The following is a 114277-nucleotide window of genomic DNA, read 5'->3' on the forward strand; positions in this document are numbered from 1 at the left end:
GCGATGATCGGGATGTGCAGCTTGCGCGCCTCCGCGACGGCGAGGTGCTCCTTGTTGGTGTCGACGACCCAGATCGCCGAGGGCACCTTCTGCATGTCCCGGATACCGCCAAGGCTGCGCTCGAGCTTGTTCTTCTCGCGGGTCAGCATCAAGATTTCCTTCTTGGTGCGACCTTCGAAGCCACCGGTCTGCTCCATGGCCTCCAGCTCCTTCATCCGCTGAAGGCGCTTGTGGACCGTCTGGAAGTTGGTGAGCATGCCGCCGAGCCAGCGCTGGTTGACGTACGGCATCCCCACACGGGTGGCCTCGTCGGCGATGGACTCCTGCGCCTGCTTCTTGGTGCCGACCATCATGATGCTGCCGCCGTGGGCGACGGTCTCCTTGACGAATTCGTACGCCGTGTCGATGTACGTCAGCGTCTGCTGCAGGTCGATGATGTAGATGCCGTTGCGGTCGGTGAAGATGAACCGCTTCATCTTGGGATTCCAGCGACGGGTCTGATGCCCGAAGTGAGCGCCGCTGTCCAGCAGCTGCTTCATTGTTACAACAGGCATGATTGCCTTGTCCTCTATGTCGTCGGTTTACGTCCGGCGTCGGGTGATGCCGGACCCTGGCGTCCGTTGCGTGCCGAACCCGTGTCGCCACGGGACCAACCGGCATGCGAGTGCGACCTTGAGATAACGGGGCCGCGCACAGGCGCGCGAAGTCAATCCGCTGATGCAGATTGCGGGACCGAGTTTACACCGTTGACATGCATGCTTCGTCCACGAACCGATCCACAGTGGCGGTTTCATCCACAGATGTGCCTCGACGCTCTTCCGTCAGTCCGATCGGCACGCTGAACTGGGTGGATGAGGTTCCTCGCGGTGTTCATGGCGGTCAGCCTGCTCACCGCGGCGCCGGCTGGGGCCGTCGATGGCCGGCTGGACTGGCCGCTGCGGCCCCGGCCCGGGGTGCTGCGGGTGTTCGACGCCCCCACCCCCAACTGGAACCGCGGCCACCGTGGCGTCGACCTGACCGGCGCGAACGGTCAGGCCGTGTACGCCGCGGCGGCGGGCACGGTGGTCTTCGCCGGCGAGTTGGCGGGCAGGCCCCTGGTGTCGATCGCCCATTCGGGCGGATTGCGTACCACCTACGAACCGGTGCGGGCCGTCGTGCGGGTGGGCCAGCTCGTCGACCCCGGCAGCGTGGTCGGTTCGTTGGTCGCGGGTCACCCCGGCTGCGGCGCGTCGGCATGCCTGCACTGGGGTGCGATGTGGGGTCCGTCGTCACGGGCCGACTACGTCGACCCCCTGGGGCTCGTGGAGACGACGCCGATTCGGCTCAAGCCCGTGGATGCGCCTGATCGTGAACGGCCCGCAATCGCGCCACGGTGACATGGGTGTACAGCTGCGTGGTCGCCAGACTCGAGTGACCCAACAGCTCCTGGACGACGCGCAGGTCCGCGCCACCTTCGAGCAGGTGCGTCGCCGCGCTGTGCCGGAGACCATGCGGCCCGATGTCTGGAGCTCCGTCGACGGCGGCCATCGTCTGGTGCACGACGGTTCGGGCCTGGCGCGGGTCGAGGCGCTTGCCTCGCGCACCGAGCAGCAGTGCGGGACCAGACGTCGGCGTCGCCAATGCGGGCCTGCCGTCGGTGAGCCAGGAGGTGAAGGCCCGCAGAGCTGGTTCGCCGAAGGGCACCGTCCGCTGCTTGTCCCCCTTGCCGAGGACCCGCAGCACGCGCCGCCCGGTGTCCACGTCGTCGACGTCGAGACCACACAGTTCACTGACGCGAATACCCGTGGCGTACAACATCTCCACGATCAACCGGTCGCGCAACGCGAGTGGATCACCCTGCTCTGCGCCGGACGTCGCGGCGTGCATCGCGTCGAGCGCCTGGTCCTGGCGCAATACGGCGGGGAGGGTGCGGCGCGCTCTCGGCACCTGCAGGCGCGCCGCGGGATCTCCCTCCAAGAGACCTCGGCGCGAAGCCCATGCGGTGAAGGTCTTCACCGCCGACGTCCGCCGCGCTAGAGTCGTGCGCGCGGTGCCTGCCGCGGCCTGGGTCGAGAGCCAGGTCCGCAGCACCGCCAGGCTGAGCCGCTCCAAGGACGGGTCCGGCGTCCGGTCGGCGAGGAAGCCGAACAGCGACCGCAGATCACCGAGATACGCGCGACGGGTGTGCTCGGAGCGGCCGCGTTGCAACGCGAGGTACTCGTCGAATTCCTCGAGAACCGCATCGACCGCCACCGCCACGCTCCTACGGTGGCAGAGGGTGCGCGGAGTCGCGTTCGGGCGCAGACGCATGTCGGGAATTCGAGATCACACAGTGACCTGTATGTGTCAGGGCGCCGAACTTGGCCGCCGCCTGTCTCCGGTGACCACTCATGTGGAGTCCTAGGTTCCGTTTCTGCGTCAGGGTCGCGGTTCGGCGCGTCAGAGGGCAGATCGCCGCCATGGTGCAGACAACGCGCTTAGCGCTGAAAGAGTGGTCATCCCCCGGAGGTCGCGCCAGACGCTTGCTCACCTCGAAGACGACGACGCGGCGTGACGATCAGGGAGCGACGGCCGCGCTGGTCGGATCGATCATGATCTTCGCGTGCGTCTCGGGGTCGCCGAGGGCGTCGAAGGCGGTCTCCACCCCGTCGAGGCCGACGGTGCCGGTGAGCAGTGGCGAACCGTCCACCTTGCCGTCGGCCAGCATGTGCAGGGTGTCGCGGAATTCCAGCGGCGTGTAACCGAACACGAACCGCAGATCGACCTCCTTGGCTATTGCCAGCGCGGGCCGCAGCTTGTCCTCTCCCATGCAGACGCCGACGACCACCACACGCGAGTTCAAGGGTGCCGCAGCGATCACGCCGTCGATCATGCCCGGGACGCCCACGCATTCGAAGATGACGGGCCGCTTCGGGCCTGCCGCACCGAAGGCGTCCGCCGCGCGGTAGACATGCGACCAGCCGGGTAGCTTGCGCAGCTTCTCCATCGACCCAATGCCGAGCTCGTACAGATCGGGGGCCTTGGTGATCGTTCCCTTGCTGCCCGCCCGTTCGTACGGTGAGTCCACCGACGGGTCGACGACGACGTCGGCACCGCATCGGGTGGCCAAAGCTCTTCGGCCAGAGGAGAAGTCGCTCGCGACGACGGTCTTCACCCCCTTCGCCTTGAGGTGGCTGATCACGGCGAGCCCGACGGGGCCGCAGCCGATCACGATCGCCACGTCACCCTTGCCGATGTCGCTGCGGCGCACCGCGTGCAGCGCGACGGCCATCGGCTCGGTCAACGCCGCAACGTCGGCCGACAGACCGTTGGGGACGACGAAGGTCATCGCCGCCTCGGCGAGCACCTGCTCTGCGTAACCACCGGGCGCCAACGGCGACAGCCCCGTCAGGTGCACGCCGCCGTGCGCGCGCACCAACGGGAACGAGACGACGAGCGTGCCGACCTTGAACTCCTTGCCGACCCCGTGGCCTCGTTCGGCGACCTCGCCGGAGAACTCGTGGCCCATGACGACGGGGGTGTCCGCGCGCATGAAGTCCTCGTACCCGACGGTGGCCATCACGTCCTCGAGCTCGCCGGCGTGATGGCGGGCGTGGAGATCGGAACCGCAGATACCGCACCGCCGCACGTCGAGTACCAGCTGGCCCTTCTGCGGCCGAGGCGCCGGAAGATCCACGACCTCGAGGTTGCCCTGCAGGCAGCGCACGGCCCTCATCGCGACACCCCGGCCGACTCGACGCGGTGCAGCGCATCTGGCACCAGATCCTTCAGCGAGCTATAGCCGTCGATCCCCATGATGAGGTCGGCTTCGGCGAGCAGCGAACGCAGAACGTGCACCACGCCGTCGACGCCGCCGAGCGCCAGGCCGTAGGCATAGGGCCGGCCGACGCCGACCGCGGTGGCGCCAAGGGCCAACGCCTTCACGATGTCGGCGCCGCTGCGGATGCCGGAGTCGAACAGCACCGGCACGCCCCTAGCCGCCTCGACGATGCCCGGTAGGCAGTCGATCGCGGGCAGGCCGCCGTTGGCCTGCCGCCCGCCATGATTGCTGCAGTAGATGCCGTCGACCCCGCCGTCGATGGCGCGGCGGGCGTCGTCGGGATGCTGGATGCCCTTGACCAGAAGCGGCAACTTCGTCAGTGATCGCAGCCAGGGCAGGTCATCCCAGGACAGCGAATTGCCGAAGATCGAGACCCATTTCAAGATGGCGCCCTGCGGGTTCTCCTCGGGCGTCTGCGGTAGTGAGGCGCGGAAGACGGGGTCACTGGTGTAGTTCGACAGGCAGTGCCCGCGCAGCTGCGGAAAGTTCGACGTCGACAGATCGCGCGGCCGCCAGCCGGGCACCCAGGTGTCCAGGGTGACGACGATCCCCTTGTATCCGGCGGCCTCGGCCCGCGACACCAGGCTGGCGGCGAGGTCGCGGTCCGTCGGGGTGTAGAGCTGGAAGAACCCCGGGGTGTCGCCGAACTCGGCGGCGACCTCCTCCATCGGATCGGCGGTCAGCGTCGACACCATCATCGGGACACCGGTTCGGGCGGCCGCCTTCGCCGCGGCGAGGTCACCGTGGCCGTCCTGCGCGCACAGTCCGATGACGCCGATCGGCGCCATGAAGACCGGCGAAGGGAGGGTGAGCCCGAACAGGTCGACGGACACGTCCCGTTCCTTGGCGCCCACGAACATCCGCGGCATCAGGCCCCAGCGTTCGAACGCCGTCACGTTGACGCGCTGGGTGCGTTCGTCGCCCGCGCCGCCGGCCACGTACGACCACACCGACGGGGACATGGCGGCCTGCGCCTTGGCCTCCAGTTCGGCGAACGCCATCGGCAGAGACGGCACGACGCCGGAGAGGCCCTGTAGGTAGATCTCGAGTTGGTAGTCACCGAATGCCATGGGCCAAGAGTGCCAGCCTTGCTCAGCCCGCGGACGCAGACTCCGCTTTCGCCAGCTCGGCCTTCCATTGGCGGAAGGTCTCCTCGGTGCGACCGCGTCGCCAGTAGCCCGATATCGACGCCCACTTCGCGTCGACGCCGTGCTCCTTGCGGACGTAGGACCGCAGGTTGTGCATGACCGCCTGCGCCTCACCGTGAATGAAGACCTGCACCTGCCCCGGCAGCCACAGGGTCTCCTTCACGGCCGCGACCAGGGGCGCGTGGTCGCCGGCCCGCTCCTCGGGAACCATGTCGGCGCGACCCCCGCGGTAGATCCAGTGGACGTCGACGCCCTCGGGTGCGGTGAGCTCGAGCTGGTCCTCGGGGCCGCTGACTTCGATGAATGCCTTCCCGACGGCATTGGGCGGCAACGCCTCCAATGCGGCGCTGATGGCGGGCAGCCCGGCCTCGTCACCCGCGAGCAGATGCCAGTCGGCGGCCGGGTCTGGGGCGTAGGCGCCGCTGGGACCCATCAGGTAGGCGGGGTCGCCCGGCTGGACCGAGCTGGCCCACGGGCCCGCCACTCCGTGCTCACCGTGGACGACGAAGTCGATGCTGATCTCACCGCGGGCCGGGTCGACGCGGCGCACGGTGTAGGTGCGCACGACCGGCTGATGCGCGTCGGGCAACTCCTTGAAGCTGTCGAGCGTCAACGGCGTCGGCAGCGCCGACACGTCGGTGCCGGACCGGGGTAGCACGATCTTGACGTAGGAATCGGTGTAGTCGCTGGGGGTGAAGGTGGTGAAGCCACCGCCCAGCACCACCCGAATCATGTGGGGCGCCAGCCATTCCGTGCGGACTACCTCGAACTGGTGGATCGGACGCCCTGCCACAGTCACCTCTTCATCGTCGGTCGGCCTCCCCGACTATACGAGCGGGCACGCCCGGGTGGGCAGCTACCGTGCGAGCACACCCGCGGTGAACTTGGGCTGCCAGTCCGAGGTCAGCAGCGCTCCGAAGTTGTCCTCACGGTTGCCGGGGTTGGCGGTGTCGACGTCGCGGATGCTGTAGATGAACGCGGGCCCGCTCCACCCCGCGGCGGCCACGCCCGCAAGCACGTCGAGGATCTGCTGGGCCTGTTCCTGTTGGCTGACACCCTCGGCGGCCGGATCGGACGTCGGGGCGCCGAACTCCGTCATCCACACCTTCTTGTCACCGTCGCCGTTGAGCGTCATCACGTCGTGTGCCCGGGCGAGATCGGACCAGGAGTTGTCCGGATCCTCTGCGAGGCCACCGGGAAAGACGTAGGGATGCATGGCAACTGCGTCGAAGTAACCCTTCGCACCGTTGAGGTACATGTCGTTGAGGAAGTTGGCGGGCCCGTCGACGCCGACGGCGGGGCTCAGTCCGGCCGACATCACCGTGCTGTTGGGTTGCACCGCCTTGATCGCCGGATAGGCCGCCTTGAGCAGCCCGACGTAGACCGCGGCGCGGCTGTCGGCGAACCCGAGGAAGCGCGGCAGGTTGGGCTCGTTCCATACCTCCCAGTCCGTCACGCGATCGCGATAGCGCTTCGCGACGGTGGCCGCGAACGCGGCGTAGTCGCCGGGGTCGATCGGTGGTGCGTACAGCGCCGTGCCCGGCACCTTCGCCCAGTCCGGGGTGTTGGTCAGCAACCCCAGCACCCGCATGCCCCGCGCCCGGGCGCCATCGATCCAGCGGTCGACGTAATCCCAATTGAACTGTCCCCGAACCTTTTCGATGGCATGCCAGTCGATGTGCACACGCATCCAGCGGGCACTGGTCATCGCCGCGGCGTCGAGTTCCCGGTTGGCGTCCTCGGCACTCATCCAGATCTGCGAGGCGCCGACGCTGAATCCGTAGCCATCGGCCGGCACCACCGGTTCGGTTCCCGTGGTACGGCATCCGGCAACGGTCGTGGTCACGACGAGCAGGAGTGCGGCCACCCGACGGCCCCATGTCCCGATGCCGTGCATGGCGCCAACCTACCGGAGCGCGATCCGCCACCTCCCGTCCCGACGCCGCACCAAACCGGCGAGTTCCAAGGTCGCCAACGGTCCAAGCACCTCGGTGGGCGGCATACCGGCGGCCACCGCGATCTGGTCGACGGTGCGCGCACCCCGCGCCGGAAGCGCATCGTAGGTGCGCAGCTCGACGTCGGTGAGACCGTCCAACGGCGAAACGGGTCGGGCCGGCTCGGGGGCGATCTCCCCCGCCGCACCCACGAGCTCCACGACCTCCTCCACACGGGTGACCAGCAGCGCGCCGTTTCGGATCAGGACGTGGCACCCCGCCGACGCCGACGACGTGACCGGGCCCGGATAGGCGCACACCGGACGCCCCAGGGCCTCGGCCCAGGCCGCCGTACTCGCTGCACCGCTTCGCAGGCCCGCCTCGACGACCACCGTCGCTCCCGACAGCGCGGCCACCAACCGGTTGCGGGTGAGGAAGCGATGCCGGGCCGGCCGAACTCCCGGGGGATATTCGCTCACCAGCAGGCCCTGTTCACCGATGCGGCGCAGCATCGCCGAATGCGCGGAGGGGTACGGCACGTCCACTCCACCCGCGAGCACCGCGACGGTCAGACCCTCCGCACCCAACGCCGCACGGTGCGCGACACCGTCGATGCCGAAGGCGCCGCCGGAGACCACCGCCACGTCCCGTTCCGCCAGGCCGGCGGCCAGATCTGCGGCCTGATACTCACCGTAGGACGTCGCCGCCCTGGTGCCGACGATCGCGCATCCGCGTTCCGCGACGTCGGCGAGGGAATCCTGCCCGATGACCCACAGCACCATCGGCGCTCGTCCCGCTGGCCGGTCGCGGACGGGCTGTCCGCTGAACGACGTGAAGGCCAGCAGCGGCCAGTCCGCATCGCCGGGGGTGAGCAGGCGGCCACCAAGGCGCCCGATCACGTCGAGATCCTTTGTTGCACAATCAAGTTCGCGTCGTGCCGCCGTGAGCCGGGCCAGCTCGCGGGGCGCGGCGTCCCGTTTGATGCGGTCCGCGGCCTCGACGGGTCCGACGCGCGTCACGTACTCCGCGAGGTCGTGGCATGGCGGCTCGACGACCCGCGACAGGTACGCCCACGCCCGGCTCTCGTCGTTCACCGCTCGCCTCCGACCTGGCGAAAGCTCAGCGCGGTGTTGACGTCGCACAGCTCGGGCCGCGGACGACCCGCCAGGTCGGCGAGGGTCCAGGCGACACGCAATGTCCTGTCGACGCCGCGGATGCTGAGCTCGCCGCGGTCCAGCGCACTACGCAGCGGTGTCATCACCGTCGTGTCCAGGCGGAAACGCCGGCGCAGCAGCGGTCCGCCGACCTCGGCGTTGGTGCGCACGCCATGCGGCGCCCACCGAGCGGCCGCGGCGGCCCGGGCAGCGGCCACCCGTTCTCGGACCGTCGCGGTGGATTCGCCCTCGGCGGCCGCGATGGCACCCGATCGGACAGGATGCAGTTCCACCCGAAGGTCGACGCGATCCATCAGCGGACCGGACAGCCTGCCGAGATACCTGCGCTTGACCGCGGCCGCACAGATGCAGTCACTTGGCTTGGCCGGGGCACACGGACACGGGTTCGCTGCCATGACGAGCTGGAAGCGGGCCGGATAAAGCGCAACGCCGTCCCGGCGCGCGAGACGAATCTCGCCATCCTCCAATGGTGTTCGCAGCGCTTCGAGCACGCTGGAGCTGACCTCGGCGCACTCGTCGAGGAAGAGCACCCCGCGATGCGCGCGGCTCACCGCCCCCGGCCGGGCGGTACCCGAACCGCCGCCGACGAGTGCGGCGACGGTCGACGTGTGGTGCGGAGCGACGAACACCGGCCGCGTGATGAGCGGCGTGCCGCCCGACAGCAGGCCCGCCACCGAGTGGATCGCCGTCACCTCCAACGATTCTTCGTGGGACAGCGGCGGCAGCAGACCCGGAAGCCGTTGCGCCAGCATGGTCTTGCCCACCCCGGGCGGCCCGGTCAACAGCAGGTGATGGGCGCCCGCGGCGGCGACCTCGACCGCGAACCTGGCGTGTGACTGCCCGACGACGTCGGCGAGATCGGCCATTGGTTCGGCCTCCGACGCGCAGGCCTCCACCCGGTCGTCGAGCGGACCCTTGCCCGAGAGCCAGGCCTGCAGATGTCGCAGCGTCCGCGCCCCCCACACCTGGATGCCGTCGACCAGGCTGGCCTCGGCCAGATTGTCGACGGGCACCACGACGGCAGGCCAGCCCTCCCGCTTGGCCGCGAGCACCGCGGGCAGCACGCCCTTCACCGGTCGCACCCGCCCGTCGAGTGCCAACTCGCCGAGCAGCACCGTCGTATCCAATTTCGCCCAGGACCTCTTCAGATGCGCCGACAGCACTGCCAACGACAGGGCCACGTCGTACGCCGAACCAGTCTTCGGAAGGGTGGCCGGTGACAACGCCAGCGTCAGCCGGGACATCGGCCAACTGTGGCCGCAGTTGGTGATCGCGGCCCTGACCCGGTCGCGGGCCTCCTGCAGCGCGGCGTCGGGCAGCCCGACCAGATGGACCCCCGGCAGACCCGAGGTGATGTCGGCTTCGATCTCGACGATCGCACCGTCCACCCCGCACACCGCCACCGAGTACGCCCGCCCCAGCGGCATCACCCCACCCCCTCGAGATGGGTGAGCTCGGGGGTCGGGCCGCGTCCGATCCGGACACCGATGACGTCGATGCGCACCTGCGCCCAGCGCTGGTCCTGGGTGGCCAGCCATGCGCCCGCGAGGCGACGCAGGCGCCGCACCTTCTGCGGTGTCACCGCCTGCTCCACCCCGCCGAACCGGTCACTGGTGCGGGTCTTCACCTCCACGAACACCACCGCACCCGCCTCGTCGTCCGCGGCGATGACGTCCAGTTCGCCATGGCGACAACGCCAATTGCGGGCCAGCACCCGCAGCCCCGACGCCCGTAGATGCTCGACCGCCATGTCTTCGCCGAGCGCACCGATCTGGGCCCGGCTCCAGGTTTCCGTCATGCCCACACCATGCGGGCAGGCTCTGACGAGATCGGCCCTACATCGGCCGTTCATCCACAGACGCGAGTTCGTCCACAGGCAAGGCTCCGAAACCGGCGTGCGAGGATGGCCGCCATGGCTGGCCGAACCCCCCACCGGGCCCTCGCGTCCGCGCTCCTGCTGCTCGTCGCTGCCGTGGCGGTGGCCGGCTGCTCGGGCACCATCGTCAACACCGACGAGGCCCGACCGACCACTCAGACCAGCACGACGGCCCCGCCGCCGCTGCCGAACCGACCCACCAACGACGCCCTGGCCAACGCCTTCGACTACGCGTCACCACAGCCAAACGGTGACTCGGCGTACTACTTCACCAGCCCCAGCAAGCGGTGGGTGTGTGCGATCATCCCGCGGGCTGAGGCCGGCTGTCAGGCGTCGACCGGTTCGGGGATTCCCGTCAAGGATGCCCCCGACGCCGTCGCGAACGCCGACGGGACGGAGGAAGCGCCCAACGCCATTCGGGTGGGCCGGGCCGCGGAACCCGAGTTCGCCGTGCTCGACTCGCCCGGATACTCGCTGGTTCCCGGCCCCGCCGCGATCCTCCCGTTCGGGAAGGTGCTGATCGTCGCCGGCTTTCGCTGCAACGTGCAGGAGGCGACGGGCATCTCCTGTGCCAGTGAGTTCACCGGCAACGGCTTCACCTTCAGCGCCGACGGCTACACCATGCAGTACACGGATCTGCCCGCCTGAACGCTAGGGCAGCGCTGATGGCTAGAACCCGAGGAGGGCGCCTCGCCCCTCCGCGTTCCAGGTATGTTCGTTAGGTAAACCTCACCTGATGTGCGCTGGCGGACCCACCACCAGCGCGGAAGGGACGAACTGGATGCGGTCACCTTGGAGGCGGATCGGCGCACTGCTGTCCGCCGTCGCCCTCATTGCGAGCGCGACGGCGTGCTCGTCGACATCCGACGAGTCCGACGGGCTGTTGATCTACAACGCCCAGCACGAGTCGCTGACCAAGGAGTGGATCGACGGTTTCACCAAGGCGACCGGCATCAAGGTGACCTATCGCCAGGGCGGTGACACCGAACTGGGCAACCAGTTGATCGCCGAGGGCGCCTCGTCCCCGGCCGACCTCATCCTCACCGAGAACTCACCCGCCATGGCCGCGGTCGAGAAGGCCGGGCTCTTCGCGGACGTGGACCAGGCGACCATCGCCCAGGTGCCCCCGCAGTACCGCCCCGCGACCAACAAGTGGACCGGCGTCGCCGCACGCACCACGGTGTTCGCGTACAACACGTCCAAGCTCACCGAGGCCCAGCTGCCGAAGTCGATCATGGACCTCGAACTGCCGGCGTGGAAGGGCCGTTGGGGCGCCCCGCCGGTCAAGCCGGACTTCCAGGCGATCGTCGCGGCGATGCTCGACCTCACCGGGGAACCCGCGACGGCGGCCTGGCTCGCCGGGATGAAGGTCAATGCGGAGATCTTTCAGGACAACATCGCCACCCTGCGGGCCATCAATGCGGGTGAGGTCGACGGGGGCGTGATCTACCACTACTACTGGTTCCGGGATCAGGCCAGCACCAAGGAGATCAGCGGCAACACCGCACTGCACTACTTCCGCAACGAAGACCCCGGCGCGTTCGTCTCCATTTCCGGTGGCGGCGTGCTGAATTCGAGCAAGAAGAAGGAGCAGGCCCAGCAGTTCCTGACCTTCGTCACCAGCAAGGCGGGTCAGGAGGTGCTCCAGAACGGCACGTCCTTCGAGTATCCCGTCGCCAGCGGCGTACCCGCCAATCCGGCGCTGGTGCCGCTGGCCGAGTTGCAGGCTCCTGCGGTCAATCCATCGGATCTGGACTCGCAGAAGGTGACCGACCTGATGACGAAGGCCGGCCTGCTCTAGATGGTGCAGTAGTAGGTGATCACCACCGAGACGGTCCCCGCGACGCCGCGCCCACAGCGCGCCGACCGTTCGGGTGCGCGCCCTGGGCCGCTGCTGATCGGGGTCGTGGCGTTCTTGGTCGCAGCCACGCTCGTGCCGATCGGCTACGTCGTCTGGTCGGTCGTCACGGTGGGGCCGGCCCGCGTCTACACCCTCGTCGCTAGGCCGCGCGTGGCCGAGCTGCTGCTCAACACGATCGGTCTGGTCGTCGTCACCGTGCCGCTGTGCATCGTCCTCGGCGTCGCCACCGCATGGTTGGTGGAGCGCACCGACGTGCCGGGCCGCGCGATCTGGCGTCCGCTGTTCGTCGCGCCGCTGGCCGTCCCGGCGTTCATCAACAGCTACGCGTGGGTCAGTGTCGTGCCGTCGCTGCACGGCTTCTGGGCGGGCATCCTGGTGGCGACGATGTCGTACTTCCCCTTCGTCTACGTGCCCGCCGCCGCGACACTCCGCAGGCTCGATCCCGCGATCGAGGAATCCGCCAGGGCGCTGGGTTCCAGTGCGACGGAAGCCTTTCGGCGCGTGGTACTCCCCCAGCTGCGCCTGGCCATCCTGGGCGGCGGGCTGCTGATCGGGGTGCACCTCCTCGCGGAGTACGGCGCCTTCGCGATGCTGCGCTTCGCCACCCTGACGACCGCGATCTTCGAACAGTTCCAGGCCACGTTCAACGGCGCGGCGGGCAGCACCCTCGCGGGCGTCCTGGTGCTGCTCTGTCTGGTCCTGCTGGTCGCCGAGGCCGCAGGCCGCGGGAACGCCAGGTATGCCAGGATCGGCTCGGGCGCCCAGCGGCAGCTCTCGCCACATCGCCTGCGCGGCAGAACGATTCCGGCCATGGCCGCACTCACCGCGCTCGGCGTGCTCGCCCTTGGCGTTCCGGCGTGGACGGTGACCCGCTGGCTGTGGATCGGCGGCACGAGCGTGTGGGCCACCGACGACATCCTGCCCGCCACCGTCCAGACCGCGGGCCTGGCGGCGGTGGCCGCCGCGGCGACGACCGTGCTCGCCTTCCCCTTCGCGTGGGTCGCGGTGCGGTACCGCGGCTTCTTCGCCCGCGTCGTCGAAGGGTCCAACTTCGTCACCAGTTCGATGCCCGGCATCGTTACGGCGTTGGCCTTGATCACGGTCGCCATCGGCGTCGCTTCGCCGCTCTACCAGACGATTTCGCTGGTGCTGGCGGCGTACGTGCTGATGTTCATGCCGCGCGCCATGGTCAACCTGCGCTCGGGTCTGGCGCAGGTGCCACCCGGGATCGAGGAGGCGTCGCGATCGTTGGGCGTCTCACCCACCAGGACCCTGCTGCGCGTGACCCTGCGACTCACCGCCCCGGCCGCCGCAGCAGGTGCCTCGCTGGTGTTCGTCGCCGTCGCCACCGAGTTGACGGCGACGCTGTTGCTCGCGCCCACCGGCACCAGCACGCTGGCGATGCGCTTCTGGTCGTTGAGTGGCGAACTGGACTATGCCGCCGCAGCACCGTACGCATTCCTGCTCGTGCTGCTGTCGGTACCGGTCACCCTGGTGTTGTTCCGCCAGTCGACCAGGGTGGCCGCGCTGTGACCACCAATGCGCTCGAAGTCGCCGGCCTGGCCAAGTCGTTCGGCGGTCACACCGTGCTCCACGGCGTCGACCTCACCATTCCCGAGGGCACCGTCACCGCCGTCGTCGGCGCCTCCGGGTGCGGTAAGACCACCCTGCTGCGCCTGGTCGCCGGCTTCGAGACCCCGGACGCCGGAACGATTTCCGTGGCCGGGCGCATCGTCGCCGGTCCGAAGGGGTGTGTCCCGGCGCACCGCCGCGACATCGGCTACGTCGCGCAGGACGGTGCACTGTTCCCTCATCTGACCGTCGGCCAGAACATCGCGTACGGGTTGACCGGCAGTGCCCGCAGGTCGCGCACCCGGGTCGCCGAGTTGCTCGAGACCGTTTCCCTGGACCCGTCCCTGGCGCGCCGCCGACCCCACGAGCTGTCCGGCGGCCAGCAGCAGCGGGTCGCACTGGCGAGGGCGCTCGCCCGCGAACCCGCACTGATGCTGCTCGACGAACCCTTCAGCGCGTTGGACACCGGTCTGCGGGCGTCGACCCGCCAGGCCGTGGCCCAGCTGCTCGCGGAAGCCCACGTGACGACGCTTCTGGTCACCCACGACCAGGAGGAAGCGCTCTCGATCGCCGATCAGGTGGCCGTCATGTGCGAAGGGCGGTTCGCCGGAGTCGGTACCCCCCAACAGGTCTACCTCGCACCGAGGGACGAATTCACCGCCCGGTTCCTCGGCGACTGCGTGTTGTTGCCGGGGACGGTCAGCGGAGATGTCGCCGATTGCGTGCTGGGCCAGCTGCCGGTGCGCGACCGGGTCGACGACGGGCCGGCGACCCTGATGCTGCGGCCCGAACAGCTGACCGCCACGCCCGTGTCCGACGGCGACGAGCACGGCAAGGGACTAGGGACCGTGCTGTCCTCGGAGTTCCGCGGACACGACGTTGTGCTCCTCGTCGATCCTGGTGCAGGAGAACCGATCATCGTGCGCCAGCACAGCCTCGATCCCCCGGCCGTGCACGCCAAGGTGCGCGTCGACGTCATCGGGCCGGTGGTCGTCCTCGCCCCGCGGCAGGCGTGATGTTCGACCGCTTACTCGATCACCTCGTCTCCTTCGGTGATCATCCCGCACTGCTGACGGCCCACCAGCGACTGTCGTACCGCGAACTCGCCGATCGCGTCACGGCCGCTGCGTCCGAACTCGGCAGCCAGCGCAGACTCGTACTCCTCGAGACCCGCAACGACGTCGACACCGTGGTGAACTACCTCGGGGCGCTGGCGGGCGGCCACGTCGTGATACCCCTGCCCGCCGACGCCGACCACACGGCGGTGATCGAGGCCTACGACCCCGAGGTGATCGTCCGCGGCGACCGCGTGGAGCACCGTCACCGCGCCGCCCACGACCTGCACCCAGACCTCGCACTGCTGTTGTCGACGTCGGGCAGCACGGGATCACCGAAGCTGGTCCGCCTGTCGACGGCGAATCTGACGACCAACGCCGAGGCCATCGCCACCTATCTGAACATCCGCGAGAATGACAGGGCCGCAACGACTTTGCCGATGTCCTACTGCTATGGGCTATCGGTGCTCCACAGCCACCTGCTGCGCGGCGCCGGCATGGTCCTGACCGATCACTCGGTCGTCGACGACGAGCTCTGGGACCTGATGACCCAGCACCACGTGACGAGCTTCGCAGGTGTGCCGCACACCTTCGATCTGCTGGACCGCGTCGGCTTCGACGACATGGTGCTGCCGCACCTGCGGTACGTCACCGCGGCCGGTGGCCGGCTGGCGCCCGACCGGGTGCGGCGCTTCGCCGAACTCGGCCGCCGCCGCGGGTGGCAGCTGTTCGTCATGTACGGCGCGACGGAGGCCACCGCGCGCATGGCCTATCTACCACCGGAACTCGCGACGGAGAACCCGCACTCGATCGGGGTGCCGATACCCGGTGGCGCGTTCGAAGTCCTGCCGTTGGACGGCGAGCCGGTCGACGGAATGCCCGACGGCGTCGGCGAACTCGTCTACCGCGGCCCAGGGGTGATGATGGGTTACGCGCACGGGCCCGGCGATCTCGCGGCGGGCCATGTCGTCGAAGCCCTGCACACCGGTGACCTCGCCCGGCGCAACGCCCACGGTCTCTACGAGGTCGTGGGCCGCATCGACCGGTTCGCGAAGTTGTTCGGCCTGCGCCTCGATCTCGAACGGGTGGAGGCAAGTCTGCGCACGGCAGGCGTCACCGCGATCTGCGCGGAGGGAGACGGCCTCCTCGTCGTCGCCGCGGCCGACCGGCCGCCAGGATGCGACGTGGTCAGGCACGCGGCGGAGGCCTCGGGGCTGCCCCGTGCGGCGGTCCGCGTGCTCGACGTGGACGAGATCCCCCGATTGCCCTCTGGCAAGCCGGATTTCCAGAGCGTTCGCGAACTTGCCGACCGCCCCCCGGCAGTCGACCCGGGCCGATTCGATCTCCGTGCGCTGTTCGCCGACGTGTTGCACCTCGACGTCGACTCGATCGATCGAAGTGCCAGCTTCGTCGACCTCGGCGGAAACTCGCTGTCGTACGTATCGATGTCGGTCCGCCTCGAGCGGGCGATCGGCCACCTTCCCGCCGACTGGCAGCAGCTCCCGGTCGGGGAGCTCGAGGCTGCGGCGAAACCCCGGCGGTGGTGGGGCACGACGCTCGAGACCAGCGTCGCACTACGCGCGATCGCGATCGTCATGGTCGTCGGGTCACACGCGGGGCTGTACACGCTGTGGGGCGGCGCCCACGTCCTTCTGGGCGTCGCCGGGTACAACTTCGGCCGCTTCTGCCTGACCCCGCTGCCGCGCTCTCAGCGAGTTCGGCACCTGCGCAACACCATTGCGTGGATCGCCGTGCCCTCGGCGGTATGGGTGGCCATCGCGCTGGTGATCACCGATGACTACACGCCGTGGAATCTGCTGCTGGCCGACAAGTTCCTCGGTCCGGGCGACAGCCTGACGTCGGGCAGGTTGTGGTTCGTCGAGATCGTGGTGTGGATTCTCGTGGTCCTGGCGCTGGTCTGTTGGATGCCCCTCGCCGACCGACTCGAGCGCCGCAAGCCGTACGCGTTCGCGATGGCCTTCCTGGCGGCGGGTCTGGTGGTGCGCTTCGACGGGTTCGGCATGGGTCACGCGGCGTGGTTCACCGTGCTTGCGTTCTGGTTCTTCGCGATCGGCTGGGCGGCGTCGAAGGCGTCGACGGTTCGCCAACGCGCCGTCGTCACTGGGTTTCTCGCGATCGGCGTCATCGGCTACTTCGGCGAAGTGCACAGGGAACTGTTGGTGTTCGCCGGTCTGGGGCTGCTGATCTGGCTGCCCGGCCTGCGGTGCCCGTCAGCGCTGACGGCGGTGGCCGGTGTGCTGGCCGAAGCGTCGCTCGTCATCTATCTCGTGCACTATCAGGTGTATCCGCTGTTCGGCGACCACCGGCTGGCGGGCGTGACCGCATCGGTGCTGGCGGGTGTCGCCCTCACGCAGCTGTTGATCATGGCGCGCAGGCGGATTCGGATCGGTGGGGCCCGGCCCGTCAGTTCTCGGCCTGCGGCTCCCGCTCCGCGATGAGGCCCTCCTGCGCCACGGTGGCGGCGATCTCGCCGTCCGCACCGACCAGGCTCCCGGTGATCACGCCCCGGCCCCGGGCCGCCGCGGGCGACCTGGTCTCCAGCAGGTTCCAGCGGTCCGCCCGCACCGGTCGGTGAAACCAGATCGACGAATCGGTCGTCCCGCTGCGGTGAGTGCGCGCCGACATCGAATGGCCGTGCACCTGCAACGCGGGATCGATCATGTACACGTCGCAGACGTAGGCCGCGATCACGTCGTGCAGCAGTGGCACCTCGGGAACCGGCACCTCGACGCGCCACCAGAGGCGTCTGACGAACTCCCCCGTCGACCGGTCGTCGACGACCCGGACGTCGATCTCGTCCAGGGGCATCGAGGGGGCCGGGCCCGGCGGGCCGGTGCGTGGCAGGGTTTCGGGATCCGTGGGCATCGAGGTGAACCGGCCGTGTTCGGGACCCGCCAGCGGCACGGCGAACGAGACGCTCGCCGCCGTCAGGAGGCGACCGGCCTGTCGGGACTCGACCCGGCGGGCCGAGGTGGTCCGCCCGTCGAACACCCGCTCCACCGTGTACTCCACGTCGTCACCCGCCTCACCGCCCCGCAGGAATTGCAGATGCATGGTGGTGGGCAGCTTCGACGGTTCGACGGTGCGGGCAGCGGCGGCGAGGGTCTGGGCCATGAACTGCCCCCCGAACGCACGCTTGCCCTCCGGTCCGCTGGCCGGCCCGATCCAGCAGTCCTCCGACGGGCCCGCCACGACGTCGAGCAGGCGCAGCAGTGCACTCACGCGACCGTACCCGCGTCGGTCAGCCGCTGAATCTCGTCGTTGGACAAGCCGAGTCGATCGCGGAGCACGTCGGCGGTCTGGTCGCCGAGGGCGGGAGCCGGCACCGCGGGTCGGTAGACACCGTCGACCGCCAGCGGCAGGCCCGGCGCCAGGTACTCGCCGATGCGTGGCTGATCGAGCGTGCTGAACAAGGGATTGTCGGTCACCTTCGGATCGGCCGCGGCCTCGTCGAAGGTGCGGTAGCGCTCCCACAGAATGGACGTCGCCGACAGGGCCGCGGTGACCTGCTCTGCGGTGTGCTCGGTGAACCACACCGTGAACAGCCCCGTGAGCGCGTCGCGATGCCGATAGCGCTGCCCCTCGTCGGTGAAGTCGGCACCGAGCGATTCACCAAGCGCAGCAACGGCTTTGACGGTCCCGGTCAGCTCGGCCAGATCACGGAAGTGCCGGCCGGTGAGCGCGACGATCATGAACGCAACACCGTCGGCGCTGGTGAACGCCTGGCCGTACTGACCGTAGATCGAGTTGCCGATGCGCTCGCGCCCGACGCCGTTGATCATCACCTCGGTCAGAAAACTCAGGTTGCCCGCGGTGGCCAGGGCGACGTTCTCCAGGGGGACGGCGACGCGCTGACCCCGACCGGTGGCCTCGCGGTGCCTCAGCGCGGTCGTCACGGCAAGGGCCACGTACAGCCCGCAGGTGACGTCCCACGCGGGCAGGACGTGGTTGACCGGGGCGGCGAGACCGGCCGGTCCGGTGACCAACGGAAAGCCGATACCTGCATTGACGGTGTAGTCGACGCCGGTGCCACCGTCGGCACGGCCCGACACCTCGACGTGGATGAGATCGGGACGCGACTCGACCAACGCATCATAGGAATGCCATTGCCGCCCAACCACATTGGTGATCAAGATGCCACTGTCGACAATCAAGCGCGTGACCAACTCGCGCCCCTCGTCGCTGCGCGCGTCGATGGCGGCGGAGTGCTTGCCCTTGTTCAGCCCGGCCCAGTAGATGCTCTCGCCGTTGGCGGTCAACGGCCAGCGGTGATAGTCCGCGGCCCCGCCGACGGGATCGACGCGAATCACCTCGGCGCCGAGCTGGGCCAGTGTCATCCCGGCCAAGGGAACGGCGACGAAGCTGGAGATCTCGATGATCCGGACGCCGGCCAGCGGCTGGGTGGCATCGGCCATCAGATGAGGTCGACCGCATCGGCGATGGAGTCGAGCACCCGGCTGGGCCGGAAGGGATACTTCTCGATGTCACCCAACGTCGTCGATCCCGTGAGTACCAGGATCGTCTCCAACCCGGCCTCGATCCCTGCGACGACGTCGGTGTCCATCCGGTCGCCGACCATGAACGTGCTCTCCGAGTGCGCTTCGATGCGGTTCAGCGCGCTGCGGAACATCATTGGGTTCGGCTTGCCCACGAAGTAGGGTTCGCGTCCGGTGGCCTTGGTGATCAGCGCCGCGACCGATCCGGTGGCGGGGGTCGGTCCCTCGGCCGACGGCCCGGTGACGTCGGGGTTGGTCGCGATGAAGCGGGCACCCCCGCCGATCAACCGGATCGCCTTGGTGATCGCCTCGAACGAGTACGTCCGCGTCTCGCCGAGGACCACGAAGTCGGGTCCGGTGTCGGTCAGCGTGTACCCGACCTCGTGCAGTGCCGTCGTCAGCCCCGCCTCGCCGATGACGTAGGCGGATCCGCCGGGCAGCTGGTCGAACAGGAACGCCGCGGTGGCCAGGGCCGACGTCCAGATCGCGGCCTCAGGCACTTCGAGGCCGGATCGCAGCAGCCGCGCCGCCAGATCGCGTGGCGTGAAGATCGAGTTGTTGGTCAGCACCAGGAAGGGGCGCTCCTTCTCCACCAACCGTTGCAGGAATTCGACGGCGCCGGGAAGCGCACGCTCCTCGTGTACGAGAACGCCATCCATGTCGGTGAGCCAGCACTGCGGTGTCTTGCGCATGCCCCCAGTGTGGCAAGTCCGCCGCGGCGACGTCAGCGCACCACCACGGTCGACGGAACGCGTGGCGCGCCCAGAGCGTCCCGGTGCGACGGCGGCCGGCGGCCGTCGACGTCGGTGATGCCGTATCGGTCGGCGAGCTCGGCACCGATCAGCGTCTGACCGCTCAGCTCGCCCAGCGCCGGATCGCGGTGCAGTGCGTCGATCAGACGCCCGGTGAACTCGGGCGTCTCGGCGTGCCGCGCGGTCTTCGCCAATGCCTCGGGCCGGCGAGAGAAGGCGCTGCGGAACTTCTCCGTGAGGAGGATGCCCATCCAGATCGACACGGTCGTCACGCCGGTACCGGCGAAGTCGACGGCCATGTCGGCCGCGAGCTTGTCGACACCCGCCTTCTGCGCGCCATACGCGGGGCCGTGCATGTAGCACACCGACCCCGGTGAGGAGGTGAACGCGATGAGTCCACGGCCGTTCGCCAGCATCAGCGGCGCAGCGTGCCACGAGGCCACGTAGGCCGATCGCAAGCCGACGTCGAGGACGTCGACGAGTTCTAGCGGCTTCTCCCAGAACGGCTTCGAGCCCGTGAGTTGGTCGTGGACCGCCGCCGCGTTGTTGACGAGGAGATCCAACCTGCCGTCGCAGTCGTCGGCGACGCGGGAGAAGAGGGCGGCCACCTGAGCGTCGTCCCGGTGGTCGACGGTCACGGCGATGCCGCCGGCCCCGGTCTCGGTGACCGTCCGACCGGTCGAATAGACCCGCCAGCCCGCTGCCAGCAGCGCGGTGGCGATGCCGCGTCCCGCACCTCGGCTGGCCCCGGTGACGACGGCGACGGGCGCCCGGTCTTCGGTCACGTCCGGACTCAGTCGGGCAGCCGCAGTTCGGGCTTCTCGACCTCTTCGATGTTCACGTCCTTGAACGTGATGACCCGCACCTGCTTGACGAAGCGGGCGGGACGGTACATGTCCCAGACCCACGCGTCGGCCAAGCGGAGCTCGAAGTAGACCTCGCCGTCGGCGTTGCGCGGCACCAGTTCCACGCTGTTGGCGAGATAGAACCGGCGCTCGGTCTCCACGACGTAACTGAACTGCCCCACGATGTCCTTGTATTCGCGGTACAGCGAGAGCTCCATCTCGGTCTCGTACTTCTCGAGATCTTCGGCACTCATCGGTTCAGTGGTCCTCCGGTCGGTATTCGGTACATCTTTCCTCAGGCCCAATCGGCGTGCCGCCCGGCCTCCCGCTGGAGCCCACCCGACGTACGTTGATGAACGAGAAGCGGTGCTCGCTACAGGGGCCTCGCTCGGCCAATGCCGCGGTGTGGAAGGCGGTGCTGTAACCCTTGTGCTCGGCGAAACCGTAGCCGGGATGCCGGGTGTCCATCTGCACCATGAGACGGTCGCGGCTCACCTTGGCCAGCACGCTGGCCGCAGCGATGCAGGCCGCCGCGGCGTCACCACCCACGACCGGCAGCGACGGCATCGGCAGCCCCGGCACCCGAAAGCCATCGCTCAGCACGTAACCCGGCCGTAGGGGCAGGCCCGCGACCGCGCGCCGCATCCCCTCGATGTTCGCCACGTGCACCCCGCGTCGATCCACTTCCGTCGACGGGATGAACACCACGTAATAGGCCAACGCATAGCGTCGAATCAGCGGAAACAGCCGCTCGCGCTCGCGTTCGTTGAGCTTCTTCGAGTCGTCGAGAGACGACAGGCTCTCCAGCCGATTGGGGCCCAGCACGCACGCCGCGACGACGAGCGGTCCCGCACAGGCGCCGCGCCCCACTTCGTCGACCCCGGCCACCGGGCCAAGACCACCGCGATACAGCGCAGATTCGATCGTGCGCAGGCCCGCGGACTTGCGGATCACGGCGCGAGGCGGCCAGGTCGCCGGCACTCAGCACTCCTACTGAGACGTCTGCGGATCGACGGCGGACACGCTGCCCCACCGTCCCGGGGGCCATGCGATGAACCGCGCCTTGCCGATCACGTTGTCGACCGGAACCGTGCCTGCCATCGGGTCACCCGTGCACAGCAGACCCTTCTGGGCGTCCGTGGGTTGGTTGGTGCAATGTGCGCGCGAGTCGGCCGAGTGCGTGCGGTTGTCACCCATCACCCACAGCCGGTCCGCCGGGACCGTGATGGGGCCGAATTCATTGCCCAGGCACGGGTAGATCTGCGGGTCGGCCATCATCGTGTTGGCGTCGAGGTACGGCTCGTTCAGCTTCTTGCCGTCGACCGTGAGCCCCGTACTGGCCCGGCATTCGACCGTCTGACCACCGGTCGCGATCACGCGCTTCACGAGATCGTTCTCGTCGGGCGGCACGAAGCCGATGAACGAGAGCGCGTTCTGGAGATAGCGGATCGGGGTGCTGTCCGAACGGATCGACTTGTAGCCGATGTTCCACGCGGGCGGTCCCTTGAAGACGACGACGTCACCCGGCTCCGGCGAGCTGAACCGGTACGTGACCTTGTCCACCATGATCCGGTCCCCGACGCAGCCGGCGCAGCCGTGCAGCGTGGGTTCCATGGACTCCGACGGGATCAGGTACGGCCGCGCCACGAAGGTCAGCATCACGTAGTAGAGGACGAGCGCAATGCTCAGCAGGATCGCGGCTTCGCGGACCGCGCCACGCTTCTTCTTCGGCGGATCCTCGTCGACGTCATCCCGCTCGACGTCAACCCCCTCGGTGGCGTCGGGGGCGTCAGAGGGTCCGGTCACGCCTTCAGAGTAGTCAGCGCGGTGCGTGGCACCGCGCTGCTCGGGATCCAACCGTCACACCCGTCCGGGGGCAGTCTCGGCGCTGATCAGCGCTTCTCCTTGATCTTGGCCTTCTTGCCACGGAGTTCGCGGAGGTAGTACAGCTTGGCGCGTCGCACGTCGCCGCGGGTGACGACGTCGATGTGGTCGATGTTCGGGGAATGCACCGGGAAGGTCCGCTCGACGCCGACGCCGTAGCTCTCCTTGCGCACGGTGAAGGTCTCGCGAACGCCGCCACCCTGCCGACGCAGCACGACGCCCTTGAAGACCTGCACGCGCTCCTTGGAACCCTCGATGACCTTCACGTGGACGTTCACGGTGTCGCCTGGGTTGAAGGGCGGGATGTCGTCGCGGAGCGACGGCTTGTCGATGAAGTCCAGGGTGTTCACGGTGACACTTCCTCGTGGTTCGGATTTACTGATCGTGGTCTCGTTGCGGCCGTGGACATCACGTCGCTGTGCGTCGTGGAGCCGGGCCGAGGTCTTGCGTGGTATCGCGCATCAGGGGGGATGGTGTTCCCCGTCGTGCACAGACAACTGGTCAATTGTGCCAGACGGGCACCTCACCGACGAAATCGTGTGCAAACGGCGGATGAACGACGCTGGCCAAACGGGGTTCGCCTACGGGCGCGGCTTTGAACCCCAGCCGTTAGGGTATTCATTGGGCACACGTTCGATTCGTTCGACTCATTCGACCAATGGAGGGCCATGTTCCCGCGGCCGTCGAAGCTGCTGATGGTGACCGCGGTCGCGTCAGTCGCCATGACGGTCCTTGGCGGATGCGAGGCCAAGGTCTACGGGACGCCACCGGCCCCAGCGTCGCCCCCACTCATCGTGGTCGCCCCGCTGGGCAGCATGGCGCCGCTGCCGGAGGCACCGCCCGACGAGCCGGCCGCCGCATTCACCGGATTGGATGTCCGGGAGCGTCAGGCCACCGCGGCGGCATCGGACTCCGGCGCGGACATCACCGTCGCGGTCCTCGACCGCAACACCGGCCAACTCGTCACCAACGGCGCCATCGGCACCGTCGCGATTGCCTCGGTGGTCAAGCTGTTCATCGCCGACGACCTGCTGCTGCAGGTGTCCAAGGGACAGACGCGGCTCTCCCCCGACGACCGCACGGCCTTCGACCGAATGCTGCGATCCTCCGACGACAGCGCCGCGGAGACCTTCTGGAACCGCAGCGGCGGCAGCGCGATCATCAGCCGGGTGGTGGCGCGCTACGGGCTGTCCGCGACGCGGGCTCCGAGCAACGGCCGGTGGTTCAACACGATGAGCACCGTGACCGATCTGGTGCGCTACTACGACATGATGTTGGCGGGCACGGGCGGATTGCCGCCCGAGCAGGCCAGCGTGATCATGTCCAATCTTGCGGCGTCCACCCCCACCGCGCCCGACGGAATGGTGCCCGGCGGCGTCTACCCGCAGCGGTTCGGGATCCCCGAGGGCCTCTACGCCGAACCCGTTGCGGTGAAGCAGGGGTGGATGTGTTGCATCGGCTCGGACTGGTTGCACGTGTCCACCGGCGTGATCGGACCGGATCGTCGCTACGTCATGGCGATCAGCTCCATGCAGGCCACCAACGCCGAGACCGCCCGGGCGACCATCACTCAAGCCGTCAAGACCATGTTCCCCGGCGGCCGCATCTAGCTCAGAGCAGGTCGGGTCTGCGCTCGCGGGTGCGCTGCACCGCCTGTTCGCGACGCCACGACGCCACCTTGGCGTGATCGCCGGACAACAGCACCGGCGGAACGTCGAGCCCGCGCCAGCTCGGCGGGCGCGTGTAGCTGGGTCCTTCGAGCAGGCCGTCGGAATGCGAATCGTCTTGATGCGAAACGGGATTGCCGAGGACGTCCGGCAGTAGGCGGACCACAGCCTCGATCATCACCAGAGCCGCCGACTCCCCACCCGGCAGGACGTAGTCCCCGATGGAGACCTCCTCGACGCGCATCCTCGCGGCCGAATCGTCCACCACCCGTTGGTCGATGCCCTCGTAGCGTCCGCACGCGAACACCAGGTGTGATTCGAGGGTCCACCGCTGCGCGTCGGCCTGCCGTAACAGTCGGCCCGCGGGTGTCGGCACGATGAGAAGGGTGTCACCGGTGCACAATTCGTCGAGGGCCTCACCCCACACCGGCGCCTTCATGACCATGCCGGGGCCACCCCCGTACGGGGAGTCGTCCACCGAGTGATGCACGTCGCGAGTCCAGCGCCGCAGGTCGTGCACCGCGATGTCGACGGTTCCGTTCGCAATCGCCTTGCCGGGCAACGATTGCCGAAGCGGATCGAGGTAGTCGGGGAAGATCGTGACGACGTCAATGCGCATGACGCACCTAGATCGAGTCCAGGTCGAGCAGGCCCTCCGGAGGGTCGATCTCGACGAGGCCGTCGTCCAGGGATACCGCGATCACGATGGCACTGACGAACGGCACCAGGATCTCCGGGCCGTCCCCTTCGCCGGGTCGTACCGCCAGGATCTCTCCCGCCGGGGTGTGCAACACCTCGCCAACGGTGCCGACGTCGAGGCCCGCCGTGGTGCGCACCCGCAGCCCCTCGAGTTGATGATCGTAGAACTCGTCGGGATCCTCGATCGGCGGCAGGTCGGCCGTGTCGACGACGAAGAGGCTGCCGCGCAACGCATCTGCCGCATCACGGCTCGCGACCCCGTCGAGCCGGACCAAGAGACGGCCACCGTGTTCGCGCATCGAGTCGACGACGAAGTTCCGTTCGCTCTTGTCGCGTGCCTTGGCCCGCAGGGCGGTACCCGGCGCGAACCGGTCGTGCGGGTCGTCGGTGCGAACGTCGACGACGACCTCGCCACCGATTCCGTGCGCCTTCACGACACGTCCGACGACGAGGTCCATGGTCGAGTCGTCTACTGGGCTTCTATTGATCCGTGTCCACCACGTCGACGCGGATACCGCGGCCACCGATACCGGCGACCAAGGTGCGCAGCGCCGTCGCGGTGCGGCCACCGCGACCGATGACCTTGCCGAGGTCGTCGGGGTGCACGTGCACCTCGACGGTGCGGCCGCGGCGGTTGGTCACCATGTCTACGCGGACGTCATCCGGGTTGTCGACGATGCCGCGCACCAGGTGCTCGACGGCGTCGACGACGACAGTGCTCATTCGGCGGCGGCGGGTGCGGCCTCGGCAGGTGCCTCGGCGGCCTCAGGCGCCTCAGCGGCCTCGGCCTCGTCGGCCTTCTTGGCCGGGGCCTTCTTCTTCTTGGTCGTCGTGGCGTCACCGGTCGGCGCGTCGTCGGCCGCGGCGAGCGCTGCGTTGAACAGGTCCAGCTTGCTGACCTTGGGCTCCTTGACCTTCAGCGTGCCCTCGGCACCCGGCAGGCCCTTGAACTTCTGCCAATCACCGGTGACCTTGAGCAGCGCGAGCACGGGTTCGGTGGGCTGGGCTCCAACGCTCAGCCAGTACTGCGCCCGCTCGGAGTCGATCTCGATCAGGCTGGGATCTTCCTTCGGGTGGTACTTGCCGATGACCTCGATGGCGCGGCCGTCGCGACGGTTGCGCGCATCGGCGACGGAGATGCGGTACTGGGGGTTGCGGATCTTGCCGAAACGGGCGAGCTTGATCTTGACAGCCATGGTGAAACGAATTCTCCTGTGCTTGCCGCGCTTGCAATTCAGCGACGCGAGCGGGTTGCCCGGTCCGGTCTTGCCTTGCGCGTGTGACCGCCGCACAGCCGGAGTCGTGCGGTAGACAGCCGCCAATTGTGCCAGAGCCAGGTACGAGGAAGGAAATCGCCGAACTGCAGGTGACGAATCAGACGATCTTGTCGAAGCACTTCGCCTCGACGCGGCGGGTGATCCGCCAGCCTTCGGCGGTGCGGATGAACTCGTCGTCGTACCAGAGTCCGCAGAACATGATCTGACCGTCGGCGGCGTCGTTGAGCTTCATCGGGTTGAAGCACAGGATGCGCGACCTAGCGGTGTCCACGGCGGCATCGCGGATGATTTTGACGTCGAAGTTGCCGATCAGGTGTGAGTACGCCGGGAAGTTCGGCAGCACCTCCGCCAGCCACTTCTTGACGTCGGGGAACGTGCCGTCGATACCGCCGAGCTCTCGATAGTCGATGTAGGCGTCGGGGGTGAAGACCAGGTCGAGGTCGTCGAAGCGGCGGGTGTCGATCGCGGTCGAGTAGTCGACGAGGAGCTGTTGAATTTCCAGGCGGTCGGAGATCTCTTCCAGACTCAGCATCGCTGCATTCAAACACCTCGGCTGAGCGGAGACATCCCTTTAGGCCTGCGGCCCCTCCGACGGGGGCCAGTGCTCTCCCGGCGACACGTCACCCGGCTCGGTGAAGTCGCCGCGGGACAGGGGCACCCACTGGTCGGTGGGCGCGGGCTGCTTCGACGACGGGAAGTCGCGGAGCTTGCCCGACGGTTTGGCGTCCCACTGGGCGAACGTCAGGGGGGTACTCAGCCAACTCTCGAGGAGCAGATAGCACGCCTCCAGCGAATCGAGGTGGCTGCGCTCCCAGCCGTGGCTGCCGTCGAGCCCGAAGGCGACCAGCGCAGCGCGCGTGTTGGCGCCGGCCTCGATGGCGGCCGCCGCGTCGGAGCGATAGAAGCGGAAGATGTCGCGGGCGTGGGCGATGCCCCGTTCCTTGGCCAAGCGCAACAGGTTGCGGGTCAGGTGATAGTCGAAGGGGCCGTGCAGATCGGCCATCGGAATGGTCACGCCGTGCTCGAGCGAATGCTGCCCAGGGGCGCACACGGCGTTGTCGACCGACACCAACTCGGCGACGTCCGCGGGCAGCCCGCTACTGGCGCCGTGGCCGACCTCCTCGGTGATGGTCACCATGATCGTCGTGCGATGCGGCAGCACCACCTGCTGCTGCATCACGTTGCGGGCCAACGCCAGAGCGACCGCGACACCCGCCTTGCCGTCCAGATGGCGCGAGACGATGAAGCCGTCTTCGGTGAGTTCGGGGCTGGTGATGAACGCGACGAAGTCACCGACGTTGAAGCCCAGTGCGACCAGGTCATCGCGGCTGGATACGTTTCGGTCCACGCGAACCTCGACATGCTCCCAATCCGTTGGCTGCGTGTCGATCTCGTCGCCGAAGGCGTGTCCCGACGCCTTGAGCGGCATGACCGTTCCGGTGAAGAACTCCTCCATGTCGTCGGTGAAGATGCGCACCCGCGCGCCCGCGGCGAACCGCGCCGAGAACGTACCCACCGGGATCAGCTCGAGCCGGCCGTTGTCCTTCAGCTCGCGCACCATGCAGCCGATCGTGTCGGCGTGGACCACGATCGCGCGGTCGGTGGTGGTTGACTTGCCGGGGAGCTCGGCGGTCAGCGCGCCACGGCGGGTCAACGTGAACGGCACGCCGAGTTCGTCGAAGATGCCGCCGATCAACTGCATCACCGCATCGGTCCGGCCGGAGGGACTCGGTGTCTGCAGCAGGGCGAGCAAGGTGTCCACCATCCAGCTGCGGTCGTCGGTGGGCATCCGGGCGGCGGAGGGCGCGAGGTCGGTCAAGATTGCCTTTCCGGTTCTAAGAATCGTCGACGGGGAGCCTAGTGCGGCTCCGTCTCACTCGACGGGGGTGGGCTGCCACGCCCATGGCGTCGCTGCCGTGCGCGGGAAGAGCAGATCGACGAATGCCTGTGCGGTAGGACGAGGTTCGTGGTTCGCCAGCCCGGGACGTTCGTTGGCTTCGATGAAGGCGTAGTCCTCACCCTCCACCGACGGCACGATCAGGTCGATACCGGTGACCGGGATCCCGATCGCATCCGCCGCCTCGACGGCGACCTTCGCCAGGACCGGATTCAGGTCGTCGGTGACGTCGCGAATGGTTCCGCCGGTGTGCAGGTTCGCGGTACGCCGGACGATCAGACGGTCGTTGAGGGGCAGCACGTCGTCGATGTCCCAGCCCGCCTCGCGCACCGTGTCCACGGTGAGATCGTCGACCGGAATGGTGGACTCGCCGTGCGTGGCTGCGGCGCGCCGGCGGCTCTGCGCCTCGATGAGGTGGCGGATGGTGTGATCGCCGCTTCCGACGACCTCCGGGGGACGGCGCAGGGCGGCGGCGATGACCTTGCCGTTGATGACCACGACGCGCAGATCCTCGCCCTCGCAGAGCTCTTCGATCAGGACGTCGGGGTTGTGCGCGGCCGCCAGTTCGAGCGCGCGATCGAGATCCTCGGGACGGGTGACGCCCACGGTGATGCCGGCACCCTGTTCGCCACGGGCCGGCTTCACCACCACCGAGCCCACGCTCTGGAGGAATTCGTGGTCTTCGTCGGTGAAGGTGGCGGTGCGCCCCTGCGGCACCCGGATGCCCGCTTCGGCGACCACCCTGCGGGCCACCCGCTTGTCATCGCAACGGCTCATGGCGACGGCGTTGGTCAGCTCGGAAAGCGACTCGCGGGTGACGACGCTGGTCCCGCCGTGAGTCAGCTTCAGATAGCCGCCCTTGGCGTCGAGCACCTGCACCGCGATGCCGCGCATGATGGCCTCGTCGGCGATGATGCGGGCATACGGATTGAGTTGGGAGAGTTCGTCTTCGGACTTGGCCGGAGCGAAGAGCTTCTCGTTGATCGCGTTCTTGCGCTTGATCCCCAGGACGGGCACCCTGGCGAAGCCCATGCGTTCGTACAGCGCGATGGCGCCTTCGTTGTCGTGAAGCACCGACAGGTCCATCTGAGCGCGGCCGCGCCGGATGAACTCGTCGATCAGGGAGCGGACGAGCAGTCCCCCGACGCCGGGCCGCGACAGCGTGGGATCCACGGCCAGACACCACAGACTGGACCCGTTCTCCTCGTCGCCGAACAGTTGGGCGTGGTCGATCCCGGTCACCGTGCCGACGACGGCGCCGGTCGCGTCGTCGGTGACCACCAGGTACACCATGTGCGGCTGAGACTGGCTGTTGTTCCACATCAGGTCGACGTCCGCCGGGACCATGCGGCACTGCAGGTAGATGTGGTTGATCGCCGCACAGTCGGTGAGGTCGACCACCGAGCGCACCGAGAGGCCGGGCACCGGTGACGGGTCGTAGCCCAGCGGCTCGGTCAGGTCGATCCGATAGGTGAAGCTCGGATCGATGAAGAACTCCTGCGGATGCAGGGCGACGAAGACGTGCTCCGCGTCGAGGTACATGCCGATGTCGCGACGTCCGCTCGCCTCGGCACGCAACGCGTTGCCGAAGTCCTCCCAATCGTCGTAGGTCTGACCGAAGACCAGGCGCCCCCAGCCGAGATCCTGGGCCACGCCGACCTGCACGTCATCGACTGCGTCCACGGCGATCACTTGACCCCGTCGACGTGGCGGCCGAGCCACAGTTCCAGTAGGCCGATCTGCCACAACGGATTTCCCCGCAGTGGCGTGAGGTTGCCGTTGGGCTCGGCCAGGAGCCCGTCGACGGCGGCCGGTGCGAACAGGCCCCGGTCACGGGCGGCGGAGCTGAGCAAGGCGTCCCTGACGAGATCGAGGTAGGGCCCCTGCAGATGCTTGAGCGCGGGGACGGGGAAGTACCCCTTCGGCCGGTCGATGACCTCGTGCGGGATGACCTTGCGCGCCGCCTCCTTCAGGACACCCTTGCCGTCGTACGCCGTCTTCAACTCGGGAGGGCAGGTGGCGGCCAACTCGACGAGTTCGTGATCGAGGAAGGGCACCCGACCCTCCAGTCCCCAGGCCATGGTCATGTTATCGACGCGCTTCACCGGGTCGTCCACCAGCATCACCGTGGTGTCCAGCCGCAGGGCCCGGTCGGTCGCGGTCGCGGCGCCGGGCGCCGAGAAGTGGCCGAGCACGAACTCCTCGGCGACGTCGCTGCCGAGCTGCCACTGGGGCTGCAGAAGCCGGTTGACCCCGTCGTGGTCGCGGTCGAAGAACGCGGCGCGGTACCGTGCGAGCGCATCGCGCGGGTCACCGTCGGCGGCGTGGGCCATCGGCGGGTACCAGTGGTAACCCGCGAAGATCTCGTCGGCGCCCTGCCCGGACTGCACCACCTTCACGTGCTTGCTGACCTCCTGGGACAGCAGGTAGAACGCGACGCAGTCATGGCTCACCATGGGCTCGCTCATGGCGCCGATGGTGTCCGTCAGCGCCGGAAGCATCCTGGCGGTGTCGATGCGGATCTGGTGATGGTCGGTGCCGTAGTGCCGGGCGATGACGTCGGAGTACTTGAACTCGTCACCCTCTTCGCCGCCCACCGCCTCGAAGCCGATCGAAAAGGTCTGCAGCCCATGCTGTCCCGCCTCGGCGAGCAGTCCGACGATCAGGCTGGAGTCCAGACCGCCCGATAGCAGGCACCCGACGGGCACGTCGGCGACGAGACGACGCTCCACGGCGGTGCGCAGCGACGTCAGGATCGCGTCCTGCCAGTCCGCTTCGGACCAGTCGGCCCGCTCGGCGGAACGCTCGAACTCCGGCGCCCAGTACGTCTCCGTGGTCCTGGTGCCGTCGGCCTCGATGCGCATGATGGTGCCGGGCTCCAGCTTTCGGACGCCCTTGAGGATCGTCCGCGGCGCAGGCACCACCGAGTGGAAGCTCAGGTAGTGATGCAGCGCAACGGGATCCAGGTCGGTGTCCACCCCGCCTGCGGCGACCAATGCCGGAAGTGACGAGGCGAAGCGCAGCGCACCCGTGCCACCACCGTCGTTCACGTCGCACCAGTAGAGCGGTTTGACGCCCAACCGGTCGCGGGCCAGGACGACACGTCCGGTGGTGGTCTCGGCCACCGCGAACGCGAACATCCCCTTGAGGTGGTCGACCACCCGTTCGCCCCACTCGCGGTACCCCTTGAGGATGACCTCGGTGTCACTGTGCGAGAAGAAGCGGTAGCCCAGGCCCAGCAACTGCTGGCGGAGCTCCGGGTAGTTGTAGATGCAGCCGTTGAAGGCGACCGTCAGCCCCATTTCCGGGTCGTGCATCGGCTGGTGACCGCTGCTCGACAGGTCGATGATCGCGAGCCTGCGGTGGCCGAACGCCACTGCGCCGTTCGCCCATGCGCCGCCGCCGTCGGGACCGCGCGGGACCATGCAGTTCGTCATCGCGCCGACGGCCCCGAGATCAGCGGGGCGTCCTCGAGCGATTTCGCCGGCAATGCCGCACATGGTGATCGACTCCCTCGGTGGTGTCAGCGTTGGCGTGGCCGTGGCCAGGGCACGACGTTGTGAGCCTGGCGCCGGGTAGCCCCTTTCCGGGCGAGCCAAACCCCGGGGGTGGCCCGGGCCACCCGCCGGATGGGTAGGCTCACCCTCCATGGTCAGGCTCGTCGGCGCCATCGCCGTGTCCCTCGTGGCGCTCCTGGTGGGTTCACCGGCCGGGTGGGCGGACTCCGGCGTCCGCCAGGTCGGCACCGCAGCGATTCCGAATGGGCCCGCGCCCGCGTGGATCGTCGCCGACCTGGATACCGGCCAGATTCTTGCTGGCCGCGATGAGTACGTCACCCATCCGCCCGCCAGCACGATCAAGGTCCTCCTCGCGCTGGTGGTCCTCGACGAGTTGCCGCTGGACGCCACCGTCGTGGCCGACGAGGCGGACGCCAAGACGGAGTGCAACTGCGCTGGGGTCGAGGCGGGCCGTACCTATACGACGCAGGAACTCCTCGATGGGCTGCTGCTGGTGTCGGGCAACGACGCGGCCAACACCCTGGCTCACATGCTCGGCGGCACTGACATCGCGGTCGCCAAGATGAACGTCAAGGCCGCCGCGCTGGGGGCTACCGGTACGCGGGCCGGGTCGCCGTCGGGGCTGAACGGGCCCGGTATCGACGGTTACACCACACCGCACGACCTCGCCGTCATCTTCCGCGCCGCGCTGGCCAACCCCGTGTTCTCGGCCATCACGTCATCCCCCACCGCGCCGTTCCCCGGCGAGGCAGGGCCGGTGACGTTGATCAATCAGGACGAGATGCTGATGCGCTATCCGGGCATGCTCGGCGGCAAGACCGGCTTCACCGACCCGGCCCGCAAGACCTTCGTCGGAGCCGCGCAGCGTGACGGTCGACGGCTGGTGGTCGCCATGATGTACGGCCTGGTCGTCGAGGGTGGACCTACCTATTGGGACCAGGCCACCGGCCTTCTGGACTGGGGTTTCGCGCAGGACCGCGCAATGGGGATCGCCGCGCTGTAGCGCACCCGGACTTCCGACACCAGATGGAGACCTGATCGCGCGCTGGCCGAGTCACGAGCTCCCTACGCTCGCGTCGTGCGAAGACCCATCGCGGCGCTGACGTTCCCTGCGCTCGCCCTCGTCACGACCCTGATCCTCGCCATCGCGCCGGCGGCTGTGGCCCAGCCGGGAGGCGAACCCGTGGGTACGGTCGCCGCCCCACCGGATGGCCCGGCCGCAGCGTGGCTGGTCGCCGACCTCGACAGCGGCCGGGTGGTCGGCAGCCGCGACCCCACGACGGCGCGCGCGCCGGCTAGCACCATCAAGCCACTGTTGGCGATGGTCGTGCTCGACCACCTCAACCCGAATTCGTTCGCGAGGGCCAACCAGAGCCACACCAGGGTCGAGTGTTCGTGCGTTGGGCTGGTGCCCGGTCAGGTCTACACCACCACCCAGCTGCTCTCGGGGCTGCTGATGGTGTCGGGGAACGACGCCGCGAACATGCTCGCCGACATGCTTGGTGGCCAGCGGGCGGCGGTGGCCGCGATGAACGCAAAGGCGCAGTCGCTCGGCGCGCGCAGCACCCGCGCGAACTCCCCCTCCGGGCTCGACGGGCCCGGCTGGGAAACCGTCACCACCCCGTACGATCTCGCGCTGATCTATCGCGAGGCACTGAAGTATCCGCTGATCGCGCAGATCTTCCAGTCTCCGACGGCGCAATTCCCGGGCAAGACCCTCCAGGCGCAGAACGAGCTGCTCGAGCGCTACCCCGGCGACTTCGCGGGCAAGACCGGATACACCGACCTCGCACGTAAGACGATGGTCACTGCCGCACAGCGCAATGGGCGGCGGCTGCTGGTGGTGTTGATGTACGGCAGCGGCGATCTCTACGGGCAGGCGATCAACTTGTTCGACTGGGGTTTCGGCCAGCCGGCCTAGGTTCCGCCCCGCCCGCTCCCCTCTCGCATGGGAGGGCACTAGCGGCCACGCAACATGACCACCCTCGGATTGCCGATCACCCCGGCGGTCGCGCACGAGCTCACTACTGGTCCGACCTCCGACGGGGTGCGTCTTTGCTGCAATGTGGCGATCCACTACTGCATTCAGACGTGAACTGGAGACGCACGTACTGCAAATTCACGGCACATGGCTGAAATTCGCGCTGTTAACACGAAGGTCCACATAAAACGCAGCCTCTTCAGATAGATTCGCCACGACACCTGTCATTTCAGCAAAGACGACGCCCTGATGCGTTGGTCATGCTGCGCCTCGGCAACCAACTCGAATCAAGGGGAATCCCATGGCTGGGAAGCATCGCAGCGGCACACCGAGGACGCACCGGCGCGACGGTGGTGACCATCGCGTCTTGCCGGTGTCGAACTGGCTGGGTGCTGGAGCGGTCACACTGGGATTGGGTGCGGCCCTCATCGCCAGCGCAGGACTGGCGCAGGCCGAACCGACGGGCTCGGACGGCGGGTCATCCTCGGCGTCGAAGACGAACGCAGGAAGCACCGGTACGTCCGACGGTTCGGAAGCATCGTCCTCCAACGATCACGGCGCCACGACCACATCCGGTTCGGCGAACGGTGCGAGCGACACGGCCGACGGCGAGGGCGGCACTTCGTCTACGCCGTCCACCCCGCCATCGGGCACTTCGGGTTCCACTACGTCCACCCCCACCTCTCCCGGACAGCGTCCCCGATCGAGTCACACGGCTGGTGAGGACGGTGCCGCGCAACATGACGCGGTCGCCTCGAGCACCCGGCCAATCACCAGCGTCAGCAGCGTCTCGAACCAAGGATCATCGGCTTCTGCCTCGGCGCCGTCGCCCGACCCACAGCCTTCGACCAGTGGCGTCTCGGATTCACCCAGCCAAACGATCATCAAGCCGAACGTGCAGTCGTTCGCTCGTACGACCGCTGCACCGGTGACCAAGATCGCCCCGATGGCCGTTGCACCCGCGCCTCCAGCGGCTCTGCCGGATCTCGGCGCCCTGCTCGGGAGCGCCTTCGCGTTGTTCATCAGCAACGGCACCGCGGCCAATCCCAACGCGGGACTGCTCTTCGGCGCCGGCTTCAGTTATACCGATGCCACCTGCGCGAGCGGCGTGGCATGCGCTGGCGGCAACGGCGGTCTTCTGTTTGGTATCGGCGGCAGCGGCTTCCGAGGCGGCAACGGCGGCTCCGTCTTGGTGGCCGGTAACGGCGGCGCAGGCGGCGCCGGGGTGGCCGGCATCAACCAGGGTGCAGGCGGACGCGGCGGCAACGCCGGCCTGCTGCTCGGAACCGGTGCGGCCGGCGGGGCCGGCGCGGCGGGAACCCCGGGCACCGACGGCATCAACGGTGTCGCCCCCGGTGAATCGGGCACCAGCGGTACTGCCGCCGTCACGGGCGGGGCCGGCGGTGACGGTGGCAACGGTGGCCTGCTGTTCGGTAACGGCGGCGCCGGCGGCGCCGGTGGTGTCGGCGCCCTCGGCGGGCTGGGCGGCAACGGTGTCGACGGAGCAGCAGCCACCACCCCGGGCGGCGCCGGGCAGGTCGGCGGCAACGGCGGCGACGGCGGAGCCGCGAGTCAAGGCGGGGCCGGCGGCGCCGGTGGCAGTGGGTCACTGCTGATCGGCAACGCCGGCGCCGATGGCCGCGGCGGCGACGCCGGAACCGGAGGCAACGCGGGGTCGGCCGGGTCCGGCGGAGCCGGGGCAGCTGGCGACGGCACCACACCTGACGGCGGAGCAGGCGGCGCGGGCGGGAACACCGGTACCGCCGGTGCCGCCGCGGTCGGTGGAGTCGGCGGTGGACGCAGCACCACCACGCTGGCAGGCAACGTCGGTTTGGCGGGAACGCCAGTCACCGGCGGGGGCAACGGAGGGAACGGCGGCAACGGTTATAGCCCGGTTACGCCTGCGATCGTCGTCGGGAACGGGGGCCGCGGCGGCAACGGTGGCAACAGGGGCAACGGTGGAGACGGCGGCGCTGGCGGTACCGGGCTCACCGGTTCCAACGGCGACAACAGCACTTCCGCGACCCTCCCCGGCGGCGCCGGCATCGCCGGTGGAGTAGGCGGCACTGGCGGCGCCGGCGGCCTCGGGGGATCCATCTCCGGCGAGGGCGGCGACGGCGGCGTTGGCGGTCAGGGTGGTCGTGGCGGCAACGCCGGTCGCGGCTTCGACGGCGCCGACGGAATCTTCGGCACTTCACCCGATGGGGTGGACGGCACGGACGGCGGTGACGGCGGCACCGGCGGGACCGGCGGCATCGGCGGCGCAGGGGGCGGCATCGCCGCCGGTGGTTCAGGCCAGTCAGGCCGCAACGGGAACGGCGGCACGGGCGGGGCGGGCGGTAACGCCGGCGCACCCGGTGACGGCGGCGACGGAGCCTTCGGCTTCTTCACCTTCGCGAGTGGTGCCGGCGGCGACGGCGGCAATCCCGGAGAGGTCGGCGCGGGCGGCCTGGGCGGCCTAGCAGGCGACGGCGGCCTCCTCGGCAGCGGCAACGCGGGCGGCATGGGCGCGGCCGGTGCCGCGGTGACCAGCGGGGGCAACGGAGGCAACGGCGGCAGGGGCCCTGACGCAATCTTGCCTACTGACGACGGTGGCGTTGGCGGGGCCGGCGGCAACGGCGGGTCGGTCGGCAACGGCGGCATCGGTGGGGCAGGCGGCAACGGCGTCGCGGGCACCGCGGGTGGTCGTGGCGGCGACGCCAACGGCCCCGGCGGCGCAGGCGGTTTCGGCACGTTTGGTACAGACGGCGGCAACGGTGGAGCCGGCGGGTCCGGCGGATCGACGTCGGGCAACGGCGGCAGCGGTGGCGCAGGCGGCAACGGGGCCAGCGGAGGCAACGGTGGCGGTGGCGGCAACGGCGAGTCGGGCGGTTTCCTCGAGTCCGGCGAGCGCGGAGGCAGGGGTGGCGAGGGCGGCTTCGCAGGCAGCGGCGGCAGCGGCGGCGCCGGCGGCGCGGCCCTGGGCTCGGGCAACGGCGGAGCCGGCGGCGTCGGCGGGTTCGGCGGAGTCGGAGCGAGCGGCGGGAACGGCGGCTTCGGCGGCCAGAACGGAAGTCAGCCCTTCGTCGATGGCAATCCCACCGGCGACAACCGTGCCGGCGGCGGCGGCGCCGGTGGGTACGGCGGCGGCGGAGGATTCGGCGGGAACGGTGGTGCCGGCGGCGCGGCCCTGGGCAACGGCAACGGCGGCGTCGGCGGCAACGCCGGGGCGGCGGGCGCCGGTGGAAAGGGTGGCAACGGTGAGCTCGGCGGTAGCGACTCGGGTGTCTACGGCACCAGCGCCGGCTCGGGAGGCGCAGCCGCCCGCGGCGGCAGCGCCGGCTTGGCCGGTCGCGGCGGCTCGGGCGGCGCGGCTCTTGGAAACGGCACCGGCGGAGCGGGTGGCGCCGGCGGAGCCGGTGCCAACGGTGGTGCCGGCGGGTTCGGCGGTAGCGGCGGCGTCAGCAACGAGTTCGCCGGCTTCGGCAACGACGGTGGAGACGGTGGTTACGCCTCGGGCGGTGGCGACGGCGGTGCCGGAGGCGTTGCGTCGGGATCCGGTAGCGGCGGCGCCGGCGGAGCAGGAGGCGTCGGCGGTATCGGCGGTAACGGCGGCGGCGGCGGGTTCGGCGGCCAGCTCAAGGATCCCGGACCCCTCCGAGCCGGTGGCGGCGGAGATGGCGGCAGCGGCGGCCGCGGGGGCAGCGGCGGATTCGGTGGCGCCGGCGGCAACTCCGTTTCCGGTCCGGCCGGCGCGGGTGGCACCGGCGGGAACGCCAACGTCGGCGGCGCGGCCGGCACGGGCGGCAACGGTGGCACCGGTGGTTACGGCGGTGCGTTCGGAACGTCGGCGGGCTTCGGTGGCAGCGGCGGAGCCGGAGGTAACGGCGGGTCCGGCGGGTCCGGCGGGTGGGGTGGGTACGGCGGAAACTCGTTGTCCGGCCCCGGTGGTGACGGCGGCAACGGCGGCAACGGGGCGAAGGGCGGCAACCTGGGTGCCGGAGGGCCCGGTGGCTACGGCAACAAATTCCTGGGCCAGCCTTCTGGAAACGGACCGGCGGGCGCGGTGGGCACCGTGGGCGCCGTCGGTGGTGCGGGCCTCGGCCGGCTCGGTGGCGGCGGCACGCCTCCCGGTGATCCCGGCACCAACGGCGTGGCGGGATCCAACGGCCCCTAGCGGTTCCGAGCCGTGCCGCCATCGATCACGTCGGTGGCGGCACGGCTACCGGTTGGGACTCACACGATTCGGAGACCCTCGGGCATCCTCTGCCGGTCGCGCCAGAAGGCGTCGTTGGCGAAGCGCTCGAACAGGTCCGGCGGCAGCAACGTCGCACGCGTGGACGCCGTGACGCGCTTGCCGACAGTGTGCAGTCCCGGCGTGCCCGCGCGCCTGTCGAAATCGGTGACGTCGTACTCCACGTGGTCGAAGTCGTGCTCGAACGGCGCCTCGTCGAGGAAGTCGTAGATCGCGCTCATCGTCGCGGCTGGATCGGTGGTCAGGGTCTCGTACTGCACGAGGAGCAGCCGATCCCGCTGCGCGCCGTAGCAGGCCTGCTTGAGAGCGTCGTAGGGCCCGCCTACCATTCCATCTTGTCCCGCAACGACATTGGCACGGGTGTAGACGGTGCCCCCCGCGCTGTAGTTGAAGATGGAGGACGGGCTGAAGACGTTGCGTTGGATCAGTCGTTCGATGCTGTCGATCACCCACGGCAGATCGCGCACGCAGGCGATCACCTTGGCATCCGGGAAGAGGTGCGCGATCGCAGGCATCCACGCACACCACCCGCGATTGGTGTCGAAGATGACCTCGGCGTCCGTCTCGGCGTAGAAACTGTCGAACAACCCCCGGAGGATGCGCTCGCGCTTGGCGTCGTCGATGAACACCGAGTACTCGTGACCCGCGCTCATCTGGCCGAGCAACGCGCCGAAGAGGCCGGCCAACGGACCCGACATCCCAGCCTCGAAGCGTGGGTTCTGCCGGAGCAGCGCAGCCAACAGCGTTGAACCCGAGCGAGGTAGGCCCGAGATGAAGTGCTGAGTTGCCATGGGCGCTCCTCGTTTGGGGTTGCCCGGGGGGCACCGGGGTCATACGTTAGCCGAGCTGGTTGGCGTCTCCCCCTCTCTTGCGACCAGACGCAAAGTGCACGACACGCCGGGTGTGAGCGCACCTTTGCGTCTGCTCGGCGGGGGGAAGTGGGGCTAGAAGACGCGGCCGCGCAACATGACCAGACTCGGATGGCCGACCACCCCGGCGCCGCCACGCGGATCCTCGGCGTAGCAGACCAGATCGGCCGAGGCCCCGTGCTCCAGCGCCGGTCTGCCCAGCCATGCCCTGGCGTCCCAGCACGCCGCGCCGAGCGCCGCCGTCGGACTCATGCCAACGGTCTTGAGCGCCTCGACCTCGTCGGCGATCCGGCCGTGGGCGATCATGCCGCCCGCGTCGGTCCCGGCATAGATGGGCACACCCGCGTCGTGGGCGGCGCCGACCCGCTGCGCGCAGGAGGCGTAGAGGTCCCGCATGTGCGTGGCATAGGTCGGATACTTGGCCGCCGCGTCGGCAATGCCGGGAAAGTTCTCGATGTTGATCAGCGTCGGCACCAGCGCGGTGCCGTGCTCGAGCATCATCTCGATGACGTCGTCGGTGATCCCGGTGCCGTGCTCGATGCAATCGATGCCCGCCTTGATCAGACCGGGCAAGGCGTCCTCGCCGAACACGTGGGCGGTCACCCGGGCGCCTTCGACGTGCGCCGCCGCGATGGCGTCGACCAGGACGGCGTCGGACCACAGCGGAGTGAGATCGCCGACGCCCCTGTCGATCCAGTCCCCCACCAGCTTCACCCAGCCGTCACCCCGACGGGCCTGCTCAGCGACCGCGAGGGGCAGTTGCGACTCGTCCTCGATGTCGATCGGTACGCGCGGGAGGTAGCGCCTCGGCCGCGCCAAGTGGCGGCCGGCGCGGATGATGCGGGGCAAATCCTCCCGGTCGTCGAGGCTGCGTGTGTCGACGGGCGAACCGGCATCGCGCAACAGCAGGGCGCCGGCCTCCCGTTCGGTCTCGGCCTGCGTGACGGCCACGTCGAACTCAGTCGGTCCGTCCCGCCCGAGGCCGACGTGGCAATGCGCGTCGACCAGCCCTGGGATGATCCAACCGCCGTCGAAGACGTTGTCCGCGTTGGCGATCGGCTCGGCGCTGAGCACACCGTGGGCGATCCACCACTCGACCGGCTCGCCATCGGGCAGGCCGCGTCCCCGAACGTGCAGACGCACGTTTACTTCTGGCCGGGAAACTTCAGCTTGGACAGGTCGAAGTTGGCCAGGCCCGGCGGTAGCTCGTCGAGCCCCTTCGGCATGTTGGACAGGTCGGGGAAGCCGGCGGGCATACCGCCGCCGACACCGAGCGGATTGGGCGCCTTCGGCTGCGTCGGACCCCGGCCGCCCTTCTTCTTGCCTGCCTGCTTGTTCTTGCCCTTGGCCGCCTTGCGCGAGGAACCCTTGCGGGCGAACGGCATTCCCATTTGTCCGGCCATCTGCGACATCATCTTGCGGGCATCGAAGAACCGGTCGACGAGGGAATTCACCTCCGCCACTGCGACACCCGAACCGTTCGCGATGCGCAGCCGTCGCGAGGCGTTGATGATCTTCGGGTCTGCGCGCTCGGCGGGCGTCATGCCCCGGATGATGGCCTGGACGCGGTCGAGCTGGGTGTCGTCGACGGCGGCCAGCGCATCCTTCATCTGGCCGGCGCCGGGCAGCATGCCAAGCAGGTTGCCGATCGGACCCATCTTGCGGATCATCAGCATCTGCTCGAGGAAGTCCTCCAGCGTGAGTTCGCCGCTGCCGATCTTGGCCGCGGCTTCCTCGGCCTTCTCGGCGTCGAAGACCTGTTCGGCCTGCTCGATGAGGGTCAGCACGTCACCCATGCCGAGGATGCGGCTGGCCATCCGGTCGGGATGGAAGACGTCGAAGTCGTCGAGCTTCTCGCCGTCGGAGGCGAAGAGGATCGGCACGCCCGTGATCTCGCGCACCGACAGCGCAGCACCACCGCGGGCATCGCCGTCGAGCTTGGTCAGCACGACGCCGGTGAAACCGACGCCCTCGCGGAATGCCTCCGCGGTCATCACGGCGTCCTGGCCGATCATCGAGTCCAGGACGAACAGCACCTCGTCGGGGTCCACCGCGTCCCGGATCGCCGCCGCCTGGTTCATCAACTCCTCGTCGATGCCGAGGCGGCCGGCGGTGTCGACGATCACGACGTCGTAGTGCTTGGTCTTGGCCTCTGCGAGACCGGCGGTGGCGACCGCGACGGGGTCGCCCGGGGCGGAGTCGTCGGAGCCCTCCACCGTGCCGCCGTGCGGTGCGAACACCTGCACGCCCGCACGTTCACCGACGATCTGCAGCTGGTTGACCGCGCCCGGACGCTGGAGGTCGCAGGCGACCAGCAGCGGGGTGTGCCCCTGGTCTCTGAACCACTTGGCGAGCTTGCCGGCCAGGGTGGTCTTACCGGAACCCTGCAGGCCTGCCAGCATGACGACTGTCGGCGGCGTCTTGGCGTAGCGGATCGTCCTGGTCTCACCGCCGAGGATGCCAACCAGCTCATCGTTGACGATCTTGACGACCTGCTGGGCCGGGTTCAGGGCACCGGAGACCTCGGCGCCCTTGGCGCGGTCCTTGATTCGGGTGATGAAGGCGCGCACGACGACCAGCGAGACGTCGGCCTCGAGGAGGGCCAGCCGGATTTCGCGCGCGGTGGCGTCGATGTCGGCGTCGGTGAGCCGACCCTTGCCACGCAGGCCGGTTAAGGCCCCGGTCAATCGGTCGGAAAGCGATTCGAACACGTGGTTAGCCTAGCGGTCGGCGTCGGTCGACGGCGGTGCGGTCACACGTCGTGGACGTTCGCCGTCAGCTGGCCTCCGGTACGGCCTTCGGCGGAGGCGGAGTGGGGAGCACCGCGAACAGGTCGCGCTCGAGTTCCCGGCGCGCCTCCGCGTGATCCGCCGTCACCGCGTCGTCGATCAACGAGGGCACCACGAGGCCGAAGGCGTCCACGACCGACGAGCCCAGCGTGGTCACCTTCGCCCAGGCGATGTCGACCCCGTCCCGCTCGATCGCCGCCGTCAGTCGGGCCAGCAGCCCCGCGCGGTCGGTGCTGCGGATCTGCACGACGAACTCGCCAGGGGACGTGCCGTCGAACCACAGGACGCGGGGTGGCGGCGGGGCGTTGATCGGCACGGCGTCCGGTATGTCCCCGGCCCGTGTCGTGTTCGTCGCGGCGGCATCGCGGTCCCGTCGTTCCAGCGCTCCGATGACGTCGAGGTCGCCCGACAGCGCCAGCCCGAACTGTTCCCGCAACAGTTCGGCGGCCGGCGGGGAGCCGAAGTGTGGTGACACCGCGAACGTGTTGATCGCGACGCCGTCGTGAATGTTGACCGACGCCGAGTGCACCCGCAGCGAATTCAGCGCCAAGACGCCGGCCGCCTTGGACAGGAGCCCACGGCGATCGAGGGCGATCATCGTGACGTTGAAGATGTGCGGGCTGTCACCGGCCACCAACTCGACGTGCACTCCGCGGTCCGCGGCCAGCGAAAGATGTCGTGGCTCAACCGGATCCGGCTGCGGCAGGGGCTCTCCCGCCATCACCATCCTGCAGCGACGGACCAGATCACCGATGAGCGAGGCCTTCCAGTCACCCCACACCCCCGGTCCGGTCGCCAACGAATCGGCCTCCGCCAGTGCGTGAAGCAACTCGAGCAGCACCAGGTCACCGTCGAGCGCGTCTACGACGGCGGAGATGATCTTGGGGTCCTGCAGATCCCGGCGCGTCGCCGTGTCCGGCAGAAGCAGGTGGTACCGCACGATCTTGGACAGCAGGGCGACGTCGGTCGGCCACAGGCCCAGCCTGGTGCCGATCTGAGTCGCCAGATCGGCGCCGATGACGCTGTGGTCGCCGCCCCGCCCCTTGCCGATGTCGTGCGTCAGGGCCCCGAGGACGAGGAGATCCGGGCGCGAGACCCGGGTGGTGAAGGCGCTTGCGCGCGAGACGGTTTCGACGAGATGCCGGTCGACGGTCCAGGTGTGGATGACGTCTCGCGGCGGGAGGTCCCGAACGGCACCCCATTCGGGGAATAGCCTGCCCCACAGGCCGGTCCGATCCAAGGCCTCCACGGTGGCGACCGTGGCGGGACCGGCCGCCAGCATCACCAACAGGTCCTTGAGCGCTTGACGCGGCCACGGCGTGCGGAGTTCGGGCGCCGTCTCGGCCAGTCGACTGAGGGTGGACGCCGACATCGGCAATCCGTTCGTGGCCGAGGCAGCAGCGACCCGCAGGATCAGGCCAGAGTCCCGTTCGGGGCGGGCGTCGCGGGCCAGCATGACCTCACCGCCGTACTCGATGACACCCTCGTCGACGGGCCGTCGCACGGGACGCCGCAGCGCGGACAATCCCCTACGCGGCAACGCATTCGACGCGGTGCGGATACCCGCGTCGACGTAGTAGCTGATGGTGCGCGCGGCATCGCTGAGCATGCGTGCGAGATCGAACCGGTCACCGATGTGCAGGGACGCGCCGATCTCGTCGGCGTACTGCGCCAACAGCATCTCCCTGCCGCGGCGTGAGACCCGGTGCAGTTCGGTGCGCACGTTGAGCAGCGCGAGGTGGGCGTCGCCCAGCGATCCGGTGGGCGAGGCCAGAGACCGGCTCGGGTAGGCGTCGGCCAGCTGCGCGATGGCCAGCGCGTTGAGCAGCTGTACGTCGCGCAACCCGCCTCGGCCGTTCTTCAGGTCGGGTTCGGCGCGGTGCGCGATCTGACCGCTGCGCTCCCAGCGCGCGCGGGTGTGGTCGACGAGCTCGGGGAAGCGAGGCGCGATACCGGTACGCCACTGGCGACGGGCGCCGCCCACCAGCAGAGCCGAGAGGTCGGCGTCACCGGCGATGTGTCGGGCGTCGAGCATGGCCAGGCCCGCGGAGATGTCCTCACCGGCGACCTTGAGCGCCTCGGGTACCGTGCGAACGCTGTGATCGATGTGAATGTTGGCGTCCCACAACGGATACCACAGCAGCTCGGCCACCTGTGACACGACGTCGCGGGGCATCTCGTCGTGGACGAGGGTGAGATCCAGGTCGGAATAGGGCAGCAGTTCGCCGCGGCCCAGACCGCCGGTCGCGACGATGGCGAACCCGCTGGTGGCGGTGATGCCGATCTCGGTGGCCTTGGTGGTGAGCCAGAATTCGTGCAGATCGAGCAACGCGTTGCGCAACGCGGCGGAGTCGAGCTTCGCCCCGCCGGTGAGGAGTTGTTCGGCCGCGGTGGCCAGATCCTTCGCCGGACGCGACGAACCCGCCGGCGGGGCCTCCCATCGAGAGGCCCCGTCGGCGGTCGTCATCTCCTCGCGCGAGCGCTCGTCGGCGGGATCTGGTGTCTGCTTCGTCATCTCGGTGTCCTCCCCGGACGTGCGATCGAAATGGTCCTCGGTGCGCGTCCGGGAGACGACGCTTAGATCACTTCTGCATCAGATGGCGTCGCTTCCCCGTTCGCCGGTCCGCACGCGGACCACGGTGTCGACGGGGCTGACCCACACCTTGCCGTCACCGATCTTGCCGGTGCGGGCGGCCTGGACGATGACGTCGACCACCTTGTCGACGGCGGACTCGTCCACCAGCACCTCGACCCGCACCTTGGGGACGAAGTCGACGGAGTACTCCGCACCACGGTAGACCTCGGTGTGGCCCTTCTGCCTGCCATAGCCCTGCACCTCGCTGACGGTCATCCCGAGGATGCCCGCCTGTTCGAGACCCGTCTTGACGTCCTCCAAGGTGAACGGCTTGACGATCGCAGTGATCAGCTTCATGTGGTCAGTTCCTTCCGGGTCATTCCCAACGCCCCTATCAATACTTCCCGATCACGCGAGTTCATAAGCCGTTTCCGCATGCTCGGCTTCGTCGATGCCGTTGGCCTCTTCCTCTTCGTCCAGCCGCAGACCGACGGTGAACTTGACGATGTAGGCCACCACGGCCGTGCCGATTGCCGAGTACAGCAGCACCGCACCGGCTCCGACCGCCTGCCTCCACAGCTGGTCGACTCCGCCGCCATAGAACAGTCCCGCCACACCGGCACCCGCCTCGGGCGCGGCGACCAGGCCTACCAGCAGCGTGCCGATGATGCCGCCGACCAGGTGGACGCCGACGACGTCGAGCGAGTCGTCGAAGCCGAGCTTGAACTTCAGCCCGACCGCCAGCGCGCAGAGCACGCCGGCCACGACGCCGATCACCAGTGCGCCAACCACATTCACCGACGAGCACGACGGCGTGATGGCGACCAGGCCGGCCACGATGCCCGACGCAGCACCGAGCGAGGTGGCGTGGCCGTCACGGATCTTCTCCGTGAGTAGCCAGGCCAGCATCGCGGCGGCGGTGGCGACCGTCGTCGTGACGAAGGTGGCACCGGCCAAACCGCCTGAGCCAACGGCAGATCCGGCGTTGAACCCGTACCAGCCAAACCACAGCAGACCCGCACCGAGCATCACGAACGGCAGGTTGTGCGGACGCATCGGCGCGCCGGGCCAGCCTCGGCGCTTGCCGAGGATGATGGCCAACACCAAGCCGGCGGTACCGGCGTTGATGTGCACGGCAGTACCACCCGCGAAGTCGACCGCGGCGAGTTGGTTGGCGATCCAGCCGCCCTTCTCACCGGTGAAGCCGTCGAAGGCGAACACCCAGTGCGCCACCGGGAAGTAGACGACCGTGACCCACAGACCCGAGAACAGCAGCCAGCCACCGAACTTCAGACGATCGGCGACCGCACCCGAGATCAGGGCCACGGTGATGATCGCGAACATGAGCTGGAAGGCGACGAAGACCGACATCGGGATCGTCCCGGCAAGCGGAATGGTGATCGCGTCGGCAGCCTCGACGCCCGCACTGGGATCGGCGACGATCGCCTCCGCGGCATTTCCGCCGATGATCCCCTTGAGCCCGAAGTACTGCGTCGGATCACCGAAGAAGTTGAACTTGTCGTTGCCGAACGCCATCGAGTAGCCGTAGAGCACCCACAACACGGTGACGACACCCATGGAACTGATGCTCATCATCAGCATGTTGAGGACGCCCTTGGCGCGAACCATGCCGCCGTAGAAGAAGGCCAGTCCAGGGGTCATCAGCAGCACGAGTGCGGCGCTAGCCAACATCCATGCCGTGTCGCCGGTGTCCGGCGCACCCATTATCGGAAATCCGTCCACTCCCAGTTTCCTCCTTCGCCCATGCCACGGTTAGTCACCGATGACCTAGGCCAAGACAATGCGCACTGGTTGTTTCGCGAATGAGCCGCCCGTGTTTCGCCGATGTGAACGGATCGACGGATTTCGTTTCGTCGGTGTTAACCGCCTCGTCAGGGCGTTGGTTGAGCAGGTCGCGTCAGCCGAATGGGGCGTCAGCCCAACAGGGCGTCGACGAACGCGGCGGGCTCGAATGGCGCCAGGTCGTCCGGTCCCTCGCCGAGTCCAACCAGCTTCACCGGCACACCCAGTTCCTGCTGCACGCGAAAGACGATGCCGCCCTTGGCCGTCCCGTCGAGTTTGGTCAGGACCACACCGGTGATGTCGACCACCTCGGCGAAGACCCGCGCCTGGGGCAGGCTGTTCTGCCCGATGGTCGCGTCGAGCACCAGCAACACCTCGTCGACCACCGCCCGCTTCATCACGACGCGTTTGACCTTGCCGAGCTCGTCCATCAGGCCGGTCTTGGTGTGCAGCCGGCCGGCGGTGTCGATGACCACGACGTCGGCCCCCGTGGCGATGCCTTGATCGACGGCATCGAACGCCACCGAGGCAGGATCGGCCCCCTCCGGACCGCGCACGACCTCGGCCCCCACCCGCGACGCCCAGCTCTGCAACTGATCGGCCGCGGCGGCGCGGAACGTGTCGGCCGCCCCGAGGACCACCCGACGGCCGTCGGCAACGAGGACCCTGGCCAGCTTGCCGACGGTCGTGGTCTTGCCCGTCCCGTTGACGCCGACGACGAGTAGGACCGAGGGTTTGTTCGCGTGCGGCAGAGCCCTGATCGAGCGATCCAACTCGGGCCGCAGCTCGTTGATGAGCACCTCGCGGAGCACCGCCCGGGCGTCGGCCTCGGACCGGACACTCGTCGCGGCCATCCTGGCGCGAAGGGCGCTCACCACGGACTCGGTGACGACGGGTCCGAGATCGGCGACCAGCAGGGTGTCCTCGATCTCCTCCCACGAGTCCTCGTCGAGGTCGCCACCGCCGAGCAGGCCGAGCATGCTGCGGCCCAGCGCGTTCTGCGACTTCGACAGCCGCCCGCGAAGCCGCTCCAGCCTGCCGTCCGACGGGGCGATCGACTCGATTTCGGAGGGAGCTTCGAGAGCCTCCGGCTCGGGTTCGGGCCGGACCTCGGGTTCGACGAGCTCGGGTTCGGGTTCGACGAGGTCGGGTTCGGGTTCGGGTTCGACGAGGTCGGGCAGCTGGACGTCGGAAATCGACCGCTTGGGCGCATCGCGCGGAACGGTGGCGTCGTCCCCCACCGCGGGCAGGCCCTGGACGTCCAGCGGGGTGTCCGTCGCCTGGGTGAACGAGATCGTCGAGGACGCCGTGTAGCCGCCAGACTTGTCGACGGGTTTGTCGAGGGCGGCGGCATCATCGGGCCGCGACAGGCTGATCCGTCGCCGCCGGTAACGCACCAGCCCGACGACCAGCGCCACCATCACGAGAACGGCGATGACCGCCACGGCGATCCAGAGACCCATCAACTGACCTTGCGTCACCGCGTCATTGTCTCAGGGCGGGGTCCGGCAACGGGCTAGGTGGTCGTGGTGACGAGTTCCTGGCCCCGCATCCGCTGCGAGATCACGGTCGTGATGCCGTCGTCGCGCATGGTGACGCCGTACAGGGCGTCGGCGATCTCCATGGTCGGCTTCTGGTGGGTGATGACGATGAGCTGCGACACTTCGCGGAGCTGTTCGAACAGGCTGATCAGGCGGCGCAGGTTGACGTCGTCGAGCGCAGCCTCGACCTCGTCCATGACGTAGAAGGGTGAGGGGCGGGCCCGGAAGATGGCCACCAGCATCGCGACCGCCGTCAGCGACTTCTCGCCGCCGGACAGCAGGGACAGCCGCTTGATCTTCTTGCCGGGTGGACGGGCCTCGACCTCGATGCCGGTGGTCAGCATGTCGTCGGGGTTGGTCAGCAGCAGCCGGCCCTCACCGCCGGGGAAGAGCGTGGCGAACACCTGGGTGAACTCTCGCTCCACGTCGGCGTATGCCTCGGCGAAGACCTGCAGGATGCGCTCGTCGACGTCGGTGATCACGTCGAGCAGATCCTTGCGTGCGGCCTTGACGTCCTCGAGCTGCGTGGACAGGAAGTTGTAGCGCTCCTCGAGAGCTGCGAACTCCTCCAGCGCAAGGGGATTCACTCGGCCGAGTTCGGCGAGCTCCCGATCGGCCTTCTTGGCCCGACGTTCCTGAGTGGCCCGGTCGAACGGCATCGGCGCAGGCGTGGTGACCTGCTCACCCCGCTCCTTGGCCTGTTCGTACTCGGCCATCTCCAACTCCGAGGGCGGGAGCGGGACGTGTGGGCCGTACTCCTCGACGAGATCGTCGGTCGCCATGCCGAACTGTTCGAGCGCCTGTTGCTCCAACTGCTCGATGCGCAGGGACGCCTGCGCCTTCGCCACCTCGTCGCGGTGCAGGGAGTCGGTGAGCGCGGTGATCCTGGCGTTGAGTTCGTTGACCTCGTGGCGGACCCGGCTCAGCGCCTCGGCCCGGTGGCTGCGCTCGGCGGCCAGTCCGTCCCTGGTGCGACCCGCCACCGCCACCGCCACCGCGAGCCGGGCCGCGACCAGTCGGCCCGAGTCCGCGACCGCCGCTGCGACAGTGGCGGCGAGCTCACGCGCCTCGCGGGCCCGCTGCGCGCGCAGCCGCGCCTCACGTTCGGCGGCCGCCGCTCGGCGTAACGAATCCGCCCGTCCGCGAACGGCATTCGCCCGTTCCTCTGCGGTGCGGACGGCCAGCCGTGCCTCGAACTCCGCGGCGCGTGCCGCCTCGGCCGCAGCGACGGACTCCTGACGGTCGACCGGTTCGGCGTCGAACATGGGCAGCTCCTGCGCATTGCGCAACCGCTCCTCCAGACCCGACAACTCCTCGACGGTCTTCACCCGCCCGGCCTCCAGCTCGTTGCGCTGGCCGTTGAGGCGTTGCCACTCCTCCTCCGCCGCGCGGGTCTCCTGCCCCAGTCTGCCGAGCTGTTCGTAGATCCCCGAGATCGCCGCATCGGATTCGTTGAGCGCCGCGAGGGCATCCTCCGCGGAATCCTGACGCGACTGCTGCTCGGCCACGGCGCCAGACAGAGCCGCGGTCAGCTCGGACACCTGTCGTTCGGCGGACGCCAATTCCGCACGCGCCTTGTCGATTTCGGAGGTGATCTCCAGCGTGCTCGGCTTGCGGTCGGAGCCGCCGGTCAGCCAACCGGCGCCGACCAGGTCGCCGTCCGCGGTCACCGCACGCAGCTCGGGATTGCGCGCGACGAGATCGAGTGCCGCGGTCAGATCGGACACCACCACCACCCCGGCGAGCATCGCCGCCATCGCGCCGCGCAGACGTGGGGCCGGCTCGACCAGATCGACCGCCCACAGCGCGCCATCGGGCAGCGAGTGATTCGAACCCGTTGCTGGCGAGGCAGTTTCGGGCCAATCCCCCAGCACGATCGCCGCGCGGCCGCCGTCGGCCCGCTTGAGGGCCGCGACCGCCGAGCGCGCGGCGCCGAAGCTCTCCGCGGCCAGCGCATCGGCCGCAGAGCCGAGTACGGCCGCGACCGCCGCCTCGTGTCCGGCGCGCACCTGCAACATCTTTGCCACCGACCCCAGCAGTCCAGATCCGTCGTGGTGCTTCTGCAGCCAGGCGGCGCCATCCCTGCGGTCCAAACCCACCGCCAGCGCGTCGATGCGCGCCTGCAGCGACGCCACCTGCCGTTCGGCGGCGCGTTCGCCGGCCTGCAACTCCGCGACCCGCGAGTCGGCCAGCCGCAGCGCCATCACCGTGCGGTCGTGTTGATCGTCGAGACCGAGCTCGCCCGCGTCGAGCTCGCCGACGCGATTCTGCACGGTCTCGAAGTCCACCCGGGACTGCTGGACCCGCAGTGCCGACTCCTCGATGCTGACCGTGAGGCGAGCCACCCCCTCGTCGATCGACTCGACTCGCGTGCGGATGGTGTCCACCTGGCCGGAGAGCCGCGCCAACCCCTCGCGGCGGTCGGCCTCAGCCCTGGCCGCGGCGAGATGGGCACGTTCGGCCTCGGCCGCAATCCGTTCGCGCTCACCCAGTTCCGCGCGCGCCGCCTCCTGCCGCTCCCGGCACTGCGCCAGCTCGACGAGCAGCTGCCGTTCATGGGAGGCCACCTCGTCGGCCTGGGCCTCGAGTGCGTCCGGATCCGCGCCCTGGGCCACCTCGGCATCGGCGTCGAGGAGTTGCGTTCGCTCGCTGGCGATGCGCACGGTCGCACTGACCCGTTCGGCCAGCGCAGACAGCCGGAACCACGTCTGCTGCGCGGCCTCGGCACGCCCGCTCAGACCGGCCACCGCCGTCTCGTGGGCGGCCAGCTCGAACGTCGCGGTCTCCAGGCGGGTGCTGATCTCGTCGTGCTCGCGCCGCAGCGTCGTCTCGGCCTGGTTGGTGTCGTTGAACTCGGCGCGTCGCGTGACGAGATCGTCGGCGGCCAGGCGAAGCCGGGCGTCGCGCAGATCGGCCTGGATGGTCTGGGCCCGCCGCGCCATCTCCGCCTGACGTCCCAACGGTTTGAGCTGTCGCCGCAATTCGCTGGTGAGGTCAGTGAGCCGGTTGAGGTTCGCCGACATCGAATCGAGCTTGCGGACCGCCTTCTCGCGGCGCTTGCGGTGCTTGAGCACGCCGGCGGCTTCCTCGATGAACGCGCGACGGTCCTCCGGCTTGGACTCGAGGATCTCCGAGAGCTTGCCCTGGCCGACGATGACGTGCATCTCGCGCCCAATGCCCGAGTCGGACAACAGTTCCTGAACGTCCATCAGCCGGCAGGCGTTGCCGTTGATCTCGTACTCGCCTGCGCCGTCGCGAAACATCCGCCGCGTGATCGACACCTCGGTGTACTCGATCGGCAGCGCGTTGTCGGAGTTGTCGATCGTCAGCGTCACCTCGGCGCGGCCCAGCGGCGCCCGCGACGACGTCCCGGCGAAGATGACGTCCTCCATCTTGCCGCCGCGCAACGTCTTGGCGCCCTGCTCGCCCATCACCCACGTCAACGCGTCGACCACGTTGGACTTACCCGAACCGTTGGGTCCGACGACGCAGGTGATGCCCGGCTCGAACCGAAGAGTCGTCGGCGAGGCGAAGGACTTGAAGCCCTTCAGCGTCAGACTCTTCAGATGCATGACGTGCCACCTTACCTGCGAAGTTGCTATCGCTCGGCGAAGCCCTCGATCGGGTCGCCGGCGTCGGACCAGTCGAAGACGACGGTGTCGACCCGCCCCGGCGTGGCCCCACCCTGGAGCATGTCGAGCAGCCGCTGACATGCCGCGTGGGAACCGCGGGCGACCACGTGCACGCGGCCGTCGTCCTTGTTGGCCGCGAACCCGGTGAGGCCCAGTTCCAACGCCCTCGCCCGGGTCCACCAGCGGAACCCGACACCCTGGACCCGGCCGTGCACCCACGCGGTCAGGCGGACGTCGTCCCCGACCGGCGGCATCACTTCTGGGTGACCTCGAACGTCACCTCGGCCCCGGTCTTGAGCGTGCGCCCGACGGTGCACACCTTGTCGATCGAGCGCTCGACGATGACGAGGAGCTTCCTGATCTCCTCCTCCGACAGCGCCGACAGATCGACCTCGAGGTGCTCCTCGAGCAACGGGTAGCGCTCCTGCTCGCGGTCCGCGGGCCCCGACACCCGCACCGTGGCCTCGTAGTCGTCACCGAGCCGGGCGCGCAGGGCGTGGTCGCTGCTCATCCCGCTGCATGCGGCCAGGGCGATCTTCAACAGCTCCCCCGGGGTGAACACGCCCTCGACGTCCTCGGACCCGATCATCACCTCCGCGCCCCTGGTGCTGCGACCGGTGTAGCGGCGCACGCCCGTGCGCTCCACCCATAGGTCAGTCATGAAACACCCTTCGTCGACACCGGTCATTCGCAGACAGTGAAACAGTGCGTCCGCCGCTGCTGATTCCGGGCCCCGCGTCAGCCTCTTGAGCCGATCAGCTGCTTGGCCCGTCGGGCGCACTCGACGAGCAGGCGCAGCGGCGCCGGCAACCCCCGCCGGATGATGGCGTGCTTGCGGACGTACTGCGGCACATGCCAGGTGGACCAGGTTCCGGCTCGGAACAGCGCGGCGTCCCCGGCGCGCAGCCAGGTCGGCGGCACCCCCTCACCGCTGACCTCGACCTCACCCTCGATGACGTAGACGGTCTCGTCGCGATCGAAGTACCACCTGAAACGGCCCGCAGTGCAATCCCACACGTAGTGGTTGGCCATCCGGTCGGCGCTCCCGCACCACCAACTACTGCGGCTCTTCGGCGTCCCCTCGAGAATCCAGTCCGGGTCGATGGTGGCGTCGAGCAATTCCGGGCCCTGGCCCTGGCACACCTCGATGGGCCGATTGGTCACGACATCCCCTTGGGTCGACGATGCAATGGTCACACAGGAAGCTCACAGTAACTGGTCTACGACGGGCGTGGCGGGCGCGGTCTCGGCTGGCAACGGGGGCAGTAGAACGACGACCGGTTCATGAACTTGTCGCGCTGCATGACCGCACCGCAGCGGCCGCACGGCTGCCCCTCGCGGCCGTAGGCATCCAGCGAGCGGTCGAAGTAGCCCGACTCGCCGTTGACGTTGACGTACAGCGAGTCGAACGACGTGCCGCCCTGACCGAGCGCGTCGCGCATCACGTCCGTAGCGTGGTCGAGGATCGAGGCCAGTGTCGGCTTGGTCAGCGTTTCGGCGATCCGCGCGCCGTTGACCTTCGCGCGCCACAGCGACTCGTCGGCGTAGATGTTGCCGATACCCGAGACGACCGTCTGATCCAGCAGCTGCCGCTTGATCTCGGAATGCTTGCGCCGCAACACCTTCACCACCGCGGCACGGTCGAACAACGGATCCAGCGGATCGCGCGCGATGTGTGCGACGGGGACGGGGACCTCGGTGCCGTCGACGGTCACCAGGTCGGCCAGCCGCCAGCCCCCGAACGTGCGCTGATCGACGAAGCTCATCGCCGTTCCATCGTCGAGGAGGGTGGCGACCCGTAGATGCTCGGTCTTCGGAACGGGTCCCAGCAGCATCTGCCCACTCATGCCGAGGTGGACCACCAGGGCGTCGCCGCTGGCCAGCGTCAGCCACAGGTACTTACCGCGTCGCCCCGTTCCGGTCACGACGTTGTCGAGCAGTCGTGCCGTCAGATCCGCCGGGCCCTCCTCGTGGCCGCGGACGGCGCGAGGATGGTTCACCCGGACCGCGGTGATGGTCCGTCCGACCACGTGCGCGGCCAGCCCGCGCCGGACGACCTCGACCTCGGGAAGTTCAGGCATTCCGCTCGGGCGTGCGGTTGGGAGATGTGGCGTCTTGGCCGGCGAACTCGAGCGACTCGAGTGCCTTGTACGCCGCGGCGGCGGCCTGTTGTTCGGCTTCCTTCTTGGTCTTGCCCTCGCCCACGCCGAAGTCCTCGGCGTTGACGATCGCCCGCGCGGTGAAGTGCTTGTCGTGTTCGGGTCCGGTGGAGGCCAGGACATAGCTCGGGACGCCCAACCGGCGGGCCGCCGCGAGCTCCTGCAGGCTGGTCTTCCAGTCGAGACCCGCACCCAGGTTCGCGGCGGCCTCGAGTGCGCCGGAGAACAACCTGATGACGACGTCGCGTGCCACCTCGTGTCCGTGCTGCACGTACGCCGCGCCGAGCAGTGACTCCACCGCGTCGGCGAGCAGGTTGGCCTTGTGGGAGCCACCGCTGGCCACCTCACCGCGGCCGAGCAGGAGGTAGGCGCCGAGCCCGTCGGGGGGGAGATTCCTGGCGATCCGGGCCAGCGCCTGGGTGTTGACGACGGCGGACTTCAGCTTGGCCAGTTCGCCCTCGCTGCGGTCGGGGTACTTGGCGAAGATCTCCGCGGTGATCACCAGACCCAGCACGGCGTCGCCGAGGAACTCGAGGCGCTCGTTGGTGGGCAGCCCGCCTGCCTCGTAGGCGTAGCTGCGGTGGGTCAGGGCCAGGGTCAGAAGATCGTCGGGCAGGTCGACGCCGATGGCTTCGAGTAGCGGAGTCCGGTCGACCGTCACTCGCGACCCCCGGGCACCTGATCCGACGATCCCTCTCCGACGGGTTTCATGGCAGCCAGCTTCGCCCACCTCGGGTCGATGACGTCGTGGTGGTGCGGGTCGGCGTCATTCTCGAAGTCGGCCAACGCGGCACCGCACTCCGGGCACAGGCCCGGGCAGTCGTCCCGGCACAGCGGCGAGAACGGCAGTTCCATCCCCACGGCGTCGATGATCGGTTGCGTCAGATCGACGGTGTCGTCGATGACGCATCCGACCTCGTCGTCATCGTCGGTGGTGGCCTCGGTGGTGCTGTCCGGATACGCGAACAACTCGGTGAGGTGGATCTCGACGTCCCCCGCAACGGCAGTCAGGCAGCGGGCACACTCCCCTGCCGTCGGCGCCGACATCGTGCCGCTGACGAGCACGCCCTCCGACACCGACTCAAGACGCAGATCGAGTTCGACGGGAGCACCCTCGGGGATGGCGATCAGCTCGATGCCGATCCGCGACGGCGACGGCACCGTTTCGGCGAACGTGATCATCGAGCCGGGCCTCATGCCCAGTCGTGCCACGTCCAGCACGAACGGAGACTGCGGCCCACGGCCAGACCGACCATGTGCGCCATGCTTCGACTTTCCGGCCATTAGTCGATCTTACGGCCGTGGTCGGCAGTCCCTACCGTTGCGCGTAGTCGTGCGTCCCTGCAGCGGTGCGCAGTTGGTGGCGGCCACGCCCGACGGAGCGCAGCGTGCCGTTCAGATAGTCCTCGAATTCGGCGAGCTTGCTGTCCACGTAGATGTCGCATTCGCCGCGGAGGCGGTCGGCCTCGGCGTGCGCGGTGTCGATCAGGCGGGTGGCCTCCGAGGTCGCGGTCTGCACGATCTCGGTCTGCGACACCAGGCGCTGTTGCTCCTTGATGCCCTCCTGGACGGCCTTCTCGTAGGACAGGTTGCCGTTCTCGATCAGGCGGTCGGCTTCGGCCTTGGCCCGTCCGGTGCTTGCCTCGTACTCACGCTTGGCGGTGGTCATGATGCGATTGGCCTCCTCGCGGGCCTCGCCGACCATTCGCTCGCTGTGCTGGCGCGCCTCGGCGACCATGCGGTCGGCCTGGCTCTTGGCGTCGGACAGGATGCGGTCCGCTTCACCACGGGAGTGGTTGACCAGTGAATCTGCCTCGGCGGTCGCCGTCGAGACCATCGAATCGGCGTGATCCTTCGCCTCGCGCAGCATCCCGTCGCGGGCGTCGAGCACGTCCTGGGCGTCGTCGAGTTCGCCGGGGATGGCGTCCTTGATGTCGTCCAGCAGTTCGAGAACGTCGCCGCGGGGCACCATGCAGCCAGCCGTCATCGGCACACCGCGGGCTTCCTCGACGATCGCTCCGAGCTCGTCGAGCGCCTCAAATACTCGGTACACGGCAACACCCTCCCGGCCTAGTTTGGTCGTTACCAGTGTGCCTGGTGTTGCTCGTGTGACTAGGGAAGCCACGCCGGTGAGTCGGGTTTCGCCCAATCGGCCCGCAACCCCTCGAGCGTGCGATGTCATCCGCTTCGCCCGGCGAGTTGCGTATGACACCGCACAGCCGGCGCACGGTGGCGGGAGGGCTCAGCGCTCGGCGAGCTTGGCCCGGAGGCGCGCGTTCACGGGCGCTGGCAGCAACTCCGAGACGTCACCGCCGAGGAGTGCGACCTCCTTGGCGAGCGAGGACGACACGAAGGAGTACTGCGGCGTCGTGGCGACGAAGAAGGTGTCGACGCCGGCAACGTGCTTGTTCATCTGCGCCATCTGCAGCTCGTACTCGAAGTCGGTGCCGGTGCGCAGCCCCTTGACGATCGCGGTGAGGCCGTGGGACTTGACGAAGTCCACCACCAGGCCGCTACCACTCTGCACCCGCAGATTCGTCAGGTGCGTCGTCGACTCGCGGATCAATTCGATGCGCTCCTCGGCGGTGAACATGCCTGCCTTGTTCGGGTTCACCAGCACGGCGACCACGACCTCGTCGAACTGTGCAGCCGCACGTTCGAAGACGTCGACGTGGCCGAGGGTCACGGGATCGAACGAACCGGGGCATACGGCGCCACTCATGCCCGACGACGCTACGCGATCTCCCCGAACTCGAGGCGGGTGTCGCCGTAGCGGCGGTCCCGCCCCGCCGACCACGCGGCGGGCCACGCCAGAGGCGGCGCAAACGTCGGCCGCTCGACCACGGCGATCGCACCGGGACCCACCCAGCCGCGATCGGTCAGGGCGTCGAGCACCGCCTCCACGTCCGCCGACGCGACCTCGTACGGCGGGTCGGCGAACACCAGGTCTACCGGCCGGCCGGTACCCGCCGCGAGCACCGAGTCGACGCTGGCGCACCGCACCACCGCGCCGGTCACGCCAAGGGCCGCCGCGTTGGCCTCGATGACCGCCACCGCGCGCCGGTCGGACTCCACGAACACCGCGGACGCGGCGCCGCGCGAAAGCGCTTCCAGCCCAAGGGCTCCCGAACCCGCATACAAGTCCAGGACATTGACACCGTCCAGATCGAGGCGCGCGGTCAACACGTTGAACAGGGACTCGCGGACCCGGTCCGTCGTGGGACGGGTGCCCCGACCGGACCGGCTCTGCGGTACCGCGATCCGGCGACCGCCGTACCGACCGCCGACGATCCGGGTCAGTTCGATCCCCCGGTCGCTTCGCTCTCCCCCGCCGAACTCGATCCCCCGGTCGCTCCGCTCCTGCCCGCCGGGGAAATCACCGCCAGCAGGTCGCCACCTTCTACCTGTGCGGTGGCCGAGACGGCGACACGGTCGACGGTGCCCGCCTTCGGAGCGGTGATCGCCGCCTCCATCTTCATGGCCTCGATGGTGGCGATGGCCTGGCCCGCGCTGACCTGATCGCCCGCGGCGACGTTCACGGTGACGACCCCCGCGAACGGCGCGGCGACGTGGTCGGCGTTGGACCGATCGGCCTTCTCCGCTGCGGGCACGGTTTCGGCGATGCTCTCGTCGCGGACCACCACCGGTCGCAGTTGCCCGTTCAGGATGCACATCACGGTGCGCATGCCGCGCTCGTCGGCCTCGGAGATCGCTTCGAGGCCGATGATCAGGTCGACGCCACGGTCGATCTGGATGCGGTGCTCATCGCCGTGGCGGAGGCCGTACCAGAACTGGTTGGCCGACAGGCGCGAGGTGTCACCGTAGATCTCGCGGTGCGCCTCGAATTCCTTCGTCGGCCCGGGGAACAGCAGCCGGTTCAGCGCCCGCTGGCGCACGGTGCCGGGTTCGCGGAGCAGCGCCTCGTCCTGCGGGCTGAGTTCCGTCGGCGGCTTGGCGGGCGAGCGGCCAGCGAGTGCCTTGGTGCGCAACGGTTCCGGCCATCCGCCCGGTGGATCGCCGAGTTCACCGCGCAGGAAACCGATGACGGAGTCGGGGATGTCGAAGCGCGCCGGGTCGGCCGCGAACTCGTCGGCCGTGACGCCCGCGCCCACCAGTGCCAGGGCCAGATCGCCGACGACCTTCGAGGACGGCGTGACCTTGACCAGATGTCCGAGGACCCGGTCGGCACCGGCATAGGCGTTCTCGACGTCCTCGAAGCGGTTGCCCAGCCCGAGCGCGATCGCCTGCTGCCGCAGATTGGACAGCTGACCGCCGGGGATCTCGTGCGAGTACACCCGCCCTGTCGGGGCGACCATGCCAGATGCCCCAACATCGAACGGCGCGTACACCTTTCGCAGCGCCTCCCAGTACGGCTCGAGATCGCACACCGCGGACAGCGACAGCCCGGTGTCGTAGCGGGTATGCATGGCCGCGGCGACGATCGAGGACAGCGACGGCTGACTGGTGGTGCCCGCCAAGGGCGCAGCTGCACCGTCGACCGCGCTGGCGCCCGCCTGCCAGGCCGCCGTATAGGTGGCCAACTGACCGCCGGGCGTGTCGTGGGTGTGCACGTGCACGGGCAGATCGAACCGGCTGCGCAGGGCCGAGACCAGGGTGGCCGCTGCGGGCGCCCGCAGCAGACCCGCCATGTCCTTGATGGCCAGCACGTGCGCGCCCGCGTCGACGATCTGCTCGGCGAGCTTGAGGTAGTAGTCCAGGGTGTAGAGCGTCTCGGCAGGATCGGACAGGTCACCGGTGTAGCTCATGGCGACTTCGGCCACGGACGTTCCGGTTTCGCGGACGGCGTCGATGGCCGGTCGCATTGATTCGACGTTGTTGAGGGCGTCGAAGATCCGGTAGATGTCGATGCCCGTAGCCGTGGCCTCCTCCACGAAGGCCGAGGTCACGACTTCCGGATACGGGGTGTAGCCAACGGTGTTGCGACCCCGCAGCAGCATCTGCAGGCAGATGTTGGGCACCACCTCGCGCAGCGCCGCCAGCCGCTCCCACGGGTCTTCCTTCAAGAAGCGCAGCGCCACGTCGTATGTCGCGCCGCCCCAGCACTCCAGGGACAACAGCTCCGGGGTCATCCTTGCGATGTACGGCGCGACGGCCATGAGCCCGGAGGTGCGCACCCGGGTGGCGAGGAGCGACTGATGCGCGTCGCGGAAGGTGGTGTCGGTGACGCCCACCGCAGGCGAATCCCGCAGCCACGCCGCGAAACCCTCGGGTCCGAGCTCGACCAGCCGCTGCCTGCTGCCGGGCACTGGAGGCGCCTCCACGTCGACGACGTCGGCGCCGGGGAGCTTGTCCTGGGGGTAGATCCGCGTCCGGTCGCCGTACGGGGAGTTGACGGTGACCTCGGCGAGGTAGTTGAGCATCTTCGTCCCGCGGTCGGCCGAAGCGTGTGCGGTGAGCAGTTGCGGGCGTTCGTCGATGAACGACGTCGTCACTCTGCCCGCGCGGAAGTCGGGATCGTCGACCACCGCCTGCAGGAACGGGATGTTCGTCGACACCCCGCGAATCCGGAACTCGGCAAGACCGCGCCTGGCGCGCGTGACGGCGGTCGAGAAGTCCCGGCCCCGGCACGTCATCTTGACCAGCATCGAGTCGAAGTGGGCGCTGATCTCCGCACCGAGGGTGGTGCCGCCGTCCAGCCGGATGCCCGCCCCACCCGGAGACCGGTATCCGGTGATGCGGCCGGTGTCGGGACGGAATCCCTTGGCGGGATCCTCCGTGGTGATCCGGCACTGCATGGCAACACCGCGCACCCGGATCGAGTCTTGACTGAGCCCAAGATCGGCCAACGTCTCCCCCGCGGCGATGCGCAGCTGGCTGGCGACCAGGTCGACGTCGGTGATCTCCTCGGTGACGGTGTGCTCGACCTGGATGCGTGGATTCAGCTCGATGAAGACGTGGTTGCCGCGTTCGTCGAGCAGGAACTCGACGGTGCCGGCGCAGGAGTAACCAATCCGACGCGCGAAGGCGACCGCGTCCCCGCAGATCGTGGCGCGCAAATCGTCCGACAGGTTGGGGGCGGGAGCGAGCTCGATCACCTTCTGATGGCGCCGCTGCACGCTGCAATCGCGTTCGAAGAGGTGGATGACGTTGCCCTTGCCGTCGGCGAGGATCTGCACCTCGATGTGGCGAGGGTTGAGCACCGCCTGTTCGAGATACACCATCGGATCGCCGAACGCCGACTCCGCTTCGCGGCTGGCGGCCTCGATCGCCTCGGCGAGGGCACCGGCGTCCGCGACGCGCCGCATGCCGCGGCCTCCGCCGCCGGATACCGCCTTCACGAACAGCGGGTACTCCATGTCCGCCGCCGCGGCGACCAGTTCCTCGACCGATGCCGACGGCGCCGAGGACGCCAGCACGGGCAGACCCGCATCGCGCGCGGCGGCGATCGCCCTTGCCTTGTTGCCGGTCAGCTCCAGCACCTCGGCGCCGGGTCCGACGAACGTGACGCCCGCCTCCGAGCAGGCGGTCGCGAGCTCCGGATTCTCGGAGAGAAATCCGTATCCGGGGTAGACCGCGTCGGCGCCGGCATCACGTGCAACGCGGATGATCTCGTCGATCGAGAGATAGGACCGAACCGGATGCCCGGGCTCACCGATCTGATACGACTCGTCGGCCTTCATCCGGTGTGGCGAGTTGCGGTCCTCGTAGGCGTATACCGCCACCGTCGCGATGTTCATCTCATAAGCCGCGCGGAACGCGCGAATCGCTATCTCACCGCGGTTGGCCACCAACAGTTTGGAGATCACGCACTACCCTAACCCGCCCCCCGGCCGGTCCGACCTAGATCAGCGTCGACCAGTAATTCCAGAAGCGCACCAGGATCAGCAGGAGCACCGCGGTGAACCAGAGCACCACGAGAGACCAGCGCCACTGGTAGAGGACGCGCGCAAAAGTGTTGCCCGCCAAGGGCCGAAGGGCAATCGAGGACGCGACGACCAGAAGCGGTACGGTCACCGCCCACACCACCATGCAGTACGGGCACAGGGCCCCGATCACGTACAGGCTCTGATAGATCAGCCAGTGGACGAAGACGGCACCGAGTAACGATCCGGCCGCGAGACCGGCCCACACCCATTGCGGGAGAGCGACTTTCGCCACGGCTAGCACGCCGATCACCACGACGACGGAGAACGCCGCAATGCCGATCAGGGGGTTGGGGAAGCCGAAGGCCGACGCCTGCGGGGTGACCATCACCGAGCCGCACGACAGCACCGGGTTGATGCTGCAGGACGGAACGTAGGCGGGGTTCTGCAGAAGCTTGATCTTCTCGATCGTCAGCGTGGCCGCCGCGACGAGACCGATCACACCGCCCAACAGCACCCACACGGCGCTGGCAGTGGGAACCCGTCCCGAGGGAACGTCCCCCGTCGGCGCGGCAGGCGCGGTCTCGTTGGCGGCGGCGACGCTCATGGCGCAGTCGGGGCCGGTGCCGCGGGTGTGGGTGTGGGTGTGGGTGCCGGCGCGGCGGGTGCGGTGTCCAGACCGGGCACGTCGCCGACGAGCTCCTTGATCTTGGCCACCAGGGCGTCGGGGGTGGAGAACTGGTAGTCCTCGCCGTTGATCCGGACGGTCGGGGTGCCGGTCACGTCCGTGGCGCTCGCCAGGCCCTTGGTCATGTCGAGGTAGCGGCCGTTGGTGATGCACTCGGGCACCTTGCCGGCGGCTCCGGCCTGACGCGCCGTCTCGATCAGCTGCTGGTTGGTGGGGAACGTCGTGCCGGTCTCACTCGGCTGCTGTGCGTACAGGGCGGCGTGGAACCGCCGGAAGACCTGCTTGTCGGGGGTGGTGTCCTCGTCGGCCACGCAGTATGCCGCCGCAGCGGCCCGCGACGAGTAGTTCTGGTTCGCCGGACGGTCGAGGATCGCGACGAGGTAGAAGTCGGTGGCCACCACGCCGCTGTCGATCAGCTTGCTGATGGTGGGGCCGAACTGCTGCTCGAACCTGCCGCAGACCGGGCAGAGGAAGTCCTCGTAGAGCGACAGCACGGCCTTCGGCTCCGTGGTGCCCTCCTTGGTGACGACGCTGCTGGTCGCCACCCGGATGGCCTTCGCCTCGCCATTCGCGGGCTTCGTGCTGCCGGAGGTGACGATGTAGAACACCAGGACCACCGCGAAGATGACCACGACCGCGGTCAGCCCGACCTGGATCATCACGTTGCGCCTGCGGTCGGCAGCCTTCAGGTCGTAGCTGGCGTTCTTCTTGGGTTTCGTGGCCACGGCACTAGGGTACCGGCGGCGTCCCGCGTAGCCGTCAGGCCCGGCTCAGGTGCGCCCGCAGCGCCGAGACGATCTCCGCGGTGGCGGTCGCGCTGGCGCCGCCGAGGGGGAAGAAATTGGCGAAGGCGTGCACCAGCGAGCCGAACTGCCGGTGATCGACGGTGACACCCGCGGCGGCGAGCGCGTCGGCGTACTGGTTGCCCTCGTCCCGCAGCGGGTCGAAGCCGCCGGTGAGCACCATCGCCGGCGGCAACCCGGACAGGTCCTTGGCTAGCAGGGGTGACACCCGCGGGTCGTTGCGTTCGAGCGTGGAACCCGCCAGGTAGTTGTCGCGGAACCAGTCCATGTCCTTTTTGGTGAGGAAGAAGCCGTCGGCGAACAGCGTCTTGGACCTGGTGTCGTTCGCGAAATCGGTGGCCGGGTAGAGCAGCATCTGCAAGGTCGGCAGCGCGACCCCCTCGTCACGGGCCAGCTGGCAGACCACCGCCGACAGGTTGCCTCCGGCGCTGTCACCGCCCACGGCCACCCGCGCAGGGTCGGCGCCGAGCTCGACCGCGTGCTCCCGGGCCCAGCGGTAGGCGGCGTAGCAGTCCTCGATCGCGGCGGGTGCCGGGTGCTCCGGTGCCAGCCGGTAGTCGACGGCGAGGACGTGCACCCCGGCGTCGCGACAGATCAACCGGCACAGATCGTCATGGGTGTCGAGGTCGCCGACGACGAAGCCGCCGCCATGGAAGAACACCAGGAGAGGTTCTGAGCCCGACGCGTTGACCGGGGTGTAGTGCCGGACAGGTATCGCACCGGCAGCACCGGGTATCGACAGGTCCCGCACACCGACGGCGATACCGGCGTCGATCATCGAGGCCAGCTTCCGCAATTGCGTCCTCGCGACGGTGACGTCACTGCTGGCCACCAACCCGTTGATCCCCGCCGACCGTTGCGCGGCGAGCATGAACTGCAGCGTCGTATCGAGGGTATTGCCATCGATCGTCACGGAACGACGACCGACCAGCAGCCGCTTGGCGGCGTTGGGAAGGTGCGGAAGCAGGCGCAGCATCACGCCGCTGGAGGCGTTGAGCACCGCCAGCCGGGCGCGGCCGGGTTCGCCCGCGTCGCCGTGCGCCACGGCGCTCGATCCTCTTGCCGGAACGTCCACTGGCAGACTCCTCGTCATGGCTTCTCCTTCGAACCCTTCGGTTCCCTCGATCACGCTGAACGACGGTAATTCGATACCAGCCATCGGGCTGGGCGTTTGGCAGACCCCCGCGGGCGACACCGAGCGGGCGGTCGGTGCCGCACTGAACGCAGGTTATCGGCACGTCGACACGGCGGCGGCCTACGGCAACGAGGCCGAGGTGGGGCTGGCCCTGGCGGCGGCCGCGTCCTCGGGTATCGCCCGCGACGACGTGTTCGTCGTGACGAAGCTGTGGAATTCCGAGCAGGGGTACGACACGACGCTGCGGGCCTTCGACGTGAGTATGGGCAAGTTGGGCGTCGACTACCTGGATCTCTATCTCATTCACTGGCCGATGCCGGAGGTGAACGCCTTCGTCGACACCTTCAAGGCATTCGCGCACCTGCGCGATCAGGGCCGTGTTCGCTCGATCGGCGTCAGCAACTTCGAACCTGAGCACCTGCACACCCTCATCGATGCCGTGGGCATCGTGCCGGCGGTGAATCAGATCGAGCTGCATCCTCTGCTTCCACAGTCTGAGCTGCGGAAACTACATGACAGCCTGGGAATCGCCACCGAGGCGTGGAGCCCGTTGGGACAGGGCTCGCTGCTGGAAAATGCGACCGTCACCGCCGTTGCCGAGGCGCACGGCAAAACGCCAGCGCAGGTGCTGATTAGGTGGCACGTCCAGCTCGGTAATATCGTCATCCCGAAATCGGTGAACCCCGACAGGATTGCGAGCAACTTCGACGTGTTCGATTTCGAGCTCAGCGAGCAGGACATGACGTCCATCGCCGAACTCGAGGACGGAACGCGGCTGGGTCCCGATCCGCGAACCTTCAACTTCACAGGATAGGTGACATGACCTCGGCGGCAGCTATCCCACAAGTGGCTCTCAACGACGAGAACGGCATCCCCGCTCTCGGGATCGGCGTCGGCGAGCTGTCGGACGCCGAGACCGAACGCGCCGTGTCGACCGCACTCGAGATCGGTGTCCGCCTGATCGACACGGCCTCCGCGTACGGCAACGAAGAGGCGGTGGGGCGGGCCGTGGCCGCGTCGGGCATCCCCCGCGCCGAGATCTTCCTCACCACCAAGCTGGCCGCCGGTGACCAGGGCTTCCGAGCCGCCGTGGACGCGTGCCGGGCCAGCCTCGAGCGGCTGGGCACGGACTACATCGACGCCTACCTCATCCATTGGCCTGGCGCCGATGCCGGCGCCTACATGCACAGCTGGGGCGGCCTGCTGAAGCTGCGGGAGGACGGCCTGGTCAAGTCGATCGGCGTCTGCAACTTCTCGGCAGAGGATCTGTCCAACATCATCGAGTTGTCCTACGTCGCGCCCGCCGTCAATCAGATCGAGCTTCATCCGCTGCTCAACCAATCCGAGCTACGCGCCGTCAACGCCGAACACGACATCGTCACCGAGGCCTACGGCCCGTTGGGCGTTGGCCGCCTGCTCGACAACCCGACCGTCACGTCGATCGCCGCGGAGTACTCCAAGTCGCCCGCCCAGGTGTTGATCCGGTGGAGCCTTCAGCTCGGCAACGTGGTGATCCCCCGCTCGGCCACGCCGGCGCGCATCGCGGAGAACGCGGACGTGTTCGAGTTCGAGCTGGCCGCCGAGCACATGGACGCGCTCAACGGTCTCGACGACGGCACCCGCTTCCGGCCCGACCCCGCGACCTACACGGGTACCTAGGCGAGAGGGCAGGTCGCCGTCGCGGCGCCTACCCCAGCGCGTCGTGCCAGCACTTCGTGTCGGTGATCTGGATGAGCGACGCGATCCTGCCGTCCTGGATGGTGATGTCGTGCGCGAACGCTGCCTCGTACGGCCGTCCCGCGGTACGACTGCGGCCCCGGTAGTAGCCGAAGACGACGACACGTTCGTCACCAACGGCGAGGAACTCATCGGGTTGAGGCGCGGCGTCGTAATGGGTGAACGTCGCCGCCCAGACTTCGTTCAGCATCGTCAACGGACCCTCGACATCGCCGCCCACTCCGAAAGGCATTCCGGCGCTGACTCTTCCAACGAATGTCGGGTGCAGGAGATGTGCGAGCGCAACACCATCGCCGGCGGAGAATGCCGTGTAGAGCCGCTCGGCGATGACGGTTGCGGTGCTCGGTTCCCGGGTGCTCACCGAAGGCCCCGTCGATCGGCGGTCAGTTCTTCGGACGCATCGCCCCGGACCGGCCGCAGAAGCCGGCCAACCGCCGCACACGAGGGTGGCACGCGCAGAGGTACATGGAGATTCACTGCAACACTCCCGTTCTAGAGACTTCACTCTAGAAGTAGTAGAGCATAGTCTCTAGTTCATGGGTAGACCCCCGGTCCATTCCGATCTCGACTTTCTGCACGCAGCCGCGGCGCTCTTCGCCGGCGGTGGAGATCGGGCCCTCACCATGAGTTCGGTGGCTAGGGAGGCCGGCGCCTCGAACGGCTCGATCTATCATCGTTTTCCCGACCGGGCATCGCTGCTCGCTGCATTGTGGCTGCGAACCACACGCGAGTTCGAGCACGAATACTTCGCCGTTCTCGGCGATCCCCCCACGCGCACCGGAATCGTAGGCGCCGCCGCCTGGGTGGTGGACTGGTGCCGCGGCCATGTTCCCGAGGCGATCGTTCTCCAAGCGGGTATCCGAGCGTTCAACCCAACCGAATGGCCGGAATCCGCCCGAGCGGACGCGGCCGCCACGGACCTTGCCACTCAATCGAGAATCGCCGCTGCCGTTCGAGCCGTGGCCAAGCAGACCGGCCTCCCGCGAGACCAGATCGCCTTCGCGATGCTCGATCTGCCGTTGGCAGCAGTACGCCCCCACCTGCTGGCCGGTGAGGCGCCACCCAACCGGGTCACGGCGCTGGTTCGCAGCCTCGCGGAGCGCGTGCTCGCCGCGGCCTAGGCGAGAGGGCAGGTCGACGCGGCGTCGCGCAGCACCACCGCGGACCGGTCGTCGATCGGCAGCGCGTAACCCCGCAGCACGGCAGCGAACTGCACGGCGTACTGGCACCAGAACGCATGGTTGGGCGGCATCCAGTCGGCCGGCTCGGCATCACCCTTGTCCTGGTTCGCCTGACCTTGCACCGCAAGGAGATTCGCGGGATCGTTGGCGAACCGGATGCGCATCGCGTCGGTCCAATTCCTGGCGCCGAGATCCCACGCCAGGGCCAGCGGCACCAGGTGATCGATCTGTACCGCGGCGCCGATCTGATTGCCCCTGGTGAACGTGACGGTGTCGCTGGTGTACGGGTCATGCAACGTACCGGTGGCGACCGCCGTGGGGCAGCGCGTGATCGCGGTGAACGTCTTGTCGACCAGGTCCCGGTCGAGGATGTCGTTGCGGGTGTCGCAGCCGTTGTGCCCGCCGGGTGCGGTGGTGTCGTCGGTCCACGCCTCGCCGAAGGCCGCTCGGCGATAGTCGTGCCCGTGCACCCGCGCCGGGATGAGGGCGATGCCGGCGAGGATGTCCACCCCGGGCGCCACGGTGGGCACGTCGGCGTCGGCGACGAACCGGCTGGCACGGTCGCTGGCCGCGGTGACCTGAACGGCGACCACGATGGCGAGCACCGCTGCCACGACGGCCCAGCCGGACCGCTTCACGCCTTGTCCAGGTACTCGACGCGCTCGGTCTCGACGAATGGAGCTGCCAGCGCGGCCATTCCGCGATGATCCAGCAGTCGGGGGTCTGCGGCGTAGACGTTCTCGGCGAAGGCACGCGCGGCCTCGATGATCTCGCGGTGCTGGGCCAGGGACAGCAGTTTCAACGTGATGGGGCGGCCCGACTGGCTGAGGCCGAGCACGTCACCCTCGCGGCGCTCCTCCAGGTCGAGGTCGGCGAGCACGAACCCGTCCTGGGTGGACGCCACCGCCTTCAGCCGGGCGCCCGCCTTCGAGTCCTCGGGCAGATTGGTGGCCAGCAGGCAGAGGCTGGGATGCTCACCGCGCCCGATGCGCCCGCGCAGCTGGTGCAGCTGGCTGATGCCGAACCGGTCGGCGTCCATCACCAGCATCACCGTCGCGTTGGGCACGTCGACGCCGACCTCGATGACCGTCGTGCACACCAGCACGTCGACCTCACCGGCGCGGAACGACGTCATGACCGCGTCCTTCTCGTCCCCGGAGAGCCTGCCGTGCATGAGCCCGAGCCGCAGCCCCCGCAGCGGGCCCTGGCCGAGCCGTTCGAACAGCTCGACGACCGACGTAGCGGGCGGGCCCGACTCCTCGGCGCCGGACTTCTTCTTCCCCGAAGCCCTTGCGCCCGTGTCATCCTCGTCGATGCGGGAGGCGACGACGTAGGCCTGCCGACCCGCGTCCACCTCTTCGATGATGCGCTGCCAGGCCCGTTGCAGCCAGGCCGGCTTCTGCCCCATGAAGATCGTGTTGGTGGTGATCGGGCGTCTGCCGCGGGGCAGCTCGCGCAGCACCGAGGTCTCGAGGTCGCCGTAGACGGTGAGGGCCACGGTCCGCGGGATCGGGGTGGCGGTCATCACCAGCAGGTGGGGGGTGATGCCGTCGACGGCCTTGGCGCGCAATCGATCTCGTTGTTCGACCCCGAAGCGGTGCTGCTCGTCCACGACGACCATGCCGAGATTGCGGAACTCGACCGCGTCCTGCAGCAGGGCATGCGTGCCGACGACGATGCCGGCCTCACCGCCGGCCACCTCGTCGCGGACCTGACGCTTCTGCTGCGCGGTCATCGAGCCGGTGAGCAACGCCACCCGGGTCGCCCCGTCGGGTCCGCCGAGCTGACCCGCCATGGCAAGCGGGCCGAGTACGTCGCGGATGGACCGGTCATGTTGAGCCGCAAGGACTTCCGTCGGTGCGAGTAGCGCGCACTGATAGCCGGCGTCCACCATCTGCGCCATGGCCAGCAGCGACACGATCGTCTTTCCCGAGCCCACCTCACCCTGCAGCATCCGGTGCATCGGCTTGGTGTCGGCGAGTTCGGTGCTCAGCACGTCCAGGACGTCGTGCTGACCCGCCGTCAACTCGAAGGGCAATTGGCGCCCCAGCGCGGCGGCCAATCCGTCCGGTCGTGGCGGCGCGGACGGGCCGGTCGCGCTGAGTTCACCGTGTCTGCGTTCCACGAGTGCCCATTGCAGGCCGACGGCTTCGTCGAAGGCCAGTCGCTCCCTGGCCCGGTCCCGGTCCGCTGGCCGCTCTGCGAGGTGGATCGCCCGCAGCGCCTCGTCTTCCGACGCCAGATCCCATTGCGCCAGCACCGATTCGGGAAGCGGATCGGCGACCGGATCCAGGACGTCGAGCACCTGGCGGACGCACGCGTAGATGTCCCAACTCTGGACCTTGGCCGACGCCGGGTAGATCGGGAAGTAGTCCCGCTCGAACGCCGACAGCAGCACTTCGCCGTCAGCCTTGCGTGACGTCTCGGCGATCTTCGCCAGCGACCGGCTGCCCTTGCCCTGACCGGACCCCTCGAGGACGAGGAACGCCGGATGCGTCAACTGCATGGTCCCCTTGAAGAAGCCGACCTCCCCGGACAGCATCAGGCGGGTGCCCTCGGTCAGGATCTTCTTGCTGAACTTCGCGTTGAAGAACGTGGCCGTGACCTTGGGCTTGCGATTGGCCAGCGTGATGACCAGGAACTCGCGCTTGGGCTGACGGTTGGTCCAGCGGACGTCCGCCTTGGCAATCTCGTCGACGAACGTGACGTGCTCCCCCTCCTCGGGGGGCTCCCAATTCTCGTCGAGCACGGACATGCCCTGGCTGTAGCTGCGCGGGTAGTGCCGTAACAGGTCGTCGACGGTGCGGATCCCGAAGTGTTCCTCGAGCGGCCCCGCGGATTTGGCGCCGATGACCCGGTCCAGACGGTCGGTGAGCGCGACCGTCATGGCTACTCCACCCCGATCAGCAGCGCGTCGCCGCGGTGACCCGTGTGGTAGGTGACCAACTCGGCGCCGAGGTGGTGCTCGTGCACGTGGTCCTGAAGCGCAGCGCCGACCGCCGGCTCGACGCCGGCACCCGTCAGGACCGTGACGAGCTCACCGCCGGAGCTGAGCAGCAGGTCGATCAGGCCGGCGCCGGCAGCCACGACGTCCTCACCCACGATGAGCACCTCGTCACCGGAGATGCCGAGACCGTCACCGGGCCTGCAGGTTCCCGCCCACGTCAGCGCCTCCTCGGTGGCCACCCGCACCGAGCCGCACCGTGCGCCCGCGGCCGCCCGCGCCATGGTGTAACCGTCGTCCACGGCCTGACGTGCGGCGTCGTGCACGGCCAGCGCGGCCAGACCCTGAACCATCGAGCCCGCGGGTACGGGCACGACGTCGATACCCCAACCGATCGCCGCGGTACACCCGGCGACAAGCTCCTCGGCGGCCACGAAACCGTTGGGCAGCACCATGATCTGCGCGGCTTCGGCGTCGAAGAGCGCGCGCAGCAGCTGCTTGGCACTGATCGCGGCGTCGGCGTCCTGGCGCAGGACGTGGGCGCCCTCACCCTCGAACAGCGCCGTCGCACCGTCGCCGTCGACGATCGCCAGCACTGCACGGTCGCGGGTCCAGCCGCCCGAAGGATGGCCACCCCCGCCGGTCAGCGCGGTGATCTGGATGCGGCTGGGGGTGCCGACGTCCAGGCCCGCCTCGACGCCACCGCCCGCATCATCGGTGTGGACGTGTACCGAGTAGCGGCCACTGCTACCCGACGCCGCGATCGTCACCGACTCCCCGAGCTGCTCGAGCCGGGACCGGAGCGCGTCGAGACCGGAGTGGTCACACTCGTCGAGCAGATACATCACCTCGAATTGCGGTGGGGCGACGACCGGGGCGTCCGCGGCCGCGGTGCCGACCACGCCGGACGGCTCGTAGGCCACCCGGTGCGGAACGTGTCCGGTGAGGGTGGCGGTCAGGGCGTCGAGGAGGACGAGCAGCCCGCGCCCACCCGCATCGACCACGCCGGCGTCGGCGAGCACGTCGAGTTGCTGAGGGGTCTTCTCCAGCGCGATCACCGCAGCCTCCGCGGCCACCGCCACGACCTCGGCGGCGTCCGCCCGGTCGACGGCCGCATCCTCCGCGGCGCCCGCGGCGGCCACGAGCACCGAGACGATGGTGCCCGGCACACTCTGCCCGACGGAGGCGTCCGCCAAGACCGCCGCGTGCCGCAGCGCCGAGGCCAACAGCGGCCCGTCGATGTCGGCGAGGACGCCGTTGCGTTCCTCGGCCGCCTCGGCCGCGACGTCGGCCAGGCCGCGCAGGATCTGCGAGAGGATCACCCCGCTGTTGCCCCGCGCGCCCTGTAGCGCCCCCTCGGCGAGCGCGGCGGTCACGCCGGTGACGTCGGCGTCGCGGAGTCCCTCGGCCCTGGCGCCCGCGGCCCGCATCGTGAACAGCATGTTGGTCCCGGTGTCCGCATCGGCGACCGGGAACACGTTGAGACGGTTGATCTCGTCGGTGTGGGCGATGAGGTGTGTGACGGAGGTGTGGGCCCAGTCCTGAAGGCTGGTGGCGTCGAGCCGGCGTGCGGACATGCCCAACCGCCTCTCCTCCGACCCAACGCAGCCACGTGCCGGTCAGCCTAGCCACTCTGCCCGACACCGCCGCTTCATCCACGAGGGTTTCCGCACCGGTGGACGCCGTTTTGGCGATACCACCGACGGCCGGTATTCTGGTCGGGTTGTCGGGTCACCCGCGCTTGCGGTCGTTGGCCCCCCAGTACCGATCAAGGAGTTTCACATGGCTGCGGTTTGCGATGTCTGCGGGAAGGGTCCCGGCTTCGGCAAGTCGGTGTCGCACTCCCATCGTCGGACCAACCGCAGGTGGGATCCGAACATTCAGACCGTGCACGCGGTGACGCGTCCCGGTGGCAACAAGAAGCGCATCAACGCGTGCACGTCGTGCATCAAGGCGGGCAAGGTCGCGCGCGGCTGATCTGCCGCCGCTAGGGCAGCCGCCAGTCGATCGGTTCGGCACCCAGCTGCTCGAGTAGATCGTTGGCCCGGCTGAACGGCCGCGATCCGAAGAATCCCCGCGTCGCCGACAGCGGTGACGGATGCACGGACTCGATGGTCTTGCAGTGAGCACCCGTCAGCATCGGCGTCAGCGTCTGCGCGTCCCGACCCCACAGCACGGCCACCAGTGGCTGCGGCCTGTCGACCAACGCGCGGATCGCGCATTCGGTCACCGCTTCCCAGCCCTTGCCTCGGTGCGACGCCGGGGTGCCCGACCGGACGGTCAGCACCCTGTTGAGCATCATCACCCCGCCTTCGGCCCAGGGCGTCAGGTCACCACAGCTCGGTGCGGGGTGGCCCAGGTCGGTGGCGTACTCCTTGAAGATGTTGTCCAGGCTGCGCGGTAGCGGACGTACGTCGGGCGCCACGGAGAAGCTCAGCCCGACGGCATGCCCCGGTGTCGGGTACGGATCCTGCCCGACGATGAGCACGCGCACCTCGTCGAACGGAAAGGTGAAGGCGCGCAGCACGTTCTCACCGGCCGGCAGATACCGCTGACCCGCCGCGATCTCGGAGCGGAGGAATTCGCCCATCTGGGCGACGTGGTCGGTGACCGGCGCGAGCGCACGCGCCCAGCCGTCCTCGACGAGTTCTGAGAGCGGGCGCGCAGTCACGGGTGCACAACCTATCGTGCGCCGATGCTCAGAAGGACTGCCAGCCCGGGGCACCGGTCCAGGCGGTGCCGTCGACCGTCACCCGCGGCGGGCCCCCGAGCACGCGACCGATCGGGCGCCAACCCTCGGGGAGCGCACCGGGGAACGTCGCGACGAGCGCGTGGTCCTCACCGCCGGCGAGCACCCAGGCCCACGGGTCCGCCCCGGCCGCGGTGGCCGCCGCGGCGACGGCGGCGTGGTCGGCCGTCAACGCCACCCGGGACAGGTCGATGGCCACCCCGGAGGCGGCCGCGAGGTGACCGAGATCGGCCAGCAGCCCGTCGGAGACGTCGGTCATCGCCGTGGCGCCGCCATCGGCGGCTCGGCGGCCCTCTCCATAGGGCACCGAGGGCACCAGGTGCCGACGCCGGAGATCGACGAATCCGTCGATGCTCTCGAGCCAAAGGGCATGACCGGCGGCCGAGCGCCCCACCTCGCCGACGACGGCAACCACGTCACCGGGTTGCGCCCCGCCGAGCAGCACGGGCGCTCTACCTCCGAGGTCGCCGAACGCCGTCACCGAGACCACCCATTGCGGGGCGGCCACCAGATCACCTCCGACGATGCTCGCGCCGAAGCGGCGCGCCTCGTCCCACATCCCGTCGGACAGGCGCACCGCATCGGCGCCCGGCGTCGTGCCCGGTGCGCCGAACGCCACCACGAACCCGGTCGCCACCGCGCCCATCGCCTCGATGTCGGCGGCGTTCTGCGCGATCGCCTTGCGGCCGACGTCGTGCGGCGTCGACCAGTCCAGGCGGAAGTGCCGACCCTCGACCAGCATGTCGGTCGATACGACGACCCTGCCGTCGGGCGCTGCCACCACGGCCGCGTCGTCGCCGGGGCCCACCAGCACGGTCGGCGGCTGTGGGCGACCCTCGACGAGCCGGTCGATGACGGTGAATTCACCCAGCTCGGCAAGCGTCTCGGCCCGCTCGTCGTCGGTCATGTCACCCCCGAAGTTGCGTGTCCTGAACACCGGCGCGACCTGCGGTACGTTAAGCCCCTGCGACGAGGAGTCTATGCAGCTGGAACGGAGGACAGCGCGGGTGGTCGAGGCATTCATGCTGATCCAGACCGAAGTGGGCCGCGCCGAAGTCGTCGCCAAGCAGCTGGCCGGCCTGCCCGGAGTATCGTCCGCCGAGTACGTGACCGGTCCTTACGACGTAGTCGTCCGCGTCGAGGCAGCCACCCCGTCGGAGCTGCACGCCGTGATCGTGCCCAGCGTCCAGCAGGTGACCGGGATCACCCGCACCCTGACCTGTCCGATCGCCGAATCCTAGAGTGCAGGGGTGATCGACTCCAGCCCCGAGGACGACCGTGACGGACCACCGCGTGCGGTATTGATCGCGGCGGTCCTCCTCGCCGTCGGCGCGATCGTCGCCGTCCTCGCGGTCGCGGCGCTCAGAACGGCGACCCCGGCGCAGCAGCCCGTCGCGATCGCCGCCGCCCCCGCACCCCAGGCCGACGGCGACGCCTGCCGGGCCCTGATGGCCGTCCTTCCCGAGGATCTCGACGACTACCACCGCGCACCGATGGTGGCGCCCGCACCGTCGGGCGCCGCGGCGTGGCAGGCCGAACCCGGCAGCGACCTCGTGGTGCTGCGATGCGGCATCGAGCGGCCCGACGACTTCGTCGCCAGCTCACCGCTGCAGGGCGTGGACGACGTGCAATGGTTCCGGATTCCGGGCGATGACCGCACCACCTGGGTCACCGTGGACCGCCCGGTCTACGTGGCCCTCACGCTGCCCAGCGGGTCGGGGCCGACGCCGATCCAGTTGATCTCGCGCGCAGTGGCGCAGGCCTTGCCGGCGACCGCGCCCAATCCGGCTCCGGTCCGCTAGCGCAGGCCGGTCCCCCTGGCGAGCGCGGTGTCGACCATGGCCGCCAGCAAGGTGGGGTAGTCCACGCCGCTGGCCGCCCACATCCTGGGATACATCGAGATCGTGGTGAAACCCGGCATCGTGTTGATCTCGTTGATCACCGGGCCGTCGTCGGTGAGGAAGAAGTCGACGCGCGCCAACCCCTGGCAGTCGATGGCGTGGAAGGCCTCGATCGCCAGTTGCCTTATCTCGTCGGCGATCTGGTCGTCGACCTTGGCCGGGACGTCGAGTTCGGCGGCATCTTCGAGGTACTTGGTCGCGAAGTCGTAGAAGCCGTCCTCGCGGCCGCGCACGCCGGCCACCCGGATCTCGCCGACGGTACTGGCCTCGACGTGGCCGTCGGGGAACTCGAGCACGCCGCACTCCAGTTCCCGCCCCGGCACCGCGGCCTCCACGATGACCTTCGGATCATGTTGGCGCGCATGGGCGATCGCGGACGCCAGCTGGTCCCAATCGCTGACCCGGCTGACCCCGATCGACGATCCGCCCCGCGCGGGCTTGACGAACACGGGCAGGCCGAGTCGCTCGCGGTCCTCGAATTCGACCGTCTCGTCGCGGGCGCGCAGCACCACCTGGTCACCGATGGGCAGCCCCTCGGCGGCGAGCAGTTTCTTGGTGAACTCCTTGTCCATCCCCGCCGCGCTTGCGAGCACGCCGGCACCGACGTAGGGCACCCCGGCGAGCTCGAGCAGGCCCTGAATGGTGCCGTCCTCGCCGTACGGCCCGTGCAACACGGGGAAGACGACGTCGACCGCGGCGAGGACCTCCCCCGGCCCCTTGCCGAGGGAGAGCAGTTGGCCACGACGCCCGGGGTCCGCCGCGAGCGCGAGCGCGGTGCCCGCCGCACCGTCGACCTCGGGGAGCCGGCCGTCGGTGATCGCCAGGGATTCGGGGTCACCGTCGGTCAACACCCAGGACCCCTGCGGGGTGATGCCGACGGCGACCACCTCGAAGCGGTCCGGATCGAGATTGCGCAGGATGCTGCCAGCGGAAACACACGAGATGGCGTGCTCGGAGCTTCGTCCGCCGTAGACGACGGCGACGCGGACGCGGGGGTTCGAGCGGGCAGTCACAACCTAGAGAGGCTACCGTCAAGCCAATGCGGCCGTGATGTCGGCGATCAGGTCGTCGGTGTCCTCGATGCCCAACGACATTCGCGCGAACCCGGCGGCGACGGGGTCACCCCAGCGCGCCCTTCGGTCCACCGACGTGTGGATGCCGCCGAAACTGGTGGCGGCGACGGCCAACGCGCTGCGCTCGACCAGACGGTGTACGGCCGCGGCGTCGGCCAGTTCGAAGGCGACCAGACCGCCGAAGCGCTTCATCTGCGCGCAGGCCACCTCGTGTGCCGGGTCGTCGGGCAGCCCTGGATAGCGCACCGACCGGACCGCCGGGTGGTCGCGCAGCGTGAACGCCATCGCCAACGCGTTCTGGCATTGGCGCTCGAACCGCAACCCGGCGCTGCCGAGGCTGCGCAGCGTCAGCCAGGCCTCGAACGGGCCGAGGATCGCGCCGCTCAGCAGCCGCTCGCGTTCTACGGCGGCCATCAGCTCGGCGTGGCAGCTGGCGGCGTACCCGGCGATCAGGTCGCTGTGACCGGAGAGCGCCTTGGTCGCACTGGCCACCACCACGTCGGCACCAAGCGAAAGCGGTTGCTGCCCAAGGGGTGTCGGCGTGGTGTTGTCGACGACGAGCGTCGCGCCCCGGCTGCGGCACGTCAGTGCCAGCCGGTGCAGGTCGACGACGTCGAGGGTCGGGTTCACCGGCGTCTCCGCCACCACCACGTCCGCCGACTCGGCTGCGGCGCACATCTCGGCGGCCGACACCTCGCGGACGTGCACGCCCAGTGGGGCCAGGTAGTCCACCGCGTACCGACGCACCTGGTAGTACCCGTCGGAGGGGACGACCAGCGTCATCCCTGGCTTGGCGAGCACGCGGAGCACGGACGTGATGGCGGCCATGCCCGATCCGAAGGCCAGCACGGAGGTGGCACCCTCGAGTTCGGCGAGCGCGGATTCCAGTTGGCGCCACGTCGGATTGGAGCTGCGGCCATACGAGTCCAACGGCTGCGATTCATCGGCCGACAGGTGGTAGGCCGAGACCGGAACCGGAGGCGGGGCCACCGGCTGACCCGGAATCCGTTCAGTTGCGGTGGCTTTCACGGTACGTGTCGAGTCGCCGTACGGTCCGCTCATCGGGATCACTCCGGCTTCGTGCTGCGGCCGAGCAGCAGCGCAACGGCTTGGTCGACCGACAAGCCCTTATGGCACACCCGGTTCACGGCGTCGGTCAGTGGCATCTCGACGTCATAACTCTCTGCGAGCGCGAGCACCGACTGACACGACGTGACGCCTTCGGCCACGTGTCCGCCCGCATCCCGCTGCGCCGACTCCATGGTTGCGCCACGGCCGAGGCGTTCGCCGAAGGCCCGGTTTCGCGATCGTGGCGACGTACAGGTAGCCACCAGGTCACCCACGCCGGCCAGACCAGCCAGCGTGGCGCCCTTGGCTCCCAAGGCGATTCCCAGTCGCATGATCTCGGCGAGCCCGCGCGTGATGATGGCCGCCGCGGTGTTCTCCCCCAGGCCGACGCCGGCCGCCATGCCAGTCGCCAGCGCGATGACGTTCTTGCAGGCGCCGCCGATCTCGGCACCGATGACGTCACTGTTGGTGTACGGCCGGAAGTATCCGGTGGAGAACGCGCGCTGCAACGCCACCGCGCGACCCGAGTCGGTGCAGGCGACGACCGTCGCCGCCGGCTGCTGCGCCAGCACCTCGCTGGCCAGGTTGGGACCGGTGATGACGGCGATGCGGGACGGATCGGCCCCGGTCACCTGGACGATCACCTGGCTCATGCGCATCAGCGTGTTCAACTCGATCCCCTTCGCCAAGCTCACCAGCGTGGCGTCGGCCGCGATCGCGTCACGCCAGGGCGCCAAGTTGGCGCGCAGCGTCTGCGACGGCACGGCCAACAGCACCGTGCAGACTCCGTCGAGGGCGGACGCGGCGTCACCCGTCGCCCGGATCGACGTGGGCAGTTCCACGTCGCCGGCGTACTCGGCGTTTCGGTGGGTGTCGTTGATCTCGTCGGCCAGCCCGGGCCGGCGCGCCCACAGCGTGACCTCGTTGCCTGCATCCGCAAGTACCTTGGCCAACGCCGAACCCCACGCACCAGCACCCATTACCGCCGCTTTGACCACGGGAACAAATCTAGCCTGACTCGCGCTGCTGGCAGGATGGCAGCCATGAGCAGCACCTACGGGGCGTCGGATCACGATGACGTCGGGCTGATCATCGCGGTCAAGCGTCTCGACGCCGCCAAGACCCGCCTTGCGTCGGCCTTCACCCCCGGAACGCGCGTCGGCGTGGTGCTCGCCATGCTGGTCGACACCATCAGCGCCGCGTCGGCCGTTGCCGCAGTGCGCCAGATCACCGTCGTGACGCCCGACAACGCGGCGGCAGCGGCGGTCCGTCGACTCGGGGCGCACGTGATCACCGATCCGACGCCACGGGGCCATGTCGATCCCCTGAACAACGCGCTGCTGGTGACAGAGGCCGCCATCCGCACCGAGACGCCGAACATCGTTGTGCTGCAGGGCGATCTGCCAGCTCTGCAACCATCTGAGCTGGCCGGGGCGATCGCCTCGGCACGCGGCAACGCCCGCAGCTTCGTCAGCGACCGGCACGGCACTGGAACCTCCGCATTGTTCGCGTTCGGCGTGCCGCTCGACCCCCGCTTCGGCGCCGATTCGGCGCAGCGCCACACGGATTCGGGCGCCATCGAGCTGACTGCGGCATGGCCGGGCTTGCGCTGCGACATCGACACCCCGGCCGATCTGGCACTGGCACTGAGCCTCGGGGTCGGACCGACGACGGCGTCCGCCGTCGGCCGCAGCTAGCCGTGCTCGCCCCGCATAGTGAATGATTGCGGTCGTGACCGAAGCCGAGACACGACCTGCCGATGCGGACTGGGCGACGGACGGCAGCACGCCCGAGGCGCCCCCCGCCACGACCGCGGACGCCGTCGACCCCTCTCAATCGGAGCCTCTCCCCGATGACCGGTACCTCAACCGGGAACTGAGCTGGCTGGACTTCAACGGCAGGGTGCTGGCACTGGCGGCCGACCCGTCGCTGGCGCTCCTGGAGCGGGCCAAGTTCCTGGCCATCTTCTCGTCGAACCTCGACGAGTTCTACATGGTGCGCGTCGCGGGCCTCAAACGGCGCGACGAGATGGGGTTGTCGGTGCGCTCGGCCGACGGGCTGTCACCGCGCGAGCAGTTGCGCCGCATCGGCGAGCGGACCCAACAGCTCGCCAGCCGCCACGCCAAGGAGTTCATGGAGTCGGTGCGTCCCGCGCTCGCCGACGAGGGCATCATCGTCGTCACCTGGGCTCAGCTCGACGATGACGAGAGGTCGCGCCTCTCGACGTACTTCCACGAGCAGGTGTTTCCGGTGCTCACCCCGCTGGCCGTCGATCCGGCGCACCCGTTCCCGTTCGTCAGCGGGCTCAGCCTGAACCTGGCGGTCACCGTGCGGCAGCCCGAGGACGGCACGCAGCACTTCGCCCGCGTCAAGGTGCCCGACAACGTGGACCGGTTCGTCGAATTGGGCCCGCGCGGCGGCGGCGCCGCCATCCGCTTCCTGCCGATGGAGGAGCTGATCGCCGCCTTCCTCTCGGTGCTCTTCCCCGGGCTGGAGATCGTCGAACACCACGCCTTCCGCATCACGCGCAACGCCGACTTCGAAGTCGAGGAGGACCGCGACGAGGATCTGCTCCAGGCGCTCGAGCGCGAGCTCGCGCGTCGTCGCTTCGGTTCTCCGGTCCGGCTCGAAGTCGCCGACGACATGACCGAGAACATGCTCGAGCTGCTGCTGCGCGAGCTCGACGTCCATCCCGGTGACGTCATCGAGGTGCCGGGGCTGCTGGATCTTTCGTGCCTGTGGCAGATCTACGGCGTGGACCGTCCCGAGCTGAAGGACCCGCCCTTCGTTCCGCTCACCCCGCCCGCGTTCGGCGAGCGGGAGACCCCCAAGAGCATCTTCGCGACGCTGCGGGACGGTGACGTCCTCGTCCATCATCCGTATGACTCCTTCTCCACGACGGTGCAGCGGTTCATCGAGCAGGCGGCCGCCGACCCGAACGTGCTTGCCATCAAGCAGACGCTGTACCGGACGTCGGGTGACTCACCGATCGTCAGCGCGCTCATCGATGCCGCCGAAGCGGGCAAGCAGGTCGTCGCCCTCGTCGAGATCAAGGCGCGGTTCGACGAGCAGGCCAACATCAAGTGGGCCCGCACCCTGGAACAAGCCGGCGTGCACGTGGTGTACGGGTTGATCGGACTCAAGACGCACTGCAAGACATGCCTCGTGGTGCGCCGCGAGGGATCGACCATCCGGCGCTACTGCCACATCGGAACGGGCAACTACAACCCCAAGACCTCGCGGCTGTACGAGGACGTGGGCCTGCTGACGGCCTCACCGGACATCGGAGCGGACCTCACGGATCTGTTCAACTCGCTGACGGGCTACTCGCGAAAGGTGTCCTACCGCAATCTTCTGGTGGCGCCGTACGGCGTGCGCCGGGGCATCATCGAGCGGATCGAACGCGAGATCGCCGCCCACAAGGACGGTGCGGAGGCGCGGATCCGGTTGAAGGCCAACGCGTTGGTCGACGAGCAGGTGATCGACGCGTTGTATCGGGCGTCGCAGGCCGGGGTGCGCGTGGAAGTGGTGGTGCGCGGCATCTGTGCGCTGAAGCCAGGTGTGGCGGGGTTCTCCGAGAACATCACCGTGCGGTCGATTCTCGGCCGATTCCTGGAGCATTCGCGCATTGTTCACTTCCGCGCCATCGATGAGTTCTGGATCGGCAGCGCCGACATGATGCATCGTAATCTCGACCGTCGCGTCGAGGTGATGGCACAGGTGAAGGATCCGCGATTGTCAGATCAGCTCGACGACATGTTCACATCGGCCATGGACCCGACGACCAGATGCTGGGAACTTGGGCCCGAAGGTCATTGGACCGCGGCGCCGCACGAGGGCCAGACCGTTCGCGATCACCAGGTGTCGATGATGGGTCGCCACCGGCACCCGTGACGCCACTGCTCAGTCCTCGGATGCTCGGTCCTCAAATGACTTGCAGGAGTTGGGGTTGACGAAGAAGTCCCCGTCAGTGGCGGCCGCCAAGGTAATCGCCGCCGCCGGCGCCGTGTTGTGGCGGCCCGCCGAAGACGGTTCGAGCGGTGGCGCCCAGCCGTTGGTGGCGGTCGTGCACCGACCCCGCTATGACGACTGGTCGCTGCCCAAGGGCAAGGTCGACCCCGGTGAGACCGAACCCGTGACCGCGGTCCGCGAGGTCCTCGAGGAGACGGGCTATGCATCGGAGTTGGGCCGACGGCTCGTCGCGGTCAGTTATCCGCTCGACGTCGGCGTCAAACACGTGCGCTATTGGGCGGCACGGGCGCTGGGCGGCGAGTTCGTTCCGAACGAGGAGGTCGATGAGCTCGTCTGGTTGCCCGCCGCCGACGCGCTAAAACGGTTGCAGTACCCCGACGACCGTAAGGTGTTGCGACGGTTCGCCAAGAAACCCGCCAACACCAGGACGGTCCTCGTCGTACGGCACGGGACCGCGGGCAGCAAGAGCAGGTACAAGGGTGACGACCGCTCTCGACCGTTGGACAAACACGGTCGCGCCCAGGCGGAGTCCCTCGTCGGTCAGCTTCTGGCGTTCGGTGCCACCGACGTTCACGCTGCCCCGAGGGTGCGGTGTCACCAGACGGTGCAGCCGCTCGCCGAGGAGTTGGGTGTGCCGATCCATGACGAGCCGGCGCTCACCGAGGAGGCGTACGCCGACAGCCACGGTGCAGCCAGGCGGCGCATGCTCGAGATCGCCACGACCAACGGCACCCCGGTGATCTGCTCCCAGGGCAAGGTGATTCCGGATCTCATTGCGTGGTGGTGCGACCGCGACGGTGTCCGGCCGGACAGATCGCGCAACCGCAAGGGCAGCACGTGGGTGCTGTCGCTGGTGGGAGACGGGCTGATCGCCGCCGACCACATCGGCAGTCCGCTGGCCACCGACCCCTGATCACACGAAGACACGCCGCGGATCACGAGGATCCACGGCGTGCCTTGTCCCGGAGTTATTTCCGGTAGTGCTGCTACTTGCGGCCGCGCTTGGCGGGCGCCTTCTTGGCCGGCGCCTTCGTGGCGGCAGCCTTCTTGGCCGGCGCCTTGGCAGCGGCCTTCTTCACGGGCGCCTTCGCGGCGGCGGTCTTCTTGGCCGGTGCCTTGGTGGCGGCGGTCTTCTTGGCCGGTGCCTTGGTGGCGGCGGTCTTCTTGGCCGGTGCCTTGGTGGCGGCGGTCTTCTTGGCCGGAGCCTTGGTGGCGGCGGTCTTCTTGGCCGGAGCCGCCTTCTTGGCCGGAGCCGCCTTCTTGGCCGGAGCCGCCTTGGTGGCGGTGGCCTTCTTGGCCGGAGCCGCCTTCTTGGCCGGCGCCTTGGTGGCAGCCTTCTTCACTGCCTTCTTCGCCGCGGTCTTCTTCGCCGGCGCAGCCGTAGCTCCCCGCTTGACGGCGGGGCCTTCCGACGGGAGACGCTGTGCGCCAGACACAACGGCCTTGAACTGAGCCCCTGGGCGGAATGCCGGGACGGACGTCGGCTTGACCTTGACGGTCTCGCCGGTGCGCGGGTTTCGCGCAACTCTGGCGGCGCGGCGGCGCTGCTCGAACACGCCGAAGCCGGTAATGGTGACGCTGTCGCCCTTGTGGACGGCACGCACGATGGTGTCGACGACGTTCTCCACGGCGGCGGTCGCCTGCCGACGATCGGTGCCCAACTTGTCCGTGAGGACGTCGATGAGCTCTGCCTTGTTCATGCAAAACCTCCGAAGCCAGTGGCCCACCTTGAGCCAACTGAAAGCTACGGTAAACCTTTACACCACTGATTTCCAAGAGCCACGCCGAATTTCAGGGATAGCTGATTGATAATCCGGCAATCCGGTTGCCCCACACCGGCGGTGGTACGCCGGTCCCAAACTGGGCTTGCTGGGGGCGATTTCGACCCCTTCGAGACTGCGGTCAGACCGGCAGAGTGCGCGGCTTCCAGCTCGGGCGGCGCTTCTCGAAATCGGTGATCTCATCCTGTTTGCGCAGCGTAAGGCCTATATCGTCGAGTCCTTCGAGCAGTCGCCACGCGGTGTAGTCGTCAATCTTGAACGGCAACATGACCGTTCCCGCGGTGAGGGTTCGATCTTCCAGATTCACAGTGATTTCCAGCCCGGGCTGCTGCTCGATCAACTTCCATAGAAGTTCCACGTCATCTTGGGCGACTTCGGCGGCGAGGAGACCGGCCTTACCCGAATTTCCTCGGAATATGTCGGCGAACCTCGAGGAGATCACCACCCGGAACCCGAAATCCATCAGCGCCCAGACCGCGTGCTCGCGCGACGACCCGGTGCCGAAGTCGGGTCCTGCCACCAGAACCGAACCCCGGTCGAACGGCGGGAGGTTGAGGACGAACGAGGGATCGTTGCGCCACGCCGCGAACAGACCGTCCTCGAATCCCGTTCGGGTGACCCGCTTCAGGTACACCGCCGGAATGATCTGATCGGTGTCGACGTTCGACCGGCGCAACGGGACACCGATCCCGGTGTGGGTGCGAAAGGCCTCCATGGCTGTCTCCTAGCGATTCTGGGGCAGGTCGGCGGGCGAGGAGAGGGTGCCGCGCACGGCGGTCGCGGCGGCCACCGCGGGCGAGACGAGGTGGGTGCGCCCGCCCTTGCCCTGGCGTCCCTCGAAGTTTCGGTTCGACGTCGCGGCGCACCGCTCCCCCGGCGCGAGCTGGTCGGGGTTCATCCCGAGGCACATCGAGCATCCGGCCTGCCGCCACTCGGCGCCCGCCGCGGTGAAGACCTCACCGAGGCCTTCGGATTCGGCCTGGGCGCGCACCTTCATCGAACCGGGCACGACCAGCATCCGCATGCCGTCGGCGATCTTCCTGCCGCGCAGGATTTCGGCGACGACCCTCAGATCCTCGATACGACCGTTAGTGCACGAGCCGACGAACACGGTGTCGATGGCGATGTCGCGCATTGCCGTGCCGGGCGCTAAGTCCATGTAGACCAACGCCTTCTCGGCCGCCTGACGCTGCCCCTCGTCGAACATCAGTTCCGGGTCGGGGACCGAGGCGCTCAGGGGCACCCCCTGGCCGGGGTTGGTCCCCCAGGTCACGAACGGGCTCAGCGTCGCGGCGTCGAGATAGACCTCGGTGTCGAATTCGGCTCCCTCGTCAGTGCGCAACCGACTCCAGGCGTCGACGGCGGCATCCCAGTCGGCCCCGGCGGGAGCATGCGGGCGACCGCGCAGGTACTCGAAGGTGGTCTCGTCCGGCCCGACCATCCCCGCGCGTGCACCGGCCTCGATGCTCATGTTGCAGATCGTCATCCGACCCTCCATCGACAGCGCTTCGATGGCGCTGCCGCGATATTCGATGACGTACCCCTGTCCGCCACCGGTCCCGATCTTCGCGATCACCGCGAGGATGACGTCCTTGGCGCTGGTGCCTTCGGGCAGGACGCCGTCGACGTTGACCGCCATGGTCTTGAAGGGCCGCAACGGAAGCGTCTGGGTCGCGAGCACGTGTTCGACCTCGGAGGTACCGATTCCCATCGCGAGCGCGCCGAAGGCACCGTGGGTCGAGGTGTGACTGTCGCCGCAGACCACCGTCATACCCGGTTGGGTGAGGCCGAGCTGCGGGCCGATGATGTGGACGATGCCCTGCTCGACGTCGCCCATCGGGTAGAGGCGGACGCCGAATTCGGCGCAGTTGCGCCGCAATGTCTCGACCTGAATGCGCGAGACCGGGTCGGCGATCGGCTTGTCGATGTCGATCGTCGGCACGTTGTGGTCCTCGGTGGCGATCGTCAAGTCCGGTCGGCGAACCGGCCGGCCCGCCAGTCGGAGCCCATCGAATGCCTGCGGGCTGGTGACCTCGTGAACGAGGTGCAGATCGATGTAGATCAGATCGGGTTCGCGCGCCTCGCCCTCTCCCTGGCCGGTGACCACGACGTGGTCGGCCCATACCTTCTCTGCCATGGTGCGGGGTGTGTCGGTCATGAGCGTGTTCGTTCCTATGTCTCAGCATGCGGGACGCTAGTATCTCCCTATGAGACACGATAGCGGCATCGGCGTGCTCGACAAAGCGGTGGGCGTCCTGCACGTCGTCGCCGAGTCGCCGTGCGGCCTGGCCGATCTGTGCGAGCGCACCGGCCTGCCGCGGGCCACCGCGCACCGTCTGGCCGCGGGCCTCGAGGTCCATCGCCTCCTCGCCAGGGATGCCGACGGCAGATGGTGCCTGGGTCCCGCACTCAACGAACTGGCCGGGCGGGTCGACGATCCGCTGCTCGCGGCGAGCGTCGCCGTGCTGCCGCGGCTACGCGAAATCACCGGCGAGAGCGTGCAACTGTATCGCCGGGAGGGGATGTCCCGGGTCTGCGTGTTCGCCCTGGAACCGCCCGCCGGTCTGCGCGACACCGTGCCGGTGGGCACTCGCCTGCCGATGACCGCCGGATCGGGGGCGAAGGTGCTCCTGGCCTACGGTGACACCGCGACCCAGCAGGCCGTGCTACCGACGGCCAAGTTCACCGACCGCACGCTCACCGAGGTACGCAAGCGCGGATGGGCGCAGAGCGCGGCGGAGCGCGAGCCCGGCGTGGCGAGTGTGTCGGCGCCCGTCCGCGACGCCCGCGGCACGGTGGTGGCCGCCGTGTCCGTGTCGGGCCCGATCGACCGGATGGGACGGCGACCCGGAGCTCGCTGGGCCGCCGACCTGCTCGCTGCTTCCGAAGCCCTCACCAAGCGGTTGTAGCAAAAGGCCTCTGGGCGTCCGCCTTCCCGTGCCCCGATGCTGGCTGTCGCCTATCGTTCGCAGCGTGAACAGATGATTGCGGCTGACACCGGACGGGGGTGCCGTCAATGACACAGTCGCCTCAGTGGAACGCCACTGCCCGCTTGCTGCGACGTACCGGCTTCGGCACGACCGGCCGCGCCGTGGATGCGGTCGTGAGCCAGGACCGTTCGGCCTATCTCGACGCGGTCCTCGACCTCGATCCCGACACCGATCCGGGCGCCGCCGCGACGCCCATGCCGACCGTGCCGATGCCGACGTTCCCCGCACCGGGTGCGAGCACCGCCGAGAACGACGCCTTCATCGCCGTCAGCCTCGCGCAGACCAGCGAATTGGTGTCGTGGTGGATGCGGCGTATCGCCGCGGTCGAGCAGCCCCTTCACGAGAAGCTGACCCTGCTGTGGCACAACCACTTCGCGGTGTCGGCGGAGAAGGTCCGGGTGGCCGAGCTGATGGCCAAACAGAACGCCACGCTGCGGGCCCTCAAACTCGGTGACTTCCGCACCCTGGCGTACGCGATGCTGACCGACGAGGCGATGAACCACTGGCTGGACGGCATCCGCAACACGAAGGAGGCGCCCAACGAGAACCTGTCCCGAGAGTTCATGGAGCTCTTCACCCTCGGCCACGGCAACGGCTACACCGAAGTCGACGTTCGCGAGGGAGCGCGGGCACTCACCGGTCGCTATGTCCTCCGCGGCGGCGTGACCGGCATCCAGCCCGAGCACCACGATTCGACGTCGAAGACGGTGTTCGGAGTGACGGGCACCCTGAACGAAGCGGACTTCTGCGACATCGTCCTCGACCAGCCTGCGTCCGCCCCCTTCATCGCGAACAAGCTGTGGCTGCTGCTCGCCTCCGACGACCCGCCACCGCGCGCGACCCTCGACCGTCTGGTCGCCGCCTACGGTCCGAAGCGGAATCTGAGGTCGCTGACCAAGGCGATCCTGACCGACCCGGAATTCGACGCGCGCGCAGGCACACTGGTGAACACCCCCGTCGAATGGCTGCTGGGCACCGTTCGCTCGCTCTCCGTTCCCGTCGACTCCGCACAGGTACTCGCGGAGCTCGACGCCGTCTTGGCCGTGATGGGCCAGCGGCTGTTCTATCCGCCCGACGTCAACGGATGGCCGCGTGGCCTGGCCTGGCTATCCACCGCAGGCACCGCGGCGCGGGTGTGGGCGGCGAATCGCCTTGTCGCGTTGGGCGATCTGTCGGTGGTCGAGGACGCCGCCGCGGGCGACCGGGTCGACGCGGCCGGCTACGTGATCGGCATCGGCGAATGGTCGGCACGCACCAGGACCGCGCTTGCCGACTTGGTCGCCGATCCGGCCAAGCTCGTCACCGCCGCCATCAACTCCCCCGAATACCTGACGTCATAGCGAGATGGAGATGCCCGAGATCAACCGCAGGAAGTTCCTGATCGCCAGCGCGGGCGTCGGCGCGCTGGGGCTGTCCGGCGCTGCCGCGTTCACCTTGCCGCACCTGATGGACGCGGCCCAGGACCGCCCGCTGGCGGCGAACACCGGAATCCTGGTCATCGTCACGCTTTACGGTGGCAACGACGGCGTCAGCACGGTCATCCCCTACACCGACGGCGCTTACTACGACGCGCGAGCCGATCTGGCGTACCAGCCGTCGGAGGTCATCGACCTCGACGGCAGCGTCGGTCTGAATCCAGCGCTGACCGGGTTGGCCTCGAGCTGGCGCGACCGGTCACTTGCCATCGTTCGAGGTGTGGGGTACCCGAACCAGGACCGCAGTCACTTCCGCTCGATGGACATCTGGCAGACGGCCTCCCCGGCCGAGCCCGCCAGCACGGGGTGGATCGGACGCTGGCTCGACGCCACCGGCGACGACCCGCTGCGCGCGGTCAACCTGGGAGTGGTGGTCCCCCCTCTGGCGATGGGCGAGAAGTCCGTTGCCGCAACTCTTTCCGATGCGATCCCGCTGGTATCGCCCGACTTCGGCCGCGTCCTGACCGCATTGCGCGACGACGACCCGAACGACACCGCGGCGATGCGCGGCGTACGCGCGTCCTATCGCGCCAATGCCCGGACGACTGCGGCGTTCCGTCCGCTCGCGAGCAGTACCCAGCCGGCTGCCGTTCAACCGGGTGACGTCAACGTGCTGAAGATGCAGTTGGATCTCGTGGCCAAGTGCGTCAAGGCCGGTGTGCCGACGCAGGTGTACATGGTGTCCCTCGGCGGATTCGACACCCACGCCGACGAGCGGGGAACCCAGCAGCAGCTGTTGCAGAAGGTCGACGACGCGCTGACGCCATTCCTTCAGGCCATGCGGACCAACGTCCACGGCAAGGATCTGGTCGTGATGATGTACTCGGAGTTCGGCAGGCGGGTGGCGGCCAACGCGTCCGAGGGCACCGACCACGGAACGTCGGGACCGGTGTTCGTCATGGGTCGGCCGGTCAAGGGCGGCTTCTACGGGGACGAACCGAGCCTGACGGACCTCACCGGTGGGGACCTCAAGACCACGACCGATTTTCGAGACGTGTACGCCGAACTCTTGACGAGAACGGTGGGAACGGATCCCGGCCCGTCAGTCGGAGAAAGTCGACGGTCGATAGGTTTCCTGTAGGAAACCTCGTACGTTGTACCCCCGATGGGATTCGAACCCACGCTACCGCCGTGAGAGGGCGGCGTCCTAGGCCGCTAGACGACGGGGGCTAGAACTCAATCCGGAGCGAAAGCATATCTCAGCCCGTGAAGACTGACCTAATCGCCGGACTCGCTGGGGTACCAGGACTCGAACCTAGAATGGCGGTACCAGAAACCGCTGTGTTGCCAATTACACCATACCCCATTGGCCACCCGTAACCGCTGGTCACAGGCCTACTTCGAAGTGAGCAACGGCTGGGGCGAACCAGCCTTTGCAATCACCGACCGACGAGCACACTACCAAAGATTTCGGCACCCGATTTCACGCCGCCATGGCGGCGAGATCGCGGCCGGCCCGCAATCGGGCGATGCTGCGGTCGCGACCAAGCAGTTCCATCGACTCGAAGAGCGGCGGGCTGACCGAGGCACCGGTGACGGCCACCCGGATTGGACCGAAGGCTTTGCGTGGCTTCAGCTCGAGGTTCTCCAGGAGCGCAGCCTTCAGTGCCGCTTCGATGGGTTCGGCGGTCCAATCGCCCACCTCGGAGAGGGCGGTGAGTGCCGCGTCGAGCACCGGGACGGCGTCGGCGCGCAACTCCTTGGCCGCGGACTTCTCGTCGAGCGCGTACGAGGCGTCGTCGAGGAACTTCAACAACTCCCACGCGTCGCCGAGGACCACGATGCGCGTCTGCACCAGACCCGCGGCCTCGGCGAAACCGGCGTCGTCCAGGCCGGTGTCGTGCCCGTGCGCGACGAAGTAGTCGCGCAGTCGCGCGGCGAACGCGGCGCCGTCGAGCATCCGGATGTGCTCGGCGTTGATGGCGTCGGCCTTCTTCTGATCGAATCGGGCGGGATTGGAGTTGACGTCCGTGACGTCGAATGCGGCGACCATCTCGTCGAGGCTGAACAGGTCGTGGTCGTCCGCGATCCCCCAGCCCAGCAGAGCCAGGTAGTTCAGCAATCCCTCCGGGATGAAACCGCGGTCGCGGTGCAGGAAGAGATTGGACTGCGGGTCGCGCTTGGAGAGCTTCTTGTTGCCGTCACCGAGAACGCTTGGCAGGTGGGCGAATTCGGGGACCCGCTCGGCGACACCGATACGCATCAGCGCCTGATATAGCGCGATCTGCCGGGGCGTCGACGGAAGGATGTCCTCACCGCGCAGCACGTGGGTGATCTTCATGAGCGCATCGTCGACGGGGTTGACCAGGGTGTACAACGGATCTCCGCTGCCGCGCGTGATGGCGAAGTCGGGGACCGTGCCCGCAGCGAACGTGGTCGGCCCGCGCACCAGGTCGTTCCACGTGAGGTCCTCGTCGGGCATCCGCAGCCGCAGGACGGGTCTGCGTCCCTCGGCGACGAACGTGGCGCGATCCTCGTCGCTCAGCGTGCGGTCGTGATTGTCGTAGCCCAGCTTCGGATTTCGTCCGGCCGCGAGGTGGCGCGCCTCGACCTCCTCGGCTGTCGAGTAGGCCTCGTACGCTTCGCCCGCAGCGACCAATCGTGCGACGACGTCGCGGTAGATCTCACTGCGTTCGGACTGCCGGTAGGGCGCATACGGCCCGCCGATCTCGGGGCCCTCGTCCCAGTCGAGCCCGAGCCAACGCAGCGCATCGAGAATGGCGGCGTAGCTCTCCGCGCTGTCGCGCGCGGCGTCGGTGTCCTCGATGCGGAACACGAACGTGCCACCCGTGTGGCGGGCGTACGCCCAGTTGAACAGCGCCGTGCGCACCAACCCCACGTGGGGGGTTCCCGTCGGCGACGGGCAGAAGCGGACCCGCACCTCCGACGTCATGACTTACCCTTGCGCACCACGGGATTGGTGAGTGTGCCGATGCCCTCGATGGTGATGCTCACCGTGTCCCCGTCCTCGATGGGACCCACGCCCTCAGGAGTACCGGTCAGGATCAGGTCACCCGGCAGCAGGGTCATCACCGCCGACGCCCACTCGATGATGGCGCCGATGTCGTGGATCATGAGCGACGTGTTGCTGTTCTGGCGCACCTGGCCGTTGACCTCGGTGCGGATGTCGAGATCGAAGGGGTTGACGTCGGTGTCGATCCACGGGCCGACCGGGCAGAACGTGTCATGCCCCTTGGCCCGCATCCACTGGCCGTCCTTCTTCTGCTGATCGCGCGCGGACACGTCGTTCGCGATGGTGTAGCCCAGGATGTTCTCGGCGGCCTTCGCAGCGGGTACGTCCTTACATGGCCTGCCGATGACGGCGGCCAACTCTCCCTCGTGGTGCACGGGATTGGCGTCCGCGGGCAGTTGGATGGGCACGTTGGGTCCGATGATCGAGGTGTTGGGCTTGAGGAAGATCACCGGATCCTCGGGGGCCTCACCGCCCATCTCCGCGGCGTGGGCGGCGTAGTTCTTGCCCATGCAGACGACCTTGCTGGCCAGGATCGGCGCGAGCAGTCGGACGTCGGCCAGCGGCCAGGAGCGACCGGTGAAGGTGGGGTTGCCGAACGGGTGCTCGGCGATTTCGCGGGCGACCGCGTCTGCTGCTGGATCCCCCTCGATGCTCACGAAGGCGACCCCATCCGGGCTGGCAATTCGACCGAGGCGCATTTCGAACAGCCTAGTGAGGGCTGATCACGCGGGATCCTCAGGCCCGCCCACACCGGTTCGGTGTCCCCGTCATCCTACACGTTGAGATCCGCATTCGGCATCGTGGGACGGGCAGGCCACCATGGAGGCATGACCACTGCGACGATCGGCACCGTGCGCCGATGGTCCATGCTGGTCATTGCGCTGACCACCACACTGTGCGCGAACGTCTTCATCAACGGTGTGGCCTTCCTCATCCCGACCCTGCACACCGAGCGCGGCCTGGACCTGGCCGAGGCGGGCCTCGTCTCGGCGTTACCCAGCTTCGGCATGGTCACCACCCTCATCGCCTGGGGCTACGTCGTCGACCGATTCGGCGAACGCCTGGTGCTGGCCGTGGGGTCCGCACTGACGGCGGCCGCCGCCTTCGCCGCCGCGTCGGTGCACTCCCTCGTCGCGGTGGGCGTCTTCCTGTTCCTCGGCGGAATGGCGGCCGCAAGCAGCAACTCCGCCAGCGGACGTCTGGTGGTCGGCTGGTTTCCGCCACACCGACGCGGCCTGGTGATGGGCATCCGCCAGACCGCACAGCCGCTGGGGGTCGGCCTCGGCGCGTTGGTGATTCCGCAATTGGCTGAGGCCAGGGGCGTCACCGGGGCCCTGTTGTTTCCCGCCATCGCATGCGGCGTCGCCGCCGTCATCAGCGCCATGGGGGTCCTCGACCCGCCGCGCCCCCCGCGCGCGAATGCCCCTGCCGACGACCTCGCCAACCCCTATCGCGGCGCGACGACGCTGTGGCGCATCCACGCCGTCTCGGTGCTGCTCGTCGTCCCGCAGTGCGTGATGTGGACGTTCACCCTCGTGTGGCTGATCACCGACCGCGGCTGGTCGGCGGCATCGGCGGGTGCGATGGTCACCGTCGCCCAACTCTTCGGTGCGGCGGGCAGAATCGGCGCCGGTCGTTGGTCGGACATGGTCGGCTCACGACTGCACCCCATCCGCACCATCGCCATCGGCGCCGCGATGGCGATGGGCCTCCTCGCGGTCACGGACCTCTTTCACTCCCCGCTGTCCGTGGCGGTGATGGTCGTCGCCTCGGTGGTCACGGTGTCCGACAACGGTTTGGCGTTCACGGCAATCGCCGAACTGGCGGGTCCTTTCTGGAGCGGTCGCGCCCTGGGCACGCAGAACACCAGCCAACTGCTGACGGCGGGCATCGTGCCGCCCGCGTTCGGCGCGCTGATCACCGCCGCCGGCTTCCCCGTGGCGTTCGCCGTGTGCGCCCTCTTCCCGTTGCTGGCACTTCCGCTGGTGCCGGTGGACGCCGATCCGCTGCGACGTCAGCTGCCGAGCGGCTGACGCCGCGGCAGCACGAGCAACGCAGCCGCGAGGAAGCACAACGCTCCGATGAAGGTGCCCAGGTTGGCGAGCGCCTCGTCGGCGATACTGCCCGTCTTGAAGACGAACGCGCCAATGGCGCTGGCGGCGAAGGCGATACAGCCGACCATGTTGATCCACTCCGCCTGCCAGTCCCGCGACGCGGGCACCCAGCGGCCGATGCTCGCGCTCACGGCGACGATGCCGAACACCGCGCTGACGAGGAAGGCCAGCGACCCGGTGGCGTCGGGGGCCCACACCAGCCTGCGTTCGGCGAGTACCGCATGCGCCCACACCGAGGCGCCGGTACTGACGTTGAAGAGCACGGTGCCGCCGAATTGCACTGCTGCCGAGCGCCATTCGTTGCTACCCTCGGGACCCGAGCGCACCAGCTGCATCCACGCCGCACTGGTGAAGAACCACGAGCCGACGAAGCAGAACACGTTGGCCGCGCCCACCCCGGCCGCCGCGGCGAACCCGGGAGCGGTGCCCGTGGCGAACAGGGTGGATCCGATCGCGAACAGCCAGCACTGACGGGTCAGCGTGACCTTCGCGCGCAGCGACAAGGGGCTACAGCAGACCCACGATGCGGTCGCCGACCTCCGACGTCGAGAGCTTCGCACCGCCCAGGGTGGCGAGGTGTTCCTCCACCGCCCGGTCCACCCGCGCCGCCGCCGCGTCGTCCCCGGCGTGGGCGAGGAGCAACGCCACCGACATGACGGCCGCGGTCGGATCGGCGATGCCCTTGCCGGCAATGTCGGGCGCGCTGCCGTGCACCGGCTCGAACATCGACGGGTTGGTGCGCGTCGCGTCGATGTTGCCACTGGCAGCCAGCCCGATGCCGCCGGACACCGCTGCGGCCAAGTCGGTGATGATGTCGCCGAACAGGTTGTCGGTGACGATGACGTCGAAGCGGCCCGGGTCGGTCACCATGTGGATGGTCGCCGCGTCGATGTGCTGATAGGCGACCTCCACGTCGGCGAAGTCTCGGCCGACTTCCTCGACGATGCGCGACCAGAGCTTGCCGGCGAACGTGAGCACGTTGGTCTTGTGTACCAACGTCAGGTGCTTGCGTCGCTTCGAGGCCCGCGCGAATGCGTCGCGGACCACCCGCTCCACGCCGAACGCGGTGTTGAGGCTCACCTCGGTGGCCACCTCGTGCGGTGTGCCGACGCGGATCGCCCCGCCGGTTCCGGTGTACGGACCCTCGGTGCCCTCCCGCACGACGACGAAGTCGATGTCGACGTCGCCCAGCGGGCTGGTGACCCCTGGATGGAGCTTCGACGGGCGGAGGTTGACGTGGTGGTCGAGTTCGAACCGCATCCGCAGCAGCAGGCCCCGCTCGAGGACACCGCTGGGCACCGACGGATCGCCGATCGCGCCCAAGAGGATGGCGTCGTGGGTCCGTAGTTCGTCGACCAGTCCGTCGGGCATGACCTCACCGGTGGCGTGGTAGCGCCGCGCCCCGACGTCGTAGGTGGTCTTCTCGACGCCGGGGGTGACGACGTCGAGCACCTTGATGGCCTCGTCGATGACCTCGGGTCCGATGCCGTCGCCGGCGATGACGGCCAGTTTCACGACAGATCCACCAATTCCAGGGTCGTCGCGCCGACATCGCTGCCGAGCGCGGTGAGAACGTCGTCGGGCACCTCACGGTCGAGTCTCAGCGTGATCGTCGCTCCCTCACCCTCGGCGTCTTGACTCAGCTGGGCGGCGAGGATGTTGACCCCGGCACCGCCGAGTCGCGTTCCGATCGTGCCGAGCGCCCCCGGCTGATCGCTGTAGTTGATGATCAGGTTCACGCCTTCGGCGCGTAGATCGAGGTTGCGTCCGTTGATCTGCACCAACTTCTGCACCTGCTGCGGCCCCGACAACGTGCCCGCGACGTTGACCGTCGAGCCATCGGCGGACACCGCCCGCACGTCGACGACGCTGCGGTGGTTCGGACTCTCCGGGGCCGTGCCGATGACGGCCTCCACGCCGCGCTCGGCGGCCAGCGACGGTGCGTTGACGAAGGTCACCTGGTCCTCGATCACGGCGGAGAACAAGCCGCGAAGGGCCGAAAGGCGAAGCACGCCTACGTCTTCGGAGGCCAGCTCGCCGCGGACGTCGACGGACAGCGTGGTCGGCAGCTCGGCGGACAGCGCACCGACCAGCAGCCCCAGCTTGCGCACCAGGTCCAGCCACGGCGCGACTTCCTCGCCCACCACGCCGCCACCGACGTTGACGGCGTCGGGCACGAACTCACCGGCGAGCGCGAGCTTCACACTCGCGGCGACGTCGGTTCCCGCCCGGTCCTGCGCCTCGGCCGTCGACGCCCCGAGGTGCGGGGTGACGACGACCTGCGGCAGCTCGAACAGCGGGCTGTCGGTGCACGGTTCGGTGGAGAACACGTCGAGTCCGGCGCCGCGGACGTGCCCGCTGGTGATCGCATCGGCGAGGGCCTGCTCGTCGATCAGCCCGCCACGGGCGGCGTTGACGATGATGACGCCAGGCTTGGTCTTCGCCAGCGCCTCCTTGCCGATCAGACCGGCCGTCTCCTTGGTCTTGGGCAGGTGCACGGAGATGAAGTCGGCACGACCCAGCAGCTCGTCGAGGGTCAGCAGTTCGATACCGAGCTGCGCGGCGCGGGCCTGCGAGACATAGGGGTCGTACGCCGTGATGTGGGCGCCGAAGGCCGCCAAGCGCTGCGCGACCAGCTGACCGATCCGACCGAGGCCGACGACGCCGACGGTCTTGCCGAAGATCTCGGTGCCGGAGAACTTCGAGCGCTTCCACGTGTGCTCCCGCAGCGTCGCGTCCGCGGCGGGGATCTGGCGGGCCGCGGCGAGCAGCAGCGCAAGGGCGTGCTCGGCGGCGCTGTGGATGTTCGACGTCGGTGCGTTGACGACCAGCACCCCGCGCGCCGTGGCCGCGTCGACGTCGACGTTGTCCAGACCGACCCCGGCGCGGGCCACGATCTTCAGCTTGGGCGCGGCAGCGATGACCTCGGCGTCCACCGTCGTCGCCGACCGCACCAGCAGGGCGTCGGCGTCGGCGACCGCGGCCAGCAGTTTCTCCCGGTCGGGGCCGTCGACCCAGCGCACCTCGACCTGGTCTCCCAGGGCGGCAACGGTAGATTCGGCGAGTTTGTCGGCGATCAAAACAACGGGCAGGCTCACGCGGATAGCGTAGTGGGCTGTAATGACTGCATGGCGGGCAGGAGCGAAGCGACTCGGGGAATACCAGACGTCACCGTCGTCGGGAGTGGGCCCAACGGCCTGAGCGCCGCCGTGATCTGCGCCAGGGCCGGGCTATCGGTGCGGGTCATCGAGGCGCAACCGACCGCGGGCGGCGGGGCGAGGACCCTGCCCGACCCGGAGTATCCCGGCGTCAGCCACGACATCTGTTCGGCGGTGCACCCGCTGGCGCTGGCGTCCCCGTTCTTCGCTCAGTTCGATCTGCGGGCCCGCGGCGTCGAGCTGTCCGTCCCGGACATCGCCTACGGCAATCCGCTGCCCGACAGGCCCGCCGCCATCGGGTACACCGACCTCGGCCGCACGTGCGACGAGCTCGATGACGGCGCCTCCTGGCGGCGGCTCCTTGGGCCGCTCGCGGCGGACTGCGACGACGTCGTGGGGCTGATGCTCGGCGACAAGCGCTCCATCCCGCCGTCGATACCGGTGGCATTGCGCGTCGGCCCTCGACTGCTCGCCCAGGGCACCCCGCTATGGCGCAGTTTGACCGGTGAGGATGCCCGCGCGCTGTTCAGTGGAGTGGCGGCACACACCATCTCGCAGATGCCGTCGCTGGTGTCCTCGGGCGCCGGCTTGATGTTGGCCACGCTCGCACACGCCGTGGGGTGGCCGATCCCGGTTGGCGGGTCGCAAGCGATTCCCGACGCCTTGATCGCCGATCTGCGGTCCCACGGCGGTGAATTGGTGCTCGGCGAGGAGGTCACCCGCCCACCCGACGGCGTGGTCCTATACGACACGGCGCCGACGGCGCTGCTGCGGATCTACGGTGAGACACTTCCGCCGCGCTACGCAAAGGCGTTGCGCCGCTACCGCTTCGGTCCCGGCGTCGCGAAGGTCGACTTCGTGCTGTCCGACGAGATCCCCTGGCGTGATTCGCGATTGGCGCACGCGCCGACTCTGCACCTCGGCGGTACCCGATCCCAGATGGCGCTCGCCGAAAAGGAGATCGCCCGCGGTCGCCTCGCCGAGTGGCCGATGATCCTCGCCGCCCTCCCCCACCTCGCCGACCCCGGCCGCATCGACGCCGAGGGACGACGGCCGCTGTGGACCTACGCACACGTGCCGTCGGGTTCCGACGTCGACATGGCCGAGTCCGTGACGAAGGTCTTCGAACGGTTCGCTCCGGGATTCCGCGACGTGGTGGTGGCTGCGCGCAGCGTGCCGGCGTCGCGACTGGCGGAGCACAACGCCAACCTCGTCGGCGGTGACATCGGCGTGGGAGGCAACAACATGTTCAGCGCCCTCACCGGCCCGACTCTGCGCCTCGACCCGTGGTCGACGCCGATCCCGAAGGCGTACCTCTGCTCGTCGGCCGCTCCGCCGGGTGGCGGGGTGCACGGCATGGCCGGCTACTACGCGGCACGCACCATGCTGCGCCGCGAGTTCGGCATCAAGACGCTGCCGAACCTCGCCCCCTAGCGCGATTTCGGCGCGCAAACGTTCGACAAGCGAACGTTTACGCGCCGAAATCCCTTGATGGAGTGGAGCTAAGCCGTTTCGGTGATGGGCCGGTCGACCCAGCTCATCAGGTCGCGCAGCTTCTTGCCGGTGACCTCGATCGGGTGCTCGGCGTTCTCCTTGCGCAGCTTCTCCAGGCGCTTGTTACCGCCCTCGACGTTCGCGACGAGTTCCTTGACGAACGTGCCGTCCTGGATGTCCTTGAGGATCGCGCGCATCCGCTCCTTGGTGTCGGCATCAATAACACGGGGACCGCTCAGATACCCGCCGAACTCCGCGGTGTCGGACACCGAGTAGTTCATCCGTGCGATGCCACCCTCGTACATCAGGTCGACGATGAGCTTGAGCTCGTGGAGCACCTCGAAGTAGGCCATCTCGGGGGCGTAGCCCGCCTCGACCATGACCTCGAAGCCGACCTTCACCAATTCCTCGGTGCCACCGCACAACACGGCCTGCTCACCGAACAGGTCGGTCTCGGTCTCTTCCTTGAACGTGGTCTTGATGACGCCCGCGCGGGCGCCGCCGATCGCCTTGGCGTAGGACAGCGCCAACGCCTGACCCTCGCCGGTGGGGTCCTGGTCGATCGCGATCAGACAGGGCACGCCCTTACCGTCGACGAACTGGCGACGCACCAGGTGGCCGGGGCCCTTCGGCGCGACCATGCCGACGGTGATGTCGTCTGCGGGCTCGATCAGGTCGAAGTGGATGTTCAGGCCGTGGCCGAAGAACAACGCGTTGCCGGCAACCAGGTTCGGCTCGATGTCGTTGGTGAAGATCTCGGCCTGCGCCGTGTCGGGAGCCAGCAGCATGATCACGTCGGCCCACTTGGCGACCTCGGCCGGCGTGTCGACCTCGAGACCCTGCTCTGTGACCTTCTCACGGGACTTGGAGCCCTCCTTGAGACCGACCTTGACCTGAACGCCCGAATCCCGCAGCGACAGCGAATGCGCATGTCCCTGGCTGCCGTATCCGATGACACCGACCTTGAGTCCCTGGATGATCGACAGGTCTGCATCGTCGTCGTAGAACATCTCAACTGCCACAGTGAATTTCCTTTTCTTCGTTCGTTCTTCGTCTAAATCGTTTACTTGCTGGTGACGATGGCACGCGGCCCGCGGGCCAGCGTCACCATGCCCGACTGCGCGATCTCCCTGATGCCATACGGCTCGAGGAGATTCAGCAGGGCCGTCAGCTTGCCGGGGGTGCCGGTGGCCTCGACCACCAGCGACTCGGCGGAGACGTCGACGACCTTGGCGCGGAAGAGGTTCACCGCCTCGATGATCTGACCGCGGGTGGTGGCGTCGGCGCGGACCTTGATCAGCGCCAGCTCACGCGAGACCGAGTTGTCCTCGTCCTGCTCGACGATCTTGATCACGTTGATCAGCTTGTTGAGCTGCTTGGTGATCTGTTCGAGCGGAAAGTCCTCGACCGAGACGACGATCGTCATCCGGGAGAGGTTCTTCTGCTCGGTGGCGCCGACGGCCAGCGACTGGATGTTGAAGCCGCGCCGGGAGAACAGCGACGCAACGCGGGCCAGCACGCCGGGTTTGTCCTCGACGAGCACCGACAGGGTGTGGGTCTGGATGGCCATTAGGCGTGCCCCTCGTTGCCCTGATCGTCGAAGAGCGGCCGAATACCCTGCGCGGCCTGGATCTCGTCGTTGCTGACGCCTGCGGCCACCATCGGCCACACCTGGGCGTCGGCGCCGACGATGAAGTCGATCACCACCGGCCGGTCGTTGATCGCCCTGGCCTGGTTGATGACGTCCTCGACGTCTTCGGCACGCTCACAACGCAATCCGACGCAACCGAGCGCCTCGGCCAACTTGAGGAAGTCGGGGATGCGACGGGAGTGCGTGGACAGACCCGTTTGCGAGTAGCGGCTCTCGTAGAAGAGCGTCTGCCACTGCCGCACCATGCCGAGGTTGCCGTTGTTGATGACGGCGACCTTGATGGGCGCGCCCTCGACGGCGCAGGTGGCCAGTTCCTGATTGGTCATCTGGAAGCAGCCGTCACCGTCGATGGCCCACACCTCGGCCTCGGGCCTACCGAACTTGGCGCCCATGGCGGCGGGCACCGCGTAGCCCATGGTGCCGAGGCCACCGGAGTTGAGCCACGTCTTGGGCTTCTCGTAGGAGATGAACTGCGCGGCCCACATCTGGTGCTGCCCAACGCCCGCCACGTACACCGCGTCCGGCCCGGCGATGCGGCCCAACGTCTCGATGACGTACTCGGGGCTCAGGCTGCCGTCGCTCTGGGGCCCGTAGCTCAGTGGGAAGGTCGCCTGCACGCCACGCAGGTACTCCCACCAGTCGTCGAGGTCCAGCGTGTCAGCGGACAGGCCGTCGCGGCGCAGCGCCCCCAGCAGATCGGTGATGACGTTCTTGACGTCACCCACGATCGGCACGTCGGCGTTGCGGTTCTTGCCGATCTCGGCCGGATCGATGTCGGCGTGAATCACCTTGGCGTCCGGCGCGAATGAGTCCAGCTTGCCGGTGACCCGGTCGTCGAACCGCGTCCCGAGCGCGATCAGCAGGTCGCTCTTCTGGAGGGCGCCCACCGCCGCGACGGTGCCGTGCATCCCCGGCATGCCGAGGTTCAGCGAATGGCTGTCGGGGAACGCCCCGCGGGCCATCAGGGTGGTGACGACCGGAATCCCGGTCAGTTCGGCCAGCTCAAACAACTCATCGGTCGCCTCGCCGCGGATGACGCCGCCGCCGACGTACAGCACCGGCTTGCGCGCGGTGCCGATGAGCTTGGCGGCCTCGCGAATCTGCCTGCTGTGCGGCCGGGTGTTCGGCTTGTACCCGGGCAGGTCGATCTTCGGCGGCCAACTGAAGGTGCACTGCGCCTGCAGCACGTCCTTCGGGATGTCCACCAGAACGGCTCCGGGACGGCCCGACTTGGCGATGTGGAACGCCTCGGCCATCACCTGGGCGATCTCGTCACCATTGCGGACCAGGAAGTTGTGCTTCGTGATCGGCATGGTGATGCCGGAGATGTCGGCCTCCTGGAAGGCGTCGGTGCCGATGAGGGCGCGGCCGACCTGTCCGGTGATGGCGACGACGGGGATCGAGTCCATCTGGGCATCGGCCAAGGGAGTGACCAGGTTGGTGGCACCGGGACCGGAGGTCGCCATCATCACGCCGACCTTGCCGGTGGCGTGGGCATATCCGCTCGCGGCGTGACCTGCGCCCTGTTCGTGACGCACCAGCACGTGACGCAGCTTCTGCGAGTCGAACAGCGGGTCGTAGACCGGGAGAACGGCCCCACCGGGAATGCCGAAGATGGTGTCGACGTCGAGCTCCTCGAGCGACCGGATGACTGCCTTTGCGCCCGTCATCTGTTCCGGGGCAACACGTTTCGGCTGCGCCGCGGGTGGTGTCGAGATGGCGGGCGTGCCATTGGCGCGCGTGTCCGGCTCGGGTGGTCGCGTGGTCGGTGCGCTCACGGTGTCCTCTACGTCCTGGTTGGGTCTGAAGGTGGGCAACAAAAAACCCCCGTCAGCGGATGCTGCACGAGGGTTGCGCGTCGGCTCGTAGGCTCTGACTGGTTACTCAGTCGGGGTTACGCACCAACGCGCGAACCAAGTACTACGAGAATCAAGACGGGCTTCATGACACCCGACGGTAGCCTCCGCACTGCTCAAAGGTCAAATTCCGCCGGGCCGCCCACCGGTGGAAGGATGGTCACGTGAGTTCACCATCCGCTGCAGCACCCTCGGCACCCGTCGTCATCAGGATCTCGCCGATGGCCTACTTCGCGGTCGGCTTCTTCACCCTCGGATTGACCGCCCTGGTGTTCGCCGGCCCGGTGTGGTTCGCAGCGTTGCTGATCATCCCGGTCGTGCTGACGCTGGCGGTGGCCCGCTACCGCACGACCGCCAGCCGGGACACCGTCACGGCGCGCACTCTGGTCGGCAGTCGAACGGTTGCCTGGGAAGACGTCGACGGGCTGCGCTTCGACAGGAAGGTCTGGGCGTCGGCCCACTTGAAGGACGGTTCGGACCTCCGGCTGCCCGCGGTCACCTTCGCCACGATCCCGCAGTTGACGGCCGCCACCGACGGCCGCGTCCCCAACCCGTACGCCTAGCCCGGGTCAGGCGATCGGGTTGACGCCGTTCAGCAGCACCCACACGCCGATACCGACGCCGACGCCGAGCACTAGCGCGACGGCGGATCCCACGAACGGACGCCTCGCCCAGCCGCGGCCTGCGTCGAAGCCGTAGCGACCCGGCCCGGTGAGCACCAGGGCGACGCCCAACACCAAGAGCATGACGAGGTATTCGTGTCCGTCCGGCAGGAAGAACGCGCGGTACCCACCGGCGGGCTGTGCCGCGACGGCCGCCAAGAGCGCGTTGATCAGGTACGCCACCGCCGCGGCCCCGGCGACCGGGGTGAACAGTCCCAGCACCAGAAGAACGCCCGCGCCGATCTGCCCGCCGACGGCGACGTAGGTCAGGATGTTCGCGTACCGGTAGCCCATGTCCACCAGCGACTGCTCGAACCCGTTGAGGCCCTGCCCGCCCCACAGGCCGAACGCCTTCTGCAGACCGTGGGCGATCAGCAGGGCACCGAGGCCGACCCGAAGCAGCATCAGACCGAGATCCTGGGTGCCGCGGCGACCCGCGGCGTCGTCCATCCCCACGCCGTCCGGTTCGATCTCGGTGGGCTCGGCGGACTGCGTCTGGTATCTGCCCGCCGGCTGCACGTACGGCAGCGGCTCCGGTTCGTGCAGCAGCCCGTACCCGGAGTTCTCCTGGCTGGGCGTGCCGGAGTCGTAACGCGGGATGGCGGTGGTCTCGAAGTCGCCGGCGTAGGGACTCGACGGGACGTCGTCCTCCGGGTCGACCAGGCGCGCCGACGCAGGGCGTGCGGCGAGGTCTTCCGGTCTCTGCCATGCGCGCGGATCGTGAGATGTACTGGTCACGTTTCCAGCGTAAGTGCTGATTACCTGCGAATCGTGGATTGGCGCGGTCCGATCGCGCCGAGATTCGCCGCGTCGCCACGCGCGGCGCACCCGTCGACGTGGCGCGCATGGCCCGGCGATCCGTAATCTGGCGGGCATGAGTATGCACCGGCCAACGCGGAGTGTGCTGGTGCTGCTGTGTGCGGCGTTGCTGGCCGGGGCGGGTTGCGCCCGTTTCGACGACAACCAGTCCCAGCCGTTCACCACCCAACCGGAGATGGCCCCGCCCCCGAGCGAGGAGCCACCGCCGCCGCCTCCCCTACCCGCCCAGCCGTTCCCGAAGGCCTGCGACGCGAAGGGCGTCATGCAGGGCTGTCTGGAGAGCACCAGCGGGCTGATCATGGGTCCCGACAGCAAGTCGGCCCTGGTGGCCGAGCGCACCACGGGCGCGGTCAAGGAGATCGCGACCAACGCCGAACCCAACGTCAAGCTGGTGATTCCCGTCGATCCCTCCGGAGACGGCGGCCTGATGGACATCGTGTTGTCGCCGTCCTACGGGCAGGACCGGTTGATGTACGCCTACATCAGCACGCCCAGCGACAACCGCGTCGTCCGGATCGCCGACGGCGACGTGCCCAAGCCGATCCTGACGGGCATCCCGAAGGGGGCGACCGGCAACATGGGCGCGCTCATGTTCACCAGTCCCACCACGCTGGAAGTGCTCACCGGCGACGCGGGCGATCCTGGCCAGGCATCCGACCCGGGTTCGCTGGCAGGCAAGCTGATTCGCATCGAGCAGCCGACGACGGTGAATCAGGCCCCGCCAACGACCGCGCTGAGCGGCATCGGTGCCGCCGGCGGACTGTGCATGGACCCGGCCGACGGTTCCCAGTTCGTCACCGACCGGACACCGACCGGTGACCGACTGCAGCGCATCACCAAGGACTCGGTGGTGTCGACCGTGTGGACGTGGCCGGACAAGCCGGGTATCGCCGGCTGCGTGGTCACCGACGGCACCGTCCTGGTGAACCTGGTGAACACCAAGCAGACCGTCGCCGTCCGCTTGGCTCCCGATACCGGTGCGGTCACGGGTGACCCGGAGGTCATCAGGCAGGACGTGCACGGACACGCCTGGGCCCTGCAGCTCTCACCGGACGGCAACGTGTGGGGCGGCACCGTCAACAGGACCTCCGGTGACCCCGACAAGGTCGACGACGTCGTCTTCCCGCTCTTCCCGCAGGGTGGCGGATTCCCGCGCACCAACGCCGAGAACACCTAGTTGGGGGCCGCGGCTGCCAGTAAAGTGCAGTCGCACGTTGCGAGCCGGCAACGCGTGATCGAACGCGACTGCCCCGGGGGGCACGACGATGCTCGCGTTCGTCACGACCTTGCGGCACCCGGAGAACTCGAGTGACTACGCCGACGTCGAGCAGCTGCTCGAGGACAGCTTGCAGTCGATCTCCCAACAGACATGCGACGACTACATCACCGTGATCGTCGGCAATCAGCGGCCACGGTTCACGCTGCCACCGCGAACGCACTTCATCGAGGTCGACTTCGATCCGCCGTCACCAATTCGTGCTCCGGGTACCGGCCCGAGCGCGGCCATCTGGGACAAGGGCACGAAAACTGGTGTCGCACTTGCCTGGTTGCGGACATCGCCCCCCGACTACGTGATGTTCTTCGACGCCGACGACTTCGTCCACCGCGACGTGGCGGCGTACGTCCACGACCATCCGGGCGGCCCGGGTTGGGTCGTCAAACGCGGTTACGTCTATTCACGACGACGCAACGCCTACGCCCGGCGGCGTCGGCTGGACCGAATCTGCGGCACGTCGTTCATCATTCCGTTCGCCGCCTTCGACGTTCCGCCGACCTTGGCGGTCGACGCCACCCAGGCGGCGGTCGCCGATGCCTTCGGCACCGAGGTGATGGAACAAGTTCTCGCCGGGCATCGCTACGCGCTGCAGTGGTGGAGACGGCGCGGCCGCGTCCTAGAGGTCTTCCCGTTCGAAGGTGCGATCTATCACGTGGATACCGGCGAGAACCATTCCGGCAACCGGCTCTCGGGTCCAGCGCTGCCACATAGCCAGAACCTCGCCGTCGACTTCGCGGTACGGCCGTCCAAGCCACGGCTCGCCACGTGGTGGTCGGCAGCCGGGGCCCCGGCATGGCGACCGGATCTGCGGCCGCGACGCCCGTTCTTCGTCAAGCCTCGCGCGCCCCAGTCGTCACGGCGTCGCTGAGTGCGTTCCGGTCATCCTTCGACGCCACAGGCGGCCAGGACCAGTTCCCTGACCCGCGCGGCGTCGGCCTGACCCTTGGTGGCCTTCATGACGGCACCGACCACGGCCCCTGCCGCCTGCACCTTGCCACCGCGAATCTTGTCGGCGATGCCGGGGTTGGCGGCCAGTGCCTCGTCGACCGCCGCCTGGATCACCGAATCGTCGCGGACGACCGCCAGCCCGCGGTCGGCCATCACCTGATCGGGTTCCCCCTCGCCCGCCAGCACGCCCTCGATCACCTGGCGCGCCAGCTTGTTCGACAGCTTGCCCTCGTCGACCAACTTCACCACCGCGGCGACCTGAGGCGGCGTGATGGCGAGGTCGGCTGCGCTCACTCCGGCTTCATTGGCCTTCTGCACCAAGAAGTTTCCCCACCAGGCCCGGGCGGCCTCGCTCGAGGCGCCGGCGGCGACCGTCGCGGTGACCAGATCGATGACGCCATTGTTCACCAGGTCGCGCATGACCTCGTCGGAGATTCCCCAGTCCTGCTGAATCCTGTTGCGCTGCAACCACGGTAGCTCGGGAATGGTGCCGCGCAACTGCTCGACGAGCTCGGCGCTCGGCGCGACCGGCTCCAGGTCGGGCTCCGGAAAGTACCTGTAGTCCTCCGCGGTCTCCTTGCGACGGCCCGCGCTGGTGTAGCCGTCCTCGTGGAAGTGCCTCGTCTCCTGAACGATCTCGCCGCCGGCCTCCAAGATGGCTGCCTGCCGGCGCATTTCGTAGCGAACGGCGACCTCGACACTCTTGAGGGAGTTCACGTTCTTCGTCTCGGTGCGGGTGCCGAACTCGGCTCGGCCGATCGGCCTGAGGGACAGGTTGGCGTCGCAGCGCATCGAACCCTGGTCCATCCGCACGTCGGAGACGTCCAGCCCCCGCAGCAGATCCCGCAGCGCGGTGACGTAGGCACGGGCGATCTCCGGGGCTCGAGCGCCCGCACCCTCGATGGGCTTGGTGACGATCTCGACCAGTGGCACGCCGGCCCGGTTGAAGTCGAGGAGCGACGTGGTGGCGCCCGCGATGCGACCGGTGACGCTGCCGAGGTGCGTCAGCTTGCCGGTGTCCTCCTCCATGTGCGCGCGCTCGATCTCCACTCGCCACGTGGTGCCGTCGTCGAGCGGGGCGTCGAGGTATCCGTTGATCGCGATGGGTTCGTCGTACTGGCTGATCTGGTAGTTCTTCGGCTGATCGGGGTAGAAGTAGTTCTTGCGGGCGAACCGCCCCCACGGCGCGATGTCGCAGTTCAGCGCGAGCCCGATGCGGATCGCGGACTCGACGGCCGAGGAGTTGACCACGGGCAGCGCGCCGGGCAGCCCCAAGCACACCGGGCATACCTGGGTGTTGGGTTCGGCGCCGAACTGGTTGGCGCAGCCGCAGAACATCTTGGTCGCGGTCGACAGTTCGACGTGGACCTCCATGCCCATCACGGGGTCGTAGCGGGCCATGACCTCGTCGTAATCGAGCAGTTCAGCGGAGGCGACAGTCATGAGGCAATCCTAGTTAGTGGGTCCACCCTCCCCGCGAGCAGACGCAAAAGGCCCTGAAACGGGCCCATCGAGGGCCTTTTGCGTCTGCTCGCGGGGAAACTGGCGGGGTCAGCCGAAGAACTCGGCGGCGTCGTCGTACCGGCCCTGCGGCACCAGCTTCAACTGCTTGACGGCCTCGGCCAACGGCACCCGGCCGATCTCCTGACCGCGCAGGGACACCATCATCCCGTACTCCCCGGAGTGGGCGGCGTCGGCCGCATTGACGCCGAACCGGGTGGCCAGCACGCGGTCATAGGCGGTCGGGGTGCCGCCGCGCTGCACGTGGCCGAGCACCGTGGTGCGCACTTCCTTCTTGATCCGCTTCTCGATCTCGACTCCGAGCTGATGGGCCACGCCGGTGAACTTCACATGCCCGAACTCGTCGATTCCGCCGTCCCGCAACATCATCGAGCCCTCGGCGGGCATGGCGCCCTCGGCGACCACGCAGATGAAGTGCGAATCGCCGCGCACGAAGCGCTGTTTGATCAGCCGGCAGACCTCTTCGACGTCGAACGGCTGCTCGGGAATCAGCGTCATGTGAGCACCCGACGCCAGCCCGGCGTTCAGCGCAATCCACCCGGCGTGACGGCCCATGACCTCGACGAGCATCACCCGCTGATGGGATTCCGCCGTGCTGTGCAGGCGGTCGATGGCGTCGCTGGCGACCTGGAGCGCCGTGTCGTGGCCGAACGTCACGTCGGTGCAGTCGATGTCGTTGTCGATGGTCTTCGGGACGCCCACGACGGGGACGTTCTCCTCCGACAGCCAGTGCGCCGCGGTCAGTGTGCCCTCGCCGCCGATGGGGATCAGCACGTCGATGCCGTTGTCCTCCATCGTCTGCTTGATCTGGTCGAGGCCCGCGCGCAGCTTGTCGGGGTTCACCCGCGCGGTGCCGAGGATGGTGCCGCCCTTGCCGAGCAACCTGTCGTTGCGGTCGTCATTGGCCAGCTGGATGCGGCGGTCTTCGAGGAGACCGCGCCAACCGTCGAGGAACCCGACGACCGAGGACTTGTACCGAACGTCGCACGTCCGCACCACGGCCCGGATGACCGCGTTCAGGCCAGGACAGTCGCCGCCTCCGGTGAGCACTCCAATGCGCATGCGCTTATCTTCCCCCGTCAGATCGCCGTTGGCAGCGGACCGCGCGCTGCTTCGTAGGCGGCACCGACGCGGTACAGCCGGTCATCGGCCAGCGCGGGTGCCATGATCTGCAGGCCGACGGGCAGGCCGTCGTCTGCAGAGAGCCCCGAGGGCACCGACATCCCGCAGTGCCCGGCGAGGTTCAAGGGCAGCGTGCACAAATCGAACAGGTACATCGCGAGGGGGTCGTCGACCTTCTCCCCGAGCGGGAAGGCTGTCGTGGGGGTGGCGGGTGAGATGAGCACGTCGACGTCGCCATAAGCCCGCTCGAGGTCCTGGGCGATCAGCGTCCGGACCTTCTGCGCCTGGTTGTAGTACGCGTCGTAGTAACCCGCCGACAGCGCGTAGGTACCAATCATGATGCGACGCTTCACTTCTGGTCCGAAGCCAGCGGCCCGGGTCATCGCCATTACTTCTTCGGCACTGTGCGTGCCGTCATCGCCGACCCTCAGCCCGTAGCGCATCGCGTCGAAGCGGGCCAGGTTGCTCGACACCTCCGACGGCAGGATCAGGTAGTAGGCCGCCATGGAGTGGTCGAAGTTCGGGCAGTCCACCTCGGTGACCTCCGCCCCGAGTTCGGCGAGCTGGTCGACAGCGGCGTTGAACGACGCCAGCACCCCCGGCTGGTAACCCTCGCCGCTGCGCAGCTGCTTCACGACGCCGACGCGAACGCCTGTGAGATCCCCCACCGCGCCAGCTCGGGCCGCCGCCACGACGTCGGGCACCGCGGCCTCCACCGAGGTCGAATCGCGTGGGTCGTGGCCGGCGACGACCTGGTGCAGCAGCGCCGTGTCGAGCACGGTGCGCGCACACGGTCCGCCTTGATCCAGCGACGAGGCGCAGGCGATGAGGCCGTAGCGCGACACCGTCCCGTACGTCGGCTTCACGCCGACGGTGGCGGTCAGCGCGGCGGGCTGGCGGATGGACCCGCCGGTGTCGGAGCCCATCGCCAGCGGTGCCTGGAAGGAGGCCAGGGCTGCGGCACTGCCGCCACCCGAGCCGCCGGGAACGCGCTCGACGTTCCACGGGTTGCGGGTGGGCCCGTAGGCGGAGTTCTCGGTCGAGCTGCCCATCGCGAACTCGTCCATGTTGGTCTTGCCAAGGATCGGGATGCCCGCTGCCCGCAGTCGCGCGGTCACCGTCGCGTCGTAGGGGGAACGCCAGCCCTCGAGGATCTTGGAGCCGCAGGTGGTGGGCATGTCCACGGTGGTGAAGACGTCCTTGAGCGCGAGCGGCACCCCGGCCAGCGGCGACGGCAGCGCCTCCCCGGCGGCGACTGCCGCGTCGATCCGGCCCGCCTGGGCCAGCGCCTCGTCGGCCGCGACGTGCAGGAACGCGTGGTACCGGTCGTCGGTCTCGGCGATCTGGTCGAGGTGAGCCTGGGTCACCTCCGTCGAGCTGACCTCCTTGTTCGCGATCTTGGCGCCAAGCGTTGCAGCGTCCAGGCGGACGAGGTCGCTCACTGCTCCTCCCCCAGGATGCGCGGCACGGCGAAGCGTCCCTCGACGGCATTGGGGGCGGCGGCCAGGGCCTGCTCCTGCGTCAGGCTGGGCGCGACGGCGTCGGGCCGGGTCACGTTCACGTCCTTCAAGGGGTTGTCCGTGGCCTCGACCCCGGTGACGTCGACCGCCTGAATCCGGCTGACGTGCTCCAGGATGGCATCGAGCTGGCCGGCGAAGCTGTCCAGTTCGCCGTCGGTAAGGGTGAGTCGGGCCAGACGTGCCAGATGGGCGACGTCGTCCCGCGAGATCTGCGACACGACCACGAAGCCTAGTCATCGCGACCGGAGGGTTTCGAGTCGCTCCGCTCCCACCCTCCGTGAAACAGTGTTGCCCGTGCCGTCATATCTGCTCCGGGTCGAGCTCGAGGACCGCCCCGGCAGCCTGGGCTCGTTAGCCGTGGCACTGGGTTCGGTGGGCGCGGACATCCTGTCCCTCGACGTCGTCGAGCGTTCTGCCGGCTACGCGGTCGACGACCTGTGCGTCGACCTGCCCCCCGGCGCGATGCCCGACATGCTGATCACGGCCGCCGAGAAGCTCAACGGGGTCTACGTCGACAGCATCCGCCCGCACACCGGCCTGCTGGAGGCGCACCGGGAACTCGAGCTGATCGACCACATCGCGGCTGCCGGGCACAAGCAGGACAAGCTCCAAGTTCTGGCCGACGAGGCGCCGAAGGTCCTGCGTGTCGGCTGGTGCCTGGTGGTGCGGCTCGGAGCCACCGGGCTCGAGGTGGTCGCCAGCAGCAGTGGGGCACCCGAGACCGCTGCCGAGTCCGCGCCGTGGCTGCCGCTCGAACACGCTGTCGCGCTCGACGCTTCCGCGGAATGGGCACCGCAGGGATGGCGGGACTTCGACACCACGCTGGCCGCCGCGCCACTCGGTGATCAGAGCACGGCGGTCATGCTCGGCCGACCGGGCGGACCCGCGTTCCGGCCGTCGGAAGTCGCCCGGCTGGGTTACCTCGCGGGCATCGTGGCGACCATCCTGCGCTGAGCGACTCAGGCGCCCGCGGGCACCGGATACCGGTCGTTGACGTCGGCGTTGGAGTCCTTGCGGGCGCAGTGCGCGCAGCAGAAGATCGCCTCTTCGGTCTCGATCCCGTGCCCGAGGATTCGGCAGCCGCAGTGCGCGCATTCCGGCGCCAGCTGGGCCGCGGCGCACTCCACGCTGTCGAACGTTGCGGTGCGCCCGTCGTGCCAGGTCACCGTGAAGGCCTTGTCGTAGTGGTTGCCGCAGGTATCGCAGATCGCCATGGGAATCCTCCTGGTTGGGGTCCCGGTCGGATTCCCCTGCTCGGCCCGGACAAACCCTTCGGACTCAGCCGTGATCCGGCCCGTCCGCCAGCAGCCGCCGGAAACCCTCCTCGTCCAGGATCGGCACGCCGAGCTCGATTGCCTTGTCGTACTTGGTTCCTGGCGCGTCGCCGGCGACGACGTAGGCGGTCTTCTTCGACACGGAACCAGCAGCCTTGCCGCCTCGCACGAGGATGGCCTCCTTGGCCTCGTCGCGGGAGAACCCGGCAAGCGATCCCGTCACGACGATGGACAGACCCTCCAGCGTCCGCGGGATGCTGGCGTCGCGTTCGTCGTGCATCCGCACACCCGCCGCACGCCACTTGTCGACGATGGCGCGGTGCCAGTCGACGGTGAACCAATCGATGACCGCGGCGGCGATGGTGGGGCCGACTCCCTCGCTGGCGGCGAGCTGCTCCTCGGTCGCCGCCTCGATCGCGTCCAGACTGCCGAACTCACTGGCCAGGGCCCGGGCGGCGGTCGGCCCGACGTGCCGGATGGACAACGCCACCAACACCCGCCACAACGGCTGCTGCTTGGCCTTGCCGAGATTTCCGAGCAGGCGCTTGCCGTTGGCCGAGATCTCGCCCTTCTGCGTGGTGAACAGATCGGTGCGCAGCAGGTCGTCGGCGGCCAGCGTGAAGAGGTCACCTTCGTCGGTGATCACCCCCGCCTGCAAAAGCGCGATGGCGGCCTCATAACCCAGTCCCTCGATGTCGAAGGCGCCACGACCCGCGACGTGGAAGACGCGCTCGCGCAACTGGGCTGGACACGTGCGCGAGTTCGGACAGCGGATGTCCGCATCGCCCTCCTTGGCGGGGGCCAGCGTGGTGCCGCATTCGGGGCAGGTCGTCGGCATCTGGAACGCACGCTCGGTGCCGTCGCGCACTTCGACGACCGGTCCGAGCACCTCGGGGATGACGTCACCGGCCTTGCGGATGACGACGGTGTCGCCGATGAGCACGCCCTTGCGGGTGACCTCGGAGGCGTTGTGCAGCGTCGCGAGCCCGACCGTGGACCCGGCGATCTTCACCGGTTCCATGTAGGCGAACGGTGTGACGCGACCGGTGCGGCCGACGTTGACCCGGATGTCGAGCAGCTTCGTGGTGGCTTCCTCGGGCGGATACTTGTAGGCGATCGCCCACCGCGGCGCGCGCGACGTGGCGCCCAGTCGGCGTTGCAGCGCCACGTCGTCCACCTTGACGACGACACCATCGATTTCGTGTTCGACGTCGTGGCGATGCTCACCCCAGTAGACGACGCGCTCGGCCACGGCGTGGATGCCCGTGACGCGGGTGGTGTGGTCGGACACCGGCAGGCCCCACGCCTTGAGTGCGAGGTAGGCGTCGTGGAGGGTGACGGGCGTGAAGCCCTCGGTGCGGCCGAGGCCGTGGCAGATCATGTGGAGGTTGCGTCGGGCGGTGACCGCCGGATTCTTCTGTCGCAGCGAACCCGCCGCGCTGTTGCGGGGATTGGCGAAGGGCGCCTTGCCCTCTGCGACGAGACCCGCGTTGAGATCCTCGAAGTCGGCGAGCCGGAAGAAGACCTCACCGCGCACCTCCAGCACACTCGGCACGGGGTAGTCGTCGTGGTGCGTCAGGCGTTCGGGGATGCCGTCGATGGTCCGGGCGTTCAAGGTCACGTCCTCACCGGTGCGTCCGTCACCGCGGGTGGCGGCTCGGGTCAGGACGCCGTCGCGGTACACCAGTGCCAGCGCGACGCCGTCGATCTTCAGCTCGCACAGGAACTCTGGATCGGCGCCGACCTCTCCGGTCAGCCGGGTGGCCCACGCGATGAGCTCCTCGGGGTTGAAGACGTTGTCGAGACTCAACATTCGCTCGAGGTGGTCGGCCGAGCTGAAGTCGGTGGCGAAGCCGGCCCCGCCGACCAGCTGCGTGGGTGAGTCGGGGGTGCGGAGCTCGGGGTAGCGCTCCTCCAGCGCCGTCAGCTCACCGAGCAGCCGGTCGAACTCCCCGTCGGAGACGATCGGTGCGTCCTTGACGTAGTACCGGAACTGGTGGCTCCGGACCTCGTCGGCCAGCTGCTGCCACTCGCGACGGACGTCGGCGTCAGGTGAGCTCACCTTGGCAGGTTATCGGAGGTGCCCGACAGGCCCGATGACCGCCGATAGACTGCCCGGGTGCCGCACCCGATCATGTTCCGCGAGGACGATCCCGGGCTGGCCGAGGTGCGCGCCATCGCACTGGCCTACCCCGAGGCGTACGAGAAGGTGTCCCACGGCAGGCCCGGCTTCTTCGTCTCCAAGATGTTCGCGATGTACGGCGGCAGCTCCAAGGAGACGGGCCGGATGACGGCCGTTCCGCACTGCCTCCTGGTCAAGGTCGACGATTCGGACCGGGTGGCGCTGGCCCAGGACCGACGCTTCTTCCGTCCCGCCTACCTGGGTCCCTCGGGCTGGCTCGGTCTGGACTTCACGGCCGCCGACGTCGACTGGGACGAGGTCCGCGAACTGATCGACGCGTCGTTTCGATTGGTCGCACCGGCGCGATTGATCAAGGCTCTCGGGGCCAACCGACAGCAGTAGCCGACTCAGCAATCGACGGTCATGGTTCGATCGGAGGCACGATGAGTTTCTCCAGCCCCTTCCCCCAGGTCACGATTCCCGCCACCAGCGTCTACGACTACCTCTTCGCTGCCGAGGACGCTGATTCCGACCGCGTCGCACTGGTCGATGCGACGTCCGGATCCGAAACGACGTATGCCGAGATGATCGCCCGCATCGACGCGTTCGCCGGAGCGCTCGCCGCGCGCGGCATCGGCGTCGGCGACGTCGTCGGACTGTTGGCGCCCAACAGTTCGGCGTTCACCATCGCCTTCCACGGCATCCTTCGAGCGGGCGCCACGGCGACCACGATCAATGCGCTCTTCACGGCCAAGGACATCGCCAAACAGCTCGCCGACTCGGGCGCCACGATGCTGATCACCGTGACGCCCCTGGTGACGCAGGCCGCCGAAGGTGCAGCGTCGCGCGGACTGCCCGACGACCGGGTCGCGGTGCTCGACGGCCCCGGCCAACAGGTCGACGGACACCCGAATCTCGCCGACCTGCTCGGGCCCGGCCTGCCCGCTCCAGACGTGACCTTCGACCCCGCCACCCACCTCGCGGTGCTGCCGTACAGCTCGGGCACGACGGGCAATCCCAAGGGGGTGATGCTCACCCATCGCAACCTGGTGGCCAACGTGGCACAGATCCGGCCACTGCAGGGCATGCAGCCGGACGACCGCATTCTGGCCGTGCTCCCGTTCTTCCACATCTACGGCATGACGGTGCTGCTCAATGCCGCCCTGCACGCACGCGCGCGACTGGTCATCATGTCGAGCTTCGATCTCGAGGGCTTCCTCGGCAACATCCAGAACCACCGGTGCACGTTCGCGTTCATCGCACCTCCCGTCGCCGTGGCCCTCGCCAAGCACCCGGCGGTCGACTCTTACGACCTGTCGAGCCTGCGGAGCATCATGTCGGGCGCCGCTCCCCTCGACGAGGATCTCGGCAACGCCGTCGCGCGGCGGCTGGACTGCCGGGTCGTGCAGGGGTACGGCATGAGCGAGTTGAGCCCCGTCAGCCACATCACGCCGTCCGACGGCGGGCGGGAACTGGTCGGGCCGGTCGCGCCGCTGGCCTCGTGCGGATGGACGGTCCCGAACGCCGTCAGCAAGATCGTCGACCCCGCCACCGGCGCTGAAATCAACCCTCCGACAGAGGGACTCAGCGAACCGGGCGAGCTCTGGTTCAAGGGCCCGAACGTCATGGCGGGGTACCTCGGCAACGACGAGGCCACCCGCGACACCGTCGACGACGACGGCTTCCTCCACACCGGCGACGTGGCGCGGGTGGACTCGACGGGGTGCGTCTACATCGTCGATCGGCTCAAGGAGCTCATCAAGTACAAGGGCTACCAGGTACCACCGGCCGAACTGGAAGCGGTACTCCTGACCCATCCCGGCATCGCCGACGCCGCTGTCATCGGTGTGACCGACTCGAACTCCGGCGAGGAGATCCCGAAGGCGTTCGTGGTCAAGCTATCCGGTACCGAACTGACCGAAGACGAGGTGATGGAGTTCGTCGCCGACCACGTGGCCCCGTACAAGAAGGTCCGCCAGGTGGCCTTCATCGAGGCGATTCCGAAATCCGCCTCGGGCAAGATCCTCCGCAAGGACCTACGGACTCCATAGGACGGCGAGGACACCGCGGCCTTGGCCACGGACCTACACCCCGCTGGGATCCTCGGCGATCCCGTCGGCACCCTTCTGCGCCAGTTCGATGGCAGTCCTCGCCCACTGCTCCGTTGCCCCGGCGAGACCGCAGGCCGGCGTGACGCCGATGCGGTCGCGCAACACCGCACGCGCGAAGCCGAGCCGGTCGGTGATCGTCGCGGCCGCCTTCGCCACGTCATGCGGCGAGGGTTGGCGGTCCGGGGCCTGCACCGCAATGACCCCGAGCATCACCACGCGACCGGATTCCACGAACTCGCCGATCCCGTCGAGGTCTGCTGCGGTCAGAGTGGCTACGTCAACCGACACCGCAGCAAAGGCGCTGCGCCGCAATGTGTTCCACGGTAGGTTTGGCGCGCAACAGTGCATGACGACCTCGCCGCCGACGGTCGCCACGCACTCGTCGAGCAGGCTCTGCGCCAACGATTCGTCCACCGGATGCACCGGCGAGAAGCTACTCACCCCGGTCAGCCGGCCGGCCAGCGCGGCGGGCAGCGACGGTTCGTCGAGTTGCACCACGACCGGTACATCCAGCCGTCGCGCGATCTCGGCGCGGTGTCGGGCGATGCCCTCGGCCAGGCTGCCGGCCAGGTCGCGGACCGCCCCCACGTCGGTGATGGCACGGTGCCCATTGGCCAGTTCGAGATGTGCCGCCAACGTGATCGGCCCGGGCGCCTGGACCTTGACCGTGCGCGAACCGCCGCGCAGGCCCGCCCGCTCCCAGGCCTCCTCCAGGGCGTCGACGTCCTGGTCGAGCAGGCTCGCCGCCCGCCGCACCACCGAGCTCCGGCCGGGGCTGACACGGTAGCCACGGGGCACCGTGTCGATGCCGATGTCGACGAGCAGCGCACCGGCGCGACCGATCAGATCGGCCCCGACCCCCCGGGCCGGCAACTCCACGAGGTGGGTCAGTGTATGCAGCTCGCCGACCACCACTTCAGCGGCTTGACGCGCCGTCGTGCCTGGCCAAGATCCCACGCCGGTTGCCGCGGCGAAAACGCTCACGCGGCCAACACTATTCGATGACCGGCGGAAGGGTTACCGTCGATCATGCCCGCATCGCCCACCAGGCTGCTGCTGGCGGTCTGTGCAGCCGCACTGACCGTGGCGTGCAGCTCGACGGTCATCGGTGTCGCCGTTCGCCCCACGCCCGGGCTCGACGATCGGTCCCGGTCCCCCGTCGACGTGGACGGCGTTCTGCTCGAGCAGTCCCAGATGCGGGCCATCACCGGCGCCGGTGACGATCTGACGATCATCCCCAGCATGGACGGCAAGTTTCCCGTGGACGTCGACGCCTTCGCCGACCGCGTGCCCGCGGCGTGCGCCTGGATCTTCGCCGAGACCCAAACGTTCGGGCCGGAAGTCGAGGAGTTCCACAAGACGACCTATCAGAATCCGCCGAAGGGCGCGCTGATCTCCCAGGGCGCGGCCGGCTACCGCGACGTCGCCGTGGCCCGGCGCACGCTCGATGGCCTTATCGATCGGGTGGACGCCTGCGCAGCGTCGACGTCCGGGTACGTCGGTGACTGGACGACCACCACCGACGGCGTGCGCACCCGCACCAGCAGTGAGTGCGGTCGCGACTACCAGCTGAAGTCTGCGGTGCTGGTCGAGGTGACGTTCTGCGCCTATCCGGCGTCGGTGCCCGGCATCGTCATGACGAACATCCTCGAGCGCATCCCCGGTTAGCGTCGGTGGTCTGCGACGGCGATCGTGGCGCTCGCGATGACCTCGTCACCCTCGGGGTCCGTCCGGTACAGCACCATGGTCTGCCCGGCCGCGACCCCACGAATCGGGCCGCGAAGCTTGGTGACGAGCGTGTCGCCGTCCACCTCCGCCACCGCCTGGGCGATGCCGCCGTGGGCGCGCACCTGAACCTCGCACTCGACGGGTCCGACCAGCGGCGAACCCGCCGTGAACACCGGGCGCTCCCCCACCAGCCTCCAGACGTCGAGATCATCGGCGGCGCCGACGTGCACCGTGCCGCTCTGGGCGTCGATCGAGGTCACGTACCTGGGCCGGCCGTCGGGCCCCGGTCCTGCGATGCCGAGACCCTTGCGCTGGCCGATCGTGAACCCGTGCACACCGTCGTGTTCGGCCAGCACCGTGCCACCGGCATCGACCACCGCACCCCGACGGACAGCGATGCGCGCCCCGAGGAACGCGCGGGTGTCCCCGGACGGGATGAAGCAGATGTCGTGGCTGTCGGGCTTGTCGGCGACGGCGAGACCTCGTCGGGCCGCCTCTTCACGGATCTGCGGCTTGGGGGTGTCGCCGATCGGAAAGATCGCGGTCG

General features: G+C 68.6%; 107 protein-coding genes and 2 tRNA genes (2 of these 109 only partly in view). 31 read left to right on the forward strand and 78 right to left on the reverse strand.

From position 1 onward, the window contains the following. Positions 1 to 554, reverse strand: the 5' portion of a protein-coding gene (gene rpsB / locus QUE68_RS18420; protein ID WP_284227583.1) for a 30S ribosomal protein S2. It extends 283 nt beyond the left edge of the window; the window shows 554 of its 837 coding nt (coding positions 1-554); it begins with the start codon at positions 552 to 554; its stop codon lies off the left edge, out of view. 297 nt (positions 555 to 851) lie between these two features. On the opposite strand from rpsB, the gene QUE68_RS18425 reads away from it, so the two are divergent. Continuing rightward, positions 852 to 1376 (forward strand): M23 family metallopeptidase, encoded by a 525-nt coding sequence (locus QUE68_RS18425; RefSeq protein WP_284227584.1) that lies wholly within the window; start codon positions 852 to 854, stop codon positions 1374 to 1376. Here QUE68_RS18425 and QUE68_RS18430 read toward each other — a convergent pair. From QUE68_RS18430 to QUE68_RS18465, 8 genes are all read right to left on the reverse strand, one after another. Beyond that, a complete protein-coding gene (locus QUE68_RS18430) occupies positions 1324 to 2238 on the reverse strand; it encodes a tyrosine recombinase XerC (protein ID WP_284227585.1) in 915 nt (304 codons plus the stop codon). The two genes, QUE68_RS18425 and QUE68_RS18430, sit on opposite strands and share 53 nt — an antisense overlap. Positions 2239 to 2536: 298 nt before the next feature. After that, complete coding sequence (locus QUE68_RS18435; protein ID WP_284227586.1) at positions 2537 to 3694, reverse strand: zinc-binding dehydrogenase; 1158 nt, start codon at positions 3692 to 3694, stop codon at positions 2537 to 2539. Then, entirely contained in the window at positions 3691 to 4869 is a 1179-nt protein-coding gene (locus QUE68_RS18440) for a lactate 2-monooxygenase (protein WP_284227587.1), read from the reverse strand. Before QUE68_RS18440 ends, QUE68_RS18435 begins: the two co-directional genes overlap by 4 nt. Before the next feature lie 22 nt (positions 4870 to 4891). Further along, on the reverse strand, positions 4892 to 5740 hold the full coding sequence (locus QUE68_RS18445) for a siderophore-interacting protein (RefSeq protein ID WP_284231079.1): 849 nt from the start codon (positions 5738 to 5740) through the stop codon (positions 4892 to 4894). Positions 5741 to 5803: 63 nt separating this feature from the next. After that, entirely contained in the window at positions 5804 to 6844 is a 1041-nt protein-coding gene (locus QUE68_RS18450; RefSeq protein ID WP_284227588.1) for a glycoside hydrolase 5 family protein, read from the reverse strand. Positions 6845 to 6853: 9 nt separating this feature from the next. Next, positions 6854 to 7975, reverse strand: a complete 1122-nt coding sequence (dprA, locus tag QUE68_RS18455; RefSeq protein WP_284227589.1) for a DNA-processing protein DprA — start codon at positions 7973 to 7975, stop codon at positions 6854 to 6856. Then, a complete protein-coding gene (locus QUE68_RS18460; protein ID WP_284227590.1) occupies positions 7972 to 9483 on the reverse strand; it encodes a YifB family Mg chelatase-like AAA ATPase in 1512 nt (503 codons plus the stop codon). The genes dprA and QUE68_RS18460 overlap by 4 nt, the downstream gene beginning before the upstream one ends. Beyond that, positions 9483 to 9854, reverse strand: a complete 372-nt coding sequence (locus QUE68_RS18465) for a YraN family protein (RefSeq protein WP_284227591.1) — start codon at positions 9852 to 9854, stop codon at positions 9483 to 9485. Before QUE68_RS18465 ends, QUE68_RS18460 begins: the two co-directional genes overlap by 1 nt. Before the next feature lie 114 nt (positions 9855 to 9968). On the opposite strand from QUE68_RS18465, the gene QUE68_RS18470 reads away from it, so the two are divergent. The 5 genes from QUE68_RS18470 to QUE68_RS18490 all read left to right on the forward strand — a co-directional run bounded on the left by QUE68_RS18470 (position 9969) and on the right by QUE68_RS18490 (position 16879). Continuing rightward, positions 9969 to 10580: a hypothetical protein gene (locus tag QUE68_RS18470; protein WP_284227592.1), complete on the forward strand. Its 612-nt coding sequence runs from the start codon at positions 9969 to 9971 to the stop codon at positions 10578 to 10580. A gap of 133 nt (positions 10581 to 10713) precedes the next feature. Next, positions 10714 to 11733, forward strand: coding sequence for an iron ABC transporter substrate-binding protein (locus QUE68_RS18475; RefSeq protein ID WP_284227593.1), 1020 nt, complete (start codon positions 10714 to 10716; stop codon positions 11731 to 11733). 15 nt (positions 11734 to 11748) lie between these two features. Further along, the gene (locus QUE68_RS18480; RefSeq protein WP_454786277.1) at positions 11749 to 13326 is read left to right on the forward strand and encodes an ABC transporter permease; all 1578 of its coding nucleotides are present in this window, start codon (positions 11749 to 11751) and stop codon (positions 13324 to 13326) included. After that, entirely contained in the window at positions 13323 to 14381 is a 1059-nt protein-coding gene (locus QUE68_RS18485; protein ID WP_284227594.1) for an ABC transporter ATP-binding protein, read from the forward strand. The genes QUE68_RS18480 and QUE68_RS18485 overlap by 4 nt, the downstream gene beginning before the upstream one ends. Beyond that, on the forward strand, positions 14381 to 16879 hold the full coding sequence (locus tag QUE68_RS18490; protein ID WP_284227595.1) for an AMP-binding protein: 2499 nt from the start codon (positions 14381 to 14383) through the stop codon (positions 16877 to 16879). The genes QUE68_RS18485 and QUE68_RS18490 overlap by 1 nt, the downstream gene beginning before the upstream one ends. Here QUE68_RS18490 and QUE68_RS18495 read toward each other — a convergent pair. The 8 genes from QUE68_RS18495 to rplS all read right to left on the reverse strand — a co-directional run bounded on the left by QUE68_RS18495 (position 16845) and on the right by rplS (position 22768). Further along, on the reverse strand, positions 16845 to 17663 hold the full coding sequence (locus QUE68_RS18495; protein ID WP_284227596.1) for an acyl-CoA thioesterase: 819 nt from the start codon (positions 17661 to 17663) through the stop codon (positions 16845 to 16847). The genes QUE68_RS18490 and QUE68_RS18495 overlap by 35 nt on opposite strands. Then, entirely contained in the window at positions 17660 to 18856 is a 1197-nt protein-coding gene (locus QUE68_RS18500; protein ID WP_284227597.1) for a CoA transferase, read from the reverse strand. Before QUE68_RS18500 ends, QUE68_RS18495 begins: the two co-directional genes overlap by 4 nt. Further along, entirely contained in the window at positions 18856 to 19629 is a 774-nt protein-coding gene (locus tag QUE68_RS18505) for an HAD-IIA family hydrolase (RefSeq protein WP_284227598.1), read from the reverse strand. Before QUE68_RS18505 ends, QUE68_RS18500 begins: the two co-directional genes overlap by 1 nt. 32 nt (positions 19630 to 19661) lie before the next feature. Continuing rightward, positions 19662 to 20474, reverse strand: coding sequence for an SDR family NAD(P)-dependent oxidoreductase (locus tag QUE68_RS18510; protein ID WP_284227599.1), 813 nt, complete (start codon positions 20472 to 20474; stop codon positions 19662 to 19664). A gap of 8 nt (positions 20475 to 20482) precedes the next feature. Beyond that, positions 20483 to 20788 carry a DUF2469 domain-containing protein gene (locus QUE68_RS18515; protein WP_024450376.1) on the reverse strand — a complete coding sequence of 102 codons (306 nt, stop codon included), beginning with the start codon at positions 20786 to 20788 and terminating at the stop codon, positions 20483 to 20485. 4 nt (positions 20789 to 20792) lie between these two features. Continuing rightward, a complete protein-coding gene (locus QUE68_RS18520) occupies positions 20793 to 21515 on the reverse strand; it encodes a ribonuclease HII (RefSeq protein WP_284227603.1) in 723 nt (240 codons plus the stop codon). Between the two features lie 9 nt (positions 21516 to 21524). Further along, entirely contained in the window at positions 21525 to 22340 is an 816-nt protein-coding gene (gene lepB, locus QUE68_RS18525) for a signal peptidase I (protein ID WP_284227604.1), read from the reverse strand. A gap of 86 nt (positions 22341 to 22426) precedes the next feature. Further along, positions 22427 to 22768 (reverse strand): 50S ribosomal protein L19, encoded by a 342-nt coding sequence (rplS, locus tag QUE68_RS18530; protein ID WP_284227605.1) that lies wholly within the window; start codon positions 22766 to 22768, stop codon positions 22427 to 22429. Between the two features lie 318 nt (positions 22769 to 23086). Here rplS and QUE68_RS18535 point away from each other — a divergent pair, with 318 nt between their 5' ends. Continuing rightward, positions 23087 to 24028, forward strand: a complete 942-nt coding sequence (locus QUE68_RS18535) for a serine hydrolase (RefSeq protein WP_284227606.1) — start codon at positions 23087 to 23089, stop codon at positions 24026 to 24028. Position 24029: 1 nt separating this feature from the next. Here QUE68_RS18535 and trmD read toward each other — a convergent pair whose 3' ends face one another. The 8 genes from trmD to QUE68_RS18575 form a co-directional block, all read right to left on the reverse strand. Beyond that, a complete protein-coding gene (gene trmD, locus QUE68_RS18540; RefSeq protein WP_284227607.1) occupies positions 24030 to 24704 on the reverse strand; it encodes a tRNA (guanosine(37)-N1)-methyltransferase TrmD in 675 nt (224 codons plus the stop codon). 7 nt (positions 24705 to 24711) lie between these two features. Next, positions 24712 to 25242, reverse strand: coding sequence for a ribosome maturation factor RimM (gene rimM, locus QUE68_RS18545; protein ID WP_284227608.1), 531 nt, complete (start codon positions 25240 to 25242; stop codon positions 24712 to 24714). A gap of 22 nt (positions 25243 to 25264) precedes the next feature. Then, on the reverse strand, positions 25265 to 25507 hold the full coding sequence (locus tag QUE68_RS18550; RefSeq protein ID WP_029114920.1) for an RNA-binding protein: 243 nt from the start codon (positions 25505 to 25507) through the stop codon (positions 25265 to 25267). Further along, positions 25504 to 25980, reverse strand: a complete 477-nt coding sequence (gene rpsP / locus QUE68_RS18555) for a 30S ribosomal protein S16 (protein WP_284227611.1) — start codon at positions 25978 to 25980, stop codon at positions 25504 to 25506. Before rpsP ends, QUE68_RS18550 begins: the two co-directional genes overlap by 4 nt. Before the next feature lie 178 nt (positions 25981 to 26158). Further along, positions 26159 to 26593, reverse strand: coding sequence for a nuclear transport factor 2 family protein (locus QUE68_RS18560; RefSeq protein ID WP_284227612.1), 435 nt, complete (start codon positions 26591 to 26593; stop codon positions 26159 to 26161). Between the two features lie 39 nt (positions 26594 to 26632). Continuing rightward, on the reverse strand, positions 26633 to 27850 hold the full coding sequence (locus QUE68_RS18565) for an osmoprotectant NAGGN system M42 family peptidase (protein ID WP_284231085.1): 1218 nt from the start codon (positions 27848 to 27850) through the stop codon (positions 26633 to 26635). A gap of 84 nt (positions 27851 to 27934) precedes the next feature. Continuing rightward, positions 27935 to 29641, reverse strand: a complete 1707-nt coding sequence (gene ngg, locus QUE68_RS18570) for an N-acetylglutaminylglutamine synthetase (RefSeq protein WP_284227613.1) — start codon at positions 29639 to 29641, stop codon at positions 27935 to 27937. A 5-nt stretch (positions 29642 to 29646) separates the two neighbouring features. Beyond that, a complete protein-coding gene (locus QUE68_RS18575) occupies positions 29647 to 31458 on the reverse strand; it encodes an N-acetylglutaminylglutamine amidotransferase (protein WP_284227614.1) in 1812 nt (603 codons plus the stop codon). A 148-nt stretch (positions 31459 to 31606) separates the two neighbouring features. Between QUE68_RS18575 and QUE68_RS18580 the strand changes: the two genes are divergently transcribed. Continuing rightward, positions 31607 to 32479 carry a D-alanyl-D-alanine carboxypeptidase family protein gene (locus QUE68_RS18580; protein ID WP_284227615.1) on the forward strand — a complete coding sequence of 291 codons (873 nt, stop codon included), beginning with the start codon at positions 31607 to 31609 and terminating at the stop codon, positions 32477 to 32479. Positions 32480 to 32554: 75 nt separating this feature from the next. Next, positions 32555 to 33397 carry a D-alanyl-D-alanine carboxypeptidase family protein gene (locus QUE68_RS18585; RefSeq protein WP_454786278.1) on the forward strand — a complete coding sequence of 281 codons (843 nt, stop codon included), beginning with the start codon at positions 32555 to 32557 and terminating at the stop codon, positions 33395 to 33397. A gap of 768 nt (positions 33398 to 34165) precedes the next feature. On the opposite strand, the gene QUE68_RS18590 is transcribed toward QUE68_RS18585, so the two are convergent. Further along, entirely contained in the window at positions 34166 to 34342 is a 177-nt protein-coding gene (locus QUE68_RS18590) for a hypothetical protein (protein WP_284227617.1), read from the reverse strand. 61 nt (positions 34343 to 34403) lie between these two features. On the opposite strand from QUE68_RS18590, the gene QUE68_RS18595 reads away from it, so the two are divergent. Beyond that, the gene (locus QUE68_RS18595; protein WP_286274231.1) at positions 34404 to 37613 is read left to right on the forward strand and encodes a hypothetical protein; all 3210 of its coding nucleotides are present in this window, start codon (positions 34404 to 34406) and stop codon (positions 37611 to 37613) included. A gap of 59 nt (positions 37614 to 37672) precedes the next feature. On the opposite strand, the gene QUE68_RS18600 is transcribed toward QUE68_RS18595, so the two are convergent. The 21 genes from QUE68_RS18600 to QUE68_RS18700 all read right to left on the reverse strand — a co-directional run bounded on the left by QUE68_RS18600 (position 37673) and on the right by QUE68_RS18700 (position 62467). Then, positions 37673 to 38482 carry a sulfotransferase family protein gene (locus QUE68_RS18600; protein WP_284227619.1) on the reverse strand — a complete coding sequence of 270 codons (810 nt, stop codon included), beginning with the start codon at positions 38480 to 38482 and terminating at the stop codon, positions 37673 to 37675. Positions 38483 to 38635: 153 nt separating this feature from the next. Beyond that, on the reverse strand, positions 38636 to 39703 hold the full coding sequence (locus QUE68_RS18605) for an amidohydrolase family protein (RefSeq protein ID WP_284227621.1): 1068 nt from the start codon (positions 39701 to 39703) through the stop codon (positions 38636 to 38638). A 2-nt stretch (positions 39704 to 39705) separates the two neighbouring features. Beyond that, positions 39706 to 41271: a signal recognition particle protein gene (gene ffh, locus QUE68_RS18610; RefSeq protein ID WP_284227622.1), complete on the reverse strand. Its 1566-nt coding sequence runs from the start codon at positions 41269 to 41271 to the stop codon at positions 39706 to 39708. A gap of 64 nt (positions 41272 to 41335) precedes the next feature. Next, complete coding sequence (locus QUE68_RS18615; RefSeq protein WP_284227623.1) at positions 41336 to 43864, reverse strand: [protein-PII] uridylyltransferase; 2529 nt, start codon at positions 43862 to 43864, stop codon at positions 41336 to 41338. A 78-nt stretch (positions 43865 to 43942) separates the two neighbouring features. Beyond that, positions 43943 to 44281 carry a P-II family nitrogen regulator gene (locus QUE68_RS18620; protein ID WP_284227624.1) on the reverse strand — a complete coding sequence of 113 codons (339 nt, stop codon included), beginning with the start codon at positions 44279 to 44281 and terminating at the stop codon, positions 43943 to 43945. 51 nt (positions 44282 to 44332) lie between these two features. Next, complete coding sequence (locus QUE68_RS18625) at positions 44333 to 45649, reverse strand: ammonium transporter (RefSeq protein WP_284231091.1); 1317 nt, start codon at positions 45647 to 45649, stop codon at positions 44333 to 44335. Positions 45650 to 45858: 209 nt separating this feature from the next. Continuing rightward, a complete protein-coding gene (gene ftsY, locus QUE68_RS18630; protein WP_284231093.1) occupies positions 45859 to 47190 on the reverse strand; it encodes a signal recognition particle-docking protein FtsY in 1332 nt (443 codons plus the stop codon). 53 nt (positions 47191 to 47243) lie between these two features. Beyond that, complete coding sequence (gene smc, locus QUE68_RS18635; RefSeq protein ID WP_284227625.1) at positions 47244 to 50840, reverse strand: chromosome segregation protein SMC; 3597 nt, start codon at positions 50838 to 50840, stop codon at positions 47244 to 47246. Positions 50841 to 50866: 26 nt separating this feature from the next. Then, positions 50867 to 51154 (reverse strand): acylphosphatase, encoded by a 288-nt coding sequence (locus tag QUE68_RS18640; RefSeq protein WP_284227627.1) that lies wholly within the window; start codon positions 51152 to 51154, stop codon positions 50867 to 50869. Next, on the reverse strand, positions 51154 to 51561 hold the full coding sequence (locus QUE68_RS18645) for an OsmC family protein (protein WP_284227628.1): 408 nt from the start codon (positions 51559 to 51561) through the stop codon (positions 51154 to 51156). Before QUE68_RS18645 ends, QUE68_RS18640 begins: the two co-directional genes overlap by 1 nt. 77 nt (positions 51562 to 51638) lie before the next feature. Then, a complete protein-coding gene (locus QUE68_RS18650) occupies positions 51639 to 52064 on the reverse strand; it encodes a cupin domain-containing protein (protein ID WP_284227629.1) in 426 nt (141 codons plus the stop codon). A gap of 56 nt (positions 52065 to 52120) precedes the next feature. Continuing rightward, positions 52121 to 52981 carry a bifunctional DNA-formamidopyrimidine glycosylase/DNA-(apurinic or apyrimidinic site) lyase gene (mutM, locus tag QUE68_RS18655; RefSeq protein WP_284227630.1) on the reverse strand — a complete coding sequence of 287 codons (861 nt, stop codon included), beginning with the start codon at positions 52979 to 52981 and terminating at the stop codon, positions 52121 to 52123. Beyond that, entirely contained in the window at positions 52974 to 53720 is a 747-nt protein-coding gene (gene rnc / locus QUE68_RS18660) for a ribonuclease III (protein WP_284227631.1), read from the reverse strand. The genes mutM and rnc overlap by 8 nt, the downstream gene beginning before the upstream one ends. Next, entirely contained in the window at positions 53717 to 54343 is a 627-nt protein-coding gene (locus QUE68_RS18665; RefSeq protein ID WP_286274232.1) for a YceD family protein, read from the reverse strand. Before QUE68_RS18665 ends, rnc begins: the two co-directional genes overlap by 4 nt. A gap of 31 nt (positions 54344 to 54374) precedes the next feature. Further along, a complete protein-coding gene (gene sepIVA / locus QUE68_RS18670) occupies positions 54375 to 55112 on the reverse strand; it encodes a cell division protein SepIVA (RefSeq protein ID WP_284227633.1) in 738 nt (245 codons plus the stop codon). Between the two features lie 189 nt (positions 55113 to 55301). After that, positions 55302 to 55781 (reverse strand): pantetheine-phosphate adenylyltransferase, encoded by a 480-nt coding sequence (gene coaD / locus QUE68_RS18675; RefSeq protein WP_284227634.1) that lies wholly within the window; start codon positions 55779 to 55781, stop codon positions 55302 to 55304. A gap of 11 nt (positions 55782 to 55792) precedes the next feature. After that, positions 55793 to 56359, reverse strand: coding sequence for a 16S rRNA (guanine(966)-N(2))-methyltransferase RsmD (gene rsmD, locus QUE68_RS18680; RefSeq protein WP_286275866.1), 567 nt, complete (start codon positions 56357 to 56359; stop codon positions 55793 to 55795). Next, positions 56356 to 59826 (reverse strand): pyruvate carboxylase, encoded by a 3471-nt coding sequence (locus QUE68_RS18685; protein ID WP_286274233.1) that lies wholly within the window; start codon positions 59824 to 59826, stop codon positions 56356 to 56358. The genes rsmD and QUE68_RS18685 overlap by 4 nt, the downstream gene beginning before the upstream one ends. 34 nt (positions 59827 to 59860) lie before the next feature. Then, entirely contained in the window at positions 59861 to 60490 is a 630-nt protein-coding gene (locus tag QUE68_RS18690; RefSeq protein ID WP_284235680.1) for a vitamin K epoxide reductase family protein, read from the reverse strand. After that, on the reverse strand, positions 60487 to 61296 hold the full coding sequence (locus QUE68_RS18695; protein ID WP_286274234.1) for a DsbA family protein: 810 nt from the start codon (positions 61294 to 61296) through the stop codon (positions 60487 to 60489). Before QUE68_RS18695 ends, QUE68_RS18690 begins: the two co-directional genes overlap by 4 nt. A 34-nt stretch (positions 61297 to 61330) precedes the next feature. Next, positions 61331 to 62467 carry an alpha/beta hydrolase gene (locus tag QUE68_RS18700; RefSeq protein WP_455012254.1) on the reverse strand — a complete coding sequence of 379 codons (1137 nt, stop codon included), beginning with the start codon at positions 62465 to 62467 and terminating at the stop codon, positions 61331 to 61333. Between QUE68_RS18700 and QUE68_RS18705 the strand changes: the two genes are divergently transcribed. Both QUE68_RS18705 and QUE68_RS18710 read left to right on the forward strand, forming a co-directional pair. Next, positions 62466 to 63323, forward strand: coding sequence for an aldo/keto reductase (locus QUE68_RS18705; RefSeq protein ID WP_286275868.1), 858 nt, complete (start codon positions 62466 to 62468; stop codon positions 63321 to 63323). The two genes, QUE68_RS18700 and QUE68_RS18705, sit on opposite strands and share 2 nt — an antisense overlap. 5 nt (positions 63324 to 63328) lie before the next feature. Continuing rightward, positions 63329 to 64168, forward strand: coding sequence for an aldo/keto reductase (locus tag QUE68_RS18710; RefSeq protein ID WP_286274235.1), 840 nt, complete (start codon positions 63329 to 63331; stop codon positions 64166 to 64168). Between the two features lie 28 nt (positions 64169 to 64196). Here the strand turns inward: QUE68_RS18710 and QUE68_RS18715 are convergent, their stop codons facing one another. Further along, complete coding sequence (locus QUE68_RS18715; protein ID WP_286274236.1) at positions 64197 to 64607, reverse strand: nuclear transport factor 2 family protein; 411 nt, start codon at positions 64605 to 64607, stop codon at positions 64197 to 64199. A gap of 175 nt (positions 64608 to 64782) precedes the next feature. Between QUE68_RS18715 and QUE68_RS18720 the strand changes: the two genes are divergently transcribed. Then, positions 64783 to 65367: a TetR/AcrR family transcriptional regulator gene (locus QUE68_RS18720; RefSeq protein WP_286274237.1), complete on the forward strand. Its 585-nt coding sequence runs from the start codon at positions 64783 to 64785 to the stop codon at positions 65365 to 65367. On the opposite strand, the gene QUE68_RS18725 is transcribed toward QUE68_RS18720, so the two are convergent. The 3 genes from QUE68_RS18725 to QUE68_RS18735 are packed head-to-tail and all read right to left on the reverse strand — an operon-like array spanning position 65364 to position 69948. Beyond that, positions 65364 to 66065 (reverse strand): HNH endonuclease family protein, encoded by a 702-nt coding sequence (locus QUE68_RS18725; RefSeq protein WP_286274238.1) that lies wholly within the window; start codon positions 66063 to 66065, stop codon positions 65364 to 65366. The genes QUE68_RS18720 and QUE68_RS18725 overlap by 4 nt on opposite strands. After that, entirely contained in the window at positions 66062 to 68314 is a 2253-nt protein-coding gene (gene recG, locus QUE68_RS18730) for an ATP-dependent DNA helicase RecG (RefSeq protein WP_286274239.1), read from the reverse strand. The genes QUE68_RS18725 and recG overlap by 4 nt, the downstream gene beginning before the upstream one ends. Positions 68315 to 68316: 2 nt before the next feature. Beyond that, positions 68317 to 69948 (reverse strand): DAK2 domain-containing protein, encoded by a 1632-nt coding sequence (locus QUE68_RS18735; RefSeq protein ID WP_286274240.1) that lies wholly within the window; start codon positions 69946 to 69948, stop codon positions 68317 to 68319. 205 nt (positions 69949 to 70153) lie between these two features. Here QUE68_RS18735 and rpmB point away from each other — a divergent pair, with 205 nt between their 5' ends. Next, on the forward strand, positions 70154 to 70348 hold the full coding sequence (gene rpmB, locus QUE68_RS18740; protein WP_284227688.1) for a 50S ribosomal protein L28: 195 nt from the start codon (positions 70154 to 70156) through the stop codon (positions 70346 to 70348). 10 nt (positions 70349 to 70358) lie between these two features. Here rpmB and QUE68_RS18745 read toward each other — a convergent pair whose 3' ends face one another. Together QUE68_RS18745 and QUE68_RS18750 are read right to left on the reverse strand one after the other, a co-directional pair. Continuing rightward, complete coding sequence (locus tag QUE68_RS18745) at positions 70359 to 71042, reverse strand: uracil-DNA glycosylase (RefSeq protein ID WP_286274241.1); 684 nt, start codon at positions 71040 to 71042, stop codon at positions 70359 to 70361. A 28-nt stretch (positions 71043 to 71070) separates the two neighbouring features. Then, positions 71071 to 72027, reverse strand: a complete 957-nt coding sequence (locus QUE68_RS18750) for a thiamine-phosphate kinase (protein ID WP_286275870.1) — start codon at positions 72025 to 72027, stop codon at positions 71071 to 71073. Between the two features lie 100 nt (positions 72028 to 72127). Between QUE68_RS18750 and QUE68_RS18755 the strand changes: the two genes are divergently transcribed. After that, complete coding sequence (locus QUE68_RS18755) at positions 72128 to 72361, forward strand: Lrp/AsnC family transcriptional regulator (protein WP_286274242.1); 234 nt, start codon at positions 72128 to 72130, stop codon at positions 72359 to 72361. Between the two features lie 9 nt (positions 72362 to 72370). After that, entirely contained in the window at positions 72371 to 72922 is a 552-nt protein-coding gene (locus tag QUE68_RS18760) for a DUF3515 domain-containing protein (RefSeq protein WP_286274243.1), read from the forward strand. Here the strand turns inward: QUE68_RS18760 and QUE68_RS18765 are convergent. From QUE68_RS18765 to QUE68_RS18775, 3 genes are read right to left on the reverse strand one after another with little or no spacing between them, the layout of a single operon-like run. Further along, entirely contained in the window at positions 72919 to 74034 is a 1116-nt protein-coding gene (locus QUE68_RS18765; RefSeq protein WP_286274244.1) for a D-alanine--D-alanine ligase family protein, read from the reverse strand. The two genes, QUE68_RS18760 and QUE68_RS18765, sit on opposite strands and share 4 nt — an antisense overlap. Before the next feature lie 18 nt (positions 74035 to 74052). Further along, a complete protein-coding gene (locus QUE68_RS18770; protein WP_286274245.1) occupies positions 74053 to 75156 on the reverse strand; it encodes a cystathionine gamma-lyase in 1104 nt (367 codons plus the stop codon). A gap of 5 nt (positions 75157 to 75161) precedes the next feature. Then, the gene (locus tag QUE68_RS18775; RefSeq protein ID WP_284227693.1) at positions 75162 to 76160 is read right to left on the reverse strand and encodes an NAD(P)H-dependent glycerol-3-phosphate dehydrogenase; all 999 of its coding nucleotides are present in this window, start codon (positions 76158 to 76160) and stop codon (positions 75162 to 75164) included. A gap of 45 nt (positions 76161 to 76205) precedes the next feature. Between QUE68_RS18775 and cofC the strand changes: the two genes are divergently transcribed. Genes cofC through mutT1 form a run of 3 tightly spaced genes read left to right on the forward strand, consistent with a single transcriptional unit; the run spans position 76206 to position 80047 of the window. Continuing rightward, the gene (gene cofC / locus QUE68_RS18780) at positions 76206 to 76859 is read left to right on the forward strand and encodes a 2-phospho-L-lactate guanylyltransferase (RefSeq protein WP_286274246.1); all 654 of its coding nucleotides are present in this window, start codon (positions 76206 to 76208) and stop codon (positions 76857 to 76859) included. Positions 76860 to 76881: 22 nt separating this feature from the next. Further along, complete coding sequence (locus QUE68_RS18785; RefSeq protein ID WP_454786281.1) at positions 76882 to 79056, forward strand: RNA degradosome polyphosphate kinase; 2175 nt, start codon at positions 76882 to 76884, stop codon at positions 79054 to 79056. A 55-nt stretch (positions 79057 to 79111) separates the two neighbouring features. Then, positions 79112 to 80047 carry an 8-oxo-(d)GTP phosphatase MutT1 gene (gene mutT1 / locus QUE68_RS18790; RefSeq protein WP_286274247.1) on the forward strand — a complete coding sequence of 312 codons (936 nt, stop codon included), beginning with the start codon at positions 79112 to 79114 and terminating at the stop codon, positions 80045 to 80047. A 73-nt stretch (positions 80048 to 80120) separates the two neighbouring features. On the opposite strand, the gene QUE68_RS18795 is transcribed toward mutT1, so the two are convergent. From QUE68_RS18795 to leuC, 3 genes are all read right to left on the reverse strand, one after another. Then, a complete protein-coding gene (locus QUE68_RS18795) occupies positions 80121 to 80834 on the reverse strand; it encodes an HU family DNA-binding protein (protein ID WP_286274248.1) in 714 nt (237 codons plus the stop codon). Between the two features lie 202 nt (positions 80835 to 81036). Beyond that, a complete protein-coding gene (gene leuD, locus QUE68_RS18800; RefSeq protein ID WP_284227699.1) occupies positions 81037 to 81630 on the reverse strand; it encodes a 3-isopropylmalate dehydratase small subunit in 594 nt (197 codons plus the stop codon). A gap of 9 nt (positions 81631 to 81639) precedes the next feature. Then, a complete protein-coding gene (leuC, locus tag QUE68_RS18805) occupies positions 81640 to 83073 on the reverse strand; it encodes a 3-isopropylmalate dehydratase large subunit (RefSeq protein ID WP_286274249.1) in 1434 nt (477 codons plus the stop codon). Between the two features lie 49 nt (positions 83074 to 83122). On the opposite strand from leuC, the gene QUE68_RS18810 reads away from it, so the two are divergent. From QUE68_RS18810 to QUE68_RS18820, 3 genes are all read left to right on the forward strand, one after another. Next, entirely contained in the window at positions 83123 to 83824 is a 702-nt protein-coding gene (locus tag QUE68_RS18810) for an IclR family transcriptional regulator (protein WP_284227701.1), read from the forward strand. Between the two features lie 107 nt (positions 83825 to 83931). Further along, on the forward strand, positions 83932 to 85245 hold the full coding sequence (locus QUE68_RS18815) for a DUF1800 domain-containing protein (RefSeq protein WP_286274250.1): 1314 nt from the start codon (positions 83932 to 83934) through the stop codon (positions 85243 to 85245). Between the two features lie 10 nt (positions 85246 to 85255). After that, positions 85256 to 86461 carry a DUF1501 domain-containing protein gene (locus QUE68_RS18820; protein ID WP_286274251.1) on the forward strand — a complete coding sequence of 402 codons (1206 nt, stop codon included), beginning with the start codon at positions 85256 to 85258 and terminating at the stop codon, positions 86459 to 86461. 16 nt (positions 86462 to 86477) lie between these two features. Here QUE68_RS18820 and QUE68_RS18825 read toward each other — a convergent pair. From QUE68_RS18825 to QUE68_RS18840, 4 genes are all read right to left on the reverse strand, one after another. Further along, positions 86478 to 86550, reverse strand: a tRNA-Glu gene (locus QUE68_RS18825). 64 nt (positions 86551 to 86614) lie between these two features. Next, positions 86615 to 86686 (reverse strand) — tRNA-Gln (locus tag QUE68_RS18830). Between the two features lie 117 nt (positions 86687 to 86803). Next, positions 86804 to 88273, reverse strand: a complete 1470-nt coding sequence (gltX, locus tag QUE68_RS18835; protein ID WP_286274252.1) for a glutamate--tRNA ligase — start codon at positions 88271 to 88273, stop codon at positions 86804 to 86806. Then, positions 88270 to 89052 carry a fumarylacetoacetate hydrolase family protein gene (locus tag QUE68_RS18840; RefSeq protein WP_284227707.1) on the reverse strand — a complete coding sequence of 261 codons (783 nt, stop codon included), beginning with the start codon at positions 89050 to 89052 and terminating at the stop codon, positions 88270 to 88272. The genes gltX and QUE68_RS18840 overlap by 4 nt, the downstream gene beginning before the upstream one ends. Before the next feature lie 129 nt (positions 89053 to 89181). Between QUE68_RS18840 and QUE68_RS18845 the strand changes: the two genes are divergently transcribed. Continuing rightward, the gene (locus QUE68_RS18845) at positions 89182 to 90387 is read left to right on the forward strand and encodes an MFS transporter (protein WP_286274253.1); all 1206 of its coding nucleotides are present in this window, start codon (positions 89182 to 89184) and stop codon (positions 90385 to 90387) included. Here QUE68_RS18845 and QUE68_RS18850 read toward each other — a convergent pair. Genes QUE68_RS18850 through serA form a run of 3 tightly spaced genes read right to left on the reverse strand, consistent with a single transcriptional unit; the run spans position 90369 to position 93566 of the window. After that, the gene (locus QUE68_RS18850; protein WP_286275871.1) at positions 90369 to 90965 is read right to left on the reverse strand and encodes a hypothetical protein; all 597 of its coding nucleotides are present in this window, start codon (positions 90963 to 90965) and stop codon (positions 90369 to 90371) included. The genes QUE68_RS18845 and QUE68_RS18850 overlap by 19 nt on opposite strands. Before the next feature lie 10 nt (positions 90966 to 90975). After that, positions 90976 to 91983 (reverse strand): 3-isopropylmalate dehydrogenase, encoded by a 1008-nt coding sequence (locus QUE68_RS18855; protein WP_286274254.1) that lies wholly within the window; start codon positions 91981 to 91983, stop codon positions 90976 to 90978. After that, the gene (serA, locus tag QUE68_RS18860; RefSeq protein WP_284227711.1) at positions 91980 to 93566 is read right to left on the reverse strand and encodes a phosphoglycerate dehydrogenase; all 1587 of its coding nucleotides are present in this window, start codon (positions 93564 to 93566) and stop codon (positions 91980 to 91982) included. The genes QUE68_RS18855 and serA overlap by 4 nt, the downstream gene beginning before the upstream one ends. A 30-nt stretch (positions 93567 to 93596) precedes the next feature. Between serA and QUE68_RS18865 the strand changes: the two genes are divergently transcribed. Then, a complete protein-coding gene (locus QUE68_RS18865) occupies positions 93597 to 95060 on the forward strand; it encodes a phytoene desaturase family protein (RefSeq protein ID WP_286274255.1) in 1464 nt (487 codons plus the stop codon). 68 nt (positions 95061 to 95128) lie between these two features. Here the strand turns inward: QUE68_RS18865 and ilvC are convergent, their stop codons facing one another. The 3 genes from ilvC to QUE68_RS18880 are packed head-to-tail and all read right to left on the reverse strand — an operon-like array spanning position 95129 to position 98549. Continuing rightward, positions 95129 to 96142, reverse strand: a complete 1014-nt coding sequence (ilvC, locus tag QUE68_RS18870) for a ketol-acid reductoisomerase (protein ID WP_284227713.1) — start codon at positions 96140 to 96142, stop codon at positions 95129 to 95131. Between the two features lie 41 nt (positions 96143 to 96183). Next, a complete protein-coding gene (gene ilvN / locus QUE68_RS18875; RefSeq protein ID WP_284227714.1) occupies positions 96184 to 96690 on the reverse strand; it encodes an acetolactate synthase small subunit in 507 nt (168 codons plus the stop codon). Then, positions 96690 to 98549, reverse strand: coding sequence for an acetolactate synthase large subunit (locus QUE68_RS18880; protein ID WP_284235676.1), 1860 nt, complete (start codon positions 98547 to 98549; stop codon positions 96690 to 96692). Before QUE68_RS18880 ends, ilvN begins: the two co-directional genes overlap by 1 nt. Positions 98550 to 98848: 299 nt before the next feature. On the opposite strand from QUE68_RS18880, the gene QUE68_RS18885 reads away from it, so the two are divergent. Beyond that, positions 98849 to 99190, forward strand: a complete 342-nt coding sequence (locus QUE68_RS18885) for a PH domain-containing protein (protein WP_284231118.1) — start codon at positions 98849 to 98851, stop codon at positions 99188 to 99190. A 6-nt stretch (positions 99191 to 99196) separates the two neighbouring features. Here QUE68_RS18885 and QUE68_RS18890 read toward each other — a convergent pair whose 3' ends face one another. Then, a complete protein-coding gene (locus QUE68_RS18890; RefSeq protein WP_284235675.1) occupies positions 99197 to 100027 on the reverse strand; it encodes a DoxX family protein in 831 nt (276 codons plus the stop codon). A gap of 136 nt (positions 100028 to 100163) precedes the next feature. Between QUE68_RS18890 and QUE68_RS18895 the strand changes: the two genes are divergently transcribed. Together QUE68_RS18895 and QUE68_RS18900 are read left to right on the forward strand one after the other, a co-directional pair. Then, positions 100164 to 101285, forward strand: a complete 1122-nt coding sequence (locus QUE68_RS18895; RefSeq protein ID WP_284235674.1) for a PQQ-dependent sugar dehydrogenase — start codon at positions 100164 to 100166, stop codon at positions 101283 to 101285. A gap of 88 nt (positions 101286 to 101373) precedes the next feature. Next, positions 101374 to 102252 carry a glycosyltransferase family A protein gene (locus QUE68_RS18900; protein WP_286274256.1) on the forward strand — a complete coding sequence of 293 codons (879 nt, stop codon included), beginning with the start codon at positions 101374 to 101376 and terminating at the stop codon, positions 102250 to 102252. Positions 102253 to 102263: 11 nt separating this feature from the next. Here QUE68_RS18900 and gatB read toward each other — a convergent pair whose 3' ends face one another. From gatB to gatC, 4 genes are all read right to left on the reverse strand, one after another. Next, a complete protein-coding gene (gene gatB, locus QUE68_RS18905) occupies positions 102264 to 103775 on the reverse strand; it encodes an Asp-tRNA(Asn)/Glu-tRNA(Gln) amidotransferase subunit GatB (RefSeq protein WP_284235673.1) in 1512 nt (503 codons plus the stop codon). Between the two features lie 108 nt (positions 103776 to 103883). Continuing rightward, positions 103884 to 104915, reverse strand: coding sequence for an ATP-dependent 6-phosphofructokinase (locus QUE68_RS18910; RefSeq protein WP_284227724.1), 1032 nt, complete (start codon positions 104913 to 104915; stop codon positions 103884 to 103886). Positions 104916 to 104932: 17 nt separating this feature from the next. Then, positions 104933 to 106417 carry an Asp-tRNA(Asn)/Glu-tRNA(Gln) amidotransferase subunit GatA gene (gene gatA / locus QUE68_RS18915; RefSeq protein ID WP_284235672.1) on the reverse strand — a complete coding sequence of 495 codons (1485 nt, stop codon included), beginning with the start codon at positions 106415 to 106417 and terminating at the stop codon, positions 104933 to 104935. After that, complete coding sequence (gatC, locus tag QUE68_RS18920) at positions 106414 to 106713, reverse strand: Asp-tRNA(Asn)/Glu-tRNA(Gln) amidotransferase subunit GatC (protein ID WP_284227726.1); 300 nt, start codon at positions 106711 to 106713, stop codon at positions 106414 to 106416. The genes gatA and gatC overlap by 4 nt, the downstream gene beginning before the upstream one ends. 67 nt (positions 106714 to 106780) lie before the next feature. On the opposite strand from gatC, the gene QUE68_RS18925 reads away from it, so the two are divergent. Then, entirely contained in the window at positions 106781 to 107449 is a 669-nt protein-coding gene (locus QUE68_RS18925) for an ACT domain-containing protein (RefSeq protein ID WP_286274257.1), read from the forward strand. 5 nt (positions 107450 to 107454) lie between these two features. Here the strand turns inward: QUE68_RS18925 and QUE68_RS18930 are convergent, their stop codons facing one another. Then, positions 107455 to 107709 (reverse strand): hypothetical protein, encoded by a 255-nt coding sequence (locus QUE68_RS18930; RefSeq protein ID WP_284227728.1) that lies wholly within the window; start codon positions 107707 to 107709, stop codon positions 107455 to 107457. Positions 107710 to 107773: 64 nt separating this feature from the next. After that, complete coding sequence (gene ligA / locus QUE68_RS18935) at positions 107774 to 109831, reverse strand: NAD-dependent DNA ligase LigA (RefSeq protein WP_284227729.1); 2058 nt, start codon at positions 109829 to 109831, stop codon at positions 107774 to 107776. Between the two features lie 57 nt (positions 109832 to 109888). On the opposite strand from ligA, the gene QUE68_RS18940 reads away from it, so the two are divergent. Beyond that, positions 109889 to 110293 (forward strand): MmcQ/YjbR family DNA-binding protein, encoded by a 405-nt coding sequence (locus QUE68_RS18940; protein WP_284235670.1) that lies wholly within the window; start codon positions 109889 to 109891, stop codon positions 110291 to 110293. Between the two features lie 41 nt (positions 110294 to 110334). Further along, positions 110335 to 111942: a 4-coumarate--CoA ligase family protein gene (locus QUE68_RS18945; RefSeq protein ID WP_284235669.1), complete on the forward strand. Its 1608-nt coding sequence runs from the start codon at positions 110335 to 110337 to the stop codon at positions 111940 to 111942. A 33-nt stretch (positions 111943 to 111975) separates the two neighbouring features. On the opposite strand, the gene QUE68_RS18950 is transcribed toward QUE68_RS18945, so the two are convergent. Continuing rightward, positions 111976 to 112986: a uroporphyrinogen decarboxylase/cobalamine-independent methonine synthase family protein gene (locus QUE68_RS18950; RefSeq protein ID WP_284235668.1), complete on the reverse strand. Its 1011-nt coding sequence runs from the start codon at positions 112984 to 112986 to the stop codon at positions 111976 to 111978. A gap of 45 nt (positions 112987 to 113031) precedes the next feature. Between QUE68_RS18950 and QUE68_RS18955 the strand changes: the two genes are divergently transcribed. Beyond that, on the forward strand, positions 113032 to 113670 hold the full coding sequence (locus QUE68_RS18955; RefSeq protein WP_284235667.1) for a sensor domain-containing protein: 639 nt from the start codon (positions 113032 to 113034) through the stop codon (positions 113668 to 113670). Here the strand turns inward: QUE68_RS18955 and mnmA are convergent. Continuing rightward, positions 113667 to 114277, reverse strand: the 3' portion of a protein-coding gene (mnmA, locus tag QUE68_RS18960) for a tRNA 2-thiouridine(34) synthase MnmA (protein ID WP_284227736.1). 472 nt of this gene lie beyond the right edge of the window; only the last 611 of its 1083 coding nucleotides appear in the window; its start codon lies off the right edge, out of view; its stop codon occupies positions 113667 to 113669. The two genes, QUE68_RS18955 and mnmA, sit on opposite strands and share 4 nt — an antisense overlap.

It is taken from the genome of Mycolicibacterium sp. TUM20985 (assembly GCF_030295745.1).
GTDB lineage: Bacteria > Actinomycetota > Actinomycetes > Mycobacteriales > Mycobacteriaceae > Mycobacterium.

What these genes read in the sequence shown, in the direction of transcription:
- QUE68_RS18425 (WP_284227584.1), top strand. Translation starts at nt 852, where the DNA reads ATGAGGTTCCTCGCGGTGTTCATGGCGGTCAGCCTGCTCACCGCGGCG.
- QUE68_RS18435 (WP_284227586.1), bottom strand. Translation starts at nt 3,694, where the DNA reads ATGAGGGCCGTGCGCTGCCTGCAGGGCAACCTCGAGGTCGTGGATCTT.
- QUE68_RS18440 (WP_284227587.1), bottom strand. Translation starts at nt 4,869, where the DNA reads ATGGCATTCGGTGACTACCAACTCGAGATCTACCTACAGGGCCTCTCC.
- QUE68_RS18450 (WP_284227588.1), bottom strand. Translation starts at nt 6,844, where the DNA reads ATGCACGGCATCGGGACATGGGGCCGTCGGGTGGCCGCACTCCTGCTC.
- QUE68_RS18460 (WP_284227590.1), bottom strand. Translation starts at nt 9,483, where the DNA reads ATGCCGCTGGGGCGGGCGTACTCGGTGGCGGTGTGCGGGGTGGACGGT.
- QUE68_RS18465 (WP_284227591.1), bottom strand. Translation starts at nt 9,854, where the DNA reads ATGACGGAAACCTGGAGCCGGGCCCAGATCGGTGCGCTCGGCGAAGAC.
- QUE68_RS18470 (WP_284227592.1), top strand. Translation starts at nt 9,969, where the DNA reads ATGGCTGGCCGAACCCCCCACCGGGCCCTCGCGTCCGCGCTCCTGCTG.
- QUE68_RS18475 (WP_284227593.1), top strand. Translation starts at nt 10,714, where the DNA reads ATGCGGTCACCTTGGAGGCGGATCGGCGCACTGCTGTCCGCCGTCGCC.
- QUE68_RS18490 (WP_284227595.1), top strand. Translation starts at nt 14,381, where the DNA reads ATGTTCGACCGCTTACTCGATCACCTCGTCTCCTTCGGTGATCATCCC.
- QUE68_RS18500 (WP_284227597.1), bottom strand. Translation starts at nt 18,856, where the DNA reads ATGGCCGATGCCACCCAGCCGCTGGCCGGCGTCCGGATCATCGAGATC.
- QUE68_RS18505 (WP_284227598.1), bottom strand. Translation starts at nt 19,629, where the DNA reads ATGCGCAAGACACCGCAGTGCTGGCTCACCGACATGGATGGCGTTCTC.
- QUE68_RS18515 (WP_024450376.1), bottom strand. Translation starts at nt 20,788, where the DNA reads ATGAGTGCCGAAGATCTCGAGAAGTACGAGACCGAGATGGAGCTCTCG.
- QUE68_RS18535 (WP_284227606.1), top strand. Translation starts at nt 23,087, where the DNA reads ATGTTCCCGCGGCCGTCGAAGCTGCTGATGGTGACCGCGGTCGCGTCA.
- trmD (WP_284227607.1), bottom strand. Translation starts at nt 24,704, where the DNA reads ATGCGCATTGACGTCGTCACGATCTTCCCCGACTACCTCGATCCGCTT.
- rimM (WP_284227608.1), bottom strand. Translation starts at nt 25,242, where the DNA reads ATGGACCTCGTCGTCGGACGTGTCGTGAAGGCGCACGGAATCGGTGGC.
- QUE68_RS18550 (WP_029114920.1), bottom strand. Translation starts at nt 25,507, where the DNA reads ATGAGCACTGTCGTCGTCGACGCCGTCGAGCACCTGGTGCGCGGCATC.
- rpsP (WP_284227611.1), bottom strand. Translation starts at nt 25,980, where the DNA reads ATGGCTGTCAAGATCAAGCTCGCCCGTTTCGGCAAGATCCGCAACCCC.
- QUE68_RS18560 (WP_284227612.1), bottom strand. Translation starts at nt 26,593, where the DNA reads ATGCTGAGTCTGGAAGAGATCTCCGACCGCCTGGAAATTCAACAGCTC.
- QUE68_RS18565 (WP_284231085.1), bottom strand. Translation starts at nt 27,850, where the DNA reads ATGCCCACCGACGACCGCAGCTGGATGGTGGACACCTTGCTCGCCCTG.
- QUE68_RS18575 (WP_284227614.1), bottom strand. Translation starts at nt 31,458, where the DNA reads ATGTGCGGCATTGCCGGCGAAATCGCTCGAGGACGCCCCGCTGATCTC.
- QUE68_RS18580 (WP_284227615.1), top strand. Translation starts at nt 31,607, where the DNA reads ATGGTCAGGCTCGTCGGCGCCATCGCCGTGTCCCTCGTGGCGCTCCTG.
- QUE68_RS18590 (WP_284227617.1), bottom strand. Translation starts at nt 34,342, where the DNA reads ATGATCGTTTGGCTGGGTGAATCCGAGACGCCACTGGTCGAAGGCTGT.
- QUE68_RS18595 (WP_286274231.1), top strand. Translation starts at nt 34,404, where the DNA reads ATGGCCGTTGCACCCGCGCCTCCAGCGGCTCTGCCGGATCTCGGCGCC.
- QUE68_RS18600 (WP_284227619.1), bottom strand. Translation starts at nt 38,482, where the DNA reads ATGGCAACTCAGCACTTCATCTCGGGCCTACCTCGCTCGGGTTCAACG.
- QUE68_RS18615 (WP_284227623.1), bottom strand. Translation starts at nt 43,864, where the DNA reads ATGACGAAGCAGACACCAGATCCCGCCGACGAGCGCTCGCGCGAGGAG.
- QUE68_RS18620 (WP_284227624.1), bottom strand. Translation starts at nt 44,281, where the DNA reads ATGAAGCTGATCACTGCGATCGTCAAGCCGTTCACCTTGGAGGACGTC.
- QUE68_RS18625 (WP_284231091.1), bottom strand. Translation starts at nt 45,649, where the DNA reads ATGGGTGCGCCGGACACCGGCGACACGGCATGGATGTTGGCTAGCGCC.
- ftsY (WP_284231093.1), bottom strand. Translation starts at nt 47,190, where the DNA reads ATGGGTCTCTGGATCGCCGTGGCGGTCATCGCCGTTCTCGTGATGGTG.
- smc (WP_284227625.1), bottom strand. Translation starts at nt 50,840, where the DNA reads ATGCATCTGAAGAGTCTGACGCTGAAGGGCTTCAAGTCCTTCGCCTCG.
- QUE68_RS18640 (WP_284227627.1), bottom strand. Translation starts at nt 51,154, where the DNA reads ATGCCGCCGGTCGGGGACGACGTCCGCCTGACCGCGTGGGTGCACGGC.
- QUE68_RS18645 (WP_284227628.1), bottom strand. Translation starts at nt 51,561, where the DNA reads ATGACTGACCTATGGGTGGAGCGCACGGGCGTGCGCCGCTACACCGGT.
- mutM (WP_284227630.1), bottom strand. Translation starts at nt 52,981, where the DNA reads ATGCCTGAACTTCCCGAGGTCGAGGTCGTCCGGCGCGGGCTGGCCGCG.
- QUE68_RS18665 (WP_286274232.1), bottom strand. Translation starts at nt 54,343, where the DNA reads ATGGCCGGAAAGTCGAAGCATGGCGCACATGGTCGGTCTGGCCGTGGG.
- coaD (WP_284227634.1), bottom strand. Translation starts at nt 55,781, where the DNA reads ATGAGTGGCGCCGTATGCCCCGGTTCGTTCGATCCCGTGACCCTCGGC.
- QUE68_RS18690 (WP_284235680.1), bottom strand. Translation starts at nt 60,490, where the DNA reads ATGAGCGTCGCCGCCGCCAACGAGACCGCGCCTGCCGCGCCGACGGGG.
- QUE68_RS18705 (WP_286275868.1), top strand. Translation starts at nt 62,466, where the DNA reads ATGGCTTCTCCTTCGAACCCTTCGGTTCCCTCGATCACGCTGAACGAC.
- QUE68_RS18700 (WP_455012254.1), bottom strand. Translation starts at nt 62,467, where the DNA reads ATGACGAGGAGTCTGCCAGTGGACGTTCCGGCAAGAGGATCGAGCGCC.
- QUE68_RS18710 (WP_286274235.1), top strand. Translation starts at nt 63,329, where the DNA reads ATGACCTCGGCGGCAGCTATCCCACAAGTGGCTCTCAACGACGAGAAC.
- QUE68_RS18720 (WP_286274237.1), top strand. Translation starts at nt 64,783, where the DNA reads ATGGGTAGACCCCCGGTCCATTCCGATCTCGACTTTCTGCACGCAGCC.
- recG (WP_286274239.1), bottom strand. Translation starts at nt 68,314, where the DNA reads ATGACGGTCGCGCTCACCGACCGTCTGGACCGGGTCATCGGCGCCAAA.
- QUE68_RS18735 (WP_286274240.1), bottom strand. Translation starts at nt 69,948, where the DNA reads ATGTCCGCACGCCGGCTCGACGCCACCAGCCTTCAGGACTGGGCCCAC.
- rpmB (WP_284227688.1), top strand. Translation starts at nt 70,154, where the DNA reads ATGGCTGCGGTTTGCGATGTCTGCGGGAAGGGTCCCGGCTTCGGCAAG.
- QUE68_RS18750 (WP_286275870.1), bottom strand. Translation starts at nt 72,027, where the DNA reads ATGACCGACGACGAGCGGGCCGAGACGCTTGCCGAGCTGGGTGAATTC.
- QUE68_RS18770 (WP_286274245.1), bottom strand. Translation starts at nt 75,156, where the DNA reads ATGAGCGGACCGTACGGCGACTCGACACGTACCGTGAAAGCCACCGCA.
- cofC (WP_286274246.1), top strand. Translation starts at nt 76,206, where the DNA reads ATGAGCAGCACCTACGGGGCGTCGGATCACGATGACGTCGGGCTGATC.
- QUE68_RS18785 (WP_454786281.1), top strand. Translation starts at nt 76,882, where the DNA reads ATGATTGCGGTCGTGACCGAAGCCGAGACACGACCTGCCGATGCGGAC.
- QUE68_RS18795 (WP_286274248.1), bottom strand. Translation starts at nt 80,834, where the DNA reads ATGAACAAGGCAGAGCTCATCGACGTCCTCACGGACAAGTTGGGCACC.
- leuD (WP_284227699.1), bottom strand. Translation starts at nt 81,630, where the DNA reads ATGGAGGCCTTTCGCACCCACACCGGGATCGGTGTCCCGTTGCGCCGG.
- leuC (WP_286274249.1), bottom strand. Translation starts at nt 83,073, where the DNA reads ATGACCGACACACCCCGCACCATGGCAGAGAAGGTATGGGCCGACCAC.
- QUE68_RS18810 (WP_284227701.1), top strand. Translation starts at nt 83,123, where the DNA reads ATGAGACACGATAGCGGCATCGGCGTGCTCGACAAAGCGGTGGGCGTC.
- QUE68_RS18815 (WP_286274250.1), top strand. Translation starts at nt 83,932, where the DNA reads ATGACACAGTCGCCTCAGTGGAACGCCACTGCCCGCTTGCTGCGACGT.
- QUE68_RS18820 (WP_286274251.1), top strand. Translation starts at nt 85,256, where the DNA reads ATGCCCGAGATCAACCGCAGGAAGTTCCTGATCGCCAGCGCGGGCGTC.
- gltX (WP_286274252.1), bottom strand. Translation starts at nt 88,273, where the DNA reads ATGACGTCGGAGGTGCGGGTCCGCTTCTGCCCGTCGCCGACGGGAACC.
- QUE68_RS18840 (WP_284227707.1), bottom strand. Translation starts at nt 89,052, where the DNA reads ATGCGCCTCGGTCGAATTGCCAGCCCGGATGGGGTCGCCTTCGTGAGC.
- QUE68_RS18845 (WP_286274253.1), top strand. Translation starts at nt 89,182, where the DNA reads ATGACCACTGCGACGATCGGCACCGTGCGCCGATGGTCCATGCTGGTC.
- QUE68_RS18865 (WP_286274255.1), top strand. Translation starts at nt 93,597, where the DNA reads ATGGCGGGCAGGAGCGAAGCGACTCGGGGAATACCAGACGTCACCGTC.
- ilvN (WP_284227714.1), bottom strand. Translation starts at nt 96,690, where the DNA reads ATGGCCATCCAGACCCACACCCTGTCGGTGCTCGTCGAGGACAAACCC.
- QUE68_RS18885 (WP_284231118.1), top strand. Translation starts at nt 98,849, where the DNA reads ATGGCCTACTTCGCGGTCGGCTTCTTCACCCTCGGATTGACCGCCCTG.
- QUE68_RS18895 (WP_284235674.1), top strand. Translation starts at nt 100,164, where the DNA reads ATGAGTATGCACCGGCCAACGCGGAGTGTGCTGGTGCTGCTGTGTGCG.
- QUE68_RS18900 (WP_286274256.1), top strand. Translation starts at nt 101,374, where the DNA reads ATGCTCGCGTTCGTCACGACCTTGCGGCACCCGGAGAACTCGAGTGAC.
- gatB (WP_284235673.1), bottom strand. Translation starts at nt 103,775, where the DNA reads ATGACTGTCGCCTCCGCTGAACTGCTCGATTACGACGAGGTCATGGCC.
- QUE68_RS18910 (WP_284227724.1), bottom strand. Translation starts at nt 104,915, where the DNA reads ATGCGCATTGGAGTGCTCACCGGAGGCGGCGACTGTCCTGGCCTGAAC.
- QUE68_RS18930 (WP_284227728.1), bottom strand. Translation starts at nt 107,709, where the DNA reads ATGGCGATCTGCGATACCTGCGGCAACCACTACGACAAGGCCTTCACG.
- QUE68_RS18945 (WP_284235669.1), top strand. Translation starts at nt 110,335, where the DNA reads ATGAGTTTCTCCAGCCCCTTCCCCCAGGTCACGATTCCCGCCACCAGC.
- QUE68_RS18955 (WP_284235667.1), top strand. Translation starts at nt 113,032, where the DNA reads ATGCCCGCATCGCCCACCAGGCTGCTGCTGGCGGTCTGTGCAGCCGCA.